This window comes from Arthrobacter sp. BGA-UO-ETr-C19, from assembly GCF_059568005.1.
In genome coordinates, this window is record NZ_JCAQPC010000012.1 from 57672 (window position 1) to 173014 (window position 115343).

General features: G+C 67.6%; 92 protein-coding genes, 1 tRNA gene and 1 pseudogene (2 of these 94 cut by a window edge). 50 read left to right on the plus strand and 44 right to left on the minus strand.

The window, feature by feature from the left end:
• Window positions 1-453, minus strand: the 5' portion of a protein-coding gene (locus AC57BR_RS05910) for an SDR family oxidoreductase (protein WP_496358846.1). The gene continues 417 nt to the left of window position 1, outside the view; 453 of the gene's 870 nt are visible here — the first part of the coding sequence; its start codon is at window positions 451-453; the stop codon falls past the left edge of the window.
• 231 nt (window positions 454-684) lie between these two features.
• Here AC57BR_RS05910 and AC57BR_RS05915 point away from each other — a divergent pair, with 231 nt between their 5' ends.
• The 5 genes from AC57BR_RS05915 to AC57BR_RS05935 all read left to right on the plus strand — a co-directional run bounded on the left by AC57BR_RS05915 (window position 685) and on the right by AC57BR_RS05935 (window position 6846).
• Window positions 685-2268 (plus strand): acyl-CoA carboxylase subunit beta, encoded by a 1584-nt coding sequence (locus tag AC57BR_RS05915; protein WP_496358848.1) that lies wholly within the window; start codon window positions 685-687, stop codon window positions 2266-2268.
• The gene (locus AC57BR_RS05920) at window positions 2265-2495 is read left to right on the plus strand and encodes an acyl-CoA carboxylase subunit epsilon (protein WP_496358850.1); all 231 of its coding nucleotides are present in this window, start codon (window positions 2265-2267) and stop codon (window positions 2493-2495) included. Before AC57BR_RS05915 ends, AC57BR_RS05920 begins: the two co-directional genes overlap by 4 nt.
• A 175-nt stretch (window positions 2496-2670) precedes the next feature.
• Complete coding sequence (locus AC57BR_RS05925; RefSeq protein WP_496358851.1) at window positions 2671-4368, plus strand: DUF885 domain-containing protein; 1698 nt, start codon at window positions 2671-2673, stop codon at window positions 4366-4368.
• Between the two features lie 251 nt (window positions 4369-4619).
• A complete protein-coding gene (locus tag AC57BR_RS05930) occupies window positions 4620-6023 on the plus strand; it encodes a dicarboxylate/amino acid:cation symporter (RefSeq protein WP_496358852.1) in 1404 nt (467 codons plus the stop codon).
• Window positions 6024-6141: 118 nt separating this feature from the next.
• Window positions 6142-6846 carry an alpha/beta fold hydrolase gene (locus AC57BR_RS05935; protein WP_496358853.1) on the plus strand — a complete coding sequence of 235 codons (705 nt, stop codon included), beginning with the start codon at window positions 6142-6144 and terminating at the stop codon, window positions 6844-6846.
• 72 nt (window positions 6847-6918) lie between these two features.
• Here AC57BR_RS05935 and AC57BR_RS05940 read toward each other — a convergent pair whose 3' ends face one another.
• On the minus strand, window positions 6919-7494 hold the full coding sequence (locus AC57BR_RS05940) for a hypothetical protein (protein WP_496359024.1): 576 nt from the start codon (window positions 7492-7494) through the stop codon (window positions 6919-6921).
• A gap of 188 nt (window positions 7495-7682) precedes the next feature.
• Between AC57BR_RS05940 and AC57BR_RS05945 the strand changes: the two genes are divergently transcribed.
• Both AC57BR_RS05945 and AC57BR_RS05950 read left to right on the plus strand, forming a co-directional pair.
• Window positions 7683-8474, plus strand: coding sequence for a TetR/AcrR family transcriptional regulator (locus AC57BR_RS05945; RefSeq protein WP_496358854.1), 792 nt, complete (start codon window positions 7683-7685; stop codon window positions 8472-8474).
• Between the two features lies 1 nt (window position 8475).
• Entirely contained in the window at window positions 8476-11034 is a 2559-nt protein-coding gene (locus AC57BR_RS05950) for an MMPL family transporter (protein ID WP_496358855.1), read from the plus strand.
• A gap of 106 nt (window positions 11035-11140) precedes the next feature.
• Here the strand turns inward: AC57BR_RS05950 and AC57BR_RS05955 are convergent, their stop codons facing one another.
• Window positions 11141-12364: an HNH endonuclease gene (locus tag AC57BR_RS05955; RefSeq protein WP_496358857.1), complete on the minus strand. Its 1224-nt coding sequence runs from the start codon at window positions 12362-12364 to the stop codon at window positions 11141-11143.
• Window positions 12365-12480: 116 nt separating this feature from the next.
• Here AC57BR_RS05955 and AC57BR_RS05960 point away from each other — a divergent pair, with 116 nt between their 5' ends.
• Together AC57BR_RS05960 and AC57BR_RS05965 are read left to right on the plus strand one after the other, a co-directional pair.
• Window positions 12481-13140, plus strand: a complete 660-nt coding sequence (locus AC57BR_RS05960) for a Maf family protein (RefSeq protein ID WP_496358859.1) — start codon at window positions 12481-12483, stop codon at window positions 13138-13140.
• Between the two features lie 102 nt (window positions 13141-13242).
• A complete protein-coding gene (locus AC57BR_RS05965) occupies window positions 13243-15054 on the plus strand; it encodes an acetyl/propionyl/methylcrotonyl-CoA carboxylase subunit alpha (protein ID WP_496358860.1) in 1812 nt (603 codons plus the stop codon).
• Window positions 15055-15155: 101 nt separating this feature from the next.
• Here the strand turns inward: AC57BR_RS05965 and AC57BR_RS05970 are convergent, their stop codons facing one another.
• Window positions 15156-16568, minus strand: a complete 1413-nt coding sequence (locus tag AC57BR_RS05970) for an MFS transporter (RefSeq protein ID WP_496358861.1) — start codon at window positions 16566-16568, stop codon at window positions 15156-15158.
• 280 nt (window positions 16569-16848) lie between these two features.
• Here AC57BR_RS05970 and AC57BR_RS05975 point away from each other — a divergent pair, with 280 nt between their 5' ends.
• The 4 genes from AC57BR_RS05975 (at window position 16849) to AC57BR_RS05990 (ending at window position 22850) form a co-directional block, all read left to right on the plus strand.
• The gene (locus AC57BR_RS05975) at window positions 16849-18276 is read left to right on the plus strand and encodes an MFS transporter (protein WP_496358862.1); all 1428 of its coding nucleotides are present in this window, start codon (window positions 16849-16851) and stop codon (window positions 18274-18276) included.
• Between the two features lies 1 nt (window position 18277).
• Window positions 18278-20509, plus strand: a complete 2232-nt coding sequence (locus AC57BR_RS05980) for a molybdopterin oxidoreductase family protein (protein WP_496358863.1) — start codon at window positions 18278-18280, stop codon at window positions 20507-20509.
• Window positions 20506-22068 carry an FAD-dependent oxidoreductase gene (locus AC57BR_RS05985; protein ID WP_496358864.1) on the plus strand — a complete coding sequence of 521 codons (1563 nt, stop codon included), beginning with the start codon at window positions 20506-20508 and terminating at the stop codon, window positions 22066-22068. The genes AC57BR_RS05980 and AC57BR_RS05985 overlap by 4 nt, the downstream gene beginning before the upstream one ends.
• A gap of 71 nt (window positions 22069-22139) precedes the next feature.
• Complete coding sequence (locus AC57BR_RS05990; protein WP_496358866.1) at window positions 22140-22850, plus strand: hypothetical protein; 711 nt, start codon at window positions 22140-22142, stop codon at window positions 22848-22850.
• A 26-nt stretch (window positions 22851-22876) separates the two neighbouring features.
• On the opposite strand, the gene AC57BR_RS05995 is transcribed toward AC57BR_RS05990, so the two are convergent.
• Window positions 22877-23257, minus strand: a complete 381-nt coding sequence (locus AC57BR_RS05995) for a hypothetical protein (protein ID WP_496358867.1) — start codon at window positions 23255-23257, stop codon at window positions 22877-22879.
• 184 nt (window positions 23258-23441) lie between these two features.
• Window positions 23442-24857: an NAD(P)H-quinone dehydrogenase gene (locus tag AC57BR_RS06000; protein WP_496358868.1), complete on the minus strand. Its 1416-nt coding sequence runs from the start codon at window positions 24855-24857 to the stop codon at window positions 23442-23444.
• A gap of 117 nt (window positions 24858-24974) precedes the next feature.
• On the opposite strand from AC57BR_RS06000, the gene AC57BR_RS06005 reads away from it, so the two are divergent.
• A complete protein-coding gene (locus AC57BR_RS06005) occupies window positions 24975-25793 on the plus strand; it encodes a purine-nucleoside phosphorylase (protein WP_496358870.1) in 819 nt (272 codons plus the stop codon).
• Here AC57BR_RS06005 and AC57BR_RS06010 read toward each other — a convergent pair.
• On the minus strand, window positions 25790-26284 hold the full coding sequence (locus AC57BR_RS06010; RefSeq protein WP_496358872.1) for an RrF2 family transcriptional regulator: 495 nt from the start codon (window positions 26282-26284) through the stop codon (window positions 25790-25792). The two genes, AC57BR_RS06005 and AC57BR_RS06010, sit on opposite strands and share 4 nt — an antisense overlap.
• Window positions 26285-26416: 132 nt before the next feature.
• On the opposite strand from AC57BR_RS06010, the gene AC57BR_RS06015 reads away from it, so the two are divergent.
• Window positions 26417-28186 (plus strand): phospho-sugar mutase, encoded by a 1770-nt coding sequence (locus AC57BR_RS06015; RefSeq protein WP_496358874.1) that lies wholly within the window; start codon window positions 26417-26419, stop codon window positions 28184-28186.
• A 32-nt stretch (window positions 28187-28218) separates the two neighbouring features.
• Here AC57BR_RS06015 and nirD read toward each other — a convergent pair whose 3' ends face one another.
• Complete coding sequence (gene nirD, locus AC57BR_RS06020; protein ID WP_496358876.1) at window positions 28219-28584, minus strand: nitrite reductase small subunit NirD; 366 nt, start codon at window positions 28582-28584, stop codon at window positions 28219-28221.
• 294 nt (window positions 28585-28878) lie between these two features.
• Here nirD and nirB point away from each other — a divergent pair, with 294 nt between their 5' ends.
• The 6 genes from nirB to AC57BR_RS06050 all read left to right on the plus strand — a co-directional run bounded on the left by nirB (window position 28879) and on the right by AC57BR_RS06050 (window position 35940).
• A complete protein-coding gene (gene nirB, locus AC57BR_RS06025) occupies window positions 28879-31509 on the plus strand; it encodes a nitrite reductase large subunit NirB (RefSeq protein WP_496358877.1) in 2631 nt (876 codons plus the stop codon).
• A 2-nt stretch (window positions 31510-31511) separates the two neighbouring features.
• Window positions 31512-32546 (plus strand): uroporphyrinogen-III C-methyltransferase, encoded by a 1035-nt coding sequence (cobA, locus tag AC57BR_RS06030; RefSeq protein ID WP_496358878.1) that lies wholly within the window; start codon window positions 31512-31514, stop codon window positions 32544-32546.
• Window positions 32547-32560: 14 nt separating this feature from the next.
• On the plus strand, window positions 32561-33715 hold the full coding sequence (locus AC57BR_RS06035) for a uroporphyrinogen-III synthase (protein WP_496359025.1): 1155 nt from the start codon (window positions 32561-32563) through the stop codon (window positions 33713-33715).
• Between the two features lie 260 nt (window positions 33716-33975).
• The gene (locus tag AC57BR_RS06040; protein ID WP_496358880.1) at window positions 33976-34833 is read left to right on the plus strand and encodes an FAD-dependent oxidoreductase; all 858 of its coding nucleotides are present in this window, start codon (window positions 33976-33978) and stop codon (window positions 34831-34833) included.
• A gap of 83 nt (window positions 34834-34916) precedes the next feature.
• The gene (gene deoC, locus AC57BR_RS06045) at window positions 34917-35660 is read left to right on the plus strand and encodes a deoxyribose-phosphate aldolase (protein WP_496358882.1); all 744 of its coding nucleotides are present in this window, start codon (window positions 34917-34919) and stop codon (window positions 35658-35660) included.
• A gap of 46 nt (window positions 35661-35706) precedes the next feature.
• Window positions 35707-35940, plus strand: a complete 234-nt coding sequence (locus AC57BR_RS06050) for a hypothetical protein (RefSeq protein ID WP_307100790.1) — start codon at window positions 35707-35709, stop codon at window positions 35938-35940.
• Between the two features lie 73 nt (window positions 35941-36013).
• Here the strand turns inward: AC57BR_RS06050 and AC57BR_RS06055 are convergent, their stop codons facing one another.
• Together AC57BR_RS06055 and mfd are read right to left on the minus strand one after the other, a co-directional pair.
• On the minus strand, window positions 36014-36835 hold the full coding sequence (locus tag AC57BR_RS06055) for a metal-dependent hydrolase (protein WP_496358884.1): 822 nt from the start codon (window positions 36833-36835) through the stop codon (window positions 36014-36016).
• Between the two features lie 5 nt (window positions 36836-36840).
• Window positions 36841-40614, minus strand: a complete 3774-nt coding sequence (mfd, locus tag AC57BR_RS06060) for a transcription-repair coupling factor (protein ID WP_496358885.1) — start codon at window positions 40612-40614, stop codon at window positions 36841-36843.
• A 206-nt stretch (window positions 40615-40820) separates the two neighbouring features.
• On the opposite strand from mfd, the gene AC57BR_RS06065 reads away from it, so the two are divergent.
• From AC57BR_RS06065 to AC57BR_RS06080, 4 genes and pseudogenes are all read left to right on the plus strand, one after another.
• Complete coding sequence (locus AC57BR_RS06065; protein WP_496358886.1) at window positions 40821-42359, plus strand: SDR family oxidoreductase; 1539 nt, start codon at window positions 40821-40823, stop codon at window positions 42357-42359.
• Between the two features lie 83 nt (window positions 42360-42442).
• A complete protein-coding gene (locus AC57BR_RS06070; protein WP_496358887.1) occupies window positions 42443-42940 on the plus strand; it encodes a DUF2505 domain-containing protein in 498 nt (165 codons plus the stop codon).
• A 4-nt stretch (window positions 42941-42944) separates the two neighbouring features.
• Complete coding sequence (locus AC57BR_RS06075) at window positions 42945-43166, plus strand: SCO4848 family membrane protein (protein ID WP_102970715.1); 222 nt, start codon at window positions 42945-42947, stop codon at window positions 43164-43166.
• 86 nt (window positions 43167-43252) lie between these two features.
• Window positions 43253-43443, plus strand: a pseudogene (locus tag AC57BR_RS06080) (Na+/H+ antiporter NhaA); the annotation flags it as partial.
• A 101-nt stretch (window positions 43444-43544) separates the two neighbouring features.
• Here AC57BR_RS06080 and sufU read toward each other — a convergent pair.
• The 9 genes from sufU to AC57BR_RS06125 all read right to left on the minus strand — a co-directional run bounded on the left by sufU (window position 43545) and on the right by AC57BR_RS06125 (window position 55761).
• Window positions 43545-43994 (minus strand): Fe-S cluster assembly sulfur transfer protein SufU, encoded by a 450-nt coding sequence (sufU, locus tag AC57BR_RS06085; protein ID WP_496358888.1) that lies wholly within the window; start codon window positions 43992-43994, stop codon window positions 43545-43547.
• Window positions 43995-44024: 30 nt separating this feature from the next.
• Complete coding sequence (locus AC57BR_RS06090; RefSeq protein WP_496358889.1) at window positions 44025-45350, minus strand: SufS family cysteine desulfurase; 1326 nt, start codon at window positions 45348-45350, stop codon at window positions 44025-44027.
• A 490-nt stretch (window positions 45351-45840) separates the two neighbouring features.
• Window positions 45841-48606 carry a LuxR C-terminal-related transcriptional regulator gene (locus AC57BR_RS06095; protein WP_496358890.1) on the minus strand — a complete coding sequence of 922 codons (2766 nt, stop codon included), beginning with the start codon at window positions 48604-48606 and terminating at the stop codon, window positions 45841-45843.
• Window positions 48584-51322, minus strand: coding sequence for a helix-turn-helix transcriptional regulator (locus AC57BR_RS06100; protein WP_496358891.1), 2739 nt, complete (start codon window positions 51320-51322; stop codon window positions 48584-48586). Before AC57BR_RS06100 ends, AC57BR_RS06095 begins: the two co-directional genes overlap by 23 nt.
• A gap of 174 nt (window positions 51323-51496) precedes the next feature.
• Window positions 51497-52081, minus strand: a complete 585-nt coding sequence (pth, locus tag AC57BR_RS06105; protein WP_496358892.1) for an aminoacyl-tRNA hydrolase — start codon at window positions 52079-52081, stop codon at window positions 51497-51499.
• A gap of 118 nt (window positions 52082-52199) precedes the next feature.
• Entirely contained in the window at window positions 52200-52808 is a 609-nt protein-coding gene (locus tag AC57BR_RS06110) for a 50S ribosomal protein L25/general stress protein Ctc (protein WP_496358893.1), read from the minus strand.
• A gap of 282 nt (window positions 52809-53090) precedes the next feature.
• A complete protein-coding gene (locus tag AC57BR_RS06115) occupies window positions 53091-54071 on the minus strand; it encodes a ribose-phosphate diphosphokinase (protein ID WP_496358894.1) in 981 nt (326 codons plus the stop codon).
• Between the two features lie 5 nt (window positions 54072-54076).
• On the minus strand, window positions 54077-55567 hold the full coding sequence (gene glmU, locus AC57BR_RS06120) for a bifunctional UDP-N-acetylglucosamine diphosphorylase/glucosamine-1-phosphate N-acetyltransferase GlmU (protein ID WP_496358895.1): 1491 nt from the start codon (window positions 55565-55567) through the stop codon (window positions 54077-54079).
• A 122-nt stretch (window positions 55568-55689) separates the two neighbouring features.
• A tRNA-Gln gene (locus AC57BR_RS06125) sits at window positions 55690-55761 on the minus strand.
• A 246-nt stretch (window positions 55762-56007) separates the two neighbouring features.
• Here AC57BR_RS06125 and AC57BR_RS06130 point away from each other — a divergent pair.
• Window positions 56008-56607, plus strand: a complete 600-nt coding sequence (locus AC57BR_RS06130; protein ID WP_496359026.1) for a TetR/AcrR family transcriptional regulator — start codon at window positions 56008-56010, stop codon at window positions 56605-56607.
• A gap of 116 nt (window positions 56608-56723) precedes the next feature.
• On the opposite strand, the gene AC57BR_RS06135 is transcribed toward AC57BR_RS06130, so the two are convergent.
• The 5 genes from AC57BR_RS06135 to AC57BR_RS06155 form a co-directional block, all read right to left on the minus strand.
• Window positions 56724-58562, minus strand: a complete 1839-nt coding sequence (locus AC57BR_RS06135) for an ABC-F family ATP-binding cassette domain-containing protein (protein ID WP_496358896.1) — start codon at window positions 58560-58562, stop codon at window positions 56724-56726.
• 35 nt (window positions 58563-58597) lie between these two features.
• Complete coding sequence (locus AC57BR_RS06140) at window positions 58598-59566, minus strand: 4-(cytidine 5'-diphospho)-2-C-methyl-D-erythritol kinase (RefSeq protein WP_496358897.1); 969 nt, start codon at window positions 59564-59566, stop codon at window positions 58598-58600.
• The gene (rsmA, locus tag AC57BR_RS06145; RefSeq protein ID WP_496358898.1) at window positions 59566-60459 is read right to left on the minus strand and encodes a 16S rRNA (adenine(1518)-N(6)/adenine(1519)-N(6))-dimethyltransferase RsmA; all 894 of its coding nucleotides are present in this window, start codon (window positions 60457-60459) and stop codon (window positions 59566-59568) included. The genes AC57BR_RS06140 and rsmA overlap by 1 nt, the downstream gene beginning before the upstream one ends.
• Window positions 60460-60680: 221 nt before the next feature.
• On the minus strand, window positions 60681-61868 hold the full coding sequence (locus AC57BR_RS06150; protein ID WP_496358899.1) for a resuscitation-promoting factor: 1188 nt from the start codon (window positions 61866-61868) through the stop codon (window positions 60681-60683).
• A 270-nt stretch (window positions 61869-62138) separates the two neighbouring features.
• On the minus strand, window positions 62139-63026 hold the full coding sequence (locus AC57BR_RS06155; RefSeq protein ID WP_496358900.1) for a TatD family hydrolase: 888 nt from the start codon (window positions 63024-63026) through the stop codon (window positions 62139-62141).
• A gap of 188 nt (window positions 63027-63214) precedes the next feature.
• Here AC57BR_RS06155 and AC57BR_RS06160 point away from each other — a divergent pair, with 188 nt between their 5' ends.
• From AC57BR_RS06160 to AC57BR_RS06175, 4 genes are all read left to right on the plus strand, one after another.
• Complete coding sequence (locus AC57BR_RS06160; protein ID WP_496358901.1) at window positions 63215-64324, plus strand: AAA family ATPase; 1110 nt, start codon at window positions 63215-63217, stop codon at window positions 64322-64324.
• A gap of 14 nt (window positions 64325-64338) precedes the next feature.
• Window positions 64339-65763 (plus strand): DUF58 domain-containing protein, encoded by a 1425-nt coding sequence (locus tag AC57BR_RS06165; protein WP_496358902.1) that lies wholly within the window; start codon window positions 64339-64341, stop codon window positions 65761-65763.
• Window positions 65760-68318 carry a transglutaminase TgpA family protein gene (locus tag AC57BR_RS06170; protein WP_496358903.1) on the plus strand — a complete coding sequence of 853 codons (2559 nt, stop codon included), beginning with the start codon at window positions 65760-65762 and terminating at the stop codon, window positions 68316-68318. The genes AC57BR_RS06165 and AC57BR_RS06170 overlap by 4 nt, the downstream gene beginning before the upstream one ends.
• A 298-nt stretch (window positions 68319-68616) precedes the next feature.
• Window positions 68617-70026, plus strand: a complete 1410-nt coding sequence (locus tag AC57BR_RS06175; RefSeq protein WP_496358904.1) for an MFS transporter — start codon at window positions 68617-68619, stop codon at window positions 70024-70026.
• A gap of 122 nt (window positions 70027-70148) precedes the next feature.
• Here the strand turns inward: AC57BR_RS06175 and AC57BR_RS06180 are convergent, their stop codons facing one another.
• Both AC57BR_RS06180 and rsmI read right to left on the minus strand, forming a co-directional pair.
• Window positions 70149-71699, minus strand: coding sequence for an NAD-dependent succinate-semialdehyde dehydrogenase (locus tag AC57BR_RS06180; protein ID WP_496358905.1), 1551 nt, complete (start codon window positions 71697-71699; stop codon window positions 70149-70151).
• A 223-nt stretch (window positions 71700-71922) separates the two neighbouring features.
• Window positions 71923-72744, minus strand: a complete 822-nt coding sequence (gene rsmI / locus AC57BR_RS06185) for a 16S rRNA (cytidine(1402)-2'-O)-methyltransferase (RefSeq protein WP_043417645.1) — start codon at window positions 72742-72744, stop codon at window positions 71923-71925.
• 207 nt (window positions 72745-72951) lie between these two features.
• Between rsmI and AC57BR_RS06190 the strand changes: the two genes are divergently transcribed.
• Window positions 72952-74658, plus strand: a complete 1707-nt coding sequence (locus tag AC57BR_RS06190) for a dolichyl-phosphate-mannose--protein mannosyltransferase (protein ID WP_496358906.1) — start codon at window positions 72952-72954, stop codon at window positions 74656-74658.
• Between the two features lie 55 nt (window positions 74659-74713).
• The gene (locus AC57BR_RS06195; protein ID WP_496358907.1) at window positions 74714-76543 is read left to right on the plus strand and encodes an AMP-dependent synthetase/ligase; all 1830 of its coding nucleotides are present in this window, start codon (window positions 74714-74716) and stop codon (window positions 76541-76543) included.
• A gap of 24 nt (window positions 76544-76567) precedes the next feature.
• On the opposite strand, the gene AC57BR_RS06200 is transcribed toward AC57BR_RS06195, so the two are convergent.
• The gene (locus tag AC57BR_RS06200; RefSeq protein WP_496358908.1) at window positions 76568-77746 is read right to left on the minus strand and encodes a TIGR01906 family membrane protein; all 1179 of its coding nucleotides are present in this window, start codon (window positions 77744-77746) and stop codon (window positions 76568-76570) included.
• Window positions 77747-77913: 167 nt separating this feature from the next.
• Window positions 77914-78906 (minus strand): stage II sporulation protein M, encoded by a 993-nt coding sequence (locus AC57BR_RS06205; RefSeq protein WP_496358909.1) that lies wholly within the window; start codon window positions 78904-78906, stop codon window positions 77914-77916.
• Between the two features lie 70 nt (window positions 78907-78976).
• On the opposite strand from AC57BR_RS06205, the gene AC57BR_RS06210 reads away from it, so the two are divergent.
• Window positions 78977-79789: an RDD family protein gene (locus AC57BR_RS06210; protein ID WP_496358910.1), complete on the plus strand. Its 813-nt coding sequence runs from the start codon at window positions 78977-78979 to the stop codon at window positions 79787-79789.
• Window positions 79790-79817: 28 nt separating this feature from the next.
• Here AC57BR_RS06210 and AC57BR_RS06215 read toward each other — a convergent pair whose 3' ends face one another.
• The 4 genes from AC57BR_RS06215 to AC57BR_RS06230 all read right to left on the minus strand — a co-directional run bounded on the left by AC57BR_RS06215 (window position 79818) and on the right by AC57BR_RS06230 (window position 83454).
• Window positions 79818-81050, minus strand: a complete 1233-nt coding sequence (locus AC57BR_RS06215; protein WP_496358911.1) for a L,D-transpeptidase — start codon at window positions 81048-81050, stop codon at window positions 79818-79820.
• Window positions 81051-81203: 153 nt separating this feature from the next.
• A complete protein-coding gene (gene ahcY, locus AC57BR_RS06220; protein WP_496358912.1) occupies window positions 81204-82685 on the minus strand; it encodes an adenosylhomocysteinase in 1482 nt (493 codons plus the stop codon).
• A gap of 52 nt (window positions 82686-82737) precedes the next feature.
• Window positions 82738-82977: a Trm112 family protein gene (locus AC57BR_RS06225; RefSeq protein WP_307100739.1), complete on the minus strand. Its 240-nt coding sequence runs from the start codon at window positions 82975-82977 to the stop codon at window positions 82738-82740.
• 93 nt (window positions 82978-83070) lie between these two features.
• Complete coding sequence (locus AC57BR_RS06230; protein ID WP_496358913.1) at window positions 83071-83454, minus strand: DUF3499 domain-containing protein; 384 nt, start codon at window positions 83452-83454, stop codon at window positions 83071-83073.
• Between the two features lie 122 nt (window positions 83455-83576).
• On the opposite strand from AC57BR_RS06230, the gene AC57BR_RS06235 reads away from it, so the two are divergent.
• Window positions 83577-84089 carry a metallopeptidase family protein gene (locus AC57BR_RS06235; protein WP_496358914.1) on the plus strand — a complete coding sequence of 171 codons (513 nt, stop codon included), beginning with the start codon at window positions 83577-83579 and terminating at the stop codon, window positions 84087-84089.
• A 59-nt stretch (window positions 84090-84148) separates the two neighbouring features.
• On the opposite strand, the gene AC57BR_RS06240 is transcribed toward AC57BR_RS06235, so the two are convergent.
• The 3 genes from AC57BR_RS06240 to AC57BR_RS06250 are packed head-to-tail and all read right to left on the minus strand — an operon-like array spanning window position 84149 to window position 89791.
• Window positions 84149-85861, minus strand: coding sequence for a DUF5719 family protein (locus tag AC57BR_RS06240; RefSeq protein WP_496358915.1), 1713 nt, complete (start codon window positions 85859-85861; stop codon window positions 84149-84151).
• Window positions 85854-89201 (minus strand): glycosyltransferase family 2 protein, encoded by a 3348-nt coding sequence (locus AC57BR_RS06245; RefSeq protein WP_496358916.1) that lies wholly within the window; start codon window positions 89199-89201, stop codon window positions 85854-85856. The genes AC57BR_RS06240 and AC57BR_RS06245 overlap by 8 nt, the downstream gene beginning before the upstream one ends.
• Window positions 89202-89230: 29 nt before the next feature.
• Window positions 89231-89791: a WhiB family transcriptional regulator gene (locus AC57BR_RS06250; RefSeq protein ID WP_496358917.1), complete on the minus strand. Its 561-nt coding sequence runs from the start codon at window positions 89789-89791 to the stop codon at window positions 89231-89233.
• 350 nt (window positions 89792-90141) lie between these two features.
• On the opposite strand from AC57BR_RS06250, the gene AC57BR_RS06255 reads away from it, so the two are divergent.
• A complete protein-coding gene (locus AC57BR_RS06255; protein ID WP_496358918.1) occupies window positions 90142-90840 on the plus strand; it encodes a TIGR03089 family protein in 699 nt (232 codons plus the stop codon).
• A gap of 44 nt (window positions 90841-90884) precedes the next feature.
• Here AC57BR_RS06255 and AC57BR_RS06260 read toward each other — a convergent pair whose 3' ends face one another.
• Complete coding sequence (locus AC57BR_RS06260; RefSeq protein WP_496358919.1) at window positions 90885-91451, minus strand: GtrA family protein; 567 nt, start codon at window positions 91449-91451, stop codon at window positions 90885-90887.
• A 195-nt stretch (window positions 91452-91646) separates the two neighbouring features.
• Between AC57BR_RS06260 and AC57BR_RS06265 the strand changes: the two genes are divergently transcribed.
• Genes AC57BR_RS06265 through AC57BR_RS06285 form a run of 5 tightly spaced genes read left to right on the plus strand, consistent with a single transcriptional unit; the run spans window position 91647 to window position 97361 of the window.
• A complete protein-coding gene (locus tag AC57BR_RS06265; RefSeq protein WP_496358920.1) occupies window positions 91647-92840 on the plus strand; it encodes a 5-(carboxyamino)imidazole ribonucleotide synthase in 1194 nt (397 codons plus the stop codon).
• Window positions 92837-93424: a 5-(carboxyamino)imidazole ribonucleotide mutase gene (purE, locus tag AC57BR_RS06270; RefSeq protein WP_496358921.1), complete on the plus strand. Its 588-nt coding sequence runs from the start codon at window positions 92837-92839 to the stop codon at window positions 93422-93424. Before AC57BR_RS06265 ends, purE begins: the two co-directional genes overlap by 4 nt.
• A gap of 9 nt (window positions 93425-93433) precedes the next feature.
• Window positions 93434-95086 carry an LCP family protein gene (locus tag AC57BR_RS06275; protein WP_496358922.1) on the plus strand — a complete coding sequence of 551 codons (1653 nt, stop codon included), beginning with the start codon at window positions 93434-93436 and terminating at the stop codon, window positions 95084-95086.
• A gap of 58 nt (window positions 95087-95144) precedes the next feature.
• The gene (gene manA / locus AC57BR_RS06280) at window positions 95145-96395 is read left to right on the plus strand and encodes a mannose-6-phosphate isomerase, class I (protein ID WP_496358923.1); all 1251 of its coding nucleotides are present in this window, start codon (window positions 95145-95147) and stop codon (window positions 96393-96395) included.
• 6 nt (window positions 96396-96401) lie between these two features.
• Complete coding sequence (locus AC57BR_RS06285; RefSeq protein ID WP_496358924.1) at window positions 96402-97361, plus strand: lipid II:glycine glycyltransferase FemX; 960 nt, start codon at window positions 96402-96404, stop codon at window positions 97359-97361.
• Window positions 97362-97406: 45 nt separating this feature from the next.
• Here AC57BR_RS06285 and AC57BR_RS06290 read toward each other — a convergent pair whose 3' ends face one another.
• Complete coding sequence (locus tag AC57BR_RS06290) at window positions 97407-98222, minus strand: putative endonuclease domain-containing protein (RefSeq protein WP_496358925.1); 816 nt, start codon at window positions 98220-98222, stop codon at window positions 97407-97409.
• 286 nt (window positions 98223-98508) lie between these two features.
• Window positions 98509-99546, minus strand: coding sequence for a class II fructose-bisphosphatase (gene glpX, locus AC57BR_RS06295; RefSeq protein ID WP_003797994.1), 1038 nt, complete (start codon window positions 99544-99546; stop codon window positions 98509-98511).
• Between the two features lie 206 nt (window positions 99547-99752).
• Between glpX and AC57BR_RS06300 the strand changes: the two genes are divergently transcribed.
• The 5 genes from AC57BR_RS06300 to AC57BR_RS06320 all read left to right on the plus strand — a co-directional run bounded on the left by AC57BR_RS06300 (window position 99753) and on the right by AC57BR_RS06320 (window position 105099).
• Window positions 99753-100421 (plus strand): DUF4245 domain-containing protein, encoded by a 669-nt coding sequence (locus tag AC57BR_RS06300; RefSeq protein WP_496359027.1) that lies wholly within the window; start codon window positions 99753-99755, stop codon window positions 100419-100421.
• Window positions 100422-100430: 9 nt separating this feature from the next.
• Window positions 100431-101045 carry a carbonic anhydrase gene (locus AC57BR_RS06305; protein ID WP_496358926.1) on the plus strand — a complete coding sequence of 205 codons (615 nt, stop codon included), beginning with the start codon at window positions 100431-100433 and terminating at the stop codon, window positions 101043-101045.
• Window positions 101046-101132: 87 nt separating this feature from the next.
• A complete protein-coding gene (locus tag AC57BR_RS06310; protein WP_314192709.1) occupies window positions 101133-102560 on the plus strand; it encodes a class II fumarate hydratase in 1428 nt (475 codons plus the stop codon).
• A 212-nt stretch (window positions 102561-102772) separates the two neighbouring features.
• On the plus strand, window positions 102773-103444 hold the full coding sequence (locus AC57BR_RS06315; RefSeq protein WP_496358927.1) for a TetR/AcrR family transcriptional regulator: 672 nt from the start codon (window positions 102773-102775) through the stop codon (window positions 103442-103444).
• A complete protein-coding gene (locus AC57BR_RS06320) occupies window positions 103441-105099 on the plus strand; it encodes an MDR family MFS transporter (protein ID WP_496358928.1) in 1659 nt (552 codons plus the stop codon). Before AC57BR_RS06315 ends, AC57BR_RS06320 begins: the two co-directional genes overlap by 4 nt.
• Window positions 105100-105197: 98 nt before the next feature.
• On the opposite strand, the gene AC57BR_RS06325 is transcribed toward AC57BR_RS06320, so the two are convergent.
• Window positions 105198-105749, minus strand: a complete 552-nt coding sequence (locus AC57BR_RS06325) for a prepilin peptidase (RefSeq protein WP_496358929.1) — start codon at window positions 105747-105749, stop codon at window positions 105198-105200.
• A 59-nt stretch (window positions 105750-105808) separates the two neighbouring features.
• Between AC57BR_RS06325 and AC57BR_RS06330 the strand changes: the two genes are divergently transcribed.
• The 3 genes from AC57BR_RS06330 (at window position 105809) to AC57BR_RS06340 (ending at window position 107977) form a co-directional block, all read left to right on the plus strand.
• Window positions 105809-106606 (plus strand): hypothetical protein, encoded by a 798-nt coding sequence (locus AC57BR_RS06330; protein WP_496358930.1) that lies wholly within the window; start codon window positions 105809-105811, stop codon window positions 106604-106606.
• Between the two features lie 63 nt (window positions 106607-106669).
• Window positions 106670-107227, plus strand: a complete 558-nt coding sequence (locus AC57BR_RS06335) for a hypothetical protein (RefSeq protein WP_496358931.1) — start codon at window positions 106670-106672, stop codon at window positions 107225-107227.
• A gap of 93 nt (window positions 107228-107320) precedes the next feature.
• Entirely contained in the window at window positions 107321-107977 is a 657-nt protein-coding gene (locus AC57BR_RS06340; RefSeq protein ID WP_496358932.1) for a GNAT family N-acetyltransferase, read from the plus strand.
• A 137-nt stretch (window positions 107978-108114) separates the two neighbouring features.
• Here AC57BR_RS06340 and phoH2 read toward each other — a convergent pair whose 3' ends face one another.
• Complete coding sequence (gene phoH2, locus AC57BR_RS06345) at window positions 108115-109551, minus strand: RNA 5'-3' helicase PhoH2 (protein WP_496358933.1); 1437 nt, start codon at window positions 109549-109551, stop codon at window positions 108115-108117.
• A 268-nt stretch (window positions 109552-109819) separates the two neighbouring features.
• The gene (locus tag AC57BR_RS06350) at window positions 109820-110581 is read right to left on the minus strand and encodes an isoprenyl transferase (protein ID WP_043417634.1); all 762 of its coding nucleotides are present in this window, start codon (window positions 110579-110581) and stop codon (window positions 109820-109822) included.
• Window positions 110582-110891: 310 nt separating this feature from the next.
• Here AC57BR_RS06350 and trhA point away from each other — a divergent pair, with 310 nt between their 5' ends.
• Window positions 110892-111554 carry a PAQR family membrane homeostasis protein TrhA gene (gene trhA / locus AC57BR_RS06355; protein ID WP_496359028.1) on the plus strand — a complete coding sequence of 221 codons (663 nt, stop codon included), beginning with the start codon at window positions 110892-110894 and terminating at the stop codon, window positions 111552-111554.
• Here trhA and AC57BR_RS06360 read toward each other — a convergent pair.
• The 3 genes from AC57BR_RS06360 to mca all read right to left on the minus strand — a co-directional run bounded on the left by AC57BR_RS06360 (window position 111535) and on the right by mca (window position 115044).
• Window positions 111535-113622, minus strand: a complete 2088-nt coding sequence (locus AC57BR_RS06360; RefSeq protein WP_496358934.1) for a thioredoxin domain-containing protein — start codon at window positions 113620-113622, stop codon at window positions 111535-111537. The two genes, trhA and AC57BR_RS06360, sit on opposite strands and share 20 nt — an antisense overlap.
• Before the next feature lie 90 nt (window positions 113623-113712).
• Window positions 113713-113991 carry a hypothetical protein gene (locus AC57BR_RS06365; RefSeq protein WP_387099803.1) on the minus strand — a complete coding sequence of 93 codons (279 nt, stop codon included), beginning with the start codon at window positions 113989-113991 and terminating at the stop codon, window positions 113713-113715.
• Between the two features lie 147 nt (window positions 113992-114138).
• The gene (gene mca, locus AC57BR_RS06370) at window positions 114139-115044 is read right to left on the minus strand and encodes a mycothiol conjugate amidase Mca (RefSeq protein ID WP_496358935.1); all 906 of its coding nucleotides are present in this window, start codon (window positions 115042-115044) and stop codon (window positions 114139-114141) included.
• Between the two features lie 99 nt (window positions 115045-115143).
• On the opposite strand from mca, the gene AC57BR_RS06375 reads away from it, so the two are divergent.
• On the plus strand, window positions 115144-115343 hold the 5' end (the start) of the coding sequence (locus AC57BR_RS06375; RefSeq protein ID WP_496358936.1) for a DUF4307 domain-containing protein. Its footprint extends 271 nt past the window's final position; the window shows 200 of its 471 coding nt (coding positions 1-200); the start codon lies at window positions 115144-115146; the stop codon falls past the right edge of the window.

Consider the following 115343-nt stretch of genomic DNA (forward strand, 5'->3'; position numbering starts at 1 on the left):
GGGCAGCGCCAGCTTGGAGAGCAGGAAGGTGCCGCGGACGTTGATGTCCTGCATGAGGTCGTAGCGCTTCATGTCCACCGCGTCCGTCGGCGAGAGATCGATGGCGGAGGCGTTGTTGATGACGACGTCGATTCCCCCGAAGCGGCCGACGGCGGCGTCCACGGCGCGCGCGACGTCGTCGTCGTTCCTGACGTCCCCCACCAGAGGCAGGGCGCTGCCGCCTGCGGCCTCCAGCTCGTCGGCGGCGCTGTAGACGGTCCCCTCGAGCTTTGCGTGCGGCTCGCCGGTCTTGGCGAGCAGCACCACATTGGCACCGTCGCGCGCTGCCCGCCGGGCGATCGCCAGGCCGATGCCGCGGCTGCCCCCGGACATCAGGATGGTCCGGCCCCGAAGGCTGCCGGTGGCCTGGTAGGGCGTAGCCGGAACAGGGTAAGCGTCGCTGCTCGAAGTCATAGGGACACTCTAGCCGCAATTTGTTACCCACGAGTAACATCGACGGTTCCGTCGGCGCCACGGACGAAAATTGTAGGAACCCTACAGCGGTCCCGGGAATTTGCGTCACTAGACTAGCCATCAGGGCTTTGGATTTGTACGGATGCTACTTAAACCGGCAACCAGGGCCCCGCGTCACGCTGCCGCAGCAGAACAGCCACAGCACAACAGCTACAGAGCCGGAGACACTTCATGAGCCACGATCTGACCACGACGGCGGGAAAAATTGCCGATTTCCGCGACCGCCAGGCCCGTGCTGAGCAGCCGTCCGGCCCTGAAGCCATCGAGAAGCAGCATGCCCGCGGCAAGAACACCGCCCGCGAGCGCATCGACCTGCTCGTGGACGAAGGCTCCTTCGTGGAGTTCGACGCGCTGGCAGTGCACCGCTCCACCGCGTTCGGCATGGAGAAGAAGAAGCCGCTCGGCGACGGCGTCGTGTCGGGCTACGGCACCGTGGAGGGCCGCCTCGTGGCCCTCTACAGCCAGGACTTCAGCGTCTACGGCGGCTCCCTGAGCCAGGTCAACGGCGAAAAGATCGTGAAGGTCCAGGAATTCGCGCTGCGCAACGGCTGCCCCGTGGTGGGGATCAACGACGGCGGCGGGGCCCGGATCCAGGAGGGTGTTGCCTCGCTGGCCATGTTCGCGGACATCTTCCGCAACAACGTCCACGCCTCCGGCGTGGTGCCCCAGATCTCCCTCATCATGGGCCCGTGCGCCGGTGGCGCAGCCTACTCCCCCGCGCTGACCGACTACGTGGTCATGGTGGACAAGACCTCGCACATGTTCATCACCGGCCCCGACGTCATCAAGACGGTCACCGGCGAGGACGTGGACATGGAGACCCTCGGCGGCGCCCGGCAGCACAACGCGACCACCGGCACGTCCACCTACCTGGCCTCCGACGAAGCCGACGCCATTGAGTTCGTCCGGGAACTGCTGGACTTCCTGCCCTCCAACAACCTCTCCGAGGCGCCGGTGCTAGAGCACCAGCAGGAGCTCGAGCTCGACGATGAAGACCTCACCCTGGACACACTGATCCCGGACTCCGCGAACCAGCCCTACGACATGCGCAAGGTCATCGAGCAGATCGTCGATGACGCCCACTTCCTGGAGATGCAGTCACTGTACGCACCGAACGTGATCATCGGCTACGGCCGCGTCGAAGGCCACACGGTGGGGATCGTGGCCAACCAGCCGCTGCAGTTCGCCGGCACCCTGGACATCTCGGCCTCCGAAAAGGCGGCCCGCTTCGTCCGCCACTGCGACGCCTTCAACATTCCGATCATCACACTCGTGGATGTTCCCGGCTTCCTGCCGGGCAAGGACCAGGAGTTCCAGGGCATCATCCGGCGCGGAGCCAAGCTCCTCTACGCCTACGCCGAAGCCACCGTGCCCAAGCTGACGGTGATCACCCGGAAGGCCTACGGCGGAGCCTACATCGTGATGGGCTCCAAGAAGCTCGGGGCCGACCTGAACCTCGCGTGGCCCACCGCCCAGATCGGCGTGATGGGCGCACAGGGTGCCGTCAACATCCTTTACCGGCGCGACCTCGCCGCCGTTGCCGAGGCCGGGGGCGATGTGGAGGCCAAGCGCGCCGACGTCATCAAGCAGTACGAGGAGGAGCTGCTCAACCCGTACCAGGCCGCAGAGCTGGGCTACGTTGACGCTGTCATAGCGCCTTCGGACACCCGGCTGCAGATCATCAAGGGGCTGCGGGCACTGCGCGACAAGCGCGCGAGCCTGCCCACGAAGAAGCACGGGAACATCCCGCTGTGAGCGCGCAGGATCCGGCGGTTGAGCCTGTCGAAACCCCGCTGTTCTCCGTCCTCAAGGGCGAACCGACGGCCGAGGAGCTGGCGGCGCTTACCGCCGTCGTGCTTTCCCTGGGTCCCTCGGCAGCAGCCGGCCCGGAGAAGCCGAGCACGCGGCACTGGGTGCGGCGCCAGCAGCTGCGGCTGGCGCCGACGCCGGGTCCGGGTGCCTGGAAGCGAAGCCGGGGCTAATCCCCGCCGCCTCCCTAACCTCGCTTCGCTCGGCCAGGGAACCTCCCCGCTGCCTCCCCAATCTCGCAAGCTCGATTTGGGCCCCTCGGCAGCGTGGGCCCAGGCGGCGGGGCCCCTGCTTGGCAAAAGTTCAGTAAGTCTTTCATAACGGGAACCCCGCAGTTAGTCTCGTGGGGTGACTACTGAATCTGCCGCCCCAGCGCGCCCCCGGACCGCCATCGACGCCGTCGCCGACGCCCACACCGACACACTCGTCGCCCTGGACCCGAGCCTGGCCACCACGCTCGGCATCCCGGGGCATGACACCGAGTTCCAGGACTTTTCCCCTGCCGGGCTCGGCAGGTTCGCCGCCGCAGAAAGAAAGACCCTGGAGGCCCTCGAGGGGCTGGAGCCCGTTGACGACGTCGACGCCGTCACCCTCGATGCCCTGCGCGAACGCCTCGGCCTTCAGCTGGAGATCCACGACTCGGGCTGGAATCTCGCCGAGCTGAACAACATCGACTCCCCGGCGCAGAACATCCGGTCGATCTTTGACCTCATGCCCACGGACACCGAGGAGCACTGGGAGAACATCGCGGGCCGCACGCACAGCGTGCCGGCGGCCATCAGCGGCTACATCGAGTCCCTGCGGACGGCCAAGGACAACGGCAAGGTCTCGGCGCGGCGGCAAGTGTCGATCGTGATCGAACAGACCACCAAATACGCCGCGGAGGACGGCTTCTTCGCCAAGCTTGCGGCCGACGCCAAAACAACTGACGGCCCGCTGCCGGCGGGACTGCAGGAAAAGCTCGACGCCGGTGCTGCCGCCGCCCGGGCGGCGTACGCCGGACTGGCCACGTTCCTGCAGGAGGAGCTGCTGCCGCTCGCACCGGAGAAGGACGCCGTGGGCCGGGAGCGCTACGCCCTCGCCTCTCGGGTGTTCCTTGGCGCCGCCGTCGACCTCGAAGAAACCTACGCCTGGGGCGTTGAGGAACTCGAGCGGATCATCACCGCCCAGGAACAGGTAGCCGGGCAAATCAAGCCGGGCGCCTCCATCGGCGAGGCCAAGGAGATCCTCAACAGCGATCCCGCCCGCCGGCTCAAGGGAACGGATGCCCTGACGGCGTGGATGCAGGAGCTGTCCGACCGCGCCATATCCGACCTTGCCGGCGTCCACTTCGAGATTCCCGACGTCATGAAGACGCTTGAATGCCGGATCGCGCCCACCGACGAGGGCGGCATCTATTACACGGGACCGACGGACGACTTCAGCCGGCCCGGCCGGATGTGGTGGTCCGTGCCCGCAGGCGAGGACACGTTCACCACCTGGGCCGAAACCACCACCGTGTTCCATGAGGGCGTGCCCGGCCACCACCTTCAGGTGGCCACCGCCGTCTACCGGCGCGAGCTGCTCAACAGCTGGCGGCGCAACGTCTGCTGGACGTCTGGACACGGCGAGGGCTGGGCCCTGTACGCCGAGAAGCTCATGGAGGAACTCGGCTACCTCAAGGATCCGGGCGACCACATGGGCATGCTGGACATGCAGCGGATGCGGGCTGCCCGGGTGGTGTTCGACATCGGGGTGCACCTGGAACTTGGCGTTCCCGCACGCTGGGGAACGGGCACCTGGACGCCGGAGAAGGGCTTCGATTTCCTCAAGGCCAACCTGGACATCAGCGAGGGCAACCTTCAGTTCGAGTTCGCACGCTACCTCGGCTGGCCGGGCCAGGCCCCATCCTACAAGGTGGGCCAGCGGCTGTGGGAGCAGATCCGCGAGGAACTCGAAGCCCGGCCGGACTTCGATCTCAAGGCCTTCCACACCAAGGCACTCAATATCGGCTCCGTAGGCCTCGACACCCTGAAGCGCGCCATGCTCGACCAGGCGCGCGCCTAGCTGGACCGCCGCTGAGGGATTCGAGTTTTTGTCCAGATACCGCGACTTCGGAGGCCATTTGGTCGCGATATATGGACAAAAACTACGGACGCGGGGCGAGATGTTTGCCACACACGCCGTGGGAATAACTTCATAAAACACCGGCCTGGCGGCGATTTTCCGGGCATCGGGACCATCACAGGCTCATCCACCCGCGTAATATTTCTCAATGCCCGCTGGAAGCTGTATTTTATGCGGCCTAGCTTGTTGTGGTGAGCAATCAAACCACTTCATCCACGGCCGGGCGCCCCGGCTTCCAGCTGCCCCGTTGGGCAGGTTCCTTCGGCTTCCAGATCATCGCGGCCCTGATCGTCGGGCTGGGGCTTGGCCTGCTGGCCAAGTACACCGGCAGCACCAAGGCAAACCCCAACGGGCTGGGCGCTACGCTCCAGACCATCGGCTCCAGCTACGTGTCGCTGCTGCAGACCGCCGTCGTGCCGCTGATCTTCACCGCCGTGGTGAGCTCCATCTCCAACCTGCGTGAGGTCGCCAACGCAGCGCGGCTGGCCTGGAACACGCTGCTGTGGTTTGCCATCACGTCACTGGTCGCCGTCCTGATTGGCATCGGCCTGGGCGTGCTCCTGCAGCCGGGCGCAAACACCGGCATCTCCGGTGACGCGGAGTACGACGGCAAGCAGGGCGACTGGTGGGCGTTCCTCATCGGCCTGTTCCCCAAGAACTTCCTCGGCCTTGGCGCCAGCTCCACCGTTACCGACTCCGGCGCCGTGACCACCTCCGTCAGCTTCAACGTCCTGCAGATCCTGGTGATCGCCATCGCCGTCGGCGTTGCCGCCCTCAAGGTGGGCAAGCAGGCAGAGCCGTTCCTGGCCCTCAACGCCTCTGCGCTGGCCGTCATCCAGAAGGTGCTGTGGTGGATCATCCGCATCGCGCCGCTGGGCACCGTGGGCCTGATCGGCAACGCGGTGGCCGTCTACGGCTGGGACACCATCGGCTCGCTGGGCAAGTTCACGGTTGCCATCTACATCGGCCTCGCCCTGGTGCTGTTCGGCGTCTACCCGGTCCTGGTCCGCTCCCACGGCCTGTCAGTCAAGCAGTACTTCTCCGGCGCGTGGCCGGCCGTCCAGCTGGCCTTCGTTTCCCGCTCGTCCATCGGTACGCTGCCGCTGACCCAGCGTGTCACCGAGCGCAACCTCGGTGTGCCCCGGGGCTACGCCTCCTTCGCCGTTCCGCTGGGCGCCACCACCAAGATGGACGGTTGCGCGGCAATCTACCCGGCTGTGGCAGCGATCTTCGTAGCCCAGTTCTTCGGGATCCAGCTCGACTTCAGCCAGTACCTGCTCATCGCCTTGGTTTCCGTCCTCGGGTCCGCTGCGACGGCGGGAACCACCGGCGCCGTCGTCATGCTGACGCTGACTCTCTCCACACTGGGACTGCCGCTGGCCGGCGTCGGACTCCTGCTGGCGATCGATCCCATCCTGGACATGGGCCGCACGGCGGTTAACGTCGCCGGCCAGGCACTCGTGCCCACGATTGTGGCCAAGCGCCAGGGAATCCTCGACGAAACCCTCTACAACGCACCCCGCACCGGGGAGGCCTTCCGCGAGGAAGAGGCGCCCGCCGCCGTCGACCGTGAGCTGGTTGAGGCCAAGGCCTGATCCCTTGAAGGAGTGTGCCCCGGGAGTTTCCCGGGGCACACTCATTTATGTCCGGCCGCATTAAGTTTGGCAGCCCAAATGGGCCCCGGGCGGCATGCAGCGAGGGTAGGGTACCGGCATGGACATCATTCTGGTTCCCGGTTTCTGGCTCGATGGTTCATCCTGGTCCGGCGTCACTCCCCCGCTTGTGGAGGCCGGCCACCAGATCCATGCGCTGACCCTCCCGGGCCTCGAGGCGAAGGACGCCAAGCGGACCGGCATCGGGCTCCGCGACCACATCAACGCAGTTGTGGAAGCCATTGACGGCGTTGAGGGCCCGCTGGTGCTCGTTGGCCACTCCGGCGGCGGCGCCATCATCCACGGCGCCGTGGACGAGCGCCCAGACCGTGTGGTCCGGGCGGTCTACGTGGACAGCGGTCCGCTCGGGGAAGGCGGGGTCATCAATGATGAACTGCCGGCTGACGGGGACGAGATCCCCCTGCCCTCGTGGGACGTGTTCGACGAGGCCGACCTCACTGATCTCGACGACGGGCTGCGGGAAGCATTCCGCGCACGGGCCATCCCGCAGCCGAAGGCAGTGGCCTGCGACAAGCAGCACCTTCACGATGTGCGCCGCTACGACGTCCCGGCCACGGTGATCGCCTGCGAGTTTCCGTCCTCACTGCTGACAGAGTGGATGGACGCCGGGCACCCCTACGTTGAAGAACTCGCCCGCATCCGCGATGTGGAACTCGTGGATCTTCCCACCGGGCACTGGCCCCAGTTCACCAAACCCGCGGAACTCGGAGCGGCAATCCTCGCCGCCGTCGACCGAACCAGCTGACAGACCAGCCCCACGGGCGTGATCAGACCACGGTGACCAGACCATAAGGGGTTCCGGGCCCGCTGACCAGGCCTAGTGGCCGCCGATCACGCCCTTTTCCACGGCCTTCGTGACGGCGTCGGCTTCGGCCTGGGTGAGCGTGCCGTCCTTCACCGCCTGATCCAGCCGGCTCTTCAGGGCGGCCGCCCGGTCCGCCTGCGCCTGGGTGCGGAGTTCCTCGAGGGCGGCCTTGACCTTGGCTTCATCGATGCCCAGGGATTTGGCCAGCGATGCTGCCAGTGCCGCTTCCCTGGCTGCCCTGTCAGGTTTTGTACCGTCGGCGCGGGGGCCGCCCGGACGGTTGGCCTCGCGGAATGCCCGCAGGGCGTCCTCCAGCTTGGCCTGGTCCACGCCCAGCTTGGCCGCGAGCGCCGCGGCGTCAGCTTTGACGACCCCGTGGCCGCGTCCATGTCCATGCCCATGCCCGTGCCCGTGCCGGTCACCGTCGAAACGCAGCCCGTCAGTGGGATTGCCGGATGGACTGCTTGACGTGGGGGTAGGCGTTGGAGTGGCTGTTGTTGTGGCTGCCATTCCGGTGACAGTGAATCCGGTGCCAAGAGCCAGGGCAGTCGCGCCCAGTCCCAGAGCCACTTTCTTTGAACGCTCCATGGTCCGCTCCTCGATCCGCCGGCCTTGAGGCATCATTGCCGCCGTGCCGGCCACGACAACAGGATGCACCCTCCTCCTCAAGAGCGGCTTTAGTCCGGCTGTGAAGAGGCTGTGAGTTTTGCCGCGCAAGCGGGGAAGCATTCCGAACGCGATTGCGCAGAGTGCAAACTTGCACGTAGTGTAACTGCGTGTCCACTTCCACTTCACCCTCTTCGCCTTCGTCTTCGTCGGATTCCGCCCCGGCCGACGCCGGCGGGCCGGTTTCCCGGCGCGAGCTGAACAAGGCTGCCACCCGGCAGTCAATTACCGACTCCACCCTGGCTCTTCTGCGGCAGCACGGCCCCGGCCACTTCACGGTCGAGGACATTGCCGAAGTGGCGGGCATCTCACGCCGGACCTTCTTCAACTACTTCAGCAGCACAGAGGCCGCCATCGCGTCGGTGACCCACGGCTTCCTGGACAGCGCCCTCGAACAGTTCCGCCGGCGTCCCGCGGACGAACCCATCCTCGAGTCCGCCCGCGCCGCCCTCGTTGGACTGGCCGACCCCATGACCGTGGCTCCGCTGGCTGAGTTGTTCGGCCTGACCCAGGGCAATCCGCTCATGGCGCGCTCCGAGCTTGAGGCCTGGGACCACTGCACCGAGCAGATCATTGCCGCGGCCCGTGAGCGTTCCCCCCGGACCAAACAGGCCCCGGGCACCGAACAGGCCCCCGGCACAGAACAGGGTCCCGGCACTGAACAGGACGAGCTCTACGTCCGGGCCCTCGCAGGGTCGGTCGTCTCCTGTGGCAAGGCTGCCATGGACGTGTGGTTCCGCCGCTGCGGGCCCGACCTCTCCCCGGAGTCGCTGGCGATCCTCCGCCAGCTGCTCATCGACTCGATGGGGCTCCTCGGATCCGGTTTCGCCACACCGGCATCGGGCCCGCCGTCGAATGACTCTTCCGCCCAACCCTCCACCCACAACGCAGAACGGTCCTGACATGGCACTTCTCCTGTACCGCCTTGGCAAGTTTTCCTACCGTCACCGATGGCTCGTCGTCTCGCTCTGGCTGGCAATCCTGCTGGCAGTCGGCGGTGCAGCGGCAGCCTTTCACGGCACGCTGTCCAACAACTTCCAGATTCCGGGGACGGAAACCCAGCAGATGGCCGACAAGCTCCAAAAGGAGCTGCCGGCCTCATCCGGCGGCTCGGCTGGGGTTGTCTTCCAAGCCAACGACGCGCAGTTCAGCCCGGCCGGCAAGGACGCGGTGTCCGCTGCCCTGAGCAAACTTGAGACCCTTCCGGACGTCCGGGAAACCGTCGATCCGTTTGGCACGCAGACCCGGCTGGACCAGGCGGCAAAAGACCTGGCCGCCGGCGAGGCCAAAGCAGCTGCGGGCAAGGCAGAACTGGGGAAGGCGGCCGCCCGGTTGGCCGCCGGCAAAGAACAATTGGCCGCTGCCGAGGCGCAGATGACCGCAGCCGGACTTCCGGCCTCGGCCATCGAGGCCCAGTTGGGCCAGCAGAAGACCGCCCTGGCCGCCGGCCAGGAAAAGCTCGACGCCGGTACCAGGGAAGCGGAGGCCGGTGCGGCCAAGCTGGAGCTGGCCAAGCGCCAGGTCCAGGCTTCCCAGGGATTGCGATTCGTCTCGGAGGACGGCAAGGCAGCCATTGCCCAGGTTCAGTTCAAGACCTCCATCAACGGGCTGGACCCCAAAGTGCGCCAGGAAGTCCAGGACATCGTGCAGGAAGTCTCCTCAGCCGGCGTAACGGCGCTGCCGAGCAAGGAGATCAGCGAGGACGTCTCCGAGATCTTCGGCGTGGCCGAGGTCATCGGCATTGCCGTTGCTGCACTCGTCCTGATCATCATGCTCGGCACACTGGTCGCCGCCGGGCTGCCGCTGCTGATGGCCGTGATCGGCGTGGCGGTGGGGGTTGGCGCCACCATGGCACTGAGCGGCCTCATTGACATGAGTTCCATTTCCCCGATGCTCGCCCTCATGCTGGGCCTCGCCGTTGGCATTGACTACTCCCTATTCATCGTCAACCGCCACCGCGGGCAACTTCTGGCGGGCATGGACGCGGAAGAGTCGGTGGCCCGTGCCACCGGAACCTCCGGCAATGCCGTGCTGTTCGCCGGCCTGACGGTCATCATCGCCCTCGCCGCGCTGGTGGTACCGGGGCTTCCGTTCCTGGGAGTCATGGGCGTGTCCGCGGCCGGGACCGTCGCGGTTGCCGTCCTGGTCGCCCTGACGCTGACGCCGGCCATCCTCTCCCTCGTGGGCAGGAAGCTGATCTCCAAGCGGGCCTGGGCCAGGGCCGAGCGGCACAATGCCGACCCAAACCGTGCGGCCGCGGACCGTGCCATGGACGAACACCGCAGCAGCCACGGCTGGGGCGGACTCGTCACCAGGCACCCGGTTCTGGCCATGCTGGCCGGCGTCCTGGCGCTGGGCATTGTGGCCCTGCCCGCTGCCCAGCTCCGGCTCGCACTGCCCGACGGCGGCTCCGAACCTGCCGATTCCCAGGCCTACAAGGCCTATGACGCCACCAAGCGCAGCTTCGGCGAAGGCATGACCGGACCGATCATCGTGGTGGGTGATTTCCCGGACGGCCTGAGCGAAACCGAGGCACAGGCCAAGCAGCTGGACGTCGCGGACATCCTGCGCAGGACCGGGAACGTCACCGCCGCCATTCCGGTGGCACTGAGCGAGGACCGCGGGACGGCGGTGTTCCAGGTCATCCCGAAGGAGGGGCCGGCGAGCGCCAGCACGGTTGACGTGGTCTCCGACATCCGTGCCGAGCGCGCCGAAATCGAGGACTCCACCGGAGTCAGCATCGGCCTGACCGGCCAGACGGCAGGCAACATTGACGTTTCCACGAAGCTGGGCGACGCACTGCCGTTGTACCTGGCCATCGTGGTGGGGCTCTCGCTGGTCCTGCTACTGCTGGTGTTCCGCTCGATCGTGGTGCCGCTGCTGGCGACCGGTGGCTTCCTGCTGTCGCTCGCGGCCGCGTTCGGCGCCGTGGTGGCGGTCTACCAGTGGGGCTGGCTGGGCGCGGTGTTCGGCGTCGACAATCCCGGCGCCGTGCTGAGCTTTCTGCCGATCATCCTGATCGGTGTGCTGTTCGGGCTGGCCATGGACTATCAGGTGTTCATCGCCTCGGGCATGCGTGAGTCCTTCATGCACGGCGAGTCCGCGAAGCACGCCGTCCGCTCCGGCTTCAGCCACGCTTCCGCGGTGGTCACCGCCGCCGCCATCATCATGGTCAGCGTCTTCGCCGGCTTCATCTTCTCGCACCTGAACATGGTCCGGCCGCTCGGCTTTGCGATGGCATTCGGTGTGCTGGTTGACGCCTTCGTGGTGCGCATGACCATCGTTCCGGCCGTCATGTACCTCCTCGGCGAGAAGGCGTGGTGGCTGCCGCGCTGGCTGGACCGCATCCTGCCGGATGTTGACGTCGAAGGGGCGAAGCTCGGCAAGCCCAAACACGCCACGCCGGCCGCGCCCGATGCCGAGCCGGATGCCGAGCCCGTCACGGCTTCGGCCGGCAATTAGCCGGCTCACGAAGGCGAGCGGAGCCTGAACGGCCAGCATTTCCAGCTGCGGGCCGCCCAGGCTTCCGCCATTTAGAAGAGCCGTCTTGAGGACGGCCTGTTCCAAGTCAGGCAGCCGATGAGGCGGCGGATATTGTGCCCGCGGGCCTGTTTCTCTGATGGACCCGGCGAGCCTTTGCGTGGCGTCGGACGCGCCGGCTTTCCGAGGCTGCGTCCGCGCCCCAGGCAGCGACCTGCACTCCCGGCAGGGGTGGCGCGGTTGACCAGTAGCTCTGGCCGGTGGGGGTTTGCACTTCGATGGTGTGCCGCGGGCCGGGGCGTGGCCGGGTGTGCCAGCCCGGGGCTTCTTTGGTGTGGTTGCAGGCTTCGCAGAGCCCGGCACCGTTAGCCAGGGCCGTGGTTCCGCCCTCATGCCACGGAAAAATGTGATCGTGGTGGCGGATCGGGGCGTCGCAGTACGGCGTGCGGCAGGTGTCGTCCCGCACTTGGATGAAGCGTCGCATCCCCGGCGGGAAAAGCCTGGCCCGTGAATCCATGCCGACCAGATCCCCGGACCCCGGCGCGGTGTAGACGCGGCGCAACCAGACAGCGAAAGCGGCACGGCACCCGCTGTCGCCGCCACCACCAGTATCGGCCCCCCGCTGCCCGTCCCCGGTGCATCCGTGACGGTCGTTGCAGGGTCTGTTATGGCCGCCGTTCTTGATGGCGTCCCTCGCCCATGCACCAGGGACGATGCCGTAGCCGGGCAGGCGGGCAGGCTCGCTGTCACCCTGGAAGAGGGTGCGGTCCGTCATGACCAGCTGAACCTCGATGGCTGCGATCCCGCCCGGGGTCCCGGTGGTCCGTTCGACCAGGGCGTCGGCCATGATCTGCCCCCGGCTTCGCTGGTCACCGCCGGAACGGACAGCATCCGCGTGCCGGGTCAGCGCCGCGTGCACGGCAACGCCTTCAGCGACGGGCAGCAGCGCGGTCAGGTAAGCCATGGTGTCCGGGGCCGGGCGCAGGCTGACGCGCCGGTCACCCACGGCGTTGCCGGCCCGGACCGCCACCGAGCGCGGGTCCAGCCGGTACGCGGCGGCACGGGCCGCACCAACGATGGCCCGGTCCCCGGCCGCGGCCTGCTCACGCCGTTCCCGGGCATCGAAAGCCACCGCGATCCGGGCCTGCAGCCCCGCCGCGGCGGACTTCAGATCCTCCAGGGCCCGCAACTGATCAATCATGGAGGCACTGCCAGCACACGGCCGGATGCCGGCCAAAGACCCAACCAGGTCCCTCACCGTAACCCCGCCCGCGGCCACCGAAACCGGTTCCGACTCCCCAACGCCTTCCATGGGACGAGTCTGCCAAGGGGGTACGACAAAAACGCGGGCGGTGCAGGCGACGGGCTTGCGCCTATGCACATGACCGTTACCACCGGGGCCCCTTCTGAACGTATTAGGCTGGATCCGTGACCCGCCTCATTCTTGCCTCCCAGTCCCCCGCCCGCACCAAGCTCCTGACTGAGGCCGGCATCGAACACGAGGTCCTCGTGTCCGACGTCGACGAGGACGCCGTCCAGGAACGCTACGGCGTCACCGACCCGCACGACACCGCCCTGCTCCTGGCCCGCGCCAAGGCCGAGGCCGTCGCGTCGCTGCCGGAGGCCGAAGGGGCCCTGGTGCTCGGCTGCGATTCGGTTTTTGAGTTCGACGGCGAGTCGCACGGCAAGCCGTACACAGTGGACGTGGCCCGGCAGCGGATGCTGCGGATGAGCGGCAACAGCGGGGTCCTGCACACCGGCCACTGGCTGGTGGACTGCCGCGACACGGACGACGACGGCGGCTCCGGCGCCACGCTGGGCAGCGTCGCCTCCGCGGAGGTGCACTTCATGGAGATGCAGCTCGCGGAGATCGACGCCTACATCGCCACCGGCGAACCGCTGCACTGCGCCGGCTCCTTCACGATCGACGGCCTGGGCGGCGCTTTCATCCGGAAAGTCGACGGCGACCCGCACGCCGTCGTCGGGCTGTCGGTATCCACCCTGCGCTCCCTGCTGGCCCAGGCGAACGTGAGCATCACCGAGTTCTGGCAGGACCTGCCCGACTCGGCAATTCCCGGGGAGTTGTAGCTTCCCTACAAAGGCCGGGCCTCTTACACGCGGATTCCGCCAGCAATATCAGCGGAATCCTCAAAATCAGGCTAGGCTCCCTGAAGGAAAGAAGGAGACGCCTTGTCAGTAAAGCCGGAGCAGTCCGCAGGTCCAGTGCATTCAAAACTCACCAAGGTTCTAATCGCGAACCGCGGTGAGATCGCCGTCCGCATCATCCGCGCAGCCCGGGACGAGGGCATCGCCTCCGTCGCCGTTTATGCGGATCCTGACCGGGACGCCCTCCACGTCCGGCTCGCCGACGAAGCATATGCCCTGGGTGGCAACACAGCAGCCGAGTCCTACCTCGTGATGGACAAGCTGATCGACGTTGCCCGCCAGTCCGGCGCCGACGCCATCCACCCCGGCTACGGCTTCCTGGCCGAGAATGCCCAGTTCGCAGCCAAGGTCATCGACGCCGGCATCACCTGGATCGGCCCGTCGCCGGAAGCCATCTCCGCACTGGGCGACAAGGTCCAGGCCCGCCACATCGCCGAGAAGGTCGGCGCCCCGCAGGTGCCTGGCACCGCCGACCCCGTTGAGTCCGCCGATGAAATCCTCGAGTTCGTGGACAAGTTCGGCCTGCCCGTGGCCATCAAGGCCGCCTTCGGCGGCGGTGGCCGCGGCATCAAGGTGGCCCGCACCCGCGAGGAAATCCCCGAGCTCTTCGATTCCGCCGTCCGCGAGGCCACCGCAGCCTTCGGCCGCGGCGAGTGCTTCATCGAGCGGTTCCTCGACTCCCCGCGCCACGTCGAAACCCAGTGCCTCGCCGACGCGCACGGCAACGTGGTGGTCGTCTCCACCCGCGACTGCTCACTCCAGCGCCGCAACCAGAAGCTCGTGGAGGAGGCCCCGGCCCCCTTCCTGACCGAGGAGCAGAACCGGCGCCTCTACGAATCGTCCAAGGCCATCCTGAAGGAGGCCGGCTACCTCGGCGCCGGAACCTGCGAGTTCCTCGTCGGCCAGGACGGCACCATCTCCTTCCTCGAGGTCAACACCCGCCTGCAGGTGGAGCACTGCGTCTCTGAGGAAGTCACCGGCATCGACCTGGTCCGCGAGCAGTTCCGCCTGGCCTGCGGCGAAGAGCTGGGCTACGGCGACCCCGAGGTCCGCGGCCACTCCTTCGAGTTCCGCATCACCGGGGAGGATCCGGGCCGCAACTTCATGCCCGCACCCGGCACCGTAAGCACCCTGAAGAACCCCACCGGCCCCGGTATCCGCATTGACTCCGGCATCGAAGAAGGCGACGTCATCAGCGGAAACTTCGACTCGATGCTGTCCAAGCTGATCGTCACCGGAGCGAACCGCCCCCAGGCCCTGCAGCGTGCCCGCCGCGCCCTTGAGGAAATGGTGGTGGAAGGCATTCCCACCGTCATTCCCTTCGACCTGGCCGTGGTCAGCAACCCGGCGTTCGCGCCGGCCGAGGGTCCGTTCAGCGTCCACACGCGCTGGATCGAAACCGAGTTCGTCAATGACCTTCCCGCCTGGACGCCCAACGGCGCCGCGCCGGAGGGTGAGGACGCCACTGAGCGCCGCACCGTGGTGGTGGAAGTAGGCGGCAAGCGCCTGGAGGTGGCACTGCCCGCCAGCCTCGGCTTCGGCGGAGCCGCAGCAGCCGGCGCGAAGCCGGCCAAGGCCAAGAAGCGCAGCCGCACCGGCGGCGCCACGGCCGCCGCGGGCGGCAACGCCCTGACCTCCCCCATGCAGGGCACGATTGTTAAGGTCGCCGTGGCCGACGGCGACATGGTCGCCGAAGGTGATCTCGTCGTCGTACTTGAGGCAATGAAGATGGAACAGCCGCTCACAGCCCACCGTGCCGGCACCATCACCGGCCTGTCCGCCGCGGCTGGCCAGACCGTGGCGGCGGGCGCCGTCATCGCAACGATCGAGGACTGAGGCGACCGCCGGGGACTAGGCGCTCAAAGACTGAACAGCGCATGAAAATGCCCGGTGTGATCCACACCGGGCATTTTCGTTTCCGCATCTAAACCTGGGAATCAGGCCACGTTGTTCTCGTAGTCCGTGTCCTTGGTCTCGCGTGTGATCCACAGCGCAATGAACGTCAGCACGGCAGCGGCGGCCATGTAGATGCCCACGAGCCAGGTGCTGCCGCCGGCCGCCTGCCACAGGGCAATCGCGATGAACGATGCCGGAGCGGCGCCAAGGACGCTGGAGAGGTTGTACGCCACAGCCGAGCCCGTGTACCGCACGTTGGACGGGAACAGCTCGGGCAGGATCGCCGCCATTGGGCCGAAGGTGAGCCCCATCAGCGTGAAGCCGACAATGAGGCCGACGATTGCTGCGCCGGGGCCGGGGCCGAACATGGTGAACCACAGCGCGCCGAACACGAAGATGCCGGCGGTGACGCCCATGAGGAACTTGCGGCGGCCCCACTTCTCGGCCAGCGGGCCGGACACGAGGGTGAAGATGCCGAAGAAGACGACGCCGAGGATCAGCATCCAGAGGAAGTCGCCGCGGGGAACACCCAGGCCGGGAACGAAGTTGGCCACCTCGGCGGCGGACATCGGCTTGCCGGCCTTTTCCGCGGCGGCCTGCGCGGCCGCAACGGAGGCGGGCTTGGTGCCGTAGGTCAGGGTGAAGGACGTCATGATGTAGAACAGCACGTACGTGGCCAGCATGATGAAGGTTCCGGCCAGCACCGGGCGCCAGTGGCTCTTGATGGTGGCGGCGAAGGGGACCTTCACCACCTTGTCTTCCTTCAGGACCTTCTGGAAGGAGACACTCTCCACCAGCTTCAGCCGGACGTAGAGGCCCACGATCACGAGGACCGCACTGAGCAGGAACGGAACGCGCCAGCCCCAGGCGGTGAACTCTTCGGGGCTGAGGGCGGCGTTGAACCAGATGAACAGCAGGTTGGCCAGGATGAAGCCGATGGGGGCGCCGAGCTGCGGGAACGTTCCGTAGATGGCGCGCTTGCCCTTGGGGGCGTTCTCGGTGGCCAGGAGCGCCGCGCCGGACCACTCGCCGCCCAGTGCAAGGCCCTGGGCGAAGCGCAGCAGCACAAGCAGCAGAGGGGCCAGGATGCCCCAGCCGGCGACGGTGGCGGTGGGCAGCAGCCCGATGAGGAAGGTGGCGAGGCCCATCGTGAGGAGGGAGGCCACCAGCGTGCCCTTGCGGCCGAACTTATCGCCGAAGTGTCCGAACAGGACCGAGCCTATGGGCCGGGCGATGAACGCAACGCCGAAGATCGCAAACGAGCTCAGGAGGGCGTTGATTTCGGTGGCCTGGGGGAAGAACAGCTTGGGGAAAACCAGCACCGACGCGGTGGCGTAGATGTAGAAGTCGTAGAACTCGATCGTCGTTCCGATGAGGCTGGCAAAGATCACTTTGCCCTTGGAGTTCACCGGTTTGGCGGTGCCATGTTCCGTTGACGTTGCAGGCGATGACATGTGGGGACGCTTTCATGAGAACTGGACGGACCTCGCGCGGAAGCCCTTCCAAACATAGGGATAAAACAGAGTTCAATCTTAGTTCCCGCCATCCACCCAACGGACAAGCGGTCCAGTATACGGACTTCCTGAGTTGTCTCAGCATGAGGTCGTCCAGCAAGCCTAACGCCGCTAAAAGCGGGCTGATAGGCAAATGTCACAGCACGTTAACAAAGCGCGACCGTCTGCGAAACGCGCCATCCCTACCTTGGAAGGACAACAATCCCCAAGGAGGTATACCGTGACTGCTGACCGCACCGCAGACGCCGGAACCCACAATTCCCTCGATCTTGCCGCCGCCGCCACCACCACTGACGCACCTGCCCTTGAAGAGCGTCCCGGACGCTGGATCGCCAACTGGGACGCCGAGAACAAGCACCAGTGGGAATCCGAGGGCCGCTCCATCGCGCGCCGCAACCTGAACTGGTCCATCTTCGCCGAGTTCCTTGGCTTCGTCGTCTGGCAGCTGTGGTCCATCGTGGTGGTCCAGCTCCCCGCCGCCGGATTCACGTTCAGCACCTCCGAGATCTTCTGGCTGATCTCCATGCCGAGCCTCGTCGGGGCCACGCTCCGAATCCCCTACACGTTCATGGTTCCGCGCTTCGGCGGCCGGAACTGGACCATCGTCTCCGCCCTGCTCCTCCTCATTCCCTCCATCGGGCTCGCACTGTGCGTGTCCAACCCGGAGACACCGTTCGGCGTCATGCTCCTCGTCGCTGCCCTTGCCGGCTTCGGCGGCGGCAACTTCGCCAGCTCCATGGCCAACATCACGTTCTTCTACCCGGCCCGCGAAAAGGGCTGGGCCCTGGGCCTGAACGCGGCCGGCGGCAACCTCGGCGCGGCCGTGGCGCAGCTTGCTGTCCCGATCGCCATCACGCTGCTGGCCGCCGGCACCGTCAACCTGCCCGTAGCCGGCCTCATGTGGGTTCCGCTGATCCTCCTGGCAGCCTTCGGCGCCTACAAGTACATGAACAACCTCACGAGCGCCAAGGGCGACGTGGCCGGATCCCTGGCAGCCGTGAAGGAACCCCACCTGTGGGTGATGGCCCTGCTTTACATCGGCACTTTCGGTTCGTTCATCGGTTTCGCCGGTGTGTTCCCCAAGCTCATCAAGGACTACTTCCCGGCTTTCTCCTCCATCTCCGTCGGCGCAGTGGCTCTCTCCCTGGCCTTCCTCGGCCCGCTGGTCGGCTCGCTGGCCCGCCCCTACGGCGGACGCATGGCTGACCGCATGGGCGGAGCCCGGATGACCGTAACTGCATTCGCCGCGATGGCCGTCATCACGCTCACCATGATCTGGACGCTGCCGCTGAAGAACTTCTGGCTCTTCCTGGTCCTGTTCCTGATGCTCTTTACGGCCAGCGGCTTCGGAAACGGCGCCACCTACCGGATGATCCCGGTGATCTTCGCGACCTCCAGCCGGGCTGCCCGCTCCGGAGCCAGCTCCGTCCAGACGCAGCGCCTGGCGTCCTCGGCGCTCGGCCTGATCTCCGCCATCGGCGCCTACGGCGGGTTCGTCATCCCGCAGGTGCTGAACGCCTCCAACACCGCCAGCGGCTCCTACACCCCGGCCTTCTACGGCTTCGTCGGAGCCTACGTTGTCATGCTGGCCGTCTGCTGGTTCTGCTACATCCGCAACGCCAACCGAAACGCGATGGGACACGTCTAACATGACCAAAAGCGCCGACACGCACTGCCCTTACTGCGCGTTGCAGTGCGCCATGACGCTCAAGTCCCCAGCGGCTTCGGCCGCAACGGGCCTGACCCCGGCTGTTCAGCCGGGGTCAGGCCCCGTGGCGGCGCCGTCCGCCCAGCCGGTGCCCGCCCTTGAGGGGCTGGCCCTCGAAGTGAGCGGCCGTGACTTCCCCACCAACCGCGGCGGCCTCTGCCGCAAGGGGTGGACGTCCGCGTCGCTCCTGCAGCACCCCGGACGCGTCACCGAGCCCATGCTCAAGGGGCCCGACGGCGTCTTCCGCCCCATCTCCTGGGACGAGGCCCTGGGCCGCGTCACCGCCGCCGTCAAGGATGCCCGGGCCACGTACGGCGCCGACTCCGTCGGAGTCTTTGGTGGCGGCGGCCTCACCAATGAAAAGGCGTATCAGCTGGGCAAGTTCGCCCGCCTCGCGCTGGGCACCTCCCGGATCGACTACAACGGCCGGTTCTGCATGTCGTCCGCGGCCGCCGCGGGCATGCGGGCCTTCGGCCTGGACCGGGGCCTGCCCTTCCCGCTTGAGGCATTGGATACGGCCAGCACCATCCTCATGCTCGGTTCCAACGTCGCCGAGACCATGCCCCCGTTCGTCCAGCACCTGCAGGGCGTCCGCGACGCCGGCGGCTTCATCGTGGTGGACCCGCGGCGTTCCGCCACTGCCGCGTTCACCTCCGACGGCGGCGGCATCCACCTGCAGCCCCTTCCGGGCACCGACCTCACCCTGCTGCTGGGCATCTCCCACGTGGTGATTCATGAAGGCCTGCTCGACGCCGAATACATCCAGGCGCGCACCACCGGGTATGACGCCGTGGTCCGGTCCGTCAACGCCTACTGGCCGGAGCGGGTCCAGTCCATCACCGGTGTCCCCGCCGAGCTCATCCGCGAGACGGCCCGGCGGCTGGCCAGCGGCGCACGCAAGGGCGGCAGCTACATCCTGACCGGACGCGGCGTGGAACAGCACGTGGACGGCACGGACACCGCCACGGCTGCCATCAACCTCAGCCTCCTGCTGGGCCTGCCCGGCAGCACCCGCAGCGGCTACGGCACGCTCACCGGCCAGGGCAACGGCCAGGGCGGCCGCGAGCACGGCCAGAAGGCCGACCAGCTGCCCGGCTACCGCAAGATCACCGATCCCGCCGCCCGTGCCCACATGGCGAAGGTCTGGAACGTCCCCGAGTCGCTCATCCCCGGCCCCGGACTGCCGGCCGTGCAGCTGCTCAAATCACTGGGCCAGCCCGACGGCGTCCGCTGCCTTTTCGTGCACGCCTCCAACATCGCCGTCGCCTCGCCGGACGCCAACGCTGTCATCCGCGGGCTCCGCAGCCTGGATTTCCTGGTGGTCTGCGACTTCTTCATGTCCGAGACCGCAGCAGAGGCCGACCTCGTCCTGCCGGTGCTGCAGTGGGCCGAGGAGGAAGGCACGCTGACCAACCTCGAAGGCCGCGTCCTCCGCCGCCGTCAGGCGATCCAGCCGCCCGCCGGCGCCCGCAGCGAGCTGTGGATCATGGCCAGGCTGGCCGAGGCGCTTGAGGCTCCGTCCAGCTACAGCGACGATCCGGAGACGGTCTTCGAGGAGTTGCGCCTGGCCTCCGCCGGCGGGGCAGCTGACTACTCGGGCATCGACTACGCCATGCTGGACAGCGGCGCAGCCGCGTACTGGCCCTACCCCGCCGGCAGCACCGGAACTCCGCGCATGTTCCTGGATGCGTTTGCCCACCCTGACGGCAAGGCGGTCATGACCCCGGTGGCGCCCCGCCGCCGTCGTACTCCAATCGCGCATCCCAACCCGGCCGCCAAGCCCATGACCCTCATCACCGGCCGCCTGCTGGAGCACTACCAGTCGGGCGCCCAGACGCGGCGGGTGGCCGAGCTCCTGGCCTCGCAGCCTGAAGCCCGGATGCAGATCCATCCGGCCGCCGCCGCGGCCATGGGCATCACGGACGGCGCGGAGGTCTCCGTTGCCAATGAACGCGGCGAAGTGGTCTGCAGGGCCGAGTTCAGCACCGCCATCCGCCCCGAAACCGTCTTCCTGCCGTTCCACTTCCCCGAACTGGAAAGCGCGAACCGGCTGACGGAAGCGGCCACTGACCCCATCTCGGGAATGCCCGAATTCAAGTTCAACAAAGTCTGGGTCCGGCTGGCAGCGGCCGCCCCGATCACCAGTGTTCTTCAGACATCGGAGGCCTCATGAGCGAGCAGATTGTCATTGTCGGATTCGGTCCGGTCGCCGCGCGGCTCGTCGACGAACTGCTGCCGGCGCTCCGTACCGGGCAGGTGGGACTGACCGTCATCGGCCAGGAAACCGAGGCCGCGTACAACCGTGTGCTCGTGGCCGACCTTGGGGTTGGCCGCACCACTCCCGAGGCGCTGGCCCTCGCCGACGCCGCAGCCCTGGTCGCCGACGGCGTGGACGTCCGGCTGGGCGTGAAGGTCCGGCGCGTGGACCGCGCACGGCAGTCCGTCCTCCTCTCCGACGGTACCTCCGCCCACTACGACATGCTGGTCTTCGCCACCGGTTCCCGGCCCGTGATCCCCAACCTCACGGGGCTGAACCCGGACCCTGCCGCTCCCGTCCTCCCGCCCGGTGTCACCGCACTCCGCGACCTCAGCGACGCCGACGTGCTCCGCAAAGCAGTGGCAGGCCGCAAGCGCGTGGTGGTGCTCGGCGGCGGCGTGCTGGGGCTCGAGACGGCCCTCGCCGCCGCGGAGGAAGGCGCCACGGTCACGGTGGTGCACAACGGGCCCCACCCGCTTGGCCGGAACATCGACCGCGGCGGCGGCGCCGTGCTGGCGGCGAGCCTGCGCAACTGCGGCGTCCGGGTGGCGGGCAACGCCCGTTCCACGGGCGTTGAGCACAACGCTCCCGACGGCGGGTTCTCGGCACTGCTGCTCGACGACGGATCGGCAATCGACGGCGACCTGCTGGTCCTGTCCTGCGGCGTCCGCCCGCGCATCGAGCTCGCCGAGGGCTGCGGACTCTCTACCGGGACGGGCATCCTGGTGGACCACCGGCTGCGCGCACACCACGAGCCACACATCTTCGCCATCGGGGACTGCGCCGAGGTCCGTTGCCCGGATCCCGCCTGCATCGAGTGCCGCACCGCGCGGGGACCGTCCGGCCTGGTGGGCCCGGGCTGGCGGCAGGCCGGGTGGCTCGCCGAATACCTCCTGCTGCTGTCCGAGGGTTCCGTGGAGGACGCCGACTCGCTGCCCCCGCTCCCCCAGGAAAAGCCGGGCGTAATCGTGCTGAAGGCCCGCGGCATGAACATGGCGGTGGCCGGGGACAACTCCGCGGAACCCTGGGATGAGGAAATCCTGACCGCCGGGGCTGTCAACGGCAGGCCGCGCCTGCAGATCGCCCAGTGGGCGGATCCCGAGCACGGGCGCTACGTGAAGATGACCACCCGCGGCGGCGTGCTGGAAGGCCTGGTCAGCGTGGGCATGCCACGCACCGCGGGAGAGCTGGTGCAGCTGTTCGAACGCGGCGCCGAACTGCCTGCGGACAGGTCCCTGCTCCTGCGTCTCGACGGTCCCGATCAGCTCGCGCCGGCGGGTGCATCCAACGACCCCGAGAGCACGGTGTGCCGCTGCGCCGGCGTGAGCGGCGGCAAGATTGCCGAAGCTGCCGCCGGGGGCTGCTCCACAGTGGCGGAGGTTTCCGCGGCAACCCGTGCGGGCACCGGCTGCGGCGGCTGCCACGAGGACATCAAGGGGCTGATCGAGAAGCACTTTCAGGGAGCTGCCGCCTAAGGCAGCCGCCGGGTAACGGGGCTGCGTCACACAAATCGGGCAGGCCGCGGCCGGCCGGTAGCATCGGGAGCATGAATGCCGACGAAGACGACGACATCACTGATGAACTGCTGGCCGATTCCGAAAAGCTCACCGGGCTGAGCCTTGAGCTCCTGGGCCTGGACCCGCACCCCGACGACATGACCGCCGAACAGCGGCTCCAGTTCGACCCCGAGGATCTTGCAGAGATGGCCGCAGCCAGCCCTGACGAGCGGGAGCTGTCCGTGCGCCAGACGCGCCTGCTGGCGGGCCTGCTGTGGAATTCGTCCAGCATCCTCATGGACCAGCTGTTCCGCGACCTTGGCGCGTTACACGAACTGGGCACCGTCACGCCGGAGGCCATCGCCGGAACGTCCGTGCTGTCCTCACTGCCCCCGCAGTTTGCGGCCAGCTATGACGCGAAGTTCACGCAGCGGTTCATCGTGGTGGCGTCCGACGTCACGGCGTCCCTTGCCCGCGGCTGGACCGCCCCCGGCTGCGTCGCCGGCGAGCTTGCGGTCCACTGCCTGCTCGACCAGGCCAGGATCACCGAGGACATTTACGAACTGGACCTGCCCGAGGAGTGGCGCGCCATCGTGGAGGAAGTCCTGCTGGAGGACGCCGACTCTGAAACCCTGTACGCGGACGGCGCCGGGGATGCGGCGGACACCATCGGGGAGCAGGACACGGGCAAGCTGGACATCCGGCACTGGTTCGAGCCGTTCGCGCCCGGCGACGCCGTTCCCCCGTACGCCTGCTCCTGAATCAGCCTGTTCCTGAACCGGATTTCCTACCGTCCTCCGCGCCCGGCTTCCGTGGCTGTGACGTTGAAGGAACCGTCCAGCTTCACCGTCGCCCGCGAGCCGTCAGCCTTCGTGATGTGCGCTTCGTAGACCGCACCTTCGGCGTCGGTCTCCACCCGGTGAACCGTCGCGCCGGGATTGGCCGCCAGCACCGCGTTCCGCACCCGTGTGGCAGTGCCCCCCGTCAGCAGCTGCTCGGTGATGCCGTTGGCCTGGTGGCCACCTTTGGCCGAGTCCGTGCTGGACTGGCTTCCCGTGCCGTTGGTGGACGAGGCAATGACGGGATAGCCCATGGCGAGGTAGGCGCCGCCGCCCACGAGGGCCGCTACGAGGGCGGTGTTTATTGCGGCTTTTTGAACAGTGATCATGGCACGCTCCTGGCTTCCGCGGTCCGACCGTTCGGAAGAATACTCTCCGCATAGTTGACCGCTGGTGGATCAGTCTGTCGGAGCCCGGTGCCGCCAATCCCGGGGATCGACAGTCTGAATTTTACTCAGCTCTGCCGGTGGCGACTAGGAGAATACTGCCATTCACAGGTTGTGCGGCAACCACCTACATGTGCACGTGCAGGCGTCGTGCCGCCTCGGAGATGGAGCCGCTCAGCGACGGGTACACCGTGAAGGTGCTGGCGACGTCGTCGACATGCAGTTTCTGCTTCACTGCGATGGAGATGGCGAAGATCAGCTCCGACGCGTTGGCGCCGACCACCACGCCGCCGATCACGGTGCCCGATCCCTTGCGGGCGAAGATCTTGACGAAGCCGTCCTTGACGTTGCGCATCTTGGCGCGGGCGTTGCTCTGCAGGGAGAGCTTGATGATGTCGCCCTGGTACTTGCCGGATTCGATCTCGGCCTCGGAGACACCCACTGACGCGATCTCGGGCGACGTGAAGATGTTGGACGCCACCTGGTGCAGCTTGATGGGGGTCACCTGGTCGCCCAGGAAGTGCGCAATCGCGATCCGGCCCTGCATGGCGGCGACGGAGGCGAGCGCCAGGACGCCGGTGCAGTCGCCGGCGGCGTAGATGTTCGGGGCAGTGGTGCGGGACACGCCGTCCACCTTGATGTGGCCGCTTTCGGTCAGCGCCACGCCGGCTTCCTCCAGGCCGATGCCGGCGGTGTTGGGAATGGACCCCACGCACACCAGGCAGTGGCTGCCGGTGACCTTGGAACCGTCACCGAGGGTGACCACCACGCCGTCTTCGGTCCTTTCCACCGTCTCCGCACGCGAACGGGACAGCACCTTCACGCCGCGACGTTCGAAAACTTCTTCCAGCACCTCGGCAGCGTCCGTGTCGGAACCCGGAAGCACGCGGTCGCGGCTGGAGATGAGGGTGACCTTCGAGCCCAGGCCGTTGTAGGCGGAGGCGAACTCGGCGCCGGTCACGCCCGAGCCCACCACGATCAGTTCTTCCGGCAGCTCGTCCAGGTTGTAGATCTGTGCCCAGTTCAGGATCCGCTCGCCGTCCGGCCGTGCCGTGGGCAGTTCCCGCGGGTGCGCCCCGACGGTCAGCAGGATGGCGTCAGCCTCGACGGTCTCGGTTCCGTCGGCGGTCAGGACCTCGATGGTGTGGCTGTCCACCAGCTTGCCGGACCCGTTCAGGATGCGGACGTTCTGGTGCTCCAGGCCGGTCTGGATGTCGAGGGACTGCTGGCGGGCGAGGCCCAGCAGGCGGTCGTTGATGTGCTTGAGATCGGCGCGCATGACCGGAACGAAATCCCCGCCGTCGACGTCGAACTTGACTCCCAGCTCGCCCGCAACGCTGACGCGGGTCATCAGGTCCGCCGTCGCAATCAGCGTCTTGGACGGCACCACGTCGGTCAGCACCGCGGAGCCGCCGAGGCCGGAGCGCTCGATGATGGTGACTTGGGCTCCCAGCGAGGCGGCCACCATGGCGGCTTCATAGCCACCCGGACCTCCGCCGAGAATTGCGATTCGGGGGGCGCTGAAATCAGGATGCATAGTCACAAACGACTATTCTCCCGCATCCTGCGCCTGACCACCAACCGTCCCGGGCAGGCCAGGCGGCCCCACGGAGCGCGTTCCTGCTGCCCGCACCGGCTCCGGCACGGTAGCTTGGACCGGGTGAGCACAACAGATTTCCTGGACACGGATCCCTTCGAAGCAGCCCGGACGGCCGCGGATTACATCGCGTCGAAGACCGGCGTCGAGGCACACGACACCGCACTGGTCCTGGGCTCAGGCTGGGCCGAGGCCGCCGACCTCATCGGCGTGACCACCGCGACGCTGGCGGCCTCCGAGGTCCCGGGCTTTTCGGCTCCCGCCGTGGAGGGACACGTGGGCACGATTCGTTCCGTGCTGACCCGGGAAGGCAAGCGCGCACTGGTCCTCGGCGCCCGCACCCACTACTACGAGGGCAAGGGTGTACGCGCCGTTGCCCACGGCGTGCGAACCGCGGCCGCCGCCGGCTGCCGGACCCTGGTGATCACCAACGGCTGCGGCGGACTCAACGAAGACTGGACACCCGGCACCCCCGTGCTCATCAAAGATCACATTAACCTCACCGCGGCGTCCCCGCTCGAAGGGGCAACCTTCGTGGACCTGACCGACCTGTACTCATCGCGGCTCCGGGACCTGGCCCGGGAGGTCGACCCGTCACTGAACGAAGGCGTCTACGCCCAGTTCACCGGCCCGCACTACGAGACGCCGGCCGAGGTGCAGTACGCCAAGCGGATCGGTGCCGACCTGGTGGGGATGTCGACTGCGCTGGAGGCCATCGCCGCCCGTCACGCGGGCATGGAGGTCTTCGGAATCTCGCTGGTCACCAACCTCGCTGCCGGCATCAGCCCGACCCCGCTGAGCCATGAGGAAGTGCTCGAAGCCGGACACGCTGCCGGGCCGCGCATTTCCAAGCTCCTGGCGGAAATCATCGGCCGGCTCTAGTCCCGGCCGTTGTCCCTGCCGAGGAGTTGGGCGAGCGTGGTGGCGCGCGCCTGGGGGAACCGCCGCTCAAGGGACTGCGCAATGCCTGCCACGCTCTGCCGCGCGAGTTCGGTGCGCCAGGCCAGCTCCGCCTGGCGCATGGACTGCGAAATGATGCAGCTGTGGAGGTAATCCTCGTCCGCGTCGCCGCCGGGGCAGTTTGCCAGGATGCCTTCGCAGCGGAACGCCAGGTCCCGGCCTTCGATGGCCAGCACCACGTCCAGCACTGAGATCCGGTCAGCACGCCGCGCCAGTTGGAACCCTCCCCTGGGGCCGGACACGGACTGCAGGACGCCGGCGCGCACCAGGCACTGAAGCTGCTTGTTCAGGTACGCCGGAGGCAGCTTGTACAGCTCGGCCAGCCGGCCGCTGCTGATCGGTTCCCCCACGGGTGCCCACGCCATGTTGACGCAGCAGTGGAGGGCCCACTCCACCCCCTGGTTCAGCTTCACAACCCAGACGCTACGTGTCCAGAATTTTTGCTGTCAAGGAGCGTTCCGTCGGCCACGAAGCAATGGAGTTGTGACAGATCCGCTGCCCTGTCCGGCACCGCTCCGCCGGGTTTTGACGATAGTTTGGTTTCCATGACGCCTTCCGAAGCCGATCTTCAGCTGCTCGACGACGCCCGCGCCTGGGCTGCCCAGGATCCGGACCCGCGCACCGCGGCAACGCTGACCGAACTCGTGAAGCTCACCGAGGCCGGCACGCCCGCCGCCCGGCAGGACCTCGAAGACAGCTTCCGGGGAACGCTGCAGTTCGGAACGGCGGGCCTGCGTGCCGCCCTGGGGCCGGGGCCCAACCGGATGAACCGCGTCGTGGTCCGCCGCGCAGCGGCGGGCTTCGCCAATTTCCTGGTCCGGGCAGTGGCGGAGGCTGCGCCCGGCACACGGCCGCGCGCCGTCGTCGGCTATGACGCCCGCTACAACTCAGACATCTTCGCCGCGGAGACGGCGGCGGTGTTCACCGCGGCCGGAATCGAGACGTTCCTGATGCCGGCCGCCCTGCCGACGCCGCTGCTGGCGTATGCGGTCCGGGCGCTGGAATGCGACGGCGGTGTGATGGTCACTGCCAGCCACAACCCTCCGCAGGACAACGGCTACAAGGTGTACCTCGGCCGTCATGCCGTGGAGGAAAACGGCCGGGGGGCGCAGATCGTGGCGCCGTACGACGCCCTGATCGCCACCGAGATCAGCAACGTGGGCGACCTTGCCTCGATCCCACTGGCCCAGGACGGATGGACGGTCCTGGACGCCGGGATCGTTCAGGACTACGAGGCCGCCACGGCGGGGCTTGCCGATCGCGGGCTGTTCCCGGCCCGGAACCTGAAGATCGTCCTGACACCGTTGCACGGCGTAGGGGGCGCCACGGCTGTCGCCGTCCTCCGGGCAGCCGGGTTCACCGACGTGACGCTGGTCAGCGAGCAGGCCGAGCCGGACCCGGACTTCCCCACCGTCAGTTTTCCCAACCCCGAGGAACCCGGCGCCCTGGATTTGGCGCTTGGCACAGCGATGCAGGCGGACGCGGACATCGTCCTGGCCAACGACCCGGACGCGGACCGCGCCGCGGTGGCTGCGAAGGACCCTGACACGGGTGCGTGGCGGATGCTGCGGGGCGATGAGGTGGGCGCCCTCCTGGGGGCGCATGTCGTGGAGCGGCTGGCCGCCGCCGGGGCGGACGACTCCGAAGTGGACGACTCCGAAGTGGACGCGGGCGGCAGAGTGTTCGCCAGTTCGATTGTTTCGTCCCGGCTGCTTGCGCGCATCGCCGCGGCAGCCGGGTACGCCCACGAGGAGACGCTCACGGGGTTCAAGTGGATTTCCCGGGTGCCGGGCCTCGTCTACGGCTATGAGGAGGCGCTGGGCTACTGCGTTGCACCGGATCTGGTCCGCGACAAGGACGGACTGGCCGCCGCGGTGCTGATCGCAGAGCTGGCGGCCGCGGCCAAGTCCGAGGGCAAGACGATCTTCGACACCCTGGACGAGCTGTACCTGGTCCACGGACTCCACGCGAGTGACCAGCTGAACATCCGCGTGGGGGACCTCGGCCTGCTGGACGCCATGATGAACCGGCTTCGCGTAAACCCGCCCGAATCGTTTGGCGGTTCGGCCGTGGAGTCATTCGTGGATCTGGCCGAAGGCAGCGAACAACTGCCTCCGACCGACGGGTTGCTCTATGTGACCCGCAACCTCAGCCGTGTGATCATCCGGCCAAGCGGCACGGAGCCGAAACTCAAGTGCTACCTGGAGGTCATCCAGAGCGTCGGCTCGGCCGCTGAACTGCCCGAAGCCCGGCTGGCGGCCAGGGCAGCGCTGGACCAGGTGCTCACAGACGTGCGTGAGGCGCTGGGCCTGTAATTGGCTCTGGGTCTGTAAATGGCCCTGGGCCTTTAGAGCTCGACCTCGATGAAACCATCGACGATGCGCGTGCTGAACGCGGCCAGGCGCAGGTCCCCGTTGCCGAAGCACTCACCCGTTTCGAGGTCGTAGACCTCCTTGTGCAGCGGCGAGGCGATGGTGGGGCGCGCGCCGCGTGATCCGAGGATGCCGCGTGCCATGACGAAGGCACCGGTGGCCGGGTCCTCCTGCGCTACCGCGAAAACCTCACCGGGGCCCGTGCGGAACAGGGCCACCTGCCGACCGGCCACGAGTGCCGCTTCGCCCCAGGCCAGTTCCAGGTCCTCCACTGCGCAGACACGGTGCCAGCCTGCTGCATATCCGGTGGCGAGATCCTCAAGTTCCAGTGTTGCCGTCATGTCCGGCTCCTCTCCCTTTGCGTGCTTTCCGGCGGCGGGCCGGTCCTGCAAGACGTGAAATTGCGCCTGCTCTAGCCGCCGCTGTGGCCGTATACCAAAGCTAGGGTGACGGTGTTTCGACGGGGTGCAGTCAATGTGTCGGGAACGTAAAAGACACTTCACATAGCCCGAAACAAGGCCGTGATGCAGAAGTTAAGTTCACGAAACAATTGGGAAACTGAAGCGAAACTGCGCCTCCCTAGTCTGGATGGACAAGCTGCAGAGCACCGTCTGCGGCCCAGCGAAAGGCCCACAGTGACCGAACAGACTTCAACCTCATCGACTCCGCGCCGCATCGTGGTCGCCGGCGGCGGCCCTGCAGCCCACCGTTTTGCGGACGCCATGCATGCCCGCGGCCTCGATGGCTGGCATGTCACGGTCCTCACTGAGGAAGCCCACCTCCCCTACGACCGCGTTGCGCTCTCCAAGGCCCTCACCGACATGGACTACGACCTCACCCTGGGTGAGCGCGCCATGTGGGACCACGCCAACGTGGAGCTGAAGACCGGCGAGCGCGTAGTCAAGATCAATGCCGAAGCCAAGACGGTGGAAACCGCTGCCGGCAACACCTTCGAATACGACGAACTGGTAGTCGCCACCGGTTCGAATGCAGCCCGCCTGCCAATCCCCGGCGCCGAGCTCACACACGTGTACCGCACGCTTGAAGACGTCTGGGCCATTAATAAGGCCATCGCCGAGCTCACGGAAAAGCTTGGCCGCAAAGTCAACGCCGTCACCATCGGTGGTGGCCTCCTGGGGCTCGAGTCCGCCGCCGGCACAGAGCAGCTGGGCGCCAACCCGATCGTCATCGACGGTTCGCAGTGGCTGATGGCCACGCAGCTCGACGAAGGAGCGGGCCAGGCAATGGGCCGGCTCATCAAGGCCAAGGGCTTCGAAGTCCACGGCGGCGTTTTCCCGTCCGAAGTCCTCTCCGACGGCGAGGGCCAGGTCACGGGCGTCCTCATGGCCGACGGCCGCATCATCGAAGCCGACATGGTGATCGTCGCCATCGGCGTCCGGCCCCGCGACGAACTCTTCCGCGCCGCCGAGGGCGAGGAGCAGGTGTTCAGCCTCGGCCAGCGCGGCGGCGTGGTCATCAACGACTACTGCGCCACCGAAGTACCGGGCATCTGGGCCATTGGTGAAGTAGCCAACTTCGGCGGCATGTGCCTGGGCCTGGTTGCGCCCGCCAACACCATGGCAGAGATCGTGGCGGACCGCCTGCACGGCGGGGATGCCACCTTCCCCGGCTTCGACACCGCCACCAAGCTCAAGCTGTCCGGTGTGGATGTAGCCAGCTTCGGCGACGCCTTCGCGAAGACCGAACACGCCCTCGAAATCGTGTACGCCGACCCCGCCCGCGGCGTCTACCAGAAGATCGTCACCACGGACGACGCCAAGACCCTCCTGGGCGGCATCTTCGTGGGCGACGCCTCGCCGTACATGAGCCTTCGCCCGCTGCTGGGTCGCGAACTTCCCGCCGAACCCGGTGCGTTCCTCAGCGCCGCCGGCGGCGGCGACGCCCCCGAGACTGAACTGCCGGACGATGCCACCCTGTGCTCCTGCAACAATGTCACCGCGGGAACCATCCGTGACGCCATCAACGGCTGCGGCGCCTGCGACGGCAACGCCCCCGTCCAGGAACTCGGCGAACTCAAGGGCTGCACCCGCGCCGGAACCCAGTGCGGTTCCTGCGTGCCGATGCTCAAGAAGCTGCTGGAAACCGAACTAACCAAGTCCGGCGTCGAGGTTTCGAAGGCCCTGTGCGAGCACATCGAGCTGTCCCGCCAGGAACTGTTCGACGCCATCCGCGTCCTGGAACTGACCTCCTTCGAGGAGATCATGGCCAAGTACGGCACCGGCGCAGGCTGCGACATCTGCAAGCCGACCATCGCCAACATCCTGGCCAGCCAGAACAGCGCCTACGTCCTGGACGCCGGCCGCGGCACCCTGCAGGACACCAACGACCGCGCCCTCGCCAACATGCAGAAGGACGGCACCTACTCGGTGGTCCCCCGCATCGCCGGCGGCGAGATCACCCCGAAGAAACTTGGCGTCATCGCCGCCGTCGCTGAAAAGTACAACCTGTACACCAAGATCACCGGCGGCCAGCGGATCGACATGTTCGGTGCCCGGCTGGAGGAGCTCCCGGAGATCTGGAAGGAACTGGTGGACGCGGGCTTCGAATCCGGCCAGGCCTACGGCAAGAGCCTGCGCACGGTGAAGTCCTGCGTCGGTTCCACCTGGTGCCGCTTCGGCGTCCAGGACTCGGTGGCCATGGCCATCCAGCTCGAGCTCCGCTACCGCGGCCTCCGCAGCCCGCACAAGCTCAAGATGGGCGTCTCCGGCTGCGCCCGCGAATGTGCCGAGGCCCGCGGCAAGGATGTGGGCGTGATCGCCACCGCGGACGGCTGGAACCTGTACGTCGGCGGCAACGGCGGTGCCACCCCGGCCCACGCCCAGCTACTGGCCAAGGACCTGGACGACGAGACGCTGATCAAGTACATCGACCGCTACTTCATGTACTACATCCGCACCGCCGACCGCCTGCAGCGCACCGCACGCTGGCAGGAGGAGCTCGACGGCGGCATCAAGCACGTCGAGGACGTCGTGGTGCACGACACCCTGGGCATCGCCGAGGACCTCGAGGCAGCCATGGCCAAGCACGTCGACACCTACATCGACGAGTGGGCAGACACCCTGAAGGACCCCGAGCGCCTGCGCCGGTTCCGCTCCTTCGTGAACGCCCCGGACCAGAAGGACGATTCCATCACCTTCGTCCCGGACGAGCGCGGCCAGATGCGCCCGGCAACGGCAGAGGAAAAAAGCAAGGTGCTGGTCGGGGCCTCCATCCCCATGCGGCCCCGCGATGAGAACGAGGTATAGCCATGCAGCTCAGCATTGATCTCACCGGCCGCGATGTCCTGGTCACCGGTTCGGACTTCGCCGCCCGCCAGGCCGTCCGCCGCTACGAGGCAGCCGGCGCCGTCGTCTCCCGCCTCAGCACCCCGCAGGGTGCCGGGCACGACGGTCCCCTGCCCGAGCGCCCCTTCCTCGTCGCAGCGGTTGACGACGGCCAGACCGGCTGGGAGCCACTGCTGGACCGCTGCCGCGCCGCCGGCATTCCGGTGGCGGCCGAACCGGCCGCCGGCCGGGCCGGCCACGTCACGCTGGTTGGCGGCGGCCCGGGAACCGGCGAGCTGCTGACCGTGGCGGCCGTCAAGGCCCTGCGCGATGCCGACGTCGTGTTCTACGACCGGCTGGCCCCCTACCAGGAGCTGGCATCCCTCACCTCCGCCGAACTGGTCGACGTCGGAAAGCGCCCGGGACACCACAAGGTGAGCCAGGGCGACATCGAGAAGCTCATGGTCGCTTCCGCCCTGGACGGCAACAACGTGGTGCGCCTGAAGGGCGGTGACCCGTACGTCTTCGGCCGCGGCGGTGAGGAAGTTGCTTCCTGCGTCGCCGCCGGCGTCCCCGTCCGCGTCATTTCCGGTGTCACCAGCGCCATCTCCGTGCCGGCTGCCGCCGGCATCCCTGTGACGCACCGTGAAGTCAGCCACATGTTCACCGTCGTGTCCGGCCACGCGCCGCTCACGGAGAAGGAACTGACGCACCTGGCCGGCCTGGGCGGGACGATCGTGGTGCTGATGGGCATCGGCACGCTGCACCACCTCGCCGCAGGCCTGCGCCGCGCCGGGATGCGCACCGACATGCCCATGGCTGTGGTGGAGCGCGGCTACCGGCCGGGCCAGAAGACCACCATCGCGGAACTGGGCACCATCGCTACTGCCGCCGCCGGCTGCAGCAACCCCGCCGTCCTGGTGATCGGCGAGGTGGTGCGGGTGGCTGAGGCCAACCGCGGGCATGCCGAGGCCGCGGCCGAGCTCGACCGCCTGGCGGCCTCGCTGCTGGGTTCGTGATAGGCATGAACGCAATGAATGCACTGGCCCCCACTGAAACAGCAGCGCCCACCGAAACCGCGCCGGAGGCGGCTGCCGAAGCCCCGCTGGAGGGTTTCCGGATCGGTGTGACGTCCCACCGCCGCTCGCGGGACCTCATCGAGGCCCTGGAACGCCGCGGCGCCGAGGTCCTGCATGCCCCGGCCCTGAAGATCGCCCCGGTGAACGAGGACATCAGCCTCATCGAGGACACCAAGGCGATCATCGCGGCAAAGCCGGACCTCTGCATCGCCACCACCGCCTACGGCATGCGCCGCTGGTGCGAGGCGGCCGACGCGTCGGGGATCGGCGAGTCACTGCTGGAAACCCTGGGCGCCTGCCGGATGTTCGTGCGCGGACCCAAAGCCCGCGGCGCGGTGCGCGCGGCCGGCCTGGCCGACGTCGGAATCAGCAGCGACGAGACCACGGCGACGCTGGTGGACATGCTCCTGGCGGAGGGCGTGCGCGGCAAGACCGTGGCAGTGCAGCTGCACGGCTACACGGATGTCCGCCAGCTGGAACGGCTGCGGATGTCCGGCGCCACCGTCCTGACCGTGACCCCGTACCGCTGGGTCAAGCCCGACGGCGCCGACCGGCTCCCCCGCCTGATCGAGGCTGCGTGCAGCGGCAACCTGGACGTCCTGACGTTCACGAGTGCCCCCGCCGTGGACGCCATGTGGAGCACAGCCCATGAGATGGGGCTGTACAAGCAGCTCGTGGAGAGCCTCAAGACCACCGTAACGACCGCCGTCGTTGGTCCGGTGACGGCACAGCCGCTGCTGGACGCGGGCATCACTCCCCTGGTGCCGGAGCGGTTCCGGATGGGTGCGCTGATCCGGCTGGTGTGCGAGCACCTTGCGCTGAACCATGTGCGCCGCCTCGACACGCGCTCCGGAAACGTGGAACTGCGCGGCCGGTCGCTGCGCATCGACGGCGAGGCGGTGGAGATCGCCCCGGCGCCGCTGCTGCTGCTCCGCGCGCTCCTGGGCGCCGGCGGTGCGGTCCTTTCCCGGGAGTCCCTTTCCGAGCTCCTGGAACTGCGCGGCTCGGTGCACGCGCTGGACATGACGGTCAGCCGGCTCCGCTCTTCCCTGCCGGACGGCAAGCTCGTGGAAACCGTGGTGAAGCGCGGCTACCGCATCCGCGTCTAGCGGCCGCACCCACCCCGGTGTGATGCGAATAACAGAGGGAGTTTTTGTACAGATATATGGCCCCAAAACTTGGTTTAGGGCGCGATATCTGTACAAAAACTCCCTTTTGTTACCGGGTGGTAAATAGCAGCGAACAGCCGGCGACAATTCCGCAACGGCAGGGAAACACCCGCGAAAAACGGTCCCCCTAGGCTGGGTCCCATCAGCACAACAGGGCCCGAGACCGGCCCGCCTGGTGCAGCATTCGAAAGGGCCCGCACATGTCCGCTCCGGCACAGTTTCCGTCCACCGCCCCTTCCACCAAAATCCTCATCGCCGGGGCAGGCCCGGCCGCCCAGGCGCTGGTGGCCCAATTGGCCGCTGCACAGTTCTCCGGGACCGTCACGGTGCTGAGCAGCCGCGACGACGCCCCCGACGACCTGCTGGAACTGGCCGCCCTGCCGTTTGTCTCCGTACGCTTCGGCCAGCCCGCCAGCCACATCGACGCCGGGGCCAAGGTGGTCACCACCGCCGACGGCATGGAATTCTCCTACGACCAGCTGGTCATCGCCACCGGCTCGGCCCCGGTGCACTCGCCGGTGGACGGCTCCGGCCGTTGCCTCAGCTACTCCACCATCGACGACGCCGCCAGGATCGGGCACGCCGTCAAGGAAGTCACCCGCGTGCTTGGCCGCAGGCCGCTGGGCATCCTGGTGGGCACCGGTCCCGCCGCCGGCCAGGCCGAAGCGGTGCTCCGCGCCCGGGGCGTCCGTCCGGTCCGCACCACTGCCCGGCCTGCCGCCGTGGTGCCAGCGCTGGCCGGTTCCGTGCTGCCGGCCGCCGGCGTCGTGTTCGAGGACGGCAGCCGCATGAACGGCGACCTCGTGGTCCTCGCCGAGGACCGCACGCCCCGGGACGGCCTGGCGGCCGCCGCGGGCGTAAAGACGGCAGCGTCCGGCGGGATCGTCGTCGGCCGCGACTTCCGCTCCTCCGTGCCGGGCATCTGGGCCATCGGGGACGCTGCAGCGTTCGACGGCGTGCGGCTGGGTCTGCTGGTGGCGTCCGGTTCCGCTGCCGGCGTCTGCGCCACCGAGCTCATGGCGGCGCTTCCGGTGGGGCAGCTGGCCGCCGCTGCCTAGCTTTCCGGCTGTGGCAGGATGGTTCGCAAGGACGCCGCGACACCCGGGGCGCCTTCGGCCAAAAGCCCACGGAAAGGACCAGCATGAGCAACGAAGCCAGCCCCGGCACGGGCACCGCGACCAGCCCCGCAGAATCTCGCGGGGACGGCAGCGGGGCGCCGGGCATCGCTTCCTTCATCGACCACACGCTGCTGAAGCCGGAGGCCAGCGAAGCGGAAATCCTCAAGGTGTGTGCCGAGGCCGCCGAGTACAGGTTCAAGTCGGTGTGCGTGAACCCCGTGTGGGTCAAGACGGTCAAGACGGCCCTCAAGGGCACCGGCGTGCTCACCTGCTCCGTGGTGGGTTTCCCGCTGGGCGCCACGCCCAGCGATGTCAAGGCGTTCGAGGCGCGCGGGGCCGTGCTGGACGGTGCCGACGAAGTGGACATGGTCATCGACATCGCTGCGGCCAGGGCCTCGGACAGGGGCGCCCTCGTGGACGACATCAAGGCCGTCGCCGAGGCCGTCCACGCCGGCGAAGCGATCCTCAAGGTCATCATCGAGACTGCCCTGCTCAGCGATGACCAGAAGGTCCTGGCCTGCGAAGCGGCCGTGGAGGCCGGCGCCGACTTCGTCAAGACCTCCACGGGCTTCAACGGCGGCGGCGCCACCGCCGGGGACATCGCCCTCATGCGTCGCACCGTGGGCCCGGACCTGGGCGTCAAGGCCTCCGGCGGCGTGCGGTCCCTCGAGGATGCACAGGCTATGATTGCTGCAGGTGCAACACGTATTGGCGCCAGCTCCGGTATTGCAATCGTCAAAGGCGAACAGGGTTCGTCTGCGTACTGACCGGCGGCAGCCACAGTTTGAGCCCCGCGGGGCCGAGGAGGAATGAATGTCCAGCAAGATCGACCAGCAGGTAAAGACGCCCCAGAACGAGAACACCCTGGCCGGCAGCATCGTTCTGTTTGTGGTCATCATGGCCCTGTTCCTGGGTGCCATCTACTCGCTGTCCTTCCTGTCCCTGGAGAACCCGTGGCCGATGGCTGTGTGCCTTGGCCTTTTCGCCCTCGCCTTCTGGATCCCGCAGACCATCACGGGCCGCTCCGACTCCGCCGGCGAATACTAAAGCCCAACTGAACTAAAAAGCCGAAGCCCCGGACAGATCAAACTGTCCGGGGCTTCGGCTTTTTGGCTCTGAATCAGGGCAGTCCCAGCAGGCTGCTGGCCAGCCGGCCGGCCAGGGCCAGCGCGGCCGGAAAATGCGCGCCGGCCAGCGACCACGCGGCCAGGCACATTCCCACCATGGCGTAGCCGCTCACCGGTATCAGCACCAGCCACTCCCGCCGGGACCCTGCCCGGCCCAGCAGCGGGATGGAGAAGGCGCCGTTGGGCCGCCAGAAGTTCCTCAAGACCCACATCCGGCGCAGGAACTTGGGCGGTTTGATCACCAGCGGCCAGAGGAGCGGAACACCGCCGGTGGTCACCATGTCCCCCACAATGTGGACCACGACGCCGATCAGCATGGACATGGGCAGCCAGGTCCACTGGTGCGGCGCAAACCAGGTCACCAGGCCGGCCATGGCCAAGGCAAAGACCCAGTTGGTGATCCACCCGGACTTCGGAAACAGTTTCAGCGCCTTGGCGGCGATGTTGATCATGAACATGCACAGCAGCCCGGCACCCACGGACAGCACACCCCACGGCGTGTCCACCTGGATCTGCGCCGCAACCGCGGCGAGCAGCACGAACATGGCTGCCCCCAGCACCGAATGCGTGCCCTGCCGGTGGCCGCCGCTGGCATTCTCGATGCCCACGGCGATCATGTTGGACAGCGGCGGCAGCGAGTGCGCCACGGTGCTGGAACGGTGGTCCCAGTCGCACACCAGGGCGGTGCCCGCAGTCGCCATGCCGCCGATCAGCACACCGGTGGCATCCAGCGGGTACCAGCCCAGCGTGTACGGCCCCGTCGCGGCAATAGCCACCCACGCCGCGGCTCCTGACGCGGCGTGGTGCCCTCCCATCACGGCTAGCCCTTCGTGGCTTCGAGCGGGACCGGGGCGTCGGCGAAGATGTTGCGGATGACGCCGTCGGCCCATTCCAGGATTTCGGCGTCCTGCAGGTCGCGGCCACCGATCCTTGCCGTTTTCGGCTTGGGGATGAGCACGGCGTCGAGGGCGGGCTTGGACTGGGCGCCCGGGTACATGCGGTTGAGCCGCATGGTCTTCGATTCGGGCAGCTGCGCCGGGGAGAACCGGATGAAGTTTCCCTGCAGGGCGACGTCGGACAGCCCGGCCTCGCGGGCACCCACCCGGAAGCGCGCGACGGCGACCAGGTTCTGGGCGGGCAGGGGCGGCTCACCGTAGCGGTCCACGAGCTCGGCGAGGACCTCGTCGATGGCCTCGTAGGTGACGGCGGACGCCAGTTTGCGGTAGGCCTCCAGCCGCAGCCGCTCCCCCGGGACGTAGTCGTGCGGCAGGTGCGCGTTCACGGGCAGCTCGATCTTCATCTCGGCGGCCTTCTCCTCGGCTTCACCGCGGTACTCGGCCACGGCTTCGCCCACCAGCCGGATGTAGAGGTCGAAGCCGACACCCTGGATGTGGCCTGACTGCTCACCGCCCAGCAGGTTGCCGGCGCCGCGGATTTCCAGGTCCTTCATGGCCAGCTGCATGCCCGCGCCGAGCTCGTTGTGGGTGGCCACGGCCTTGAGCCGTTCCAGCGCCACCTCGCCCAGCGGCTTCTCGGAGGGGTAGAGGAAGTAGGCGTAGGCGCGTTCGCGTCCGCGGCCCACGCGCCCGCGCAGCTGGTGGAGCTGCGACAGGCCGTACTTGTCCGCGCCGTCCACGATCAGAGTGTTGGCGTTGGAGATATCCAGCCCGGTCTCGATGATGGTGGTGCACACCAGGACATCGAAGCGCTTCTCCCAGAAGTCCACGATGATCTGCTCCAGCCGGCTCTCGGACATCTTGCCGTGCGCCACCTCGACCCTGGCTTCGGGAACGAGTTCGCGGATCTTGGCCGCGGTCCTTTCGATCGTGGACACCCGGTTATGCACGAAGAACACCTGGCCCTCGCGCATCAGCTCGCGGCGGATGGCGGCGGAGGTCTGCTTGTCCGTATACGGCCCCACGTAGGTGAGCACGGGATGGCGCTCCTCCGGCGGGGTGGCCAGGGTGGACGTTTCGCGGATGCCCGTCAGCGACATTTCGAGCGTACGGGGGATCGGGGTGGCGCTCATGGCCAGGACGTCCACATTGGTGCGCATCTTCTTCAGCGCCTCCTTGTGCTCGACGCCGAAGCGCTGCTCCTCGTCCACGATCACGAGGCCCAGGTCCTTGAACTCAAAGTCCTTGGACAGCAGCCGGTGCGTGCCGATCACCACATCCACGGAGCCGTTCTTCACGCCCTCGGCGGTTTCCTTGGCTTCCTTGGACGCCTGGAACCTGGACAGCGGCTTCACGCGCAGCGGGAACCCGGAGAACCGCTCGGTGAACGTCTCGTAGTGCTGCTGCGCGAGCAGGGTGGTGGGCACCAGCACTGCTACCTGCTTGCCGTCCTGCACGGCCTTGAAGGCGGCGCGGACGGCGATCTCGGTCTTGCCATAGCCGACGTCGCCGGAGACCAGCCGGTCCATCGGGATCTCACGCTCCATGTCGGCCTTGACCTCGTTGATGGTGGTGAGCTGGTCCGGGGTCTCCACGTACGGGAAGGCCTCCTCCAGCTCGCGCTGCCACGGCGTGTCCGGCGCGAAGGCATGGCCGCGCGACGCCATCCGGGCCGAGTAGAGCCGGATGAGCTCGCCGGCGATCTCCTTGACCGCCCGGCGCGCCTTGGACTTGGTGCTGGCCCAGTCCGCGCCGCCCATCTTGCTCAGCACGGGGGTGTCACCGCCGACGTAGCGCGTCACCTGGTCCAGCTGGTCGGTGGGCACAAACAGCCTGTCCCCCGGCGCCCCGCGTTTCGACGGCGCGTATTCCAGGACCAGGTACTCGCGGACACCGTCCCCGCCCCCAGCCACCTTGCGCTGGATGAGCTCCACGAACCGCCCGATGCCGTGCTGCTCGTGCACCACATGGTCCCCGGCCACCAGCTGCAGCGGATCCACGGCGTTCCGCCGCTTGGACGGCATGCGGCGCATGTCCTTCGTGGAGCCTGCGGAGGTGCGGCCGAGCAGGTCGGCCTCGGTCAGGAGACCGAGTTTCAGTCCGTCCAGGACAAAACCGCGGCCGACGGCGGCGGTAGTCACCTCGATGATCCCCGCCTGGGGTTCGTGGTCCAGTGTGTCCACCCGGGCGCAGGGGATGTCGGCGTCGTGGAACAGTTCGGCCAGCCGCTGCGCCGGGCCCGGGCCTTCGGTGGCCACCACGAGCCGCCACTGGTCCCGCACGTGCGAGCCGATGAAGTCCATCATTTCCGCCACGTCACCCTGGTAACCGCGCGGTTCACGGGCGTGGAGGTTGAGCACGTCGATGTCCGGTGTCAGTTCCTCATCCGTGGCCAGCGACGTGATGGACCACCAGGACACCTCGTTCCCGAGGGCCGCGGAGCGGGTCTCTGCAAGCGAGCGGAAACTGGCCGAATGCAGGGCAGCCGACGCCTGCGAACCCAGAACTGTGTCCAGCGCCAAAGGCGCAACTCCGCCGTCGGAGGCCGTGGACCACGCGGCTTCCAGGAACTCCTCGTTGGTGGCGGCGAGGTCGTGCGCACGGGTGCGGACCTTCTCCGGTTCGATGACCACCGAGATGGAACCCGGGGGCAGCTGTTGCATGAACGGGACCATGGCGTCCACGAGGACAGGCGCCAGCGATTCCATGCCTTCCACGGCAATGCCGCCGGCGATTTTCTCCAGCATGTCGGCAGCCGCGGGCAGCTGGGGCTTCAGCGTCGCAGCCCGGGACATCACCGAGGGGGTGATGAGGATTTCGCGGCAGGGCGGAGCGTGGAGTTCGGTGGGGTGATGCACGCCGGGGGCGGACAGCGAGCGCTGGTCGGCGACGGCGAACCAGCGCATCTGGTCCACCTCGTCGCCGAAGAACTCGACCCGGATGGGGTGGTCCTCGGTGGGCGGGAAGACGTCCAGCATGCCGCCGCGGACGGCGAACTCGCCACGGCGGGTCACCATGTCCACGCGGGCGTAGGCGGCGTCTGAAAGGTTCTTGACGACACTGCTGAAGGGGGCCTCCTGGCCGACCTTCAGCGTCACCGGAACCAGGTCCCCCAGGCCGGCCACGATCGGCTGGACCACGGCGCGGACGGGGGCCACCACCACGCGGAGGGGTCCCGCTGCGTTCTCCGGGTGCGCTGCGTCTGCCACGTGGACTGGGTCTTCGGGGTGTGCTGACTCTTGGGGATGGGCAAGGCGCCGCAGGACCGACAGCCGGCGGCCCACCGTGTCTGAGCGCGGGGACAGCCGCTCGTGCGGGAGGGTTTCCCAGCTGGGGAACTCGGCCACGGCGCTGGCGGGCAGGTAGGCGCGGAGCGCGGCGGCAAGGTCCTCGGCCTCGCGTCCCGTGGCGGTGACGGCCAGGACAACACCCGGCGCGGCGTGGTCAGCGCTGGCGTCGCCGGCGGAGCTCCCATTTCCCGCAGCGTTCAGCAGTCCGTCCGCCATCTCCGCCAGGAGCACGGGCCGCAGGCCTGCCGGGGCGCTGATCTGGTAGTCCTCGCTGCGGACACTGAAGCTCCTCCCCGCCTCGGACTGCACGCGGGCGAACGTCCTGTCCGCATGAAGGACGCGGCGCAGGCCGCTGAGGGGCAGGCCATTGGAGGGCTGGCCGCTGGGGCGCTGGCCTTTGGAGCTCATGGGCAGGATCTCCTGGAATCTCATTCGAACGCAGGCAACACGAAAAGCCGAGATTCTTGCGAATGCCGGGGCTTCCAGCCTACCCCTGAGGGCACACCGGCGGCATCCGGGCCCCGGGTACCGCATTGCTAAGCTTGCTGAGCAGGTGAAGTTCAGGACAGTCTGAAGATCAGCACAGCCATGCCGCCGCCCCCAAGGAGACTCCCATGAGCGACCAGACCGGAAATGACAGCAGCGGAAATGGCAGCAGCACGGACGCCCGGACGGTGCTTGTCACGGGCGCCACAGGGTACATCGGCGGGCGGCTGGTCCCCCGGCTGCTGGACGCCGGCCACCGCGTCAAGGTGCTCGTAAGGTCCCCGGAGAAAATCGCCGGCGTGCCGTGGTTCGACGACGTGGAGGTGGTCCGCAGCAGCCTCGACGACTCCGCGGCGCTGGAGGACGCCCTGCAGGGCGTCGACGTCCTCTATTACCTGGTCCATTCCATGGCAGCCGGCTCCGGTTTCGAGGCCAAGGAAAAGGCCATGGCCGAGCTGGTGGCCGGTGCCGCCGCGGCCGCCTCCGTCCGGCGGATCGTCTATCTGGGCGGCCTGCATCCGCGCAACACGGCGCTGTCGATGCACATGCGCTCCCGCGAGGCGGTGGGCGAGGTATTTCTCTCCGGCCCGGTCGATGCCATCGTGTTCCAGGCCGGGGTGGTCATCGGCTCCGGCTCGGCGTCGTTCGAAATGATCCGCCATCTCGCCGAGACCCTGCCCCTCATGCCGGCACCCAGCTGGGTCCGGAACCGGATCGAAGCCATCGCCGTCCGGGACGTGCTCTACTACCTCGTCGGAGCAGCCGAAGTGGCGGACCGCCTCAACCGCACCTTCGACATCGGCTCCCGGGACGTCCTGACGTACGCCGGCATGATGAAGGAGTACGCGGCCGAGGCGGGCCTGCCGCCGCGTCCGGTCCTGGCGCTTCCGGTGCCGGCACCCAGGCTGGCCGGATTGTGGGTTGCCCTGGTGACCCCGATTCCGCTGACGATGTCCGTGCCGCTGGTCCAGTCCCTGCAGCACGATGCGGTCTCGGCCGAACACGACATCGACACCTACATAAAGCAGCCCGACGGCGGCCTGACCGGCTACCGCAAAGCCGTTGCCCTGGCGCTCGGCAAGGAACGCGACGGCCAGGTTGAAACCACCTGGGCGAATGCCGGCGCCGATGCCGACCCGTTGCCGAGCGACCCCGGCTGGGCAGGGCACAGGGTGTATGTCGACGAGCGGACCTTTGCCAGCGACGTTGACCCGTCGCACGTCTGGACGATCATCGAAGGGATCGGCGGCCGCAACGGCTGGTACTCGCTCCCGCTGGCCTGGAGCGTCCGCGGCTGGCTGGACAAGCTCTCGGGCGGAGCGGGCCTGCTCCGCGGACGGCGGCATCCGCACCATCTGGTGGCCGGCGAGGTGGTTGACTGGTGGCGCGTGGAACGGATCGAGCGGGGCCGCCTGCTCCGGCTGCGGGCCGAAATGCGCGCACCCGGACGCGCCTGGCTGGAGCTCTGCGTGGAGCCTGACGGCACCGGAAGCCGTTACCGCCAGCGGGCGATTTTCTTCCCCAGGGGACTCAGCGGGCGGCTCTACTGGCTGGCCGTTCTTCCGTTCCACAGCATCATCTTCCCGGCCATGTCCCGCAACATTACCGCGGCGGCCCGGAGACTGTCCGCCGAGGAGAAACCCGGCGTCGCACAGCCAGGTGCCTGAGGTCACGGTGCCGGGGAAGCGTGGCCAACCCCGTAGGATGTGGTGAGCAAAAAGCGTTCTGACCCCACAACGACGGAGGATCAATGGCACTGAGTGCATCCACCACCCTTCCCCACGGCGTCGACAGCGTCACCGCGGTCTTCGCGAACGAGGACTTCCAGCGCCACACCAGCGAATACGTCGGCGGCACCCTCGAGTCCTTCACCGTGGCGGGCGACATCGCCGGAGAGTTCAGCACCACATCGGTGCGCACCCTCCCCACGACCCGCCTGCCGGAAATCGCCCGCAAGTTCGTCGGCGAGAGCCTGAAAGTGACCCAGGTTGAAAACTGGGCCGCCCCGGCCGCCGACGGTTCGCGCCAGAGCACCATCTCGCTGAAGATCGCCGGCGCGCCCATCGACGTGTCCGCCGTCCAGCGTCTCGTGGCCGACGGCGGCAGCACCCGGGTTGAGCTCGAAGGCAACGTCACGTCCTCGGTGCCGTTCCTGGGCGGCAAGATCGCCGACGCCGCCGCGCCCATGGTGGGCAAGGCGCTGAACATCCAGTCGCAGCAGGCCCAGGCCTGGCTCGAAAGCCACTAGCCCTGTGGACGTCCCTGCCTTCCTTGCCCTGGTCCTGATCGTTTCGGGCGTGTGGTCCCTGGTGGTGTGGCCGCAGTTCCTGCGCCGCGTCATGAAGGACCCGCGGGCACGGGACGCCGCCGGCAAGGCCACGAAGTTCCTCACCGTCCACGTGGTCCTGGTGACGGTATCCATGGTGTTGGGTGCTGCCACGGCCGCCATCGGAATCGCGGCGCTCGTCAGCTGAGCGGCGCGGGCCAACCGGCTCCGAATAAGGTCCGCTGGTTGAGCGTGGTTTCGGCACGCTCAACCAACGGACTTTCGCACATGACGGAGACAGTGGGCGGCGCGCTCCTCCTGGCCGCCACTACTGCCGCCCTGATCTGGGCCAACTCCCCCGCCGCGGACGCCTACTCCGTCATCGTCTGGAGCCAGGGCCAGAGGCCCTGAGGGGGTGGGCCATCCCCACCGCCACCGATATCGCCTTCGCGCTGGCCGTGCTCGCCGTCGGCGGGCGTGGGCTTCACCGTGTCGCTGCTGGAAGCGGAGGAGGCACGGGACGACGACGGCGACGGCGTCCCGGATCTCTTCGAACGGTCCGAACAGGACGGCTAAAGAGGTGCGGTCAGGCTGCCTGGTTCAGGGCGTCCTCGGCCGCAACCCAGGAGATCATGGCGCACTTGACCCTCGCCGCGTACCGGGCCACGCCCTCGAAGGCGGCGGCATCGCCCAGGATTTCCGGGTCGGCAGGGATCTTCCCCCGGGACCGCAGGACCTCGCGGAAGTTCCCGATCACCGAGCGGAGTTCGTCCACGCTCATGCCCTCGGCCAGCTCGCTCAACACGGAAGCAGAGGCCATGGAGATCGAGCAGCCGGCCCCGTCCCAGGCCAGCTGCGTGACCGTGCCGTGGTCCACGGCCACGCGCAAGGTGACCTCATCGCCGCACACCGGGTTGAGCTGGTGTGACTGGCCGGTGGACGCGCCGTCCGGGGCAGCCGTTTCGGCCAATCCGCTGCCGTGCCTGGCCTTGGAGTGGTCCAGGATGATCTGCTGGTAAAGCTGGTCGAGGCTCATGGTCAGGTACCTGTCGTCGGGGTCCGGGCCCTAGGCCCGGAAGTAGGCGCGGACTCCGGACACTGCGTCCAGGAATTCGTCCACGTCGTCGGTGGTGTTGTACAAGTAGGCGCTGGCCCGGGTGGTGGCCGTCAGGCCCAGGCGCCGGTGCAGCGGCTGCGCGCAGTGATGGCCCACGCGGACCGCAATGCCGCGCGCATCAAGGAACTGGCCGACGTCGTGCGCGTGGACACCGGCAACGTCAAAGGCCGCCAGGCCGATGCGGTCCTGGCCGGCGGCCGGACCCAGCACGCGGATTCCGTCGATGGCCTCCAGGCCTGCCACCATGCGCTGGCCCAGCTCGGACTCCCAGCGGTGCACCCGGTCGATACCGGTTTCCGTCAAATAATTGACCGCCGCGGCAAGGGCCACTGCCTGTGAAATTTTCTGGGTCCCGGCCTCGAACCGCTGCGGCGCGGGGAGGTACTCCGCTCGCTCCATGGTCACGGTGGTGATCATGGAACCGCCGGTCAGGACCGGCGGGAGAACGTCCAGGAGCTCCTGCTTGCCATACAGCACTCCGACGCCGGTGGGTCCCAGCATCTTGTGGCCGGAAAACACGGCGAAGTCGACATCCAGCTGCTTGACGTCCAGGGCAAGGTGCGGCGCCGACTGGCACGCATCCAGCACCACGAGGGCACCTGCGCGCCGGGCGAGGGCGACAAGTTCGCTGACCGGGTTGATGGTGCCCAGCACGTTCGAGGCATGGGTGAACGCCAGCAGCCTGGTGCGCTCCCCCACGATTTCCGCTGCCTCATCCATCCGCAGCACCCCGGCATCGTCCAGCGGGATGTGCCGCAGCGTGGCACCTGTCCGGTAGGCCAGTTCCTGCCAGGGAATCAGGTTGGCGTGGTGTTCCATCTCGGTGACCACGATTTCGTCGCCCGGCCCCAGGGCCAGGTCCCGCAGCTTGGCGTCGCCGCGTCCCTGGGCTGACCACAGTGCGGCGTTCGAGAGCGCGTAGCTGATGACGTTGAGGCCCTCGGTGGCGTTGGAGGTCCAGACGATCTCCTCATAGGCCGCCCCGACAAAGTCGGCGACGGTCTGCCGGGCGTCCTCGAACACCTCGGTGGCCTCCACGGCAAGGTGGTGGGCGCCGCGGTGCACGGCAGCGTTCCGCTGCTCGTAGAATTCCTGTTCCGCCTCGATCACGCTCAGCGGATTCTGCGAGGTGGCGCCGGAATCCAAATAGATGAGCGGACGGCCGTTGACCGTCTGGTTCAGCACGGGAAAGTCGTTGCGGATCCGCAGGACCTCGGCGTTGTCCATCGCAGAAAGGGCACGCGTCAGCGTGGTTGGCGTTGATACTACGGCCAATGGGACTCCTTGGATGCCTTGAGGTACCCCTCAATTGTCCCACAGCACCTTTGGCCCCAGCACGGGCTTTCGCTGCACACCCTGGAGCCCACACACTAAGGGCGGCCCTCGTCTGTGCGGGCCGCTCCCTGCGATGCCGATGCTCCGGCGTATTACTCAGCTGTTACATATCCGTCAGTTATAAGGGCCGGCGACGGCTGGGGGGAGAGCCTCGGTCTCAGAAGGCTCTGACGTCGCCGGCCCCGCCTTACCCGGACCCGAGGGCCGGAAATCTGGTGCGAGACCTGGAAAATCTGGTGGCAGCTTCGGGGGGAGATCAGCCCTGCTTCCGCTGCCACTATTAGTTAATCGCGTACCGGCGCCCGCGGCACCAGTATCCTGTACTCGTTTTTCTGAGTACTTAACTACTGGTCCGCGCAGGTAGCGATGTCCGGCGCGCAACCGCGCGGAATTTGCCCGGAGGGCCAGAAAAATAATCTTGGGGGAATCGCTACTTCTTCGGAAGCGCAAGCGCGAGCTCGTCGCGGCGGCGGACGCCGAGCTTGACGTAGCTGCGGTACAGATGGCCCTCGACGGTCCGCACGGACACCATCAGTTGCTGGGCGATCTCGCGGTCTGAGAGGCCCTGCACGGCCAGCTCCACGATGTCCCGCTCGCGGCGCGTCAGGTGGACACTGGGGACGGAGGCGACGAACGGGCTTTCCCGGAACCGCTCGCCGAGCTCCTGGTCGCATTTCTCCCGGTGCGCGATCGCCTGGCGGGCGCGGCGCCGCTCCCCCGCCTCGTCCAGCAGGGCACCGGCCCTGGCGTACGCCTCGCGCGCCAGGTTCAGCAGGCCCGCCTCCTCCAGGGCGGCAGCTGTGTCCATCAGGACATCGGCGTTTTCCGAGGCCCAGGCCTGGGCCAGCTGCCGCCAGCCGGCAGCCCACCGGCCCTCAACGGTAGCGGCGAGGGCGGCGAGTTCCGGCGCCAGCGACCGCTCGCCAAGATCAGAGCAAAGGATGAGGCACTCCATCCTGGTACCTGGATGGTCCGCAACGGACTCCGACCCCGCGAGCTCACGGAGCCTGTCCAGCCCGCTGCCCTTCCGGTCAAGGTATTCAGCCGCGGCGGCCGCATAGGCTTCCGCGACTGCGTCGCAGCCGGGTCCGCTGGCGTGCCTGGCCGAAATGAAGTCCTGTTCGAGCCGCTTCGCCTGGGCGGTGTCACCCAGCCGGGCTGCGGCGTAGAAGGCAAGGGATGAGCCAAACCTGAATTCCTGCAGCGGGTCATTGACCCGGAGCGCCTCGACCGCGGGCAGGAGGACCTGGTAGGCGCGCTCCAGCTGCCCCTGCCGCAGCAGTCCAAGGCCCCGCAGTGCCTGGATGCCGCCGCCGAAGGTCGCAGCGCCTTCGGTGCGCTCAGCCGGGTATCCGGACAGTTCATGTTCGGCCGATTCCCAGTTGCCGGCGGCGAGAGTGCTGATCGCCAGCCGGGTCAGGACAAACTCGTTGAAGAAATAGAGTCCGCCGCTGAGCGCAGGCAGGAAGGGGCCGGCGGCCGCCGCGGCGGCGTGGGCCTGGTGTGAGCGGCCGGCAGCAACCAGCGTCTGGGCAAGGAGGGCCTGCGCCACGGTGTGCTGTGTTGCTTCTACGCTCGACGCACTGTCAGGCTCTGTGGTTCCCAGCTCCGCGATGACGCCCCTGATGCCTTCATGGTCGCCGGCGGCGGACATCTCCAGCAGGCCATGGATTCTGTCCTGCCAGGCGTCGGCGGGCGCGACCCCGGCCTCCTCGAGCCGCTGGCGTGATTCCGCCCTGAGCAGCGGCACGGACTTTCCCAGCGCCAGGTGGGATGACGCCCTGAGCATGAGAACCTGCGGAGCCTCCGGGCGGCCCGCCAGGTCAAGCCAGCAACCGTCAAGGAGTTCGGCGGCCTCGCGGTACTTCCCCTCGTTGAAATGAGCCCTCGCGGTGATTGAGAGTGCAAGGGCCTGCAGCTCCGGCGCCTGCACGTGTCCGGCCATGAGGCGCGCGCCGGCGTTGTTGAAGGTGGTCGCAGCCAGTAATCCTGCGTCCAGCAAGTCCTGGTCCGATACCTCCAGGCCGCATTCCAGCGACCATTGGACCAGGCGCAGCCTGCCTTCTGCACTTGCAGCGGCGGCGTCCAGGTGGGCATCAAGCTTCTGCCGCAGCTGCAGGCTCCGCGAGACCGAAACCTGTTGCCGCATCGATTCGCCCAGGATGGCATGGGTGAGCCGCAGCTCGGTGTGCGGCGCGGCCGACTCGCTCACCACCTGGTTGTCCAGCAAGGAACGCACGACGCGGGCACCGCAGACGTCCTCGATCAGGCCCCGGGGCACCGGCTCCGCGAGCGCGATCAGCTTTAGCGCGTCCTGTTCCTCCGGCGTCCGCCGGAGGAGATCCTTGACCACGAGGTCCGAAAGCCTCGGTCCGTCGGCCGGCAGGGGGCCGAGCAGCACCCAGATGCCGTTCCGCTGGACCAGCGTTCCGGATGCTGTTGCGTCGGCCAGCAGGCAGTCGAGGAGCAGCGGGTTGCCGCCGGAGGCGGACCACAGCGACTGGACGGTGCTGACGGGAACGGTCCCCTGGAGGGTGTGTTCCACCACCTCCGTGACCTGCTCGCCGTTGAGCGGCCGGAGATCGATGCGTTCTGCCAGGCCGTCATACCAGAGCTGGTTCAGGGCCTGGGGCAGGCCCGGCCGCGGCCGTCCGGCCGCCAGCACGGTCGCCCAGCCGGCCGAGGTCATGTCCACCACCATGCTGGCCGTGGCGTCATCGAGGTGGTGGGCATCGTCCACCACCAGGAGCACGGGGGCGTCGTTGCCGCCCTTCAGGTCGCTGCTTCCCCTTAGCTCCTGGAAGTGGGCCCAGACGGCCCGCAGCACCGAGACCGGCGAGTCCGCTTCCTCGGGCGCGAGGCCCGAGGTGTACGGCGCCAGCACGCCGTAAGGGACCTTGGCCAGCGAGGAGCTCCCGTGGATGCGGAGCACCGTCATCTCCGCGGACAGCTTCTCCCGCACCGCGTCCGTGACCGAGGTCTTTCCGACGCCGGGGCCCGCCATCAGATAAACGGCCTGGCTGGCTCGGCTCCGGATGACCGTGCAGACATGCTCTATCGCTTCACGGCGGCCGGTGAGCTGCCGGAGTTCGGATTCTGCCTTGGCACTGCGGCCATTGGACGAGACGCCGTGGGACGGAGTGTTGGACGGGGAGCTGTTGGCTGGGGAGCTGTTAGACGAGGCCAGGCAGATCACCCCTGGAAGTCACGCCCAGCTTGGTGAAGACCTGGTACAGGTGGCCTTCCACCGTTCGGACTGATACGCCCATCTCCAGGGCGATGTCCCGGTTGGATACGCCCCTTCCGGCCAGCCGGGAGATCTGGCGTTCACGCGCGGTAAGGAGCGGGCTTCCGCTGCTGGGAACGATCGGCAGGCTGGGCACCGTGGCGGTGAGGCTGTCCAGCCGGGCCTGGGCAACCCGGGCTGACGCGGAGTCGCCGGAGTGGCGGGCAAAGTCGACAGCGAGCGCAACGCAGCGCGCCTCCACGGCGTCGAGTTCCAGTTCCGCGCACAGGTGCGCGCCTTCCAACAGAACCTTGGCGTCCTTGGTGCGGGTGCCCACGGCGATGAGGCGGGAGATCTCGGCGAGGGTCCCCTGCCGGTGGCCCGCCACCTCCTCCATCAGGCGGAAGTCCTCATCGGTCCCGTTCACGGTGGCTCCGAGCAGGCTGATTCCGGCCAGGGTGTACCGGCCGGCATCGATGTCGCGGTGTGCTGCCTCAAGCAGACGCTTCACGGCATCGGTGTCCCCCAGCCAGCGCCCGGCCATGTCCGCACAGAACTCGGTGACGAAAAGGGTGCCGAAGTTGCAGTGTCCGCGCACTCCGCGGAGTTTGTCGAGGTACTTGTGCGCCTGCCCGGCATTGCCGATCTGGGCGTAGGCGAAGGCCGTGGCGGCGTAGGCGGCCTGCAGCATGTTCAGGACAGGGCGGAGCTCGAGCTGGGCGACGGCGGACAGCAGCGAATCCAGGGCCACCGCGCCGCGGCCGGAGAATACGTACGCGATTCCGGCGGCCAGTTCCGTCGCGGACGTGCGGTAGGCCAGCCGGCGTTCTTCCTGCCCCTTGGGCGGGCCGACGAGTTCCAGGCACCGTTTCCACTGGCCGGCCTGCAGCAGCACGTTGAATGCCGTCATCGCGAACCGTTCCCGAAGGCCGGTCAGCGGCCCCGCATCCGACAGCTGTCCACCCACGCGCCGCATCAGCTGGAGGGCGTCCATTTCCCGGCCGACCGCCGACAGGGCGTGCATCAGGATCAGGCCCGACTGGATCCTCAGCCCGGGATCCTTGGTGAACGCGGGGTCGGAGGCTTTCTCCAGCTCGATGATCATGGAGGCGTAGTCGCCGATGAAGGACTTGTATTCGAATTCGGCCAGGGTAATGACGTTGGACGCCGTGCCCAGCGGATCGGGCCAGCTGGATGCCACTCCCGGGTCGACGCCAAGCCGCTTGCGGGCGGCCGCCAGCTCATCCGGCACCTGGCCGCACAGTTCCGGCAGCCAGACCATGACCCGGCACTTGGCTCCCACCACGCGGGCGAAGGCCTCCTCGCCGAGCGCATCCAGCTGCGCCCGGGAGATGTCCTCCAGCGCGGCCATGGCCTGCAGCGGCAGGTCGAGCAGCAGGTACGCGGTTGCCTTGTACAGCTGCGCTTCCACCCACACATCGTCGGTCTTCTTAATGCCTTCAACGCAGGAGATCGCGAACCGCGGATCAAAGAGCTGCACGGCCGCCTCCGCTGCGGCCACCGCCATGGCAGGACTGAGCTCCGCCTGGCACTCCTTGGTCCAGGCGGCGAACTCGATCCGTTCCTCCATGGTCAAGGCCGTCAGCTCGGGTTCGTGGCCGCCCAATAACAGGGTGCGGAGTTCACGACGGCGGGAGATGCTGAGCCAGGAGCGCACCACGTCCCCAAGGTACTGTTCCCGCAGGGAGACCCAGCGGTCCCCGGCGTCGGCGACCGTCAGCAGTCCGGCGTCCTCCATGTCGGCCACGGTGGCTGTGCCGTAGATTTCGGTCAGCCTGGCGAGCGGGACACGCCGTGCACAGGCCAGCATCTCGATGACCTCGCGGGTTTCCGGCTCTTCCCGGGTCCAGCGCGACCGGACAATGTCATCCAGCCCGGTGGCGCCGTCGAGCACCACCCGGTCCCGCAGGGTCCAGACGGAATCCGACAGGACGAGGTTTCCCGACTGCTGTTGCTCTGTGACGAGTGCCTTGAGCAGAAGCGGATTGCCGCCCACGATGGAGTGGTAGGTGCTCACGAGCGAAGCCGAGACCCGGTGGCCCAGCAGCGTCAGCAGCACCTGCCGGGTCTGCAGTTCGTTGAGGTTGTCCAGCCGGACTTCCGTCAGCCGCCTGTCGGTGAGCAGCCAGTGGAAGTCCGCCGGCAGGTCGCTGGTGCTGGGCGCGATGGCGATGACGCGGGCGGTGTGCGTCAGCATGATGTTCAGGATGACGCCGGCACTCATGTCGTCGATCTGGCCGGTGGTGTCCAGGGTAATGACGCAGTCACGCCCGGCGGCGTCGGAGCGGATCAGGGAGGTGATGCCCTGGAGGATGGCCGTGGGGGAAGCCAGCGCGGACTGTGGAAGCCGGGCAAGGAGGAAGGCCAGGCAGCCATAGGAGGTTTGTGAGCCGGTCAGGGGGCTGCGCAGCTGAAGGGCCCAGACGTCCGGGCCCAATTCGGCCACGGCGGTACGGGCCAACGAGGACTTCCCCACACCGCGGGCGCCGGTGATAACTACGCCCAGGGACTCGGGATCTGTCAGGGCAGTGCGGATGGCCTCAAGGTCTGCGCTGCGCGCCGGAACCGACCATCGTTGGAGGTCCGTTCCGCCCGCGATGCCTGCCGGTCCCGCCAGCACGCTCGCCGTAGACCCACGTCCCCAGCTCAGTGGCTCAATTGACATGAACTTTTCCTTACATCCCGCCCGGCAGGATAAAGGCTCCATCGCCTCCCCCGCTTAGAAAGTAGACTACCCCGTTACTTTGCAGGGATATAGGGCACTGCGTTCACATTTCGCAGACCTTGATGCGACCTTGAGGGTTGGGGCGGCGGGGAGGAAGAACCCCGGCGAAAGACGCTACACCTTGGCGGTGTGGAACTGCTGCTGCGCAGCGGTCAGGCCCTCCCTGACGAGGAGCTCGACGGCGTCGGCGGCGTCGTCGAGCAGGAAGGGCAGTTCCTTCTTTTCGGCGGTGCCGAAGTCCCGCAGCACGTAGTCGGCGGTGTCCATCCGGCCCGGCGGCCGGCCGACTCCCACCCGGACCCGGAGGTAGTCCTTTGTGGACAGAGCCTTGGAGATGTCGCGGAGACCGTTGTGCCCTCCCTCGCCGCCGCCGATCTTCAGCTTCACAGTATTAAAGGGAATGTCGATCTCGTCATGGACGGCCACCACGCGGGACGGCTCGACGTCGTAAAACCTGGCGAGCGCCGACACCGGACCGCCGGAAACGTTCATGTAGGTGCCTGGCTTCGCCAGAACCACGCGGGGGCCGCCGATCCCCAGCCGGCCTTCAAGGACGAGGGCCCTGGCCTTGTGCGCCTTGAACTTGCCGCCCATGCGCCCGGCCAGCCCGTCGAGCACCATCTGGCCGACGTTGTGCCGGTTGCCGCTGTACTCGGGTCCGGGGTTGCCAAGGCCTACGATCAGCCAGGTGTCAGTCATGAATCAATCCTAAGGCGGGGGTTGGCCCGCAACTGGGGCAGGGACGGCAGTGGCCGGGCCCGAAAAGGACCCGGCCACTGATCCGCGCTGTGTGAAAGGCGGAAGGGTTGTGCCCGAATTACTCGGCAGCAGCTTCTTCGGCCGGGGCAGCTACTGCTGCGGCTTCCTCTGCTTCGCCCTCTTCGGCCTGTGCAGTGGCCTCGGAGATGTTGACGACCAGGGCATCGGCGTCGGCCAGCAGGACGGAGCCCTTGGGGAGCACGAGGTCGGAGGCGTGGATGTGCTCGCCGGCGGCGCGGCCCTCGATGTTCACCTCGACGGACTCGGGCAGGTGGGTGGCCTCGGCCTCGAGGGAGACAACCGTGAGTTCGAGGTTGTGCACGGTGCCGGGAGCGGTTTCGCCCACGACGTGCACGGGAACGTCCACGGTGACCTTCTCGCCCTGGCGCACGGTCAGCAGGTCGATGTGCTCGATGATCTGCTTGATCGGGTCGCGCTGGACGTCCTTGACGAGGGCCAGGTGGCCTTCACCGTTCAGGTCGAGGGACAGCAGGGCGTTGGCCGTGCGGACAGCCAGGGTGGTGGCCTTGGCCGGCAGGGTGATGTGGATGGGCTCTGCGCCGTGGCCGTAGATCACGGCGGGGATCTGGCCGGCGGCGCGGGCGCGGCGGGCGAAGCCCTTGCCGAATTCGGTGCGTGCTTCTGCTGCGAGCTTCTGCTCAGACATGTGGACTCCTGGTAGTTTGTTGGTTCAGCAAGGGCGGAGGTCTGGAGTGACCTTCAACGCCGGGCGGCCCGAAGGCGGCCCCACCAGAAGGGTGATTCAGACCCAGTCGATAACGGAGACAAGCAGTCCGGTGTTCCGTGCGTACGGTCTTCCGGTGCTCTCCCTCGCCAAGGTATCGGGAAAAACTTTACCAGTGCCCGGCCCGTTTACTGAAAACGGGCACTTTGCTGGCACCGCTGGTTGAGCTTGTCGAAACCCGGCAAACTCAACCAGCTAACGCCTTTAGGCGTTGCCGTCGAAAAGGCTGGTGACCGATCCGTCGTCGAACACTTCCCGGATGGCCCGGGCGATGAGCGGCGCGATGGACAGCACGGTGAGCTCGGGGAAGCGCTTGTCCGGGGTGATCGGCAGCGTGTCGGTGACCACCACTTCGCGGGCGCCGGACTCGGAGAGCCGCCGGGCAGCGGGATCGGAGAACACCGCATGCGTGGCGGCAATGATGACGTCCTTGGCGCCCGCGTTCTTGAGCACCTGGACGGCGCCGGAGATGGTTCCGCCGGTGTCGATCATGTCGTCGATGAGCACACAGGTGCGGCCCTCGATCTGGCCCACCACGGTCTTGGACACGGCCTGGTTGGGCACGGTCAGATCGCGGCTCTTGTGGACGAATGCCAGCGGCGCGCCGCCGAGGCGTTCTGCCCACTGTTCGGCCACGCGCACGCGGCCGGTGTCCGGCGAGACCACGGTGATGTTGTCGGCGCTGACGCGGGTGCGGATGTAGTCCGCCAGCAGCGGGATGGCCATGAGGTGGTCCACAGGTCCGTCGAAGAAGCCCTGGATCTGCGAGGTGTGCAGGTCCACGCTCATGATGCGGTCAGCGCCGGCCGTCTTGTACATGTCAGCCACGAGGCGCGCGGAGATCGGCTCGCGGCCCCGGCCCTTCTTGTCCTGGCGCGAGTACGGGTAGAACGGCGAAACCACGGTGATCCGCTTGGCGGAGGCACGCTTCAGCGAATCAATCATGATCAGCTGTTCCATGAGCCAGTTGTTCAGCGGCGCGGGGTGCGCCTGGATGACGAAGGCATCGGTTCCGCGGACGCTTTCCCCGGCGCGGACGTAGATCTCGCCGTTAGCGAAGTCGTAGGCGTCCACAGGCAGCAGTTCCGTGCCCAGCTCCTTGGCGATCTCCCGGGCAAGCTCCGGGTGTGCACGCCCTGCGGCGAGCACCAGTTTCTTCTCGCCGTGAGCCGTAATTTCCGTCATGGTTGCTAGCCCTCTTCTGTAGATGCGGGGGAATTTGGGGAATCAGTGCGGCCTTCGCGGGCCGCGGCGGCTTCTGCCAGTTCCGCGGACAGTGAGCCGGGACGGTTGGCGCTAACCCAGCCTTCGGCGTTGCGCTGTGCTGCCATGGACAGTGCCAGGGCACCGGCGGGCACGTCCTTGCGGATCACGGCGCCGGCGCCGCTGTAGGCACCGTCCCCCACCGTGACCGGAGCGACGAATACTGTGTTGGAGCCGGTGCGCACGCCCGAGCCGATCACCGTGCGGTGTTTCTTCTCGCCGTCGTAGTTCGCGGTGATGTTGCCGCAGCCGATGTTGGTGTCCTCGCCGATTTCGGCGTCCCCGGCGTAGCCCAGGTGGGACAGCTTGGAACCGCGGCCGATCCTGACGTTCTTGGTTTCGTAGAACGCGCCGATCTTGCCCGTCTCACCCAGGACCGTTCCCGGGCGCAGGTAGGTGAAGGGGCCAACGCTGGCTCCCGCGCCGATCTCCGCGCCGGAACCGTGGGTGCGGGTCACCTTGGCGCCCTCCCCGATGCTGACGTCCGTCAGCGTGGAGTCGGGGCCGACGACGGCGTCCCGCGCCACCGTGGTGGCGCCGTGCAGCTGGGTGTTGGGCAGGATCCGGACGTCCTCCGCCAGGGTCACCGTGGAGTCGATCCAGGTGGTGGCGGGGTCGACGACGGTAACACCGGCGCGCATCCACGCTTCCACGATCCGGCGGTTGTGCTCCGCGCCGAGGGCGGCGAGCTGGACGCGGTCGTTGGCGCCTTCCACCTGCCAGCGGTCGGCGGTGACGACGGCGGCCACGCGGCCACCGGCCTCGCGGGCCAGCCCGAGGACGTCGGTCAGGTACTTCTCGCCCTGCGAGTTGTCGGTGGTGACGTGGCCGAGGGCGTCCCGGAGGACAGCAGCGTCAAAGGCGTAGATGCCGGAGTTGATCTCGCGGATGGCACGCTCGGCGTCGGTGGCGTCCTTGTGCTCGCGGATACCGGTCACGGTGCCGTCTTCGCCGCGGAGAATGCGGCCGTAACCGGTGGCGTCGTCCAGGATCGCGGTGAGCACCGTGATCGCGTTGCCCTCGCGCTCGTGGGTGGACACCAGCTCGGAGAGCATTTCACCCGTGAGCAGTGGGACATCGCCGTAGGTGACCACGACGGTCCCGGCGACGGGCTCCTTGGCGTCAAGGGCTTCGAGGGCAACTTCGACGGCGCGTCCGGTGCCGGGCACCTCGTCCTGGTCCACGATCAGGGCGTCCGGATCGAGTTCGGTGAGGTGGGCTGCGACGCGGTCGCGTTCGTGCCGGACCACCAGGGCCAGGCGCTGAGGGCTGATGCTGCGGGCGGCCAGGAGGGCGTGGCCCACCATGGAACGGCCACCGATTTCGTGGAGGATCTTGGGGGTACGGGATTTCATCCGGGTACCGGCACCTGCAGCTAGGACGATAACGGCGGCTGGGCCGGATTTCTCGGGGCTCACGTACGGGCTCTCCTTGCTCGGTTGCGCTGTACTGCATCCGCGGCTGCCTGCGCGGCGGTGTCCGAACCTGTGCCCGGAACCGGCAACAGGGTTCATCCTACTGGACACCTCTGATGCAGCTGTTCCGCCCATAGGATTCGAACCTATACTCCACGGCTCCAAAGGCCGGGGTGCTGCCATTACACCAGAGCGGACCATGCCCGGCGCTAAGCCTGGGCACGAGAACCAATTCTGCCACGAACGCAGACGCTCGTGCGACCTCGGCGCATCCGGTGCGCCGGCGCAGGCCCGGGCAGCGCGCCGGGGCCTGCTGCCACCCCTGCCCGCCGCTTGACGTAAGGCATGATTGGACGGTGAGCAACAGCACAGGGACAACTGACGGTCCGGGGAACCTGCCAGCAAGGCCCGAAGCAGCGGCGGGGCGCATCCCCCGGTCGCGGATGACCGGACCCCAGCGCCGGTCCCAGCTCATCGAAGTAGGGCGGGCCCTGTTCGCGATGCGGGGGCTGGACGGCACCACCATCGAGGAGATCGCTGCCTCCGCCGGCGTTTCCAAGCCTGTCATCTACGAGCACTTCGGCTCGAAGGAGGGCCTGTACACGCAGGTCGTCGAGTATGAGTTCCGAATCCTGCTCGCAGACATCAACAACGCGCTGGCCGATGAAGCCAAGCCGCGTGTCCTCGTGGAGCGCGCCGCCCTGGCCCTGCTCACCTACATCGAGGAACGCACCGACGGCTTCCGCATCCTCATGCGGGACGCTCCCCCGTCCCAGCCCGAAGGCGCCTTTTCCACGCTGCTCTCCCACGTCACCGCGCGCGTTGAGCACATCCTGTCCGACGAATTCGCCCGCCGCGGGTTCAGCGCAGCCGACGGCGCCATGTACGCGCAGATGCTCGTGGGCATGGTGGCGATGACGGGCCAATGGTGGCAGGACGCCCGCCAGCCCGACAAACGGGCCGTGGCCGCCCACCTGGTCAACCTCGCCTGGAACGGCCTGACCGGCCTGAAAAAGGACCCGGAACTCCGCAGCGAGCCATAACCCGGCAGACCGCCGTCGGGGTTTACGCCCCGCCCCCACCTGATGGAGTTTTTGTACAGATATTGGGGCTTCGGAGGCCCTTAGCGCCCAATATCTGTACAAAAACTCGGAAGTACTTAGTCGCCGAGGACTTCCGACGCCTCCAGCCATTCGAGTTCGAGGGCGTCCTTTTCGTCGATCAGGTCCTTCAGCTGCTTGTTGAGGTCGCCGAGGCGTTCGAAGTCGCCGTCGTTGGTGCTGGCGGCCATTTGGACGTGGATCTTCTCTTCCTGCTGGGCCAGCTTGTTGAGCTGGCGCTCCACCCGGTTGAGGGACTTGCGGGCCTCGCGCTTCTCGGCTTCGGAGGGACCGGCGGGGGCTGCTTCCCCGCCGGCTGACGGGCCGGTGACGGGGTTTCCGCCGCCGGTGACGGTGGAGCCGGCGAGGGCATTCTCGCGGAGTTCGAGGTACTGGTCGACGCCGCCCGGGAGGCCGCGGATCTTGCCGTCGCCCAGCAGTGCCATCTGGTGGTCAGTGACGCGTTCGAGCAGGTAGCGGTCGTGGCTGACCACCACGAGCGTGCCCGGCCAGCCGTCCAGGACGTCCTCGACGGCGGCGAGCGTGTCCGTGTCGAGGTCGTTGGTGGGTTCATCCAGCATCAGCACGTTGGGCTCGCCCACCAGCAGCCGCAGGAGCTGCAGGCGCCGCCGCTCACCGCCGGACAGGTCCCGGACCGGCGTCCACTGCTTCTGGTTGGTGAAGCCGAGCTGCTCCACCAGCTGGCCGGCCGTGAACTCCCTGCCGCCCACGTTGAAGGACCGTTTTTCGCGCTCGATGACCTCAATGACACGCAGGTCGGCGACGTCGTCGAGTTCCTTGACCTCCTGGGTGAGCACAGCGGTGACCACCGTCTTGCCCTTCTTGACCTTTCCGGCCGACGGCTGGATTTCGCCGTTGAGCAGTTTGAGCAGGGTGGTCTTGCCGGCACCGTTGACGCCGACGAGGCCCAGCCGCTCACCCGGCGCGAGCCGCAGCGTGATGTTGTTGAACAGCTTCCTGCCGGCGTCCTGCTCGGGGTCGCCGCTATCGAAGTCGAGCGACACGTTCTCCAGATCCAGCACGTCCTTGCCCAGGCGCGCGGTGGCCATCTTGCTCAGGGCCGTCGAGTCACGCGGCTCCGGGACGTCGGCAATCAATGCGTTGGCCGCTTCGATCCGGAACTTGGGCTTGGACGTCCGGGCCGGGGCGCCGCGGCGCAGCCAGGCGAGTTCCTTCTTCACCAGCTGCTGGCGCTTGCTTTCGACGACGGCGGCGGTGCGGTCCCGCTCGGCGCGGGCCAGCACATAGGCGGCGTAACCGCCGTCGAACGGGTCAACGATCCCGTCGTGGACTTCCCAGGTCTTGTTGCAGACTTCGTCGAGGAACCAGCGGTCGTGGGTGACCACGAGGAAGGCCCCCTGGTTGGGCCGCCACCGGGTCTTCAGGTGCCGCGACAGCCAGGCCACACCCTCGACGTCGAGGTGGTTGGTGGGCTCGTCGAGCATGATGACGTCGTGGTCCTCGATGAGGAGCTTGGCCAGCGCGACCCGCCGCTTCTGGCCGCCGGACAGGGCATGCACGTTGGCGTGCCAGTCGACGTCGGACACCAGTCCGCCCATGATTTCGCGGATCCGGGGGTTCGCCGCCCACTCGTGGTCGGCCTTGTCGCCGACGATCGCGGCGCCCACCGTCAGGTCGGCGTCAAGGACGTCGCTCTGGTCCAGGTAGCCGACGTTGACGTCCCCGCGCTTGGTGACCCGGCCGGAGTCCGGCGTGGACCTCAGCGCCAGCAGCCGCATCAGCGTGGACTTGCCATCGCCGTTCCTGCCCACCATCCCGATCCGGTCGCCCTCTTCGAGCCCAAGGGTGATGCCGTCCAGAACGGTGCGGGTTGCGTACGAGACCTTGAGGTTCTCGCCGCCGAGCAGGTGTGCCACGGGGAACTGCTTTCTGCTGTGAAGGTTGAAAAGTATTAAAGGAGCGTATCGGAGATGATGCGGGCGCCGGGCACCGGGCCGTGGACCGCCAGTGCGGTGAGGCCTTTGCGTTCCAGCTCCCCGGCGAGGTTCTCTGCCGCTTCGGGATTGTGCGCCAACAGGGCCACGGTGGGTCCGGAGCCGGAAACGATCCCGGCTATGGCTCCGCAGGATTCGCCCAGGCCAAGGGTATCCCGGAGCCCGGGGGCGAGTTCGATGGACGCCCGCTGGAGGTCATTGACGAGAACCCTGCTCAGGGCGTCGGCGTCGCCGCTGCGCAGGGCCTGCAGGATCTTCGGGTCCACCGCCGCGGGCTCCTCGACGTCCAGGCCTTCGGCGTCGCGGAGCGTGTCCAGGGTGCGGAAAACTTCCGGGGTGGACAGCCCGAACTCGGCCGTGACCAGCACCCAGTCCATCTGGGCCTTTGCCAGGGCAGGCGACAGGTCATCCCCCACGCCCAGCCCCACAGCCGTGCCGCCCAGCAGGGCGAAGGGAACGTCCGCACCGAGCTCGGCGGCGAGCTGGGCGAGTTCGTCCCGGGACAGGCCGCTGTTCCATAACGCGTCGCACGCAAGGAGCGTGGCGGCAGCATCCGCAGAGCCGCCGCCCATGCCGCCTGCCACGGGGACCCGCTTGGTGATTTCAAGGTGCACGCCGGTGGCGTGTTCTGACACATCGGCCATGATGGCGGCTGCCTTGTAGGCGAGGTTCCGCTCGTCGAGCGGGATGTCCACCCCGTCGAGGTCCAGCGTGCTGTCGGGACTGATGCTGACGGTGATGCCGGCCGAAGCCGTGCTGGTGGCCGCGACTTCCTCGTACAGCGACACAGCCAGGTACACGCTGGCCACGGAGTGGTAGCCGTCCGGGCGCAGTGGCCCGACATCCAGCGAGACGTTTACTTTGCCCGGGGCCTTTACCCGGACGGTCCTTGCCGCAAAGCGCCCCCTCAGGCCCTGGACCGCCATCAGGCGTCCGCGGCCGCGCGGGCTTCGGCGATCCTCGCGAACGCGGCGATATCGATCACTTCGCCCCGCGCGGTGGGGTCGACCCCGGCCGCGACCAGGCAGCGTTCCGCTTCGGCGGCGCTGCCGGCCCACCCGGCCAGGGCTGCACGGAGTGTCTTGCGGCGCTGCGCGAACGCCGCATCGATGACGGCGAAGACCTCTTCGCGGCTGGCGGTGGTGGCCGGGGGCTCCCGCCGGGTGAAGGCCACGAGCCCGGACTGGATCTTGGGTGCTGGCCAGAACACGTTCATGCCGATGACGCCGGCCTTGCGCATGCTGCTGTACCACGCGGCCTTGACCGAGGGCACGCCGTAAATCTTGGAGCCGGGTTCAGCGGCCAGCCGGTCGGCAACTTCATCCTGGACCATGACGAGGCCGTGCCGGATCGACGGGAAGTGCTGCAGCAGGTGGAGCACCACGGGCACCGCCACGTTGTAGGGCAGATTGGCGACGAGCGCCGCGGGTTCGGCCGGCAGCTCCGTCACCTTCATGGCGTCGGCGAGGACCAGGTGGAAGTCCCCGGCGGAGTCGGGCCGCCATTGCTTGATGGTCTCTGGCAGCTTCGCGGCCAGGACGGGGTCAATTTCGACGGCGACCACCGCCTTGGCGGCGTCGAGGAGCCCCAGCGTCAGCGACCCCAGCCCGGGTCCGATTTCGAGGACCGTTTCCCCCGCGCCGATCCCGGCGGTGGCCACGATCCTGCGGATGGTATTGCCGTCGATGACGAAATTCTGGCCAAGTGTCTTGGTGGGGCGGACGCCGATCTCCCCGGCCAGCCTGCGGATGTCGGAGGCACCGAACAGCGGGGCGGGCGCAGTGCCGGAGGCGGAGGCGGAGGGGGTCGGGTCAGTCACCTAGGTATCCTATCCCGGCGTTCCATATGGAACGGGGCAGTTCACTGCCGGACGGGGCAGTTCACTGCAGGGCCGGGCACGGCAAAGGCCGGGCCCGGTGGTACCGGACCCGGCCTTCGCGGCCGCCGCGGCTGTGGTCAGCTGCCGCGGTGGCGAGGGTTTACTGCGCGGGATTGTCCCGCCATGTAGTTGCTGGCGCAGGTGGTTTCTGGCTCCGGCGGCTAGCTGCTGGCGGCCCAGCCGCAGCCCCACGGCTGGAGGCCGCGCTCCGCATAGATACGGTTGGCAATGTCGATCTGCTGCGCCTTGGACGCCTGGCTGGCGTTCGGGGCGTAGGAGCCACCGCCGGCGCCGATCCAGGTCTGGACGTCGAACTGCAGTCCGCCGTAGTAGCCGTTGCCGCTGTTAATGGACCAGTTGCCGCCTGATTCGCACTGGGCGATCTTGTCCCACATGGCCACGTTCATCATGGCCGGGGCTGCGGCGCCGGTGTTCCCGCTCTCGGCCTCGGCCGCTGCTGCCGGCTTCGGCTCTTCCTTGGTGCCGACCGTGATCTTCTCGGTTACCGGCTCGCGGGTGGTGGTCTTGGAGACCAGTGTCCGGGAGGCCTCACGGCCATCGACGAGGACGAGCTTGTACGTGAGGGTGGTCTCGCCGGGAACGCCTTCCTGGGTGACTTTCTCTTCACCCTTGGGAAGCGTGGCACTGTCCGTTTTCAGCGTCTGGAACGCGACATCTTCGGTGACGGTGGCGGTCTTGCCGGCAACGCGGGACACCTTGATGACCATGTTGTTGACCACCGGGGCGTGTGCCGGCTGCGACATCCGGTCTGCAGCGGCGAGCCGGATCCCGGCATCCTTGAGGACCTCGCCGACGTTGGCGGCTGTGGTGGTGGTCTTTTTGGCCTTGCCGTCGGCGATGATGCTGACGGTCTTCGGCGTCGAGATGGCCACGAACGAACCATCCACGGCCAGCTGCGCGTCCTTCGGCACGGACAGCTCCGAGGAACTGGCCACGCCGAGCTGGGTCACGAGCCCGGCCACGTCCTGCGCCGTGGTGCTCACGGTCTTCTCTGCACCGTCCAGGCTGACCTTCACGGCCTTCGCCATGTTCACGTTGATGACGGAGCCGTTCTGAACACTGGCGTCGAGCGCGGGAGTGACGCGGTCGGCCGGGTGCAGCTCGACATTCGCGCTCTTCACCACCTGTTCGACGGTGCCGCCGAAGGTCTGGACGGAGCTTACTTTCCCGTCGACGTTCAGGGTGACCGTCTTGTTGTTGCCCACAAAGGCAACGAGCCCCAGCACGAGGGCTGAGAGCACCAGCAGCTGCGTGCCGACCTTGATGAAACTGAACTTGCCGTCTGACGTGAAGAAGTTGACCACGATTGCCCGTAACTTTTGAGCCATCCGGGCACGGGGAAAAACGCACAGGGGGACCCACGGCGGTCACCGACATGGTGGCTCCGGGCAGGCCGGAGCAGGCCGCAGGCATGTGCGTCGCCACACTCACATGGCAGGGCATCCGAAGGCGCCCTGCCTGTCACGAACGTGAGTTACATCATCCGGAGGCCTTCCCCGACCCCGGCTAATAGTTTTTCACTGTAACCGTAGCGTTATAAACCGTCCAAAATATTTGCCTACCAGGTATGTATTTTTTTCGGTTTATGTTCCCGGGTTTTAGTCCCAGGATCCGTACGCCCGCACGGTATTTGCGCTGACTTGGCCACAAAGTTTGGCCAGGTCCGTTTCTGTCAATTCCGCCATCGCGCGCACGGTGTACGGCACCATGTAGCTGGCGTTAGGGCGGCCGCGGTGCGGGTGCGGAGTCAGGAACGGGGAGTCCGTTTCAACCAGCACCAACTCCGGATCGGCCACGGCGAGCGCCTCCCTGAGGTTGGTGGCGTTCTTGAAAGTCAGCGTCCCCGCGAAGGACATGAACCATCCTTCACCGTTGCAGATCCGGGCAAGCTCTGCGTCCCCGGAAAAGCAGTGGAAAACAACCCGTTCCGGGGTTCCTTCCTCGCGCAGGACCTGTACCACGTCGTCGTGGGCGTCGCGGTCGTGGATCTGCAGGGTACGGTCCAGCCGCTTCGCGATGTCGATGTGCCGGCGGAATGAATAACGCTGATGGGCCAGCCCCTCCCCTTCCGTGCGGAAGAAATCCAGGCCGGTTTCGCCGATGGCGCGCACGCGGGGGTGGGCGGCGAGCTCCTCGATCTCTGCCAGGGCGTCCTCAAGCTCACCGCGGGCAGCGTAGTCCGGCGCATCATTCGGATGGAGGGCCACGGCCCCCAAAAGGCGCGGATCCAGATCGACGGCGCGCACGGTAAACCTCGAGGATTCGAGGTCGCAGCCCACCTGCACGGCGCCGCAGACACCCACGGCTTCGGCTGCATCGAGGGCAGCCGCGATGTCCACTCGGACATCGTCAGTCGGGAAGTCCAGGTGCGTGTGGTTGTCCATCACGGGGACGGGCAACGGTTCGGGCGCCGGCGGGAAACCGCGCTTGCCGGAGCCGTCGCTACCGGGAGCCCGGTAGGGCCGGGGAGTCAGGGAATGCCGCATTCCTCCAGCCTAGCGGGCGGACCGGCTCCTTCTTTCGCTCGGCATTACCCGGAGATTTACGGGGAACTCTCTGTTAGCCACGGCAGTTGTGTTAGTACGCTGGATACGGACGGATGTGAGCGCCCAACGAGGGCAACGGCAGACCTCCGCCGCTTCGCTCCGCTCCACCCTGGGCTGAAAGGTTGCCGATGGAACCGCACCGACGCATCACGATCGACGAAGCACTTCCCGGCGGACAGGGCTTCACTGGAAGTGCTGCACGCAACGTCAACCCCCTCAACGGACACAAAACTGTTCCCCTGGAAACCCCGGCCTTCCGGGCCGCCAGCGAACGCATCCTCAGCGCCATCAACACCGTCATCGACGGCAAGGCCGAGGCCGCGAAGCTGGCGCTGACGGTCCTGCTGGCCCAGGGCCACCTGCTCCTGGAGGATGTCCCCGGGGTGGGCAAGACGCTGCTGGCCAAAACGCTGGCACGCACCATCGACTGTTCCGTCAGCCGGATCCAGTTCACCCCCGACCTCCTTCCCTCGGATGTCACCGGCGTCTCTATCTATAACCAGTCCTCACGCCAGTTCGAATTCCGTCCGGGCGCCGTGTTCGCGAACATCGTGATTGGCGACGAGATTAACCGGGCCTCCGCCAAGACCCAGTCCGCCCTGCTCGAATGCATGGAGGAGCACCAGGTCACGGTGGACGGACACTCCTACAAGCTCGGCGAACCGTTCATGGTGGTGGCTACCCAGAACCCCATCGAGATGGAAGGGACGTATCCGCTCCCGGAAGCCCAGCGGGACCGCTTCATGGCCCGGATCTCCATGGGATACCCGGACAAGGACTCCGAGATCGAAATGCTCGAGACCCACCAGGCCACGTCCCCCCTGGCCCGGGTCAAGGCGGTCGTCACGGCAGCGGATGTCGCCGCCATGATCGCCACCGTCCAGCAGGTGTTCGTTTCCGAAGCCGTGAAGGAGTACACCGTGGCCATCGGCCGGGCCACGCGTGACAGCGCCATGCTGCGCCTTGGGGCGAGCCCGCGCTCCCTGCTGCAGCTGCTCCGGGCCGCGAAGGCTACGGCGGCGCTGGACGGCCGTGATTTCGTGCTGCCGGATGACGTCGTAGCCGTTGCCGAGGCGGTGCTGGCGCACCGGATCATCCTGGACCGCAAAGCCGCCAGCACGGGCGAGACCCCGCATGGCGTGATCCGCGGCGTCCTTGCCCGGATCCCGGTCAGCCAGGAGATGACGGACACGGCAAACGCCGGGCGGACCACACCCGAACTCCGCCACAGCCGCTAGTCAGGACCAACACCGTGGCACTGCTGGACAGCCTCCCCCGACATCTCTTCAGCTCCCGGGGCTGGGGACTCCTGGCGGCCGGCGCCGTCTCACTGCTCTGCGCCCAGGTCTTGGGCCGCCGCGACCTCCTGGCCCTCGGCGTCCTGCTGGTTGTCCTCCCGCTCGTTTCACTGGCCGGCATCAGGGTGGTCAAACCGCGGTTCCGCGTCTACCGGGAGTTCAGCCCTTCCACGGTCGAGACGGACTCCGTCACCACGGTCCGGCTCGCCGTCGCCCGGACCGGGCTGGGCACAGGCCGGGTCATCATGGAGGAGCGGTTGCCGCCACGGTTCGGCGAATCCCCGGCGTTCCGCTTTCCCGCCAGGTCCGCCTCGGGCGGCACCAGCCGCTACGAGTACCACCTGCGGTCGGGAAAGCGCGGACAGTTCACCATCGGCCCCGTCACTGCCGAGTTCACGGATCCGTTCGGGCTGTCACTGCACAGGCATTCGATCGACGACGGCGACACCCTCACCGTAACGCCGGCCGCCGTCGAACTCCCGCCAACCGGCCTTGCCGGAGCGCGCGGCAACGACGGCATCACGGCCACCCGGACCAGGGCCAATCCCAGCGACGACGACGTCATGACGCGCGAGTACCGGCACGGCGATCCGATGCGGCGGGTGCACTGGCCGGCCACTGCCCGGCACGGCGCCCTCATGGTCCGGCAGGAGGAATCTGTCACCACACCCGAGGCCACGGTCATCCTGGACCACCGGTTCGTGGCCCATTCCCCGGGCTACGGCTCGGTGTTCGGCAGCGCGGGTGACGACGGGAGCGACCTCGTCACCAGCGACACCTTTGAGTGGGCTGTTACGGCGGCCATGTCCGTGGGCGCCCACCTCGCCGAACTCAACTACTCGTTGCGGTTCCTGGACGCGGCGGGCGAGCCCGCCTTCCACCGTTCCACTTCCGCCCCTGAGCCCGACAACGAGGAGTACAGCGGCGCGGCGGGCCTCCAGTCGATCGCCGAAAGCCTCGCCGCGATCCAGCTGACCGGGCCGCACCACGCGCGCAGGGACCACGAGACCGCCCGCCGCGACCATGCCGGAAATGCCGACGCTGCCCAGTCCGTCTTTGACGACCAGCTTATGGACAAACTCGCGGCCCACCGGATGCGGGGCCCGGTCCTGGCGCTCCTCGGGAAGATTTCTCTCGCCGAGGCGCGGGCCCTCGCCCCCGCAGCCGGCTACGCGGCCAACGCGTTTGCCGTGGTGATCACGGACAAACCCGCGGAGTGCCACGATGTGCTCGAGGCCCTGCGAGTGGGCGGCTGGCGCGCAGTTGCCGTCGAGGCGTCCACCTCGCTGCCGGCCGCCTGGATGTATTTCGACGAGGGCGAGGCCGCGATGTGGACGGCTGCAGCCGACGTACGCCGCGGGGCGGAGGTAGGGCGATGACACTGACATCACAACGGCAGGCGGGGGCTGATGCCCAGCCGCAGCCCGTTCCGGCGTCCCCCGGCAGCGGAAGGTTTGGGGCCGGTGCCTTTCCGTGGGTCATGTCCGGCGCTGTGGCGGTGTCCGTCTGCGGCGCGTCGCTGTCCCTCAACGGGGTCCTTCGCGGATGGGCGTGGTTCCTGCCGGTCCTGACCACGGTGGTAGTGGTCTCGCTGACCATGGCCCTGCTCCGCACGTTCCGCGCCGCGCCCGTGCTGGTGGCCGCGGGAGGCCTGGTGTCCCTGGCCTTCATCCTGACGTTCACATTCTTCCGGCGTGACAGCATTGCGGGTTTCCTCCCCTCGCAGGCCACCCTCGACGCACTGGGCAGGCACCTTCGCAGGGCCAGCGAAACGGTGCTGGCCGAGAGTTCGCCGGTAGCGCCCAACGCCGGCATCGTCCTGGTGACGTGCGCCGCGCTGGGACTCGTCGTCATCCTCGTGGATGCGCTGGCCCTGCCGTTGGGCATGCCCGCCACGAGCGGACTCGGCCTGTTGGCGGTGCTGGTTGTTCCGGCCATGATCAAGCCGCAAAGCGTGGGCTGGCTGGGATTCGTGGTGACCGCGGCCGGCTATCTGGTGATCCTCGCCTGCAGCCAGTGGTTTGCCCCCGATGCCCGGACGCAGGCGGACACGGCCCGCAACCCCGGCCAGATCAGGCGGGCCACCCTGACCGGAGCCGTGACGCTGGTGGTCACACTGCTGCTGCAGCTTGCGGTGCCCGGCTTCGACCAGGGCACGTTCCCCCAGGGCTCCCGGCTGAACCCCTGGGGTACGGCCACAGGACTGAACCCCATGATCAGCCTCGGCAACAGCCTGCGCACCCCGACGGGCGAGGGCAGGATCACCTACGCCACCAACGCCACCACGCCGCTCTACCTGCGCTCGGTCACGGTGGACAGGTTCGACGGCGAGTCCTGGTCCCCGGACGACCGCAATGCCAGCCGCCGCGCAGGCACCGGACGGATGGACGCAGGCCACGAAATCCTGGCACCCGAACAGACCCGGCAGGTGACCGTGGTGAACACCGGGGACTTCACCAGCCCGTACCTCCCCGTCCCGTACGCCCCCGAATCCGTCAACGGGCTGACCGGGCGGTGGAGCTGGGATCCTGCGACTTTGAGCATCAAGGGCACCGATACTAACTCCCGGGACCAGCAGTATCTGGTCCAGTCCTCGGTGCCGAAACTGACCACCGAACTGCTGGACGCGTCCTCCGCACCCGTCCAGGGCGTCCCGGAGGAGTTCATCCGGCCGCCGTCGAACGTTCCGGACATCGTCCGGACCACCGCTGAATCCGTCACGGCAAACAGCCGGACAGCCTATGCCAAGGCGATGGCGATCCAGAGGTTCCTGCGCGGCCCGGACTTCACCTATTCCCTGGAGTCGCCCGTTCAGGGCGGGTATGACGGAAACGGGCTGTCCGTCCTGGCGGACTTCCTGACCCAGAAGAGCGGCTACTGCATCCACTTCGCCTCCGCCATGGCGGTAATGGCGCGGCTCGAAGGCATCCCAAGCAGGATCGCCGTCGGCTACGCACCGGGCAGGCAAACCGGCGCCACGGTGTCCGTTGCCGGCCAGGGAGCGCTCCCCGAGTTCGAAGTCGACGCCCGCGATGCCCACGCCTGGCCCGAGCTGTACTTCCAGGGCCTCGGCTGGGTTCCATTTGAACCCACCCCCTCGCGCGGCGTGGTGCCGCCCTACGCGCAGGACACCTCAACGTCAGGCGGCGCCAGCACCAACGACCAGAACAATGACGGCCTGGTGCCGAGCAACGGCGCCACGGCACCGTCGACGCCGGCACCGGCACCGCTCCCCCTTCCGGGGAGCGGAACCGCCGACGCCGGGAACCAGCTGGCGCCGGCACTCTACACTGCCGCCGGGGTTCTGTTGCTGGTCTTCCTCGCCGCCTCACCCCGCCTGGTGCGCGGCGGCATCCGGGCAAGGCGCCTCAGGGGAACGGGCACCGGCAGGAACCGGCTGGCCGAGGCGCCGCTCGTCTGGGCGGAGCTCCAGGACCTGGCCACAGACTACGGCGTACGTCCTGAGCCGAGCGAGACCCCACGGACATTCTCGGCCCGGCTGCGCGGTTCCCCGGCCATGCGTCGGCGGGCCGAATCAGACCCCGGAAGCGGGCCAGACACCGGCACTGGACCAGACACCGGAAGCGGACACTCGCCCGATGCCAAGACCGCCCAGGCCGTGACGGTCCTGACGGATGCCTACGAGCGGCACCAGTACGGCCGGCCCGAGGCCAAGGACGGCACGCGCCGCGGCCTGGCGGAGGAAACCGCCGTCGAGCACATCGGCCAGGTGCGGCGGGCGCTGCGCCGCAATGCCGGCATAGTCGGCCGGCTCCGCGCCGACTGGCTGCCGCCGTCGGTCCTCTCCCGCTGGGGATCCGTGGCCGGAGGGCCTTTCCGCGTCCTGGGCCGGGCGGCGCTCCGGACCGGACACGCCGCCGCGGTGCTGTGGCGCAGGACCCGCGGCGGCCTTCGTCGCCTCCGGGAAGGCTAGCCGCCCGCAGGGCCGCTGGTTGCCCACTTGAACGCCGACGGCGCCGACCGGCGTTCCGGCCGAGGCCCTGCCCCATCTGCCAGCTGACATTCCCAACGTTTGACATGTGACCGCCGCCACCTTATCTTCGATGTATGGGAAAGCGCATTCCATACGACATCCAAAGCTCGGGAAACCAGAGGAACTGTCGGCGGACCGCAGCGGCCCTGGCGGCGCGAGGCGCAACCTTCCCATCTGATCCGACACCCAGCGACGGGGCGAATCCGGCGGGGCAGACGATTGTCCAAAGGAGGACGACATGAAGAGCGACACACACAAGCTGCGGACTTCGGCTGAACCGCATCAGTCCGGCACGCACCGGACGAGCAGCACCCGGAAGGCTGCCGCCAGCGGCTGGGTGGGCAGCGCCCTCGAGTACTACGACTGGTTCATCTACGCCCAGGCCGCCGCCCTGGTCTTTCCCACCGTTTTCTTCCCGGCAGGAAACCCGACCGTCGCGCTGATCGCATCGCTCGGCACCTACGCAGTGGGATACGTCGCCCGCCCGATCGGGGCATTCGTCCTTGGCCAGTGGGGCGACAAGCACGGCCGCAAGAACGTCCTGGTCCTGGCCATGCTGCTGATGGGCGTCTCGACCTTCGCGGTTGCCCTGCTGCCCACCTACGACCAGGTTGGCATCCTGGCCCCGGCCCTGCTGCTGGTCCTTCGCCTCGTCCAGGGATTCGCGGTGGCCGGGGAGCTGAGCGGGGCCAGCGCCATGATTGTGGAGCACGCACCGTTCGGCCGGCGCGGCTTCTATGCAAGCTTCGCCCTTCAGGGCACCCAGGCCGGGCAGATCATCGCCGCTGCCGTCTTCCTCCCGCTCTCGGCTGTGCTGTCCGCGGAGGACTTCCACGCCTGGGGCTGGCGCGTCCCGTTCCTCCTGAGCGCCCTGGTGGTGTTCGCCGGCTACATGATCCGCCGCCGCGTTGAGGAGACGCCGGTCTTTGTGGAGGAGAAGGCGCACAAGGATGTTCCCAAAATGCCGGTGGTCCAGGTGCTGCGCGAGAGCGGGCTGAACGTGGTGCGGGCGGTCTGCATGACGCTGGTCAACGTTGTGGGCGTCACCGTGGCGGTCTTCGGCGCAGCCTACGCGACGCAGCCCGGGTACGGCATCGGCATGAGCACCACCGTCTATCTTTGGATCCCGGTCCTGGCCAACGTCATCGCGCTGGCCCTCATCCCCTGGTTCGGCAATCTCTCGGACCGGTTCGGCCGGCGGCCGCTGATGATCGTCGGTTCGCTGGGCTCCGGCGCGCTGGCCTACGGGTACCTCTACGCGGTCAGCCAGAACAACGTGCCGCTGACCATCGTCCTGGCGATCCTCATGTGGGGCACGCTGTACCAGGTCTGGAACGCCACCTTCGCCAGCTTCTTCCAGGAGCTCTTCCCCTCCCGCACGCGGGTCACCGGGTTCGCCATCTCCCAGAACATCGGGCTCCTGATCACGTCCTTCCTGCCGAGCCTCTTCGCCGTGGTCGCTCCCCCGGGTTCGGCAAACGTTCCGCTCACCGTCGGGTCCATCTGCTTCGGCATCACAGTCATCGGGGCCATAGCGGCCTGGTCCGCCAAGGAGACCCACCGGATTCCGCTCCACCAGCTGGGATCGCCGGACGCCATTCCGGTCTCCCGCGAGGAGTACGCAAGCGTCCGGGCTGCGGCCCGCTAAACGCCCGGCCCGCTAAACGCCCGGCCCGCTAGACGCCGGGACAGCCACCGCCACGCAAAAACGCACTGGCCCGCAGGATTCCTGCGGGCCAGTGCGTTTTGCCGTGTCCGGCGCCTGGCTTATTAGCCGGCGTAGGGGTCGGCGATGCCGATGTACTGCGTGTACAGGTATTCCTCGATGCCCTCGAGGCCGCCTTCACGGCCCAGGCCGGACTGCTTGACGCCGCCGAACGGTGCTGCAGCGTTGGAGACGACGCCGGCGTTCAGGCCGAGCATGCCGGTCTCGAGGCGTTCACCCATCCTAATGCCGCGGTTGAGGTCCTTCGTGAAGACGTAGGCCACCAGCCCGTATTCGGTGTTGTTGGCCAGGCGGACAGCGTCGTCCTCGGAGGAGAAGGTGGTGATCGGGGCGACGGGGCCGAAGATCTCCTCGGACAGGATCCGGGTTCCCTCGGACACGCCCTTCAGAATTGTCGGCTGGTAGAAGTACCCGGGCCCGTCCACCGGGGCGCCGCCCACCACGGCCGTGGCGCCGGCGGAGAGGGCGTCGGTGACCAGTTCGTGGACCTTGTCCCGGCTCTTCGCGTCGATCAGCGGACCGACCTTGGACTCGGGCTCGGTGCCGCGGGCGGTGGTCATCTCCCTCATCTTCGCGGCGAACTTCTCCGCGAATTCGTCGGCCACGGACTCGTGCACGATGAAACGGTTCGCGGCGGTGCAGGCCTCGCCCATGTTCCGCAGCTTGGCCAGCATGGCGCCGGCGACGGCGGCATCGACGTCGGCGTCCTCGAACACCACGAACGGGGCGTTTCCGCCCAGCTCCATCGAGGTCCGCAGGACCGTCTCGGAGGCGTCTGACAGCAGGCGGCGGCCCACCTCGGTGGACCCGGTGAAGGACAGCTTCCGAAGGCGCTGATCCTTGATCAGCGGGCCGGTGGTGGCGCCGGCCGTGGACGTGGGGATGACGTTCAGGACGCCGGCGGGCAGTCCGGCTTCCTGCATCACGGCAGCGAACAGCTGCGAGGTCAGCGGGGTCAGGTTGGCGGACTTCAGCACCATCGTGCAGCCGGCCGCGACGGCCGGGGCAATCTTGCGGGTGGCCATGGCCAGCGGGAAGTTCCACGGCGTGATCAGCAGGCAGGGTCCCACGGGCTTCTTGGTCACCAACAGGCGGGACTTGCCGTCCGGGGACACGGAGTAGCGGCCGAACGCGCGGACGGCTTCCTCGGAGAACCAGCGCAGGAACTCGGCTCCGTAGGTGACCTCGCCGCGCGCCTCGGCCAGCGGCTTGCCCATTTCCAGGGTCATCAGCAGCGCGAAGTCCTCGGCCCGCTCGGTGACCAGTTCAAAGGCGCGGCGCAGGATCTCGCCGCGCTCCCGCGACGGAACCTTGGCCCAGGACTCCTGGGCAGCGGCGGCGGCGTCCAGGGCAGCGGCGCCGTCCTCGGGGCCGGCGTCGGCGATGCTCAGCAGCGTCTTCCCGGTGGCGGGATCCTCGACGTCGAACGTCTTGCCCGACGCCGCGGGGCGCCACTCGCCGTTGATGAGCAGGCCGGTGGGAACAGACGCGAGCAATTCGCTTTCGCGTTCTGCGGTAGCAGTGGACTGTGTGGTAACAGACACGGTGACTCCCTCGTCAGCAATCGGATTGCCGGTTATGTGCAGCTCCTGCATACGGCGTGCCGCCGCCTGCCGCCCGCTGCTTGCTTGGCTGGATTAAAGCCACGGTACTGCCGGGATCTCCGTAGTGTCTACGCATCGGCGCACTGCCCATGGCGCCAATCGTTGTGCAGCTGCACAGCAGCTCCGTCAACGCCGCGGGCGGCTGGAAACGCGCCCCGCGGCGGCCGGACCGGCCTCACAGAACTGCCGGGGCGGGGTCAGCGGATCGGCGAAGTCACCGCGCCGCGAGCACGGCGGAGTACAGTTCCCGCTTGCTCACGCGGGTTTCTTCGGCGACGGCCGCCACGGCTTCCTTGAGCCGGACGCCCTTGGCCACGAGTTCGTTGACGGCGGCGACGCCGTCCTCCGGCGAGCCAGGCGCACGCTCCGGCGCGCCTGCCACCACGACGGCGATCTCGCCGCGCACCTCGCTGGTTTCCGCCCACTGCAGCATCTCGCGGAGCGAGCCGCGGAGGACTTCCTCGTAGGTCTTGGTCAGTTCCCGGCAAACCGCCGCGCGCCGGTCCGGGCCGAAACGCTCATGCAGCGCCCGCAGCATGGCCTCCAGCCGGTGCGGCGCCTCAAAGAAGACCATGGTGCGGCGTTCGGCGTCGAGGTCCGCCAGGCGGGCGGCGCGTTCGCCGGCCTTCCGCGGGAGGAACCCTTCGAAACAGAACCTGTCGGTGGGCAGGCCGGACAGGGCCAGGGCGGTGAGGACGGCCGACGGTCCGGGGACGGCCGTGACCGTGAGGCCGGCGGCCACCGCACCTTCGACGAGCCGGAAGCCGGGGTCGGAGACAGCGGGCATGCCGGCGTCGGTGACCATGACAAGGGTTTTCCCGGCGCGGACCTGTTCCAGGAGCTCCGCGGTCTTGGTGGCCTCGTTGTGCTCGTGATAGCTGATGATGCGCCCGCTCACGGCGACGTCCAGGCTCTGCACCAGGCGGTGCAGGCGACGGGTGTCCTCGGCCGCCACGATATCCGCCGTGGCCAGCAGCTCCACCAGCCTTGCTGAAGCGTCGCCCACATTGCCGATGGGTGTTGCCGCCAGGACGATCCGTCCCGGACCGCCGCTGCGAAGGTCCTGTTCCCTTCCGCCGGCGGTGCCGGCCGGTCCTGCACTGCTGGAAGGGCCGGAACTGCTGTCAGGGTTCGAACTGCTGTCAGGGGCGGTGCTCGCATCATGGTCCACGGATCCAGCCTACTGCCGCCCGGCCTTCCCGCCCCTCAGGTTCCAGGTAGCCGCAAACGGTAGCATGGGCTCGTGACGCAGACCTCCGTGCGGCCTGACGGGGCCGAACCACCAAGTACCCCGGCTTTCGCACCCGCCACGGAAGGCCGCGGCCCGCACGCCAAGCGCTGGATCAGCCGCCCCTCGGAGGCCTTCACGGCAGACGCCCTCACCCGGCGCCTGATCGGCGGCATCCGCACCTGGCGGGACTACCCGCCGTCGCTCCGGCTCTGGTTCTGGCTGGTTCCCGCTTTGACCGCCGTCGTGGGCGGGATCCTGAGGTTCGTCCGGCTGGATGTCCCCCGCAGCCTCGTGTTTGACGAGACATACTACGTCAAGGACGGCTACTCCCTGCTGGTGAGCGGCTACGAGCGGAGCTGGCCGGACAAGGCCAACGACGCGTTCGTGGCGGGCAACCCCAATGTGCTGCTGACCACCCCCGAATACGTGGTGCACCCGCCCGTGGGCAAGTGGATGATCGCGGCCGGCATGTGGCTCTTCGGCGCTGACAACCCCTTCGGCTGGCGGTTCGCCGCGGCACTGACCGGCACCCTGTCCGTCGCCCTCGTCGCCCTGATAGCCCAGAAACTCTTCGGCTCCCTGATCCTGGGAGCAGCAGCCGGGCTGCTGCTCGCCGTCGACGGCCACCACCTCGTCATGTCCCGCACGTCGCTGCTGGACATCTTCCTCATGTTCTGGGTCCTGGCGGCATTCGGCGCGCTGTTGCTGGACCGCGACGACGGCCGGCGCCGGCTGGCCGCCAGGCTCGGCAGGCAGGCGGCCGCCTCCCCCACCGGCAGGCCATCGGCGCTCCAGCTCCTGTCAGGGCCGTGGCTGGGAGTCCGCTGGTGGCGGGTTGCGGCGGGCATCTGCCTGGGCCTGGCTGTCGGTACCAAGTGGTCGGCGCTGTTCTTCCTGGCCGGCTTCGGGCTCCTGACGGTGTTCTGGGACCTGAGCGCCCGCCGGATAGCCGGCATCCGCGGCTGGGTCAGCGCCGGAATCATCAAGGACGGGATCCTGGCCTTCCTCAGCATCGTGCCCGTGGCTGCCGTGACATACGCCGTCAGCTGGACGGGGTGGTTCCGGTCCACCGACGCCTACTACCGGCGGTGGGCGGAGACGAATCACAGCGCGGAATGGGGCTGGCTGCCGGACTCCGTGCGGTCCCTGGCGCACTACCACCTTGAGGCCTACAAGTTCCACCAGGGGCTCAGCTCGGAACACCCGTACGAGGCAAGCGCCTGGAGCTGGCTGGTGATGGGCAGGCCTACCTCCTTCTTCTACGAGTCCCCCAAGCAGGGCACCCCCGGCTGCGATTTCACCAACTGCACCTCGGCCATCCTGTCCGTCGGCAACCCGCTGATCTGGTGGAGCGCCGCCATCTCGCTGGTGATCCTCCTGTTCTGGTGGGCGGGCAGGCGCGACTGGCGGGCCGGTGCCATCCTGGCCGCCGTCGGCTCCGGCTACCTGCCGTGGTTCATGTACCCGGAACGCACCATGTTCTTCTTCTACGCGGTGTCCTTTGAGCCCTTCCTGGTCCTGGCGCTCGTGTACTGCCTGGGCCTGGTACTGGGGAAAACCACCGACCCGCCGTGGCGCCGGCGTTCCGGGCTGTACGGGGTTGCCCTCTTCCTGGTGGCCGCGGTCCTGATCTCGTCCTTCTTCTACCCGGTCTGGACCGCCGAAATGATCACCTACCAGGACTGGCGGCTCAGGATGTGGATGCCTTCCTGGATCTGAGGCACGATTGCAGGTGGAACCCGGACGTGATCAGCAACGATATGGAGACCCGCCTGTGAGGGAAGCAAGCACGGAACTGATGGTGGCCCTGGAAAACAGCAGCAACGTCACCGACCTGCTCCTGGACTGCTACCGGCACAATCCTTCGCACGCCGTCTACGCCCGCCGGGATGCCGGCGGCTGGCAGAACGTCACAGCCGGGCACTTCCTGGACCAGGTCACGGCACTGGCCAAAGGCCTCATCGCCGGCGGCCTGGCACCGGGCGACACCGTTGCGGTCCTCTCCGCCACGCGCTACGAGTGGACACTGGTGGATTTCGCCATCTGGTTTGCCGGCGGCGTGACCGTGCCCATCTACGAAACCTCCTCGGCGAGCCAGGTGGAGTGGATCCTGTCTGACTCCGGCGCCGGGCGAGTCTTCGTTGAGGACCGGCAGAAGGCGGCGCTGCTGGACAAGGTCCTGTCCGCCTCCGGCGTCCTGGCCGGCCGCCTGGTCCCGGTGGTCCGGATGGATTACGACGGCGACGCCCCCAACCTGGCCAGCCTCGCCGCCGCGGGGGCCGGGGTGTCAGACGCGGAACTGGAGCGGCACCGCTCCGCAGCCGCGTTGTCGGATGTGGCGTCCCTCGTCTATACCTCCGGAACCACCGGCAGGCCCAAAGGCTGCGAGATCACGCACGGAAACTTCGCCCTCGTGGCCCGGAACATCGTGGCCTTCCTGCCCGAACTGCTGCAGCGGGAGAACGCCAGGACCCTGATGTTCCTGCCGTTGGCCCACGTGCTGGCCCGGGCCGTCCAGGTGGTATGCCTCACCGCCGGTGTCACCCTCGGCCACACCTCGGGGAACGCGCAACTGCTTGACGACCTGGGTACCTTCAAGCCGACCTTCCTGCTCGCCGTGCCCCGCATATTCGAGAAGATCCACGCCGGAGCGGAACAGAAGGCGAAGGATGCGGGGAAGTCGCGGCTGTTCCGTGCCGCCGCGGGGGTGGCGGTCCGCTACTCGGAAGCGCTGGATGCCGCAGCGCGCGGCGTGGGCAGCGGCCCTGGCGCCTTCCTGCGGGCACAGCACGCACTGTTCGACCGCCTCGTGTATCCCCGGCTGCGCCAGGTGTTCGGCGGGAACATGAAGTACGCCGTTTCCGGTGCGAGCCCGCTCAATGCGCGCGATACGCACTTCTTCAGGGGCGCCGGGATCGCCGTGCTCGAAGGCTATGGCCTGACCGAGACAACCGCGCCCTGCACGGTGAACACCGTCGGCCACGCCCGGGTGGGCACGGTGGGGATCCCGGCGCCGGGCACCACCATCCGCATCGCCGAGGACGGTGAGGTCCTGGTCAGCGGCATCGGCGTGTTCAAGGGCTACCACGCGAACGAGGCGGCAAACGCCGAGGCGTTCGCGGACGGCTTTTTCCGCACCGGGGACCTGGGCTCCCTTGACGCCGACGGGTTCCTCACCATCACCGGCCGTAAGAAGGACCTGCTGGTCACCGCTGCCGGTAAAAACGTCGCTCCCGGGCCGCTTGAGGAGAAGATCCGCGAACACCAGCTGGTGGGGCACGCCGTAGTGGTGGGTGACGGGAAGCCGTTCGTTTCAGCCCTGGTCAACCTCGACCCCGATGGCCTCGGGCACTGGTGCACCGCGCGCAGCATTCCGCTGCTCAGCCCCGCGGAAGCCCGCACGGACCCCGCGGTACGCAGTGCCATCCAGGAAGCGGTGGACCAGGCCAACAACCTCGTGTCCAAGGCCGAATCCATCCGCAAGTTCCAGATCCTGGACGCAGCCTTCACCGTGGAGTCCGGGCACCTGACGCCCTCCCTCAAACTGAAGAGGGCCGCCGTCGTCAGGGACTTTGAAGCGGAAATCGAGCAGCTGTACAGCTGAGCAGGCTGATCTGCCGGGAAGCCGCTACAGGTTCACGGGCCGTGCGGTGCCCGCCTGGGGAGCGTCATCGTCGCCGGCGTTGTCCTTCACGTCGCCGCCATCCACGTCGTGACCCTTGCGGCCCTTCCGCGCCGGAGCCAGTCCGCGGCGCCTGCGGGTGGGCCAGGTCAGGATCAACGTCACCACAGCGGTGATCAGGACAAGCGCGGCGATAACCAGGCCGGCGTCGATCCAGAACTGCCCGGGGAAGAGCCGGATGAGCGTGTCCTCCAGCGCAAACGTCCAGGAGCCGGCGGCGAAGAAGATGCGGTGGAACTCGGTGAAGAACTGCTGCCAGCCGAGGGCGGCGAGCGTGCCCAGGCCAATGATGAGCACCAGCGTCACGATGGAGCCGGCGAACAGCCCGCGTCGGACTCCGCCAGGCGTACGCCGCCGCAGGTAGATGATGGCGATGATGCTGACCAGGACCAGCAGAGCCCCGGCCCCGAAGGCGGACAGGAAGACGAGCTTCACGTCGGCCATGTGGCTGACCTCGCCGTCCTTGAACAGCTTTTCGCCGCTGCGGTTGACCAGTTCGCCCAGGTAGCGCGGACCGGACCAGTTGCTCAGGTAGTCCACGGCGTAGGAGCCGTAGGTCATGCGGTCGTCCGCGTTGAAGCCGTAGCCGTCCCCGGGGAAACCGGGCCGGTGGTACTCGGCCCAAAGGAAGAGCGGGCTGGTCACGGCACGCACAGCAAGGACCAGGAGGATCACCGGATAGAAAATAGCCAGCAGGACCTGGAGGAACCGGGGCAGCACGGGCTTGGCTCTGGCTGCCTGCTCGCGCTCGGCGTTGCGGCGCTCCACTTCCTCCTGCGGCGGGCGTACCTGCAGGGCGGATGTGGGGAGCGGTTCGCTGTAGTGGGTGCCCATGGAGGAGGAACGGCCCACGGACGGGGCATCGGACCCGGACGGCTGACCTGCCTCCGCGCTCCGGTCAGTTTCGGCACTCTCGGCGGCGGCCGCCTCGGCAGCCTTGCGGTCGGCGCGGCTTTCCGGCTGGCCGGCTGGCTGCTCCCCCTCGGCGGCGCGTGCTGCAGGCGCGGGCTTCATCCATTCAAACGCCGGCTCGTCGGCGTCCTCCGCGGAAGCCAGAGCGGGGTTCGCCGCCGGATCCAGCCGCGGATCAAGGCGTCCGGACGGTGTCGGAGTATTGTCTTTCACTGCAGCTTCACTTCCGTAGGCGTCCACGCTCCCTGGTCACCGGCAAGGCCGGGGCCAGGCAGCGCTTTGTATCTCCCCAAGAGCCTACCGTCAGCCGCTCCGGCACCGCGATGTGCCACCCCGCCGCCTGCGCCGAATATTCTGCCGGTATTCTGCCAGCGGTAAAATCAGGCTGCAATTTCGGTGTAGCCGGCGTCCTGGCTGCCCAGGTCGCCGCGGGCGCCGGCGCGGTAGGCGCGTCCCCCGCAGACCAGCACATATAACCAGTATGCCGCCAGTACAGCCGCGCCGATACTGATCTTTGCCCACACCGGCAAAGTGCTGGGCGTCACAAAGCCCTCCACGAGGCCCGAGACAAACAGCACCAGCACCAGGCCCAGCGCCACCGTGATCATGGACCGGCCCTCTGCTGCAACGGCGCGGGACCGGGTCCGGATGCCCGGCGACACCATGGCCCAAAAGATTCTCAGCCCGGCCGCACAGGCCACGAACACCGCCGTCAGCTCCATCAGGCCGTGCGGCAGGATGTAGCTGAAAAACACGTCAGTCTTCCCCACCGCGGCAAACATCCCCGCGGCCACCCCCACACCCTGGGCGTTGGCGAACAGGATCATGGGCACCCAGAAACCGGTGATGCCCAGGGCCACGGCCTGGGCACTGATCCATGCGTTGTTGGTCCAGACTGCACCGGCAAACGACGCCGCAGGATTCTCCGAGTAGTAGTCGATGAAGTCCTCCTCGACATACCGCCGGACTTCCGCTTCCGAGGCAACAGCACGCAGTGCCTCGGGCGAGGTGCCAATCCACAGTGCAAAAGCGCAGCCTACAAGGCAGAACGCGGCGCCGCAGGCCACCGTCAGCCAGCGGATCCGGTACAAAGCTGCCGGCAGCGACAGCACGAAGAACTGCGCCAGGTCTTCCATGAAGTTCGACCGCGCACCGGTGAAGCGGGTGCGCGCCTGCGCCAGCGTGGCAGACAGTGACGCGGACAGGCCGCTTTCCGGCCCGGTGGAACGCAGCAGGGAGAGGTGGGCGGAGGTCACCTGGTACAGGCGCAGCAGTTCATCGGCGTCGGCACCGCTCAGGCGCCGCTTGTTCGCAAGGTGATGCAGCCGCGACCACGTGTCCGAGTTGACGGCGGAGAAGGCGTCCATGTCCACGCACCTACCCTAGCCTGCGGAGAACTAGACTTTAGGCGACCGGTGGCCGGAACGACGTACGGGGCAGGAATTGAGTCCACTCATCACAGGCGAGGCAGTCGTCCTTGAACTCCGTCCGGCGTCGTTCGCTGCCCGCTCCCTCGGCCTTATTCTCGACGTCGTGGTGCATTCGGCGCTGCTGATAGCAATCCTGATGGCAATGGGCGCCGCCCGGGATGAACTGGACGAGGCGGCTGCCGGGGCGCTCACCCTGGTCAGCGTGGTGCTGTGCTTCGTCATTGTCCCGGCAACCGTGGAGACGCTGACCCGCGGGCTGTCGCTCGGGAAACTGGCCGCGGGGCTGAGGATAGTGCGTGACGACGGCGGGGCCATCCGTTTCCGCCACGCGGTCATCAGGGCGCTGATCGGCTTCCTGGAGATCTACCTGACCTTCGGCGGCGTTGCCATCGCCGTCGCGCTCTTCGACGGCCGGTCCCGCCGGCTTGGTGACATCGTGGCGGGCACCTATTCACTGCGGCGCCGGGTCCCGGTGGAACCCGCAATCGTCCCCATCACCCCGCGGCACCTTGCCGCCTGGGCGGCTGCCGCGGACATCGGCCGGATTCCGGACGCCCTGGGACGGCGTGCCGCGCAATTCATGCGCCAGGCGCCACGGATGTCGCCGCTGTCGCGCAGCGGCATGGCCGCAGCCCTCGCCACCGAGCTGTCCGCATATGTGGCACCGTCACCGCCGCCCGGAACCACACCCGATGACTACCTGGCTGCCGTGCTGGCCGAACGCCGCACACGCGAACTCCGTCGGCTGGGCGCGGCACGCACAGAAAGCAACCGGATCGGGGAACGGCTGCACCGGCTACCGTTCACGGCGGCCCGGGACAGCTAGTAGTGCCTCAGCGCTTCGCGTACTGCGTTTAACGTTTCGCGTACTGGGCCCAGGGGATGTTCCAGTCGCCGTAGCCCTCGAGCGCTTCGACGGGGGCGGCGCCCGTATTCAGGACCTGGACGACGTCACCGGACTTCATGTTGTTGAAGAACCAGGCAGCGTCCACGGGCAGCAGCCCGACACAGCCGTGGGAGACGTTGGATACGCCCACGTAGCCCCAGGCCGATTCGAGCGCCTGGTGGACATAGACACCGGAGGAGGTGAGCCTGTTGGCGTATTCCACGGTCAGCGGCGGGTAATAGCCCTTGTCGCCGGGCTTCAGGCCGATGCTCCCCGCGTTGAACTTGGAATGCCGTTCCTGCTCCATGATCACGGCGTAGCCGGACGGGGAAAGCCAGTCGGAGCCGCCCAGGGTAACCGGCGCGGTCCTGACCAGCTTGCCGTCGAAGTAGACCTTCATGGTCTTGGTGTTGTCGTCCACCACTGCCAGGCGCTGCTGGCCCACCTTGAACTGCACTTTCGCGTTGAAGTTGCCGATCATGCCCTTGCCGAAGTCCACCCCGAACAGCTTCATGTCCACGGTGACCTGGGTGCTGGATGCCCAGAACTTCTCGGGGCGGATGCGCACCTTCTGGTCCGAGTACCAGTGCCAGGCGACGGGCTGCTTGGAGGAGACAGTGATCTTGACGGCCTTTTCAACCGCTGCCTTGTTGCTGACGGGTTCACTGAAGACAATGTCGATGGGCTGTCCTGCGCCAACTGTGGAGCCGTTCTCCGGGTACACGGCGGCGTCCGCCTCATTGGCCGGCTCCACGGTGGTGAAGGTCTGGACCTTCTTGGTTTCCCGGCCCGCCCCATCCACGATGGTGTAGCTGTAGTTGTACGGCGTGTTGAAGAGCAACGGGTCCACGGCCGTCCATGTGCTGCCGTCGGCGCTCACAGTCCCCTTGACGGCCTCTCCCCCGGCGGCCGGCACCAGCACAACGTCCTGGATGCGGCCGTTGACCGCCTTGACGGAAGGCGCCACTGCGGGGTTTACGCCCTTGGCGCCGTCGAGCGGTGTCACACCCAGTTCCACGGCCTTGACCACGGGGGTGGCCAGGCCCGGTTCGTTGCGGACGGGGCTGGAGGCCTCGGATTGCGGCGCGGGATTGGCCCAGCCAGGGGCGGTGGCGACGCCGATACCGCCGGCGGCAACAGCAGCGCAAATGGCAACGACGGCGATAATTTTGCCGGTTTTCCGGTTGTTCTTTTCCGTCATGACTGGTTTCTCCGTGTCCCACCGGGCTGCCGATCGGCATCCGTCCGTGTGCCCAGCGGTAACGCTGACCAGCCAATTTTATCGCACGGCGGAGCTAACCCCGGCCGCCGTGGAGTAGCACGGCGCGCCGGGGTGCTGCGTTAGGGCCTGCGGCTAGTAGCGGTAGTGCTCCGGCTTGAACGGGCCGGCCACGTCCACGTCAAGGTAATCGGCCTGGTCCTTGGACAGTTCGGTCAGCTCAACACCCAGGGCATCGAGGTGCAGGCGTGCCACCTTCTCGTCCAGGATCTTGGGCAGCACATAGACTTGGTTTTCGTATTCGCGCTCACCTTCGGGCTGGTCCTTCTTGGTGAACAGCTCGATCTGCGCGATGGTCTGGTTGGCGAAGGAGTTGCTCATGACGAACGACGGGTGCCCGGTGGCGTTGCCCAGGTTCAGCAGGCGCCCTTCGGACAGGACGATGATGGACCGGGTGCTGTCCGCCGAGTCGCCGCCGAAGACCCATTCGTGGACCTGGGGCTTGATCTCGACCTTCCGGATGCCGGGGATCCGGCCGAGGCCCGCCATGTCGATTTCGTTGTCAAAGTGCCCGATGTTGCCCACGATGGCCTTGTTCTTCATGCCGGCCATGTGCTCGGCCATGATGACGTCCTTGTTGCCCGTGGTGGTGATAAAGATGTCGCCCTGGTCCAGCACGCTCTCCAGCTTGGCCACCTGGTAGCCGTCCATGGCTGCCTGAAGCGCACAGATGGGGTCGATCTCGGTGACGATCACGCGGGCGCCCTGGCCGCGGAGCGCCTCCGCGGCACCCTTGCCGACGTCGCCGTAGCCGCAGACGACGGCGACTTTGCCGCCAATGAGGACATCGGTGGCCCGGTTGAGGCCGTCCGGCAGCGAGTGGCGGATGCCGTACTTGTTGTCGAACTTGCTCTTGGTCACGGAGTCGTTGACGTTGATGGCCGGGAAGAGCAGCTTGCCCTGTTCGGCGAGCTGGTAGAGGCGGTGCACGCCCGTGGTGGTTTCCTCGCTGACGCCGTGGATGCAGGCGGCGAGCCGGGTCCACTTCTTAGGGTCCTCAGCCAGCGTCCGGCGCAGGACGTCAAGGACGATCCCGTATTCCTCGGGATCGTTGGCTGCGGCGGCCGGAACGGCGCCGGCTGCCTCAAACTCCACGCCGCGGTGCAGCAGCAGCGTGGCGTCGCCTCCGTCGTCGAGAATCATGTTCGGGCCCAGCTCGGGGTTCGTGTCAGCACCGGGCCAGGTGAGGATCTGCTCAGCGGTCCACCAGTATTCCTCCAGCGTTTCGCCCTTCCAGGCAAACATGGGAACGCCCTGCGGGTTCTGCACGGTGCCGGTGCCCACAACCACTGCGGCGGCGGCCTCATCCTGAGTGGAGAAGATGTTGCAGGACGCCCAGCGGACCTCGGCGCCGAGTGCGGTGAGCGTCTCGATGAGCACTGCGGTCTGCACCGTCATGTGCAGCGACCCGGCGATCCGGGCGCCCTTGAGGGGCTGGCTGGGTCCGAATTCCCGGCGCAACGACATCAGCCCCGGCATCTCGTGCTCGGCGAGGCGGATCTGGTGGCGCCCGGCCTCGGCCAGGGAGATGTCGGCAACCTTGTAATCGAACGTCATGGGAATCCTTTGCTGTGTCCGGCGTCTGGCCTTGTGCGGTGCTGGCTGGGTGTTAGGCGGTGGGGGCGGCCGCTGCGGGGCCGGCGTCGTGCTGGTCTGACCGGGCGGCCGAGGCTGCGGCGCGGAGTTCCGGGGGAAGCAGCAGCGGAATGCCGTCTTCGATGGCGTACCGCAGCCGTTCGCCGCCCTCCGCCGCCGACGTTGAAACGAGTTCCTCGCCCTCCTGGGTCAGAGCCGATCCGGTGACCGGGCACCGCAGAACGGACAACAGTTCAGGACTGATCTTTGGCATGGTGGATGCTCCCTGCTGGGCACAAGCGCTGTGGCTGACGGATTTCAGCTTCCAGCCTACCGCCAGTTCGGTATGAGGAAGGTTTGTGCAGAATTAGGACGGTTCGCGCAGGATGCGCAGGTGGCCGCGGCGTGTGCCTTCGGTTGCGGCAGGCGCTTCCAGTGCCGAGTGTGCGGCGCGGTGGCCCGGAGCCGGGGACGCCGGGCGGGATGCTGCCTCACGGACGGCGTCGGCCAGGGCGAGAAGGTCGTCGGGGCCGGGCTGGGGCGGCTGCGAGGGCATGGCGAGGCGGAGGACTTCCCAGCCGCGCGGGACTGTCAGCGAACCGGCGTGCTGCTCGCAAAGGTCGTAGCAGTGCGGTTCCGCGTAGGTTGCCAGCGGGCCGAGGACGGCCGTCGAGTCCGCGTAGACGTACGTCAGAGTTGCCACCGCAGACTGGCGGCAGGCTGACCTGGAACACTGACGTATTGCACCCACGAAAACACAGAATACTCTGCCTCCAGCAGATTTCCCGACATTGACGGACAGCCCGCGCCACGGCGGCGCGGCTCCGGTCCGGTTATGTCGCGCAAATCATTCGGCGGGTCTAAAGTCTGTATATGCAGTCATCGCACCATGCTTCGGGTTTTACGGTCCGGTTGGCTGACCCGGAAACGTCCCGGGACGCCGCCGGGGTCCCCACTGGCCGGAGCTTCACACAACGCCGGCGCAACCGGCACGGCCGCGGCCTCCGGGGCGAACTGCTGCTGCCCACGCTCCCCGGCTACCGAAGCCGCTCGGACCGCTTTGATGAACTCGTCATGGACTCCGCCCAGCGGCTCCATGACATCTGGGGCAAGCCGCTCGACGGCGTCCGGTTCGCGGTCGACGAGATCCCGCCGAACCTGGAACAGCTGGTGGCCGAAGGCTCGCCCGCTCCCCTGGGCTGCTACACGCCCGCCACCGAGGACGAGGGCCCCATCATCACGCTGTACCGCCGCGTGGTTGAACAGGCCTGCCCCGTCAAGGAAGAACTTCAGGACCTGGTGCATGACGTGGTCGTGGAACACACCGCCGAAATGCTGGGCGTCGCCCCGGAAACACTGGACCCGGTGTACCGCCGGCGCTACTAGGCCGGGTTTTACCGCCGCCTATTCCCAGGCCGGTTTTTACCGCCGGGGCACGTCCGCGGCTAGTAGCCGAGCGTGACCGGTACTTTTTCCTGGCCCTCTGCGCCCGGGGCGATGGCCACGGTGGAAACATCGTTCCGGCCTTCCCGTTCCAGCAGCACTGTGCCGTAGGCCGCTCCGCCGGAGGCGGACACCACGTATCCGACGACGGCCGCGTTGCCGATCTTGTCGGCTGCCTTGAGGGTTGTGGTGGTGCCGGCCGCGATGTCCGCGGTCGCCGCGGTGCGGAGTTTCCCGTCGGCCGTGATCGGGGTGTAGGAAATGGTGGCCCTGTCATCCAGGGCGCCGAAGACCAGCTGCCGCTCCCCGCCCTGGGGAAGCGGGACCACGTGCTGGCTGCCAAGCTGGGCGGTGGCCGGCGACCACGCGAAGTCCAGGCTCTGGCTGGCCTTCAGTCCACGGCTCACGCGCGCGGCCGCCACGATGCTGACGTCCGACGTGGCGGAAACGGTGTACTGGCCGGCGGGAACGCCAGCCAGAGGCACCTCGGTGACGGCGCCGGCCTTGGCCGTGACAACGCCTCCGCCGGGGATGGCCTGCTGCCCGGCGCGGCCAAACAGCTTGACCTCCACCACGGCATCCGACGGGCCGGGAACGGTGATCTGCAGCGACGGTCCGGCGTCGTCAAAACCTGATTCGCCAATCAGTGACTTCACGTCCCCGGCGTCCTGGATGTCGATGCCTGTCATCACTTGGGACGGAGCCGCGGAGATCCCCGGTGCGATGAAATCCACGCCGCCGGAGGTCAGCCCGCGCAGCACGCTCTGCTGGATGAAGGCGCTGACTGGCCCGCCGGAGCTTCGGACGTGCACGCTCAGCCGTTCTTCACCGGGCGCCAGACCGGCCAGGACGATCGAGCGCGTCGACTTCGGTCCCACCAGCAGGCCGCGGCTGCCAGAGGCCTTGACCTGGCCGGCCTTTCCGTAAAGCTCAAGGTTCACCGTTGCCGGGGTGGTGGAGGCGTTGGTGAGATGGATGACGCTGCTGCGGCCCACCGCGGTGTTGGCGCCGCTGAGCCAGAGGTCGTTGGAGGGCGCCTGGCAGGCGGCCGCCGCCGATCCCTGCAGGTCCCCGTCAGTTGCCGTGTAGGCCATGAGGGCTGCCGCTGCCGGCTGCCGGTTGGCGAGGGCCTCCGCGGACAGCACGCTGACGTCGTCCACGGTTTCCTCCTCGACCACACCGGCGATCACCCCGGAAGAGCCGGCGGGAGCCGTCGCCGTGGCGGGCGCCTTGGCGATCCGCTGCAGCTCTGACCCCTTCAGCGCGGAGAGCGCGCTGCCGGGAAGATTGCCGCCCGCCGAGCTGACCACCGCCGCGGACACGGCGCTCCTGGCTGTGGCGGATTCGGGGCTGAACTGGGGGTCGGTCCCTACCGGCGTTCCTTCGAGGAGCCGCGCCGGGGCAGGGCAGACGTCCTGGACGCTACCGGCCGGCACAGCCGCTTCGGCCGCATCAAGCGGTTTGGCTGCCGACGGCTGCGGCGCAAGGGTGGTGGCCGCTACAACGCCTCCGCCGGCGGCAAGGATGACCACACCGGAGAGCACCCCCGCCACAATGCCGCGGCGGCCGGCGACGCGGCTGGCACCACTGGACCGGGTCCCGGAAGCGCTGTTCCGGGAGGCGTTGCCTCCAGCAGCGTTGCCTCCAGCAGCCTGGGGCGCGGCACCGCTGCCCCGCTTCGCCGGAATCCCGCCGTCGTTCTCTTCCTCATGCATTCTGGTATTCCTTACGCAGGGAGCCTTCGTCCCTGGACAGGCCGGTGTTGGGGCGCCGGGCCGGCATCGGCAGCGCCAGCAGGACGGTCAGGCCAATGACGGCGGCCTGGAGGACGCCGGACCAGAGCGCCCACGGGCTTTCGTAGCGGACTGTCACCTGGCCCGCCTGCGGAGGCAGGGTGAAGGCCTGTGACCAGCCCGAGGTGGTGGAGGTCAGTTTGCGGCCGTCCAGCCAGGCGGTCCAGCCGGGATCTGCCCGCTCGGCGAGTACCAGCAGCCGCCCTTCAGGCCCTTTGGGCACCGTGGCCTCGGCGCCGGTCAGGTCCGAGGGAACCAGACCGATGGTGGCGCTTTTGCTGTCGACGATGCGCACCCGATGGGCGACGTCGGCAGGCTGCAGGACGGCGTCGTTAAGCGGTGTCACGCGCCAGAGCCAGCCCGAGTCGGTGGGCCCCACGGCCGTCAGCCCGGGAACCGCGTCCATCCGGCTGGCAGTCAGCTGGGCTGCTGTGTCCGCTGCGCGCAGGACGACGAATCCGACGCCGAGCCGCTCCAGTTCGGGCCGCGGGTCGACGCCGCGGGCAGCCACCAGGGTGGCCACGCTGGTGCGCAGGGCCGCAGTGACCTCGTCGTCCTCACGGACCGATTCCTGCCCGGGGTTGCCCATGATGTTCCGGGCGGCCGCGATGGTGGAGAGGCTGTCCAGGGTGGTGCCGCCTCCGCGCATGAGGGTGGCGCTGTACGTTCCGTCCTCGCCGGTGCTGATCAGCAGTGTTCGGGTCTGCTCCGGCCCGTCGCCGCGGTCCACGGCGGTGGCGGGCAGCATCCGCTGGCCCGTGGGGCCGACGAGCCGGGGCGTCCCGAGGTCTGCCGTGTCGCCGTGCACCGCGGCGTCGGCCGGCTGCATGACATTCTGCACCGTCCAGGCTGCCAGCCCGGCCAGCGGCCCGGCGAGCAGGAGCACCAGCGCCAGCGCCGCGGCACTGCGGGCCACGGCGCGGTGCCGCACTCCCCCGCCACGGGAGACTGTGCCCGGGCCGGAAGCGGCAAGCGTCAGCAGGCCGTCGCCGCCGATGATGGCGGCCCCCAGCAGCGCGAACACGGCAGCGGAAACGGCCGGACCGGTGAAAGGCACCACGAGTGCCTGGGTGCCGGCCGCGGTGGCGACGTGCGCCGCCAGCCATCCGCCGGCCAGCACGAGCAGCGCCGCGACCCAGAGGACCCTGGCGATTCGGCCGCGGCGGTCCGGGTGGAGCCGGAGCGGAACAAAGAGCGCGGCAACGGCCAGCGCCAGCAGCGGGGCTCCGACCAGGAGGGCCAGCAGCAGCGCCCAGGGGAAGGAGCCGCCGGAAAAGGACGCCAGCCCGGAAAGACCGCCGGCGGGGTCAAAACTGAGCGGCTGGCCCAGGATCTGCTGCCATACCGGAGCACCGTCGAAGGGCAGCGGCACACCGGGGTCGGCCAGCAGTGCCCTGGGCCGGTCGAGGGTGGACAGCGCAAACGGCACAAACAGTGCGGCGCTCGGCAGGAGCGCCCACCAAAGCGTGCGTCCGCGTTTCCCCAGCACCAGGCTGAGGAGGATGATGCCGACGGCGGCCGGCAGCAGGAGCGACGGGGCGGCAGCGGTTATGATGGCCAGCGCCAGCCCGGCGGCGGCCGCCGCCGTCCACGACGGCGTGCCATTGACGCCGGGCTTGGCTGGCGGCTGGTCCGCGAGGCTGCCGTCCGGAACGGGGGCGAAGCGGCCGCGGCCGAACGCGGATCCGGTGGCCCGCAGCAGTGCGAGGACCAGCAACGGCATCAAGAGGTGCGCCAGCAGGGCTCCGATGCGGCCCTGGTTGACAGCCACCTGCAGGGCGGGCGCCGCTGCCCAGACCAGGGCAGCCGCCAACCGGAAGCGGCGGTAGGAGGTCAGGGCACCGGAGGCGAACCAGGCGGTCAGGCCGGAGAGCGGCATGGCCAGCAGGAGCAGCCAGATGACGGCACCGTTAGCGTTGCCTCCGCCCAACAGGCCGAGGATCCAGAGGACGTAGCCGAAGGGGTCGCCGTGCCCCGGAAGTCCGGCGCCCAGTCCGATCCACCAGCTGGAGGCGCGGTGCCAGATGTCCTCCAGCCGGGCTGAGACCGGCAGGAGCGCCCCGCCGGCGGCGGCGTCGGCCTGGAAAAGCGCGGCGAGGCCGGCGAAGGACGCCACGGCGGCAAGGATCACCGCGGCGACGGCACCGTTGCCCACCCAGCCCCGCTCGTTCGTGGACAGGGCGGCGAAGTCGTCCGTCGAGTCGCCGCTGGGCTGCTCCTCCAGCGGATCGTTGCTGTCCTCCGAAGCCCGGGCGTCGTCCGCGCCAAGCGCCTCCATCAGGGAGCGCCGGTGGCCCCACACTTCGCGCCGTTCGGTCTGCAGGGCTTTGACCACGGACCGGCGGACACGGCGGGTTCGGGCAGCGTTGCGCCGCCCGCGGGCGAGGGCGGCGGGCCTGGCGAGGGCCGCCGCTGTGGCCAGGAGCTGCGAAAAGCCGTAGCCGGGATCCTTCACGGCGATGCTGAAGACCAGCCGGAGGAGGCTCCCGAAGAGGGCGCCGGCAGCGTGCAGCGGCAGCGCCCACAGCGGGGCGTGCTTAAGCCGCAGGTGAACCTGTGCCCGGCGTGCGGCCGAGGCGGTGCCAAGGGCGTGCGGCCGGTGGGAGACGTGGAACATCCTCGCGCTGGGAACCACCACCACCCGGTGCCCGGCCAGCCGGTTCCGCCAGCAGAAGTCGACGTCGTCGCCCGTGCCGGGAAGCGCGGGGTCAAACCCTTTAAGGTGCTCCCAGATGTCCCGCCGAATCAGCATGCCGGCGGAGTTGACGGCGAAGGTGTCCGAACGTCCGTCGTACTGCCCCTGGTCGAGTTCGTCCGCCTCGATCAGCGTGAGCCGCTCTGCCCAGCGGCTGGTGGAAAGCCCGACGTCGATGAGACGCCGATTGGCGTTCCAGTCCAGTTGCTTGCAGCCCGCGACCGTCACAGAAGGGGCACGCTCCACGGCGTGCAAGAGTTCGGCCAGCGCTTCGGGGGCGGGTGCCGCATCATCGTGCAGCAGCCAGATCCATTCGGACTGGTCTTGCGTGCCCCGCCGGTTCCACGGGGCCAGGGCGGCCAGGCCGGCCCGCACGGCTGCGCCCATACCAGCCTTCCCGCCATTGGCGGTAATGACATTGGCGTCGCCGATGGCGCGCTGCAGGAGCGCAGCCGAATTGTCCTGTGAGCCGGTATCCACCCCGATCACGGTGTCCGCCGGCCGGGTCTGTGCGGCCAGCGCTGAAAGTGTCCTGGGCAGATAATCACTGCCGTTGTGGGCTACCACAACGGCAGTGACGTGTACTTCCTGAAGAATTAGACTGCCCGCTTCCTCAGCCGTCGGCGCTCACGCTCGGAGAGGCCACCCCAAATCCCGAACCGTTCGTCATTCGCCAGTGCATACTCGAGGCACTGCGACCGCACGCTGCACGCTCCGCAAACTTTCTTGGCGTCCCGTGTGGAACCGCCCTTTTCCGGGAAAAAGGCCTCCGGATCTGTCTGGGCACACAGCGCATCGGTCTGCCACCCAAGCTCGCCTTCGTCGTCGAAATCCTGCCCCAGCGGCAAACCGATCCACACCGGCTGGGCCAGGGTGGAGGGTGCCGGGTTGCGGATCTCCATGGGTGGATCAAGATCGTCCTCGTCCTGCTCCGGCTGACCGGCCAGCAGGGACTCATTCTGGAGGGCGTCATGCTGGGCCAGGAAGGCCGTGGCCTGGTCCTGCAGCGAGGCAGACGTGTCCTTGTTGTACCGCTCTGCGGCGTCCGGATCAGCCGGATCTACGTACCAGTCGCTGGGTATCCCGCGAGACCTGTACTTTGCTGTGGCCTGGCCGGCCATAACAGCATCATCATGCATACGCTCCGCTTGCCCCATGGCGTCCCCTCCTGAGTAGTGCGGCCCCCGGCCGGACGTTCAGGACACTACGTGGTGTTCCTGAGAGTTCGCCGCGGCTTTTCGATATCTAATTACACGTGTGTAAGTAGTAGGGAGTCAAGCCGCGACGGAATAATAATCAATGCCGGGTCCGATCAGCAGGCGCGCCACGCCCGGGATTTATTTTCCCGCCCTGCGCGGCGGACGCCCGGAATTTGACAGCAACCTTAGTATCCCGCCCGGCGCGCGTGCAATTCCGGCAATTCTGCCGTTGGCCGGGAGGTTAAGGCCAACGACGTTACAAACTATTGTGCCGGAGATCACGCAAAAAGGCGTGGCAAGATGAAGCCATGAACATCCCGGCCACTGATTTGATGACGGCCCTGCGCTCGGGCCATTCCACCTCGCCGCGCCTGACCTGGTACGGCCCCGACGCGGAGCGCGTGGAACTCTCCGGCCGAGTGCTGGACAACTGGGTCGCAAAAACCAGCAACCTGCTCCAGGACGAACTCGACGCCGAGCCGGGAATGCGGCTGCGACTGGACCTGCCCGCGCACTGGAAATCCATTATCTGGGCCCTGGCCGCCTGGCAGCTGGGCATGGAAGTGGTGCTCGGATCCGGCGACGCCGACCTGCTCGCCACGTCCGAACCGGACGCCGCGGAGGATGGGTTCGACGCCGTCGTTGCAGTTCCGCTGCCGGCCCTGGCGATGCGGTGGCCAGGCGACCTGCCCGCCGGAGTCCTCGACTACGCCGCGGAGGTCCGCTCCCACGGTGACGTGTTCATGGCCCACAATGACCCCGATCCAGGAGCTCCTGCGGTCCGCGGCGCAGATGGTGCAGCCGTCCGGCATGAAGCCCTCCTGGCCGAGTTCGCGGCGGGTCACGAACCGAGCGCCAGGCTTCTGGTGCGCGCGGCGGACGGCCTCGAGGCGGCGCTGGCCAACGCCCTTGGCGCGTGGAAGAACGACGGTTCGGTGGTTCTGGTCCACGGCGACGTGGAGCTGACGGAGAAGCTTCTGACAGCCGAGCGCGTCCACGGCGAGTGAGCTGCTGGCCCGGGTTGGACGGAAACTAGCTCGGCTGGACGGAACTAGCTCGGCCGGACGGGCCGCTCGGGGTCATCCACGTCCGGTTCCAGGACGCGCTCCGCCGGCTGTGCGGCGTGGTGGTGCATCTCGATGATCTCGTGGTCGTGCGAGAACTCCGGCTCCTGGTCCAGTTCCTGGTTGAAGACGAGGAACCGGTAGGCAAAGAATCGGACCACCGTGGCCACCAGAATGCCCACGACGCCCGCCGCGAAGAGCATGTTCTTGTCCGTGACGCCCAGCGAATATTTCGCCAGGGCCGTAAAGCCGGTGGAGATGCCGATGCCGATGCCGTTGATGAGGATGAACATCAGGAATTCACGCAGCACGTTGGCCTGGCGGCGGTGCCGGAACGTCCAGAGACGGTTGGCGATCCAGGAAAAGACGGTAGCGACGGTGGCGCCCACAAAGCGGGCCTTGGCCTCGCTGTCCGTCATGGGTCCGTGCATCAGGTAATACGTCAGGCCGTTGTCAATGACAAACGCCACACCGCCCACGGCACCGAACTTCGCCACCTCGCGCCAGAAAAGCGAGGCGAGTCCCCGGATGCGCTCTGCAAGTGTGTTAATCATGACCCTCCGTGGCCGTCTGAATAGTGGGGGCCGTTGGGCCAAGCTCCCATTTTAGCGCCGTTTGCCGGGAGTAACCTCAGTGCGTCCTTGCTCCGGAGGGTCCATCTGCAGCCGCGCAGCCAAAAACGGGCGACTTGGGGAGCTTCACAGCCATGAAAGACGGCAACCGCGCTCCTTTTCTGTAGGCTGGAACATGTGACTTTTCCAGTAATCGGCGTGGTTGGCGGCGGCCAGCTTGCGCGCATGATGGCCCCGGCCGCCACCGCCCTGGGCTTTGAACTCCGTGTTTTGGCTGAAGGCGAAGACGTATCCGCAGTCTCCGCTGTCCCCAATGCTCCCGTGGGCGACTACAAGGATCTCGCGGCCCTGATGGAATTCTCCAAGGGCCTGGACGTGATGACCTTTGACCACGAGCACGTCCCGGGTGACCACCTCTACGCCCTGATCGAAGCCGGGGTGAACGTCCAGCCCGGCCCGGACGCGCTGGTCAACGCCCAGGACAAGCTGGTCATGCGCGCCGCCATCGACCGCCTCGAACTGCCCAACCCCGAGTGGGCCGCGGTGGAGGACGTCGCCGGGCTGGTCAGCTTCGGGGACCGGATCGGCTGGCCTGTGGTGCTCAAGACCCCCCGCGGAGGCTACGACGGAAAGGGCGTGCGGATCGTCGGTTCCCCCGAGGAAGCCGCAGAAACCGCCGACTGGTTCGAGGCCATGAGTCCGCTCCTCGCCGAGGCCAAGGTCGAGTTCAGCCGCGAGCTCTCGGCCCTCGTTGCCCGCACTCCGGACGGGGCGTCCCGCGCCTGGCCGGTGGTCCACACCATCCAGGTGGATGGCGTCTGCGACGAAGTGATCGCGCCGGCACAGAACATTTCCCTTGAAGTGGCTGCCGCTGCCGAGGAGGCCGCCCTCCGGATCGCAAATGAACTCGGCGTCACCGGCGTCATGGCCGTGGAGATGTTCGAGACCCCCGGCAGCGGCGCCGGCTTCCTGATCAATGAATTGGCAATGCGGCCCCACAACACAGGACACTGGACGCAGGACGGCTCCGTCACCAGCCAGTTCGAACAGCACCTGCGCGCGGTCCTGAACCTGCCCCTGGGTGCGACGGACGTCCTGGGCCAGGTCGCCGTGATGAAGAACTTCCTGGGCGGCGACAACCAGGACCTCTTCTCCGCCTTCCCGGCCGCGCTGGCCACAGAACCGGCCGCCAAGGTCCACTGCTACGGCAAGTCCGTCCGTCCCGGCCGAAAGATCGGGCACGTCAACCTAGTGGGCGCGTCCGCTGCGGACGTTGACTCCCTCCGCCAGCGCGCCACCACCGTGGCAAACATCATCCGTGACGGCAGACTGCCGGCCGCGGCATCAGGCACCACCGAGGAGACCCCATGAGCCCCGAATCCGCTGCAGCCCCGGAAACCGGTGCCCCGTCTCCCCTCGTCGGCCTCGTCATGGGCTCGGATTCGGACTGGCCCGTCATGGAGGCCGCGGCCGACGCCCTGGCCGAGTTCGGCATTCCATTCGAGGCGGATGTGGTCTCCGCCCACCGCATGCCCACCGAGATGATCCGCTACGGACAGACCGCGCACGAGCGCGGCCTCCGGGTGATCATTGCCGGCGCCGGAGGTGCAGCGCACCTGCCGGGCATGCTGGCGTCCGTCACTCCCCTGCCGGTGATCGGTGTTCCGGTCCCGCTCAAGACCCTGGACGGCATGGATTCCCTGCTCTCCATCGTGCAGATGCCCGCCGGGGTCCCGGTGGCCACGGTCTCCATCGCCGGGGCCAGGAACGCAGGCCTGCTCGCCGTCCGCATGCTGGCGTCCGGCACGGATGAGCTCTCCAACCGCCTCCGCACGGAGCTCCTGGACTTCGCCCAGGAACTCAACGACGTGGCGAGCCGGAAGGGCGCCAACCTGCGCCAGAAAGTCAACGAAGTCTTCTCCGACGCCAACGTGGCTCTTCGGAGCAGCCGGTAGGGATCTGCCATGTCCAACACCGAACTGCCGTCCCTGGGCCCGCTGACGGACCCCGTCCGCAACCCGTCGAGCGCTGCCGAACCCGTCCGGACCAAGCGCGCGTTCCTGCTGATCCTGCTCACGCTGCTGGTGCCCGGAAGCGCCCAGATCGTGGCCGGCGACCGCAAGCTTGGCCGGATCGCCCTGCGCGTGACGCTCAGCGCCTGGCTGCTCGTGGTCCTTGCCCTAGTACTGCTGTTCACCAACCGGACCCTGCTGATCAACATCATCACCAATCCGGTTGCCTCGCTGGTCATCGTCCTAATCCTTGCCGCGCTGGCAGTGGGCTGGCTCGTGCTGTTCGTCAACACCCTGCGGCTCATCCGGCCGGTCTTGCTGCCCACCAGGATGCGGCCCGCCGTCGTGATTGCACTTGTCCTCGCCATGGTGGTGAGTAGTGGATCGCTGGGGTACGCCGCCTACCTGCTGAATGTCAGCCGGAATGCCATCGGCAGCATCTTTGCCGGCGGGCCGGCGATCGACCCGGTGGACGGCCGCTACAACTTCCTCATGATGGGCGGCGACGCCGGTGCCGACCGGACCGGCCGGCGCCCGGACAGCCTGTCCGTACTCAGTGTCGACGCCAAATCCGGCCAGACGGCCATCATCTCGGTGCCGCGTAACCTGCAGAACGCCCAGTTCAGCGAGGGTTCGCCGATGCGGAAGATCTATCCGGACGGCTACAACTGCGGCGACGAGTGCCTCATCAACGCGATCAACACGGAGGTCACGAACGAGCACAAGGACCTCTACCCCGGTGTCGCCGATCCCGGAGCGCAGGCCACGCTGGAAGCGGTTTCGGGCACGCTCGGCATCACGGTGCAGGCGTATGTGCTGGTGGATATGGACGGCTTCGCGAAGCTGATTGACGCCATGGGCGGCATCCGGATCAAGGCCGGCGGCTGGGTGCCCATCAGTGGCGACATGATTGACGAGGCCAACGGCATCCACGGCATGCCCCTGGGCTGGATTCCGGCCGGAGACCAGAAGCTGGACGGCTACCACGCCCTCTGGTATGGCCGGTCCCGGGAATTTGTGGACGACTACGCCAGGATCGCGAGGCAGCAGTGCGTCCAGCAGGCCATGCTCAAACAGCTGGACCCGGCAACTCTGCTGGCGAAATTCGAGGACATCGCCAACGCCGGCACGAAGGTGGTGGACTCCAACATCTCCGCCAGCCAGCTCGGCAGCTTCGTGGACCTGGCCATGAAGGCCAAGGGCCAGGACATCAAGCGGCTCACCATCGGCCCGCCTGACTTCGACGCGTCCTTCTCCACAGTGCCCGACTTCAACCAGATCCATGACCGGGTCAAGAAGCTGCTCGCCTCCGCCAGCTCCGAGTCGTCGCCGGCCGCCGCGCCCGCGGGCCCCGCGATGGGGGACACACTGGTGCAGCCGGGTTCCGTGCCCGGCAGCGGGCTCTCCGCCGCAGGTCCCCTGGCGGGACTTCCGGCCACCACCCCCTCACCGTCACCATCGTCGTCGTCGGACTTCACCCCGGTGACAACCACGCCTGAGGGGGAGCCGATCACGGAAGCGATGCTGAACCAGTTCAAACGCGAGGGCAACGAGCAGGCCATCCGCGACCTCGTGGCCACCAACGGCCAGTGCGCACCGCTGTGAGCAATACCCGCAGCACGCTTTGAGCAACACGTACATCAAAAGAGGGGGAACACCAGGCGTGTACCAGATAGAGAATGTCCTGCGGCCGTATGCCTGGGGATCGACGACGGCGATCGCCGGCCTGCTCGGCCGGCCGGAGTCCGGCGGTCCGGAAGCCGAGCTGTGGATCGGTGCCCATCCTGACTCGCCGTCGGTGGCCGTCCGGCCGGACGGCACGAGAACGCCGCTGGACGCACTGATCGGTGAAGACCCGGAACATTTTCTGGGCGCGGCGTCGGTGGCCGAATTCGGTCCTCGGCTGCCGTTCCTGGCCAAGCTCCTCGCCGCAGCCAAGCCGCTGTCGTTGCAGGTGCACCCGAGCCTTGAACAGGCCAGGGCCGGTTACGCCCGCGAAAACGGCGCCGGCATACCGGCCGACGCGGTCAACCGCAATTACCACGACGACAACCACAAGCCGGAAATGATTTTCGCGCTGACCCCGTTCGAGTCGCTGTGCGGTTTCCGTGCAGCGGCGAAGTCCCGCGACATCTTCCTCCACCTGGCGGGCTGCCTTGAACTTCCCGGGAACGGCGTCCCGCAGGTTCTGAAGGACGTCATCGACGACCTCTCGCAGCCCGAGGAGGCCACGGCGCTGAGGTCTGCATTCGAACGGCTGATCGCCGGGGGCGAGGCAGTCAGCGAAGCCACGTCCCGGGTGGTCGACGTTCTGGCCTCGGGCGCACCGCTTGCTCCCTACCAGCCCGAGCTTTCCACGGTACTGAGCCTCAACAGCGAGTACCCCGGCGATCCCGGCGTGCTGATCTCCCTCCTGCTGAACCGGCTGTCCCTGAAACCCGGCGAGGCCGTATACCTCCCGGCAGGCAAAGTCCATGCCTACCTGCACGGCCTCGGCGTCGAGGTGATGGCGTCCTCGGACAACGTGCTCCGCGGCGGACTGACGCCCAAGTTCATCGACATTCCCGAGCTGCTGAACACCATCGCCTTCGAATCGGTGGACGTCCCCATGCTCCGGCCGGAGACCTCCGCGCTCGGACAGGAACTGTACTTCCCGCCCTTCCGCGAGTTCCAGCTCCAGCGGATCGAACTGCAGCCGGACGGCGAGCCTGTTCCGCTGGCGCAGTCGGGCGCCGCAGTGGTTATTGTCGTCGCCGGTTCCGTGATCCTTGACTCGCCGAAGGGCGACCTGCAGCTGGGCCACGGCGCAAGTGCCTTCCTGCCGGACGCCGACGCCCCCGTCAACGTCCATCCCGTCTCCGGGGCCACGGAAAACGCCGTGGCCTTCGCCGTGACCACCTCGACGAAGGCCTGACCCGCTGTGGAGTATTTCCTGCAGACCAAAGCCTGGGAGGACTTCCAGAAGTCGCTGGGACGCCACGTGCACCGGCAATCCGGTCCCGGCTGGAGTTTCCTGGCGATCGAGGAGAAGAACCCCGCGGGCAAGGTCCTGTACGCGCCCTACGGCCCTGTGGCGGAGTCGGTTGAGGCGTTCGACGCCGCACTGGCGGCCCTCCGGGCGCTGGCGAAGTCGTGCGGGGCCGTGTTCATCCGGATCGAGCCGGTGACTGCGGGTCTCGATCCTGCGGGTGCATCCTCGGCGCTGCGGAGCCGGGGCCTGCAGCCTGCCCCGGTCAACCAGCAGCCCGAACTCAGCTGGATCGTGGACCTGGACCGGGACTTCAAGGAAGTCCTGGCGGAGATGAAGCCGGTCAACCGCAACCTGTACCGGAACATCCACAAGAAGGGCGTCACGTTCCGCACCACGCAGGATCCCGAGGACATCCGCGTACTCCTGAACTTCCTCCACATGACGGCACGGCGGAACGGCTTCAAACCGCAGAGCGACGACTACCTGACGCAGGTGGCCCAGTCCCTTATGCCGGCGGGCGCGGCCACGCTATTCATCGCCGACCTGCACGGCGGCCCGGTGGCGGCGGCGCTGGCCTACGATTCCGCGGACACCCGGACCTACGCCCACGCGGCGATGGATGACACCCACCGCAAGCTCAGCGCGGGCATTCCCCTCCTGGTGACACTCATGGCCGATGCCCAGGAGAAGGGCCTGAAGCACGTGGACCTGTGGGGCGTGGCCCCGGCCGACCAGCCCGACCACAAGTGGGCAGGGTTCACCGCGTTCAAGAAGTCGTTCGGCGGGCGCGAGATCGCCTACCCCGGCACCTGGGACCTGCCCGTCAACCGGCCCCGCTACGCGGCCTACCAGGTGGCCCGCAAACTCCGCGACGGGATCAAGGGCTTCATCAAGCGCCCCACCCCCTGAGCGCGAATTGGCAGCTAATGCCCTAAAAACTTGGTTTTGAGGTCATCAGCTGCCAGTTCGCGCCTGATGTACCGCCTCTGAAGGCCCGCCAAGAGCAGCCCTTACCTTCTCAACTATGAACGGCTTGGCTCCCTCCAGGTCACTTTTCTGCACCCGGATCTCCCGCCAGCCCAAGCTCTCAGTGAGGCTCTGGCGCCTGATGTCGCGGAGGTACTGCTCGGAGTCGCCGTGATGGACGCCGTCGTACTGCAAGGCAATCCTGTGATCGGGGTAGGCCGCGTCCGGCCAAACCACAGGTTGTCCGAGACGGTTGCGCAGGACAACGTTCAGCACAGGTTCAGGGAGACCTGCACTCACAAGTGCCAACCGCATCATCGTTTCCGGCGCTGAATCTGCACCGACGCGAACGAGGTCCAGGGCAAGCCTGGCCTTCTTCACACCGCGCATGCCAGGGTGCTGGCCCACGATTTTCTGCAGCTCGGAGATGGTTGCCAACGGCCTTCGTGGGACCGGGAAGTCATCACCGTGCTCGACGACGATAGAGTCACCGGCGGCCACGAGCTCATCGATGCTCAGCAGGGATGCGAGATCCAGCCACGTCCGTGCCGGCGAGGTGAGGCGCACCCCGTCGAGCATCACCACTTCACCGGGTTTGAAGGACAATTGGTGACCCACCACGTTCCGGCGTCGCGGTTTCCAGCCGCCGGCCGGACGGGCGATATGAATACGCCAGTCCTGGTCCAGCCACGCCGGCAGGCAAATGCAGCAGATCCTGGCGGCAGTCGAATGGGTGAGGACCGATACCGGATCCAGCCGGCAGTAGGCACGCACGTTGTCGGCAATAGTTCCCGTGCTGTGCAACGGGAGCCTGATACCGCGGGACGGCGTGAATATGCCGTCCCGGCTAGCCTGCTTTCGGCTGAGGCCGAGCGCATGCGCGTCCTCAATTAGAAATGATCCGTGAGGTATCTGGGGCGGAATCGGCGTTCGCGACATGGATACATTCTGAGCCGAATCCGACGCACCACGGGCGTTATCCACAGGAGAAGGAACCGCTTAGGCGCGAACTGGCAGCTAACGCCCGCAAATGGTGAATTTGGGGTCATCAGCTGCCAGTTCGCGCCGGGAAGCGAGCGCGCCGGAGGGGTTAGCTCTTGCGGGCGTAGCCTTCCCACTTGCTGGCCTGGTGCTCGCCGTCCACGAAGCGGATGGTGCCGGACTTGGAGCGCATGACGATCGACTGCGTCAGCACCTTCTCCTTGTTGTAGCGGACGCCGCGGAGGAGGTCGCCGTCGGTGATGCCGGTGGCGGCGAAGTAGCAGTTGTCGCTGGTGACGAGGTCGTTGGTGGACAGGACCCGCTCAAGGTCGTGGCCGGCGTCGATCGCCTTCTGCTTCTCGTCGTCGCTCGTGGGCCACAGCCGGCCCTGGATAACGCCGCCCAGGGACTTGATGGCGCAGGCTGCCACGATGCCTTCCGGGGTGCCGCCGATGCCCATGAGGGCGTCCACGCCGGTGCCGGAGCGGGCAGCCGCGATGGCACCTGCGACGTCGCCGTCCATGATGAACTTGGTGCGCGCGCCGGCTTCACGGATTTCCTCGACCAGCGGGCGGTGGCGGTCACGGTCCAGGATCATGACGTTGAGCTGGTTGACCTTCACGCCCTTGGCCTTGGCGATCAGGTGCAGGTTCTGCTTGACCGGCAAACGCAGGTCAACCATGTCGGCGGCTTCCGGACCTGTGACCAGCTTCTCCATATAGAACACGGCAGAGGGGTCGAACATGGAGCCACGCTCGGCGACGGCCAGGACAGCCAGGGCGTTGTTGATGCCCAGTGCGGTCAGGCGGGTTCCGTCGATGGGGTCGACGGCGACGTCGCACTCGGGTCCGGTGCCGTCACCAACCTGTTCGCCGTTGAACAGCATCGGGGCTTCGTCTTTTTCTCCTTCACCGATGACCACGACGCCGTTGAAGTGGACGGTCTGAAGGAAGGAACGCATCGCGTCGACGGCCGCGCCGTCCGCCTTGTTCTTGTCGCCGAAGCCCACCCAGTGGCCACCGGCGATTGCCGCGGCTTCAGTGACGCGGACAAGTTCAAGGGCGAGGTTGCGGTCCGGCTCGTCAATTCCGACGGCGAGCGACGGGGAAAGCGTTGAGTACTTCTGGGTGATGGACGCTGGTGACACGTGAACCTCTTCTTCGAGTGGCGATCATTGGACCCGCAAGGCCTGAGTCGACCATCGCGGTGATTCCTCTGTAACTGATCATAGTCGCCGCCGCGGGACCCTGGGCGGCGAATGACCCCGCCCCGTAACGCACGGCCGGCCTCACCGCTGCCGCCTTCGAATGTGAGTTCGGACCCCGCATGGGCGACTATAGAAGGGTGAGTGATATGCAGGACCAGTCCGCCCCCTCGAGCCGCGCGCAGGCTCCCACCCCCTCCCCAGCTACGGCCAGCCAGCCCGTCAAGCCGGTAATCCCCGCGGCTGCCGCGAAACGGGCGAATGCCTCGGTCATCGGAATGATCATCGCCCTGCTGGTGAGCGTCGCTGCGTTCCTGCCCATCGTCCTGATGAATCCGTCGCCGAAGTCGGACGGCTTCCGGCCCAACATCGACGTCAGCGCCGTCGCCAGCAACGCCAAGGGTGTGGCAGGATTCACACCGGTTGCCCCCGCGGCGGGTGACACATTCCACCCGAACTACGCCCGCTGGGCGGCGGCTTCGGGCACGGGCGTCGCCGCCTGGGAGGTCGGGTACGTGACCCCGAAGGAAAAATTCATCGGCCTGACACAGACCAGCAAGGCCAACCCCACCTGGCTCGTACAGCAGACCAAGAGCGCCCCGGTCACCGGCACCCGCAACGCCGGCGGCAAGGAATGGGAACTCCATGACACCGGCAAGGGCGAGAAGAGCATGGTGCTCGCCTACCGCGGTTCCACCGTGGTCCTGGCGGGAGACGCCAACCTGGAGGAGTTCGCGGTCCTGGCTGCCGCCGTCGTCCAGTCCCTGGAAAGTAACCCTGCTGTCATTGTTTCCCCCTCGGCGGGTCCCACACCGTAAGGTGGGGCCGTGACGACATACCTGACTCCTGCCCTGGCCTGGCGCCGTCTGCGCGAAGGCAACGAACGCTTCGTAACCGGTGAATCCTCGCACCCGAACCAGGATGCCTCGCGGCGGTCCTCGCTCGTGGAGAACCAGCACCCTTTCGCGGTGATCTTCGGATGCTCGGACTCGCGGCTCGCCGCTGAAATCATTTTCGACGTCGGGCTCGGTGACGTTTTCGTCGTCCGGACCGCCGGCCAGGTCATCGACGACGCCGTCCTCGGCTCGCTCGAGTACAGCATCGGTGTGCTGGGCGTGCCGCTGATCGTGGTCCTCGGCCACGACAGCTGCGGGGCGGTCAGTGCCACGAAGTCCGCCGTCGAAACCGGCCAGATGCCGGCGGGTTTCATCCGCGACCTCGTGGAGCGCATCACGCCGTCGGTCCTCACCTCCCTGCGGAACGAGCAGACGGAGGTCAACGACATGGTGGTGGAGCACGTCAAGCAGACCTCCCAGCGCCTCGTGGACAGCTCTCGTGTGATTTCGGACGCAATCGAGTCCGGCCGCGCAGCGGTCGTCGGCCTCTCGTACAGCCTCGCCGAAGGCCACGCGGAGCTTGTTTCCGGAATCGGCGACCTCTAAAAGAAGCCCGAAAGCGCCCGGGCGGGCCGCCTGTAGCAAGCCGTTCACGGTTTTCGATGCGGCGCCCGGGCGTCCTAAGCTAGCCCCATGACTTCCACTGAAGAGTTCCGCATTGAACATGACACGATGGGCGAAGTCCGCGTCCCCGTGAACGCCCTGTACCGCGCGCAGACGCAACGTGCAGTCGAGAACTTCCCGATCTCCGGAAAAACCCTGGAACGTGCCCACATTGAGGCGTTGGCCCGGGTCAAGAAGGCCGCTGCCCAGGCCAACGCTGAACTGGGTGTGCTCGACGGCGAGCTGGCCAAGGCGATCGCAGACGCTGCCGACGAGGTAGCCACGGGCAAGTACGACGGCGACTTCCCGATCGACGTTTTCCAGACCGGTTCCGGCACGTCCTCGAACATGAACACCAACGAGGTCCTCGCCGAACTGGCGTCCCGCGCCCTGAAGGCTGCCGGCAGCGACAAGGTGGTCCACCCGAATGACCACGTCAACGCCTCGCAGTCCTCCAACGACGTGTTCCCCACCTCCGTCCACGTTGCAGCCACCTCGGCCCTGATCAACGACCTCATCCCGGCCCTCGGCTACCTCGCCGAATCGCTGGAGCGCAAGGCCGTCGAGTTCAAGGACGTCGTCAAGTCGGGCCGCACCCACCTGATGGACGCCACCCCGGTCACCCTCGGCCAGGAATTCGGCGGCTACGCCGCGCAGGTCCGCTACGGCATCGAGCGCATCAACGCCGCACTCCCCCGCGTGGCCGAAGTTCCCCTCGGCGGCACCGCCGTGGGAACCGGCATCAACACCCCGGCCGGCTTCCCGGAGCGCGTCATCGAACTGCTCGCCACCGACACTGGCCTGCCGCTGACCGAGGCCCGCGACCACTTCGAGGCTCAGGCCAACCGCGACGGCCTCATCGAGGCCTCCAGCCAGCTGCGCAACATCGCGATCTCCTTCATGAAGATCAACAATGACCTGCGCTGGATGGGTTCCGGCCCCAACACCGGCCTCGGCGAAATCGCCATCCCGGACCTGCAGCCGGGCTCCTCGATCATGCCGGGCAAGGTCAACCCTGTCATCTGCGAAGCCTCCATCATGGTCTGCGCCCAGGTCATCGGCAACGACACCGCCATCGCCTGGTCCGGCACCAACGGCGCCTTCGAACTGAACGTCGGCATCCCGGTCATGGCCGCGAACCTGCTCGAGTCCGTCCGCCTGCTGGCCAACACCAGCCGCGTCATGGCAGACAAGATGATCGACGGCATCACCGCCAACGTCGAGCGCGCCCGCTTCCTCGCGGAGGCCTCGCCGTCCATCGTTACCCCGCTGAACAAGTTCATCGGTTACGAAAACGCCGCCAAGATCGCCAAGACCGCCGTCAAGGAGGGCCTGACCGTCCGCCAGGCCACCGAGAAGCTGGGCTTTGTCGGTGAAGGCGAAGGCAAGGTTTCCGAGGCCGATCTCGACAAGGCATTGGATGTCACCACCATGACGGCTCCGGCCCACAAGGCCTAGGTCCCCACTTAACTACGACGGCGGCCGCCCACCTTCTGTTGCGAAGGCGGGCGGCCGCTGGCGTTCTCTTGAAGTTTTTGTCCAGATATCGCGACTTCGAGGGCTCGAAGTCGCGATATCTGGACAAAAACTCAACCGCCGTACGGCCGCCCCTCGACCGCCCCCCGGCCAAGAAGTTGCACTAAAATCAGCAAAGTGTAAAACTTTACTTTGTGAATGAGAGTGCAACTATTGCCGGCGGGCTCCGCGAGCGCAAACGCGCGGCCACGCGGGCGGCGATTACCGCCGTCGCCCGTTCCCTGACGTCCGAGCGCGGCCTCAACGGCTACACCGTGGAGGATGTGTGCGAACAGGCGGGCATCTCCCGCCGGACCTTCTTCAACTACTTCCCCAGCAAGGAAGACGCCATCCTCGGGCACGTCGACGACGAGCTGCCCCATGACCTTTTCGAGGAGTTCCTCCACGGAGGCGCCGGATCCCCGCGGGGCGAACTCTCCGCCAGCCTGCTGCAGGACCTCGTTCAGCTGTCCCTGAGCCTGTCCGAGCGGATGAGCAGCTCCGAGGAGGAAACCCGGCAGCTGATCGGCGTCATCAAGAAGGAACCGCAGCTGATGCTCAAGATCATCGGCGCCACGGAGGAGCGGGAAGCCCACTTCGCCCGGCTCGTCGCCGAGCGCGAAGGTGTGGCGGCGGACCACCCGGTGGTGCGGATGGCCGTGGTGGTGATGGGCAACATCGCCCGGCACACCAGCAGCGCCTACTTTTCCGAAGGCAACACCCGCACATACCGCGAGCTTCTCCTGGAAAACTTCGACGCCGCGAGGCTTCTGCTTTCCCAGCCCTATTCCCGCCCCGTCAACCCCTCCGCAGAAGGACAGCCATGAGCACCGCCGTCAGTTCCAAAGCCGCAGCCGGACCGCTGCTGCTGACCCAGAAACGCATCTGGATCATCTTCTCCGCGCTGATCGCTGGCATGCTGCTCTCCAGCCTCGACCAGACCATCGTCTCCACGGCCATGCCCACCATCGTCGGCAAACTCGGTGGCGTCGAGCACCAGGCCTGGATCACCACGGCCTACCTGCTGGCCACCACCATCGTGATGCCCATCTACGGCAAGTTCGGAGATGTCCTGGGCCGCCGCAACCTCTTCCTCGTGGCCATCGCGCTGTTCACGCTTGCCTCGGTGGGCTGCGCCTTCGCCACGGACTTCTGGGGCTTCGTCATCTTCCGTGCCGTCCAGGGCCTCGGTGGCGGCGGCCTGATGATCCTCTCGCAGGCCATCATCGCGGACATCGTTCCCGCCAAGGAGCGCGGCAAGTACATGGGACCCCTGGGCGCCATCTTCGGCCTCTCGGCGGTGGCCGGCCCGCTGCTGGGCGGTTTCTTCGTTGACCACCTCACCTGGGAGTGGGCCTTCTACATCAACATTCCCATCGGCATTGCCGCCTTCACCATCGCCTGGTTCACCCTCACGCTTCCCAACAAGAAGCCCGAAAAGCGGATCGACATCCTGGGCGTCGTTTTCCTCTCCATCGCCACCACCTGCCTGATCTTCTTCACGGACCTCGGCGGCAAGAAGGACGAGGGCTGGGATTCGCCCCTGACCTGGGCCTTCGGAGCCGGCCTCGTCCTCGCCGCCGCGGCCTTCGTCGCCGTCGAACGCCGCGCGGAAGACCCCATCATTCCGCTGAGCCTCTTCCGGAACCGGATCTTCGTGAACTCCACCGCCATCGGCTTCACCCTGGGCCTGGGCATGTTCGCCGCCATCGCCTTCGTACCCACGTTCCTGCAGATGTCGTCAGGCACCTCCGCCGCCGAGTCCGGGCTCCTCATGCTGCCGATGATGGCCGGCCTGATGGGAACGTCAATCTACTCCGGCATCCGCATTTCCAAGACCGGCAAGTACAAGATGTTCCCGATTCTCGGCGCCGGCCTGACCATCGCCGCCATGCTGTGGTTCACCACGCTCTCGGCCGGGACGCCCATCTGGGTTATCTGCGTCCAGCTGTTCCTGTTCGGCTCCGGCCTCGGCCTGATAATGCAGGTCATCGTCCTGGTGGTGCAGAATTCCGTTCCGGCGGACCAGATCGGCACGGCCACCAGCACCAACAACTACTTCCGCGAGGTGGGGGCTGCGCTGGGCGTCGCGGTGTTCGGCTCCATCTTCACCAACCGGCTGGCGGAGTCCCTGGCAAACGCCTTCACCGGCGCCGGAGCATCGGCTGACCAGGCCTCACAGTCCACCAAGACGCTGGATCCGCAGACACTCGCCCAGCTTCCGGGGCAGCTCCGCGACGCGATCGTCAACGCCTACGCCGACTCCCTTGCACCGGTGTTCTGGTACCTCGTCCCGTTCATCGCCCTCGCACTCATCCTGGCCATCACGCTGAAGCAGATCCCGCTCTCGGACACCGCAGGCATGGTGGCCCGCGGCGAGGCGGTGGGCGGCGAGGAGGCCGAGCTTCTCGAAGCCGCCCTGCGTGGGGCCGCTGACGGTGTGAAGGACGACGACGGCGAACTGGCCGGCCAGCGCCGCTGACCTGCCGCCTGACCACAGACCGCGAGCTGGCAGCTAATGTCCTCGAACCAGGGATTTGAGGGCATTAGCTGCCAGTTCGCGCTGAGCGTGGGTGGAACTCAGGCGGGCAGCAGGACCATCGCCGCGGCCGCTCCGGCCAGCATGAACGGCCCGAACGGAATGGCCGACTTGAGCGTCCCGCGCCGCAGTGCCAGCAGGCCTATGCTCCAGAGGCCGCCGAGCAGGAACGCGGCGAACGTCCCTGCGAAAACGTGCGGCCAGCCGAGGTAGCCCAGATACAGCCCCAGGACGCCGGCGAGTTTCACGTCCCCAAACCCCATGCCGGGCGGGTATACCAGCCGCAGCACGAAGTAGAAGAGCCACAGCACCGCTCCCCCGGCCACAATCCTCAGCGCGGGCACGCCGAAAAGGCGGGCCGCGCCGTCGGGCAGCCCTGCCGGGTCCGCCGCCGCGAGTGTCAGCACCGCCCCCAGCAGCAGCACCCCGGCCACGCCGTAGGAGGGAAAGACAATCCGGTTCGGCAGCAGGTGGTGGCGGACGTCGATGACCGTGAGCCGTACCGCCATCACGGTGAAGTAGGCGCACGCCGCCAGCAGCAGCCAGAATGCCGGCGGTGCCGCTTCCCACAGTTCGCCAAGTCGTTGGATCACTCTCGGATGCTACTGGATTTGCCCGGCCTGCCGCTGGGGGCCGCGCGTAAACTGTGGATATGGGGACCTGGGACGCCAAACACCGGCAGGAACACGGCGGCGGTGCGACGCCCACGTCGGCCGCTTCCTTTCGCAACCTGTGCCGCTCGTCCCCGTGGAAATGGCAGTCCCTGCGCTTCGAATACACCGAATTTCCAGTCAGCGGCCTTCCCGGCAGCGGCACCGTCCGCGCCTGGCTGCGCCGCCCCGGCGCCCTCCGCCTGGAGTCCGGCGACGGTACCCTGCTCGGCAGCACCACCGGCATCAACGACTCCCGCGACGGCCTGTACATCAGCGCCACCCGGAAGTCGTGGCTTCTTCCCGCACATCTGGTGACGCCGGTCTACGACGACGGCGGCCTGGTGCGGCGCCGTCCGGAAGCCGCGTACGGCGAACCCTCGTTCGGAAACGGCCGGTTCGCTGCTGCACTGGATCCGGTGGAACTGGCGGGCAAAGCCCCGGTGCCGCTGGAGTTCCCCAACGCGAACGCCGTCGAGGTGCTGGAGCCGGTCCGGCAGGTGACGCACGAAGGCCGTCCCGCGCTGGAAACTGTGGTCTCGCCGAACCCCGGGTACCGGCCGCTGGATCCGGCGGCGCCCCTCTGCGGCCCCGGCCGGACCAGGATCCGCGTCGATGCTGGAACCGGCGTCTGCGTTGCCGCCGAACCGGCCGGCGGCGAAGGGCAGCTTCCCGGGCACCGCATCCGGATCCTGGCCGTGGACGAGTACATGCTGGACGATCTTTTCGTGGCCGAGCCGATGAACCTCACCGACGTGCGCGAGCACGTCCAGTGGCCGCTGCGGCCTAACCCGGCCTGACGGGCCACCCGGAATGGGGGTCCATGCAGGCTTTTTCCAACCTGCCGGCCGCAAACTCGTGCCATGTCAACCATGGCTCCAGGCGTATCGACACCACCTGACGCCGCCGTCACCGGCAGGTCCGGTACCCGGCGCCGCAGGAAGTTGCTGCTGATCCCACTCTCCCTGCTCTGTGCCCTGGGAATCGTGCTGGGATATCTCTTCCTCACCGCCAAGCCGGAGGCCAGCACCCCCTTGGGCGCCAGTGCGGTGATCCCCGGCGGAACGGCCCGGGTGAACGGCATCATCCCGCTGGAAAAGGACGGCTGGCTTCCGCCGGAACGTGTCCAGGTGCTGGACGAGGGCCCGTCCGCGGGGACCCACCGGGTGCGCATACTGGTGCAGTTCACGGCTCTGGAAGGTGAAGGCGTCGCCGTGGATACGTCGCAGTTCACCGTGACGGGGCTGGGCGCCAACAGCATTCATCCGCTGTGGACGTCACCGGCGAAGGACCAGCTCCGGCCAGGTGATTCGCTCGACGCCGCCATGGTCTTCGAGCTTCCCAACCAGGCGATTGCCCTGGTGCTGGAGGGGCCCGGCAACACCCGGCTGTCCCTCGGCCTGTCGCACCACACCAGCTGACAGCGGCGGACCAGCTGACAGCCGCTGACCCGGGATAGGCGGGTGCCGCGGGCTGCGGACGCCTGTGGCGCGTGCATCGGCTAGGCTTCCGGCATGACCGAGCTGATCTCCGTGTGGCCTCCGTTCGCGCTCACCCTGACCACTCCCCGGCTCGCGCTGCGGCCGCTGCGCGACGACCACATCCCCGCGGCTGTTGAAGCAGCTGCCAGCGGCATCCACGACCAGGGCCGCAATCCGTTCAGCAACCCCTGGACCGCGGTCCCCGCCGACAAGCTGGGACCGAACATGGCGCGCTGGTACTGGCAGTGCCGCGCCGCCTCCACACCGGACTCCTGGACCCTGACACTGGGCATCTGGCACGACGGCGCCTTCCTCGGCTGCCAGGACATCGCCGCACGGGACTTCTCGGTTCTCCGCACCGTCACCACCGGATCATGGTTGCGAAGGAGCGCGCAGGGCCGCGGCTTCGGCCGGGAGATGCGGGCCGCCGTCGCGCTTTACGCCTTTGACTGGCTTGGCGCCGAAGCCTGCGAATCCGAAGCAGCCGACTGGAACGCAGCCTCCCTGGGCGTCTCCCGCTCGCTCGGCTACGAACTGAACGGCACGACCCGCATGTCCTGGGGCGGCAAGCCGGAAACAGTCCAGCGGGTCCGCCTCACGCCGGAAACCTTCAACCGGCCCGACTGGCGCCTATTGGTGGAAGGCCACGAACCCACAGCCAAGTTCCTCCTGGGGGTCGCCGCTGGTTGAGCCTGGTTTTCGACAAACTCACCCAGCGACGTCCCCAGGGACCCGAAGCGAGCTTGCGAGCTTTGGGAAGGGACCTACGCGCTAAGCGACGGCGGGGCGCCGTTGCCGCGGAATGCAGCCCCGGCGCCCCGTGTAAATTACGCCCCTTCGAGCAGGTCCGTGACGAGCGCCGCAATAGGCGAACGTTCGGACCGGGTGAGGGTGATGTGGCCGAAGAGCGGGTGGCCCTTCAGGGTTTCGACGACGGCTGCGATGCCGTCATGCCGTCCTACCCGGAGGTTGTCGCGCTGGGCAACGTCGTGGGTGAGGACGATCTTCGAGTTCTGCCCGATCCGGCTCATGACGGTGAGCAGAACGTTCTTTTCGAGCGACTGGGCCTCGTCCACGATCACGAAGGCGTCGTGCAGGGAGCGTCCGCGGATGTGGGTCAGCGGCATGACCTCCAGCATGCCGCGGTCCATGACTTCCTCCACGACTTCCTGGCTCACGAGAGCGCCCAGGGTGTCGAAGACCGCCTGCGCCCAGGGGTTCATCTTTTCCTGCTCGGAACCCGGCAGGTAGCCGAGCTCCTGCCCGCCCACGGCGAAGAGCGGGCGGAACACGATCACCTTGCGGTGCTCGCGGCGTTCCAGTACCGCTTCCAGGCCGGCGCACAGGGCCAGCGCCGACTTGCCGGTGCCCGCACGGCCGCCCATGGACACGATGCCCACCGCGGGGTCCATCAGCAGGTCGATGGCGAGCCGCTGCTCCGCGGAGCGCCCGTGGAGGCCGAAAATATCGCGGTCCCCCTTGACCAGGCGGACCTGCTTATCGGCACCGACGCGGCCCAGGGCCGACCCCCGGCTGCTGAGCACCACAAGGCCGGTGTTGACCGGCATTTCGGCAGCCGCCGGGATGAAGACCGGCTCGTGGCCATACAGCGTGGAGATCTCCTCGTCGCTCGCATCGATCTCGGCGACGCCGGTCCACCCGGAATCCTTGACGAGCTCGTTGCGGTATTCATCGGCCAGCAGGCCCATGGCCGACGCCTTGACCCGCATGGGGAGGTCCTTGGACACCACGGTGACGTTGCGCCCCTCGTTGGAAAGGTTCTTGGCGACGGCGAGGATGCGGCTGTCGTTGTCCCCGGCGCGGAATCCGGCCGGCAGGACTTCGGCCGAGATATGGTTCATCTCGATCATGAGCGTACCGCCGGCGTCGCCCAGCGGGATGGGCCGGTTCAGCCCGCCGTGCTGGATGCGAAGGTCATCAAGGAGCCGGAGCGCCTTCCGTGCGAAGTAGCCGAGTTCGGGGTCATGCCGCTTCCCTTCAAGTTCGGTGATCACCACGATCGGCACAATGACTTCGTGCTCCGCAAACCGCAGCAGGGCGCGGGGGTCGGAGAGCAGCACGGAGGTATCGATGACGAAAGTGGAGACTGCTGGCTGGGATTCAGTCCGTGGGCCGGAAACAGCAAGACCGGCTGCGGCGTCTTTCGTGTCCGCACCGGTCTTTGAATTGGCTCGCTTGGCGCGAGAGGTAGCCTTCTCACCCTTGTCCGTGATGACGTCGGGCAGTTGTTCAGAAATAGCCACATCGACTCCAGCCCCAGGCACATGCCCGGAATTGTTATTGGTGAGGCGGCTCGGCCACGAGGCCGGATCCGGCCTCCCATACAACCGGTGCGAAGAATCGCTCCATGTACTGGCCTCCCCGATCAGCCGGCGGTTTGCCTGCTGATGGGTTTAACGTAAATCGCCCCGAACTAATTTCCAAAGGCTTCTTCCGGCGATTCCTGTTGCCGCTGTGTGAATTCGGCGTGAACGGCGGCGGCCCAGGGGCGGCCAACAGACGCCGAGAAGGCTAGGAGCCGAAGCGGCGCTGCCTGCCTGCGTAGTCGCGCAGGGCGCGAAGGAAGTCCACCTTCCGGAAGGCCGGCCAGAGGGCCTCGCAGAAGTAAAACTCGCTGTAGGCGCTCTGCCACATCAGGAAGCCTGAGAGCCGCTGCTCGCCGGAGGTCCTGATCACAAGGTCCGGATCGGGCTGGCCGCGGGTGTAGAGAAAGCGGGAGATATCCTCCACACTCAGGGAGTCGGCGAGTTCGCTGATGTCCGCCTTGTGCGCCACGGCGTCGTGCAGCAGCTCGCGTACCGCGTCCACGATCTCGCGCCGGCCGCCATAGCCGACGGCCACGTTCACGTGGAGTTTCTCGCGCACCGGCGTCCTGGCCGTGAGCTTGGTCAGCCGGTCCGCCAGGTAGTCCGGGAGCAGTTCCGGGGCCCCCATGGCGTGGACCGAAATGTCGGCGTCCTCGTCGAGCCGGTCCAGCGTGTTGGCGATGATGCCCATGAGCAGGTCAAGTTCCTCGCCGGAACGGCTCATGTTGTCCGTGGAGAGCATGTAGAGGGTGACCACCCGGACGCCCAGCTCCTGGCACCATCCGAGGAACTCATGGATCTTGTCCGCGCCGGCCTGGTGGCCCTGGCTGGTCGGGGCATTGAACTGCCGGGCCCAGCGCCGGTTCCCGTCCACCATGACGCCGATGTGCCGGGGGATCCGTTCCGGCTCCAGGGAGCGCAGAAGCTTCCGCTCATAGAAGCCATAGAGGAACCCGGGCCATTCCATCCGGAGACTCACCTGACTTCCTGCTGTACGACTTTTGTGCAAGTCCTAGGCTACCGCCCGGAGGCGGCGGCCGCGTGCAGGCGGCGGGCCGGACCCCCGGCGGCGGAGCTGCCCTCCATGCCGCGGACGCACTGTTACCGGCAGGTAACTTACCGAACCGTAGATTATTCTGGAAGGCATGAAAAGCAACGCCCCGGACGGCGGACCGGGCGCCCCCGACCCCAAATCAACGGAGCCGAAAGCACCGGAACCGAAAGCCTCCGAGCCCAATTCAACGGAGCCGAAGGCCCCGGAGACAGAGCCCACGGTCATGGACGACGCCGCCGCCCGCATTGCGGAACTGCTGACCATCAAGCCCAGGTGGCGGGGATGGATCCACACAGCCACCGCGCCGCTGGCACTGGCGGCCGGGATCGTCCTGGTTGCGGTGGCTCCCACTCCGGACCGCAAAATCACGTCGGCCATCTACGCCCTCACCGGCGTGCTGCTGTTCGGCGTCAGCGCCGTGTACCACCGCGGCAACTGGTCCCCCGGCGTCAAACGCGTCCTCAAACGGCTGGACCACACCAACATCATGCTGGTGATCGCCGGCAGTTACACGCCTCTCGCATGGAGCCTGCTGGACAGGCCCACAGCGGTAATCCTGCTCTGGCTGATCTGGTCCGCCGCGATCCTGGGTGTCCTGTTCCGGCTGCTCTGGACCGACGCACCGCGCTGGCTGTACGTGCCCATCTACATCGGTCTCGGCTGCGGGTCCCTGTTCTACTTGCCCGAATTCTTCGCGGCGAGCGTGCCGGCGGCCCTGCTCATCTGCGTGGGCGGGGCGCTCTACATCGCCGGGGCCGTGTTCTACGCCCTTAAGAAGCCCAACTTCAGCTACCGGCATTTCGGCTTCCACGAACTGTTCCACGCCTTCACGGTGCTGGCCTTCGCCGCGCACTTCGCGGCCATCCTCATTGCAGTGCTGAGCTGACGCGTTCCAGCGCCTCCTCAACAGTCGCCACCGGCCGGTCGCAGACCATGCTGCGGCAAACGTAGACGAGCGGCGCACCGCCGGGCCCGGCCGGCCTCTGCCGCAGCAGCGGTACTCCGGCCGGCGTCCCGCCGTCGTCCGACTCAGCTTCCCCTACTGCCACCACCAGCCCCGGGCTCGGGGACAGCAGCAGCGCGCGGTGGAGGGCGTCCCGTTCGGGACCGGCAGGTCCGACGACGGCGGCCTCCAGCGGCCCCGCCAGCGCGGCCTGCGCCGTGGCCAGCAGCCAGCCCGCCACGCGCGGTGCCCGCGTTGCGAGCGGGGGCACCAGTGCCAGGATGTTTCCGGCCATGATCCGGTGTTCCGCCGAGCCGGACAGGGCGGCATGGCTCAGCAGGACGCCGGCAAAGGCAGCCGCGCCGCTGGGCGTGGCGTCGTCAAAGGGCTCCAGGCCCGGCTTTCCGCCCTGGGCGCTGACTACCTGCTCCGATTCCCCGGCCGAGTCGGCGAGCCTCCCGGAGTCCACGAAGCGGGTGCGCGCCGCCTGGATCAGCGCCTCGGCCAGCGCGTACCAGCGCGGATCGCCCGTGGCCGAGTACAGCGACAGGAAGCCGTCCGCGCAGAACGCATAGTCCTCAAGCAGGCCGCCGATCCCCCGGGCAGCGCCGCCATGCGACACGCGGACCAGCTCCCCTGTCTCCAGCTCCCCTGTCTCCGGCTGCCCCGTCTCCGGCTGCCCCGTGTCCGCCCGCCAGTGGACCCGTTCCAAGTGGCCGGCGATCCGGCCGGCTGCCGCCACGAGGTCCGGCCGGCCCAATACTGCCCCGGCCTCCGCGAGTGCGGCCACGGCGAGTCCGTTCCAGCCCGCCACCACCTTCTCGTCGCGCTCGGGCTGCGGCCGGCGCGCCCTGGTTTCCTGAAGGCGGGGCCTCACCTGCGACCACAGCTGCGCCTCGTCACCGTCCAGCGCCCGGCCCGGGTGCAGCGGCGAGCCGAGCTCCGAGACGGTTCCCCGGGTGCCGACGTTCATCATCCAGGCGACGGCGGCGGCGTCCTCGGCGCCGAGCACCTGCTCCAGTTCATCGGGGGTCCAGAGATAGCTCGCCCCTTCGTGGTGCTCGCCGTCCACCACGGAGTCGGCGTCCAGCGAGGACGCCAGTCCGCCGTCGGGCAGCCCGAGCGCGGAGAGCAGCCAGTCGGCGGTCCGCGACGCGATGTCCGCGGCCTCGGCTGCCGGGAACCCGGCCGTTCCGCCCAGCCTGAGCCAGTGCACGTAGACGCGCAGCAGCTGGGCGTTGTCGTAGAGCATCTTCTCGAAGTGCGGAACGGACCAGTCGCGCGTCACCGAGTATCTGGCGAAGCCGCCGTCGAGCTGGTCGAACAGCGCCGAGCGGGCCATCGCCGCGAGGGTGCGCCCGGCCATCTCCCGGGCCTCTGCGGCAGTTTCCGAGGGCACCGCGGCGTGCCGGATAAGGAACTCCAGAACGGCCGACGGCGGGAACTTGGGGGCGGTGCCGAACCCGCCGTCGTCTGGGTCTTCGGACCCGGCCAGGGAGCGTACGGCGGCCGGCAGCAGTCCGGCGTCGAGCAGTTCCGGCGGGCGGGACACGTCCACGGCCGCCGCGAGCTGCACCTGGCCCATGTTCTGCGCCAGGGAGCGGGCATTCTCCTCCACGGCGTCACGGCGTTCCGTCCAGGCCTCATGCACGGCCTCGAGGACCTGGCGGAAGGAGGGACGGCCAGGCATGGGCCATGGCGGGAAGTAGGTGCCGGCGTGGAAGGCCAGGCCCCCTGGGGTCAGGAAGACGGACATGGGCCAGCCGCCCTCGCCGCTGATGGCCTGCGTGGCGGCCATGTAGACGGAATCGACGTCGGGACGTTCCTCACGGTCCACCTTGACTGCAACGAAATGGCCGTTCAGGTAGTCAGCGGTGGCCTGGTCCTCGAAGGATTCGCGGGCCATGACGTGGCACCAGTGGCAGGCGGCGTAGCCGATGGACAGGAACACGGGGACGTCCCGGGACGCAGCCTGTGCAAAGGCGGCGTCCCCGAACGGCTGCCAGTGCACCGGGTTGCCGGCGTGCTGGCGCAGGTAGGCAGAGGGTTCCGCGCCGAGGGCATTGCGCTCTGCCCTGGTTCGGGCTGCCCCGTTCCGGGGTCAGGTGTCGGCGCGGCCTGCATTGCCGTTGGCGGCATCGTCGCGGGCAATGTCAGCCGCCTCGGCGGCAGCCTGGCGTTCCTCCTCCACCTGGGCGCGGTACCGCACGCGGCGGATGCGGCGCACCATGTCCACGATGAGCAGGGCGGTGAGCACCACGATGAAGGCGGTCAGCAGGAATCCCAGCAGGCCGGGGGTGACCTGGTCCTGGGACAGGCCGGGGCGCAGCGACGGCGAGGGTGCCGGGGATGATGCCAGGGCGATGAGCAAATGGTGCACTGTTCAAACCTTCTCAAGGCTGGGGCCGCCGTGCGCCGCATGGGCTGACGTCCGGCCCGTTGGTACGCGCCCGGCCGGGGCCGTTCCGGCCGCCGCACGGTCTTCTGCGCGGGGTCTTCTACGCGGGATAGAAAATGTCTCTTGTCTCTATCTTAGCCCCGCGAAGAGGTCCTTTTCCGGCAGCTCAGAGGCCACCTTGGATTGGACCAGCGTGTAGTCTTCCCAGGGCCAGACGCGCGCCTGCATCTCCGCCGACACGGCGAAGAAGAAGCCCAGCGGGTCCACCTGGGTCCGGTGGGCGCGGAGGGCGTCGTCACGGGCCTCGAAGAAATCGCCACAGTCCACCTGGGTGGTGGTTTCGTGCGTGGGCGGCGGCGGGGTGTGCCCTTCGGCGTCGGCCTCAAGCCAGGCGGCAAGGCGCTGGGCATAGGGCGACTGGAGCCCGGCTTCCTCCAGCGCAAAGTGCAGGGCACGGAAGCGTTCCGGGCTGAAGGCGCGGTCGTAGTAGAGCTTGCTCGGCTCCCAGGCCTCGCCGGTGCCCGGATACCGCTCAGGGTCGCCTGCGGCGTCGAATGCCTCCACCGCAACCCGGTGCGCCATGATGTGGTCCGGATGCGGGTAGCCGCCGTTTTCGTCATAGCTGACGATGACGTGCGGCTTGAAGTCCCGGACCAGCCGGACGAGTGGGGCCGCCGCCCGCTCCAGGGGCTGCAGCGCGAAGCACCCGGCCGGCAGTGGCGGGAGCGGATCGCCCTCGGGCAACCCGGAGTCCACGAAGCCCAGCCAGCGGTGCCGGATGCCCAGCAGCCGGGCGGCCTCGTTCATTTCGAGCCGGCGGGCGCCTGCCATGTCGCGCTTCGGATGGGGTTCGGCCTCCATGGCCGGGTTCTGGATGTCACCGCGCGAGCCGTCCGTGCAGGTCGCGACCATAACGTCCACACCGGCCGCGGCATACATGGCCATGGTGGCTGCGCCCTTGCTGGACTCGTCATCCGGGTGGGCGTGGACTGTCAGCAGGCGAAGCGTGGACGACTGGCTGGTGGACGCTGTCATCTGGGACTGCTCCTCTTTCTCCTGGGACTGGTTCTCCTGGGACTGGCTGCAATGCTGAGCCGGATATTTCCCCCGGGGGATCGCCACTAAACTGGAAGGGTGACTACCGAGGACAAGTCGGGCATTGCCCAGCCTGCAGACATTAGCCTAGCCAATCGCTATGGCCGTCCAAAGCGCAGGCTGTCCCGAACGGCCAGGCGCTGGGCGGTTATCGTTGCCCTGGCAATCGGGATGGGCTTTCTGGCCTGGGTCTCCACGTCCAATGCCACGGCGTCGGTGACGTTCAAAGACATCGGCTA

What these genes read in the sequence shown, in the direction of transcription:
- mfd (WP_496358885.1), bottom strand. Translation starts at nt 40,614, where the DNA reads ATGAGCTCCAAAGGCCAGCGCCCCAGCGGCCAGCCCTCCAATGGCCTG.
- AC57BR_RS06040 (WP_496358880.1), top strand. Translation starts at nt 33,976, where the DNA reads ATGTCCGCTCCGGCACAGTTTCCGTCCACCGCCCCTTCCACCAAAATC.
- AC57BR_RS06335 (WP_496358931.1), top strand. Translation starts at nt 106,670, where the DNA reads ATGTCAACCATGGCTCCAGGCGTATCGACACCACCTGACGCCGCCGTC.
- AC57BR_RS06300 (WP_496359027.1), top strand. Translation starts at nt 99,753, where the DNA reads ATGCAGGACCAGTCCGCCCCCTCGAGCCGCGCGCAGGCTCCCACCCCC.
- AC57BR_RS06100 (WP_496358891.1), bottom strand. Translation starts at nt 51,322, where the DNA reads ATGTCAATTGAGCCACTGAGCTGGGGACGTGGGTCTACGGCGAGCGTG.
- AC57BR_RS06180 (WP_496358905.1), bottom strand. Translation starts at nt 71,699, where the DNA reads ATGCAGGAGCTGCACATAACCGGCAATCCGATTGCTGACGAGGGAGTC.
- AC57BR_RS06260 (WP_496358919.1), bottom strand. Translation starts at nt 91,451, where the DNA reads ATGATTAACACACTTGCAGAGCGCATCCGGGGACTCGCCTCGCTTTTC.
- sufU (WP_496358888.1), bottom strand. Translation starts at nt 43,994, where the DNA reads ATGAGCCTCGACCAGCTTTACCAGCAGATCATCCTGGACCACTCCAAG.
- AC57BR_RS06250 (WP_496358917.1), bottom strand. Translation starts at nt 89,791, where the DNA reads ATGGGGCAAGCGGAGCGTATGCATGATGATGCTGTTATGGCCGGCCAG.
- AC57BR_RS06340 (WP_496358932.1), top strand. Translation starts at nt 107,321, where the DNA reads ATGACCGAGCTGATCTCCGTGTGGCCTCCGTTCGCGCTCACCCTGACC.
- AC57BR_RS06215 (WP_496358911.1), bottom strand. Translation starts at nt 81,050, where the DNA reads ATGACGGAAAAGAACAACCGGAAAACCGGCAAAATTATCGCCGTCGTT.
- AC57BR_RS06170 (WP_496358903.1), top strand. Translation starts at nt 65,760, where the DNA reads ATGACACTGACATCACAACGGCAGGCGGGGGCTGATGCCCAGCCGCAG.
- AC57BR_RS06225 (WP_307100739.1), bottom strand. Translation starts at nt 82,977, where the DNA reads ATGCCAAAGATCAGTCCTGAACTGTTGTCCGTTCTGCGGTGCCCGGTC.
- AC57BR_RS06015 (WP_496358874.1), top strand. Translation starts at nt 26,417, where the DNA reads ATGACGCCTTCCGAAGCCGATCTTCAGCTGCTCGACGACGCCCGCGCC.
- AC57BR_RS05940 (WP_496359024.1), bottom strand. Translation starts at nt 7,494, where the DNA reads ATGGAGCGTTCAAAGAAAGTGGCTCTGGGACTGGGCGCGACTGCCCTG.
- AC57BR_RS06110 (WP_496358893.1), bottom strand. Translation starts at nt 52,808, where the DNA reads ATGTCTGAGCAGAAGCTCGCAGCAGAAGCACGCACCGAATTCGGCAAG.
- AC57BR_RS06255 (WP_496358918.1), top strand. Translation starts at nt 90,142, where the DNA reads ATGAACATCCCGGCCACTGATTTGATGACGGCCCTGCGCTCGGGCCAT.
- AC57BR_RS06310 (WP_314192709.1), top strand. Translation starts at nt 101,133, where the DNA reads ATGACTTCCACTGAAGAGTTCCGCATTGAACATGACACGATGGGCGAA.
- pth (WP_496358892.1), bottom strand. Translation starts at nt 52,081, where the DNA reads ATGACTGACACCTGGCTGATCGTAGGCCTTGGCAACCCCGGACCCGAG.
- AC57BR_RS06055 (WP_496358884.1), bottom strand. Translation starts at nt 36,835, where the DNA reads ATGGGAGGGCACCACGCCGCGTCAGGAGCCGCGGCGTGGGTGGCTATT.
- AC57BR_RS06070 (WP_496358887.1), top strand. Translation starts at nt 42,443, where the DNA reads ATGGCACTGAGTGCATCCACCACCCTTCCCCACGGCGTCGACAGCGTC.
- AC57BR_RS06160 (WP_496358901.1), top strand. Translation starts at nt 63,215, where the DNA reads ATGGAACCGCACCGACGCATCACGATCGACGAAGCACTTCCCGGCGGA.
- deoC (WP_496358882.1), top strand. Translation starts at nt 34,917, where the DNA reads ATGAGCAACGAAGCCAGCCCCGGCACGGGCACCGCGACCAGCCCCGCA.
- AC57BR_RS05995 (WP_496358867.1), bottom strand. Translation starts at nt 23,257, where the DNA reads ATGATCACTGTTCAAAAAGCCGCAATAAACACCGCCCTCGTAGCGGCC.
- AC57BR_RS06320 (WP_496358928.1), top strand. Translation starts at nt 103,441, where the DNA reads ATGAGCACCGCCGTCAGTTCCAAAGCCGCAGCCGGACCGCTGCTGCTG.
- AC57BR_RS06275 (WP_496358922.1), top strand. Translation starts at nt 93,434, where the DNA reads ATGTCCAACACCGAACTGCCGTCCCTGGGCCCGCTGACGGACCCCGTC.
- cobA (WP_496358878.1), top strand. Translation starts at nt 31,512, where the DNA reads ATGCAGCTCAGCATTGATCTCACCGGCCGCGATGTCCTGGTCACCGGT.
- AC57BR_RS06235 (WP_496358914.1), top strand. Translation starts at nt 83,577, where the DNA reads ATGCAGTCATCGCACCATGCTTCGGGTTTTACGGTCCGGTTGGCTGAC.
- AC57BR_RS05970 (WP_496358861.1), bottom strand. Translation starts at nt 16,568, where the DNA reads ATGTCATCGCCTGCAACGTCAACGGAACATGGCACCGCCAAACCGGTG.
- AC57BR_RS06115 (WP_496358894.1), bottom strand. Translation starts at nt 54,071, where the DNA reads ATGACGGAAATTACGGCTCACGGCGAGAAGAAACTGGTGCTCGCCGCA.
- mca (WP_496358935.1), bottom strand. Translation starts at nt 115,044, where the DNA reads ATGACAGCGTCCACCAGCCAGTCGTCCACGCTTCGCCTGCTGACAGTC.
- AC57BR_RS05950 (WP_496358855.1), top strand. Translation starts at nt 8,476, where the DNA reads ATGGCACTTCTCCTGTACCGCCTTGGCAAGTTTTCCTACCGTCACCGA.
- ahcY (WP_496358912.1), bottom strand. Translation starts at nt 82,685, where the DNA reads ATGACGTTCGATTACAAGGTTGCCGACATCTCCCTGGCCGAGGCCGGG.
- AC57BR_RS06050 (WP_307100790.1), top strand. Translation starts at nt 35,707, where the DNA reads ATGTCCAGCAAGATCGACCAGCAGGTAAAGACGCCCCAGAACGAGAAC.
- AC57BR_RS06330 (WP_496358930.1), top strand. Translation starts at nt 105,809, where the DNA reads ATGGGGACCTGGGACGCCAAACACCGGCAGGAACACGGCGGCGGTGCG.
- AC57BR_RS06035 (WP_496359025.1), top strand. Translation starts at nt 32,561, where the DNA reads ATGAATGCACTGGCCCCCACTGAAACAGCAGCGCCCACCGAAACCGCG.
- AC57BR_RS06175 (WP_496358904.1), top strand. Translation starts at nt 68,617, where the DNA reads ATGAAGAGCGACACACACAAGCTGCGGACTTCGGCTGAACCGCATCAG.
- AC57BR_RS06140 (WP_496358897.1), bottom strand. Translation starts at nt 59,566, where the DNA reads ATGGCGGTCCAGGGCCTGAGGGGGCGCTTTGCGGCAAGGACCGTCCGG.
- trhA (WP_496359028.1), top strand. Translation starts at nt 110,892, where the DNA reads ATGGACGACGCCGCCGCCCGCATTGCGGAACTGCTGACCATCAAGCCC.
- AC57BR_RS06240 (WP_496358915.1), bottom strand. Translation starts at nt 85,861, where the DNA reads ATGCATGAGGAAGAGAACGACGGCGGGATTCCGGCGAAGCGGGGCAGC.
- AC57BR_RS05985 (WP_496358864.1), top strand. Translation starts at nt 20,506, where the DNA reads ATGAGCGAGCAGATTGTCATTGTCGGATTCGGTCCGGTCGCCGCGCGG.
- AC57BR_RS05955 (WP_496358857.1), bottom strand. Translation starts at nt 12,364, where the DNA reads ATGGAAGGCGTTGGGGAGTCGGAACCGGTTTCGGTGGCCGCGGGCGGG.
- AC57BR_RS05980 (WP_496358863.1), top strand. Translation starts at nt 18,278, where the DNA reads ATGACCAAAAGCGCCGACACGCACTGCCCTTACTGCGCGTTGCAGTGC.
- AC57BR_RS06155 (WP_496358900.1), bottom strand. Translation starts at nt 63,026, where the DNA reads ATGCGGCATTCCCTGACTCCCCGGCCCTACCGGGCTCCCGGTAGCGAC.
- AC57BR_RS06065 (WP_496358886.1), top strand. Translation starts at nt 40,821, where the DNA reads ATGAGCGACCAGACCGGAAATGACAGCAGCGGAAATGGCAGCAGCACG.
- AC57BR_RS05990 (WP_496358866.1), top strand. Translation starts at nt 22,140, where the DNA reads ATGAATGCCGACGAAGACGACGACATCACTGATGAACTGCTGGCCGAT.
- purE (WP_496358921.1), top strand. Translation starts at nt 92,837, where the DNA reads ATGAGCCCCGAATCCGCTGCAGCCCCGGAAACCGGTGCCCCGTCTCCC.
- AC57BR_RS05915 (WP_496358848.1), top strand. Translation starts at nt 685, where the DNA reads ATGAGCCACGATCTGACCACGACGGCGGGAAAAATTGCCGATTTCCGC.
- AC57BR_RS06150 (WP_496358899.1), bottom strand. Translation starts at nt 61,868, where the DNA reads ATGGCTCAAAAGTTACGGGCAATCGTGGTCAACTTCTTCACGTCAGAC.
- AC57BR_RS05935 (WP_496358853.1), top strand. Translation starts at nt 6,142, where the DNA reads ATGGACATCATTCTGGTTCCCGGTTTCTGGCTCGATGGTTCATCCTGG.
- nirD (WP_496358876.1), bottom strand. Translation starts at nt 28,584, where the DNA reads ATGACGGCAACACTGGAACTTGAGGATCTCGCCACCGGATATGCAGCA.
- AC57BR_RS06350 (WP_043417634.1), bottom strand. Translation starts at nt 110,581, where the DNA reads ATGGAATGGCCCGGGTTCCTCTATGGCTTCTATGAGCGGAAGCTTCTG.
- AC57BR_RS06130 (WP_496359026.1), top strand. Translation starts at nt 56,008, where the DNA reads ATGACCGGACCCCAGCGCCGGTCCCAGCTCATCGAAGTAGGGCGGGCC.